Origin of the sequence: Streptomyces qinglanensis (assembly GCF_900111245.1) — a bacterium.
In the GTDB taxonomy this organism is placed as follows: Bacteria; Actinomycetota; Actinomycetes; order Streptomycetales; family Streptomycetaceae; genus Streptomyces; species Streptomyces qinglanensis.
This window is the reverse complement of sequence record NZ_FOGO01000002.1, coordinates 170714-283253: the sequence shown is the minus strand read 5'-3', so window position 1 is coordinate 283253 and position 112540 is coordinate 170714. Positions and strand designations below refer to the sequence as shown.

Sequence of the window (112540 nt, the reverse complement as noted above, 5' to 3'; positions counted from 1 at the left end):
GCGAGGAGCTGATCGGCGGCAACATCACCCCGTACATCGTGATGGAGCTGGTCGAGGGCAGCACCATCCGCGATCTGCTGCTGAACGCCGACGCGCCGCCGCCGGACCAGGCGCTGATCATCGTCTCGGGGGTGCTGGAGGCGCTGGCCTACAGCCACCAGCACGGGATCGTGCACCGCGACATCAAGCCCGCGAACGTGATCATCACGCGGGGCGGCGCGGTCAAGGTGATGGACTTCGGCATCGCCCGTGCCCTGCACGGCGCCTCCAACACCATGACCCAGACCGGCATGGTGATGGGCACCCCGCAGTACCTCTCCCCCGAGCAGGCGCTCGGCAAGACCGTCGACACCCGTTCCGACCTCTACGCCACCGGCTGCCTGCTGTACGAGTTGCTGACCCGGCGGCCTCCGTTCACCGGAGAGACCCCGCTGTCGGTGGTCTACCAGCACGTCCAGGACGATCCGGTGCTGCCCTCGCAGGTCTCGGACAGCGTCCCGCCGGAGCTGGACGGCCTGGTGATGCGGGCGCTGGCCAAGGAGCCGGACGACCGATTCCAGTCCGCCGAGGAGATGCGCGGGCTGACGCAGTACGCGCTGCAGATGCTGAACGAGCAGGGCAGCCACACCGGCGGACTGTGGAACACCGGTCCGACGGCGAACCAGGGGGCCGCCACCCAGGTGATGGGCGCTGCGGGAGCGGGCACCCGGCCGTACCCCTCGCACTCCGACACCTCCCAGATGGGTGCTCCGCTGCTGGCGGGCAACCGGGAGGACGACGGCGGCTTCGACGGCGGGCCCCGGCGCGGTGGCCGGGGCGGAGGGGGCGGCAAGGGCGTCCGGTACGCGCTGGTCGCCTTCCTCGCGGTGATCGCCATAGCGGGCGGGATCTTCTTCGCCCTCAACGGGGACGACGCCAAGGACAACAAGCAGGACAAGCCGAACCCGAGCACGTCCCAGTCGGAGACCGACAAGCCCTCCAAGAAGCCCTCGTCCACTCCGACGGAGACCGAGGAGGAGCAGCCGGGCACCAACGAGGGCAACGGCGACTGGACCCCGACCGACCGGCCCTCCGAGTCGTACCCGAGCAACACGCAGCCGAGCGAGTCGCAGCCTTCCGAGACCGGTGACCCGAGCCAGACGGACAGCGGCAACGGCGGCGGTTCCGGTAACGGCGGCAGCGGCGGCAATCCGACCAAGAGCCAGTCGCCGCCCACCGGGGACGCGGACGGCGGTGGCGGGGCCAACGACGGCGGCAGCGCCGGCGCCGGCGACACCGGTACCGACAGCGGGGCCGAGCAGTAGGGCCGGCGGAACCGAGCGGGAGGCCCGGGTCCCGAGCCGGGGCGCGGCCCTCCCGCTGGTCAGCACTCGTTTGACGGTTCGTCCACCGCGGGTTGACGAGGCGGCGCGCGGCCCCCGAGTGGCCCTACGATGCGGCCGTGCAGCCGTCTTCCCCCGCCCTCACGGAGGGCACGCTCCACTCTCTGCTGCGGCAGTACGACGGTGTCGGGGAGCCCCTTTCGTGCACACCGGTCTCGCACGGACTGCTCAACCGGGGCTACCGCCTGACGACGACCCGCGGCGGCTACTTCCTCAAGCACCATCTCGACGGACCGGGCTCGCTCGGCCGGATCGAGCGCCAGCACCGTGCCACGGACCGGCTGGGCGAGCTGGGGCTGCCGGTCGTACCGGTGGTGCCGGGCTCCGGCGGCGGGACCGCCACCGTCGCCGAGGGGCGCTGCTTCGCACTGCATCCGTGGATCGAGGGCACCCACCGGCACGGCAGCGAACTGACCGCGGGGCAGTCCCGGCAGCTCGGCGCCCTGCTGGGGCGGGTCCACGTCCGGCTGGCCCGGGCGCTGCCGGAGGCGCCGAGCACCGGCCATGAGAGCGCCGACCCGGCCGCGACGTACGACATGATCGGCGCACTGCTGGAACGCGTCCGCAGCCGCCGCAACCGGGACAGTTTCGACGAGCTGGCCGAGCACCGGCTCACCGAGCGCCGCGAGCTTCTGCGCCAGCACGCGGATGCGCGGCCCGGCGCCGTCCCGGACCGGTTCACCGGCTGGGTGCACGGGGACTTCCATCCGCTCAACCTGCTCTATGCGCCCCCGGGCCGCACTCCCCGCCCGGTGGCGATCCTGGACTGGGACCGGCTGGGGGTGCACCCGCGGGCCGAGGAGGCAGTCCGCGGGGCGGCCATCTTCTTCCTGCGCCCCGGCGGCACCCTCGACCTGCGGAAGGTGCGCGCCTTCGCCCGCGCCTACCGGGGGGCCGCGGGGGCCTCCCGCGCGGAGTTGGCCGCCGCCGTGCACCGGGTGTGGTGGGAGCGGCTCAACGACTTCTGGATGCTGCGCTGGCGCTACCAGTTGTGCGATGTGCGGACCGATCCGCAGTTTCCGGCGGCGGCCGCGCTGGTCGTGTGGTGGACCCGCCACTACCCAGCCGTACAAACCGCATTCTGCGACTGACACGACTCCCTTCGCGACTCCCTTCGCGGGGGGCGTCTTCGCGGGGTCCGTTCCCCTCCGCGGGTGGCCTGGCTTCGTGGGGGCACGCCCCTGGCGTTTTCGGCTGCCGCCGAGCGGTCGTGTCGGGGGGGCGCTGCCCCCCAACGGCCCCCCGCTAAGGGGGCTCCGCCCCCTTAGAAACCCCCAGGCACCAACACTTCTCCCTCCCCCTCCCGTATCCGGCAACCGCCGGGGGCCTTTCGGCTGCGGGAGCGCTCTTGTGCTGTGAGGGACGGCATCAGGACTCTTCCCGCACCGGACGGACCGAAGGAAAGGCCCGGAGCAAGGTCCGTAAGGGTTTGCGTGGGTGCGGCTGGGGGTCCTAGGGGGCGGAGCCCACTAGCGGGGGGCTGTTGGGGGGCGGAGCCGCCCCAACGCCCGTCCGGCGAGGACAACGGGGGCTCGGGGGCGAAGCCCCCGACAACGGCGCCGCACCGAGGCGAACAACGGACGGGGGCACCCAGCAAAAGGAGACGGCACCCCCGCAAGGGGGCGCGGCTCAGTCATCGTGGGCCGCGCGGATCCGCGCAATGTACGCGGCGGCCTGAGACCGCCGCTCCATGCCCAATTTCCCCAGCAGCCCGGAGACATAGTTCTTCACCGTCTTCTCGGCGAGGTGGAGCCGTTCCCCGATGGCCCGGTTGGTCAGCCCCTCCCCGATCAGGCCCAGGATCGTGCGCTCCTGGGCGGAGAGTGCGCCCAGCCGCTCGTCCCGGGCGCTGTCGGTGCCCCGGTCGCGCAGCCGGTCCAGGACTCGCCGGGTGTCGGCCGGGTCGAGCAGCGAGTCGCCTGCCGCGACCTGGTGCACGGCGTGTACCAGTTCGCCGCCGGTCAGCCCTTTCAGTACGTAGCCGGAGGCGCCGGCCACCACGGAGGCGAGCAGTGCTTCGTCGTCGGCGTAGGAGGTGAGCATCAGGCAGCGCACGCTCTCGTCGCGGGAGCGCACCTCGCGGCAGACCTCGATGCCGCTGCCGTCCGGGAGCCGTACGTCGAGGATGGCCACGTCGGGCCGGGCGGCGGCGATCCCGGTGATCGCGTCGGCCGCTGTACCGGCCTCTCCGGCGATCTCGAGGCCGGGATCGGCCGTGAGCATGTCGCGCACGCCTCGGCGGACGATCTCATGATCGTCGACCAGGTATACCCGTGTTCGTCCACTTTCGGGCATTTTCTCAGTCTCACATATTGATCGGCTCTCCACTCTTCCCGGGCTCCCATACCCCGGGTTACCGTGCGGAGGTCCGCGGCTCGCGAAGCCGTGACCAGTGATGTCCCGATTCTTCGCACAATTGCTCGGGGTTCCTCGTTCTTACTTGGATATCCGAGCAAAGTTGCAGGTCAGGGCCGCCTCGTGCGTCTATGGAGATGCCAGCCATGGCTGGGGTGTCCCGGCCGGGGTCGGGACAGCGTGGCCGCGACCGGGACAGCAGTCACCGCCCGGTGCCGACCGCGACGCTCCCACCCCGTGCGCCGCACGGGACCGGGCGAGCCTCCCCCCGCCAGTGGGTGGGGGAGCCCCAGGTCACCGGCAATCCCGGCGGCCGGACAGACGGAGGAGCACACGTGACCGTGGAGAGCACTGCCGCGCGGAGCGACGCGCGCCGCAGCGGCACCGGAGGAAAGCGCGCCACCCAGGCCGCCACCGGCAGGTCCGCCGGGAACGGCAAGGCCGCCGGGAACGGGACGGCCGAGGTCCCCGAGGGCGCGACCGCTTCGGGCACGCCCCGCAAGGCGGCGGCGAAGACGTCCCGCAAGCCGCCCGCCAAGAGCACCGGCAGCACCAAGAGCGCTGGGAAGACCACCCGGAAGGCCCCCGCCAAGAGCGCCGCGAAGGGCTCTGCCAAGGCCAAGGCCCCCGCGAAGGCCCCCGCCGAGGCCAAGGCCCCGGCGAAGGCCCGCACCCGGGTGTCCGGCGACGCCCCCGGGCAGCCGGAGCCCGAACTGGTCCAGCTCCTGACTCCCGAGGGCGAGCGGGTCACCCATCCGGACTACGACGTCGATCTGAGTGCCGAGGAGATCCAGGGCCTCTACCGCGACATGGTGCTGACCCGGCGGTTCGACGCCGAGGCCACGGCGCTGCAGCGGCAGGGCGAGCTGGGACTGTGGGCCTCGCTGCTGGGCCAGGAGGCCGCGCAGATCGGCTCCGGCCGCGCGCTGCGCCCGGACGACTACGTCTTCCCCACCTACCGTGAGCACGGTGTCGCCTGGTGCCGCGACGTGGATCCGACGATGCTGCTGGGCATGTTCCGCGGGGTGAACAACGGCGGCTGGGACCCGAACACCAACAACTTCCACCTCTACACGATCGTCATCGGCTCCCAGGTGCTGCACGCGACCGGGTACGCGATGGGTGTGGCCAAGGACGGCGCCGACTCGGCGGTGATCGCCTACTTCGGTGACGGCGCCTCCAGCCAGGGCGACGTCGCCGAGGCGTTCACGTTCTCCGCGGTCTACAACGCGCCGGTGGTCTTCTTCTGTCAGAACAACCAGTGGGCGATCTCGGAGCCCACCGAGCGCCAGTCGCGGGTGCCGATCTACCAGCGGGCCCAGGGCTTCGGCTTCCCCGGGGTGCGGGTGGACGGCAACGACGTGCTGGCCTGCCTCGCGGTGACCAAGGCCGCCGTGGAACGCGCCCGCACGGGTGAGGGCCCGATGCTGATCGAGGCGTTCACCTACCGGATGGGCGCCCACACCACGTCCGACGACCCCACGCGCTACCGTTCCGACGAGGAGCGCACCGCGTGGGAGGCCAAGGACCCGATCCAGCGGCTGCGGGTCTACCTGGAGAGCGCGGGCCTGGCCGACGACGCCTTCTTCGCCGGTGTGGAGGAGGAGAGCGAGGCCATGGGGCGGCATGTGCGGGAGGCGATCCGCACCATGCCCGACCCCGACACCATGGCGATCTTCGAGAACGCCTACGCGGACGGACATGCGCTGGTCGACGAGGAGCGCGCCCAGTTCGCCTCGTATCTCGCCTCGTTCGCCGACTCGGATTCCCAGGAGGGCCGCTGATGGCTGCCACCGGCACGGCCCCCGCGGCCGCCCAGAAGCTTCCCGTCGCCAAGGCGATCAACTCCTCGCTGCGCACGGCGCTGGAGAACGACCCCAAGGTCCTCGTCATGGGCGAGGACGTCGGCAAGCTCGGCGGGGTCTTCCGGGTCACCGACGGGCTCCAGAAGGACTTCGGCGAGGACCGGGTCATCGACACTCCGCTGGCCGAGTCCGGCATCGTCGGCACCGCGATCGGGCTCGCGCTGCGCGGGTACCGTCCCGTGGTCGAGATCCAGTTCGACGGTTTCGTCTTCCCCGCCTACGACCAGATCGTCACCCAGCTCGCCAAGATGCACGCGCGGGCCCTGGGCAAGATCAAGCTGCCGGTCGTCATCCGTATCCCCTACGGCGGCGGCATCGGTGCGGTGGAGCACCACAGCGAATCGCCGGAAGCGCTGTTCGCGCATGTGGCGGGGCTCAAGTGCGTCTCGCCCTCGAACGCCTCGGACGCCTACTGGATGATGCAGCAGGCCATCGAGAGCGACGACCCGGTGATCTTCTTCGAGCCGAAGCGGCGCTACTGGGACAAGGGCGAGGTCGACCCGTCCGCCATTCCGGCGCCGCTGCACTCCGCGCAGGTGGCCCGTCAGGGCAGTGCGGTGACCGTCGCCGCTTACGGCCCGATGGTGAAGGTCTGCCTGGAGGCGGCGGCCGCCGCCGAGGAGGAGGGCAACTCGCTGGAGGTCGTGGACCTGCGTTCGATGTCGCCCATCGACTTCGACACGGTGCAGCGCTCCGTCGAGAAGACGGGGCGTCTCGTGCTCGTCCACGAGGCCCCGGTCTTCCTCGGCACCGGAGCGGAGATCGCCGCCCGCATCACCGAGCGGTGCTTCTACCATCTTGAAGCACCGGTACTGCGGGTGGGCGGTTTCCACGCGCCGTACCCACCGGCCCGGCTGGAGGACGAGTACCTGCCGAACCTGGACCGGGTGCTCGATGCCGTCGACCGCGCGCTGGCGTACTGAGGAGAGCGTGACGATGACCAACAGCGCACAGACCGGACAGGCGGCCGCCGGAGTCCGCGAGTTCAAGATGCCCGACGTGGGCGAGGGGCTCACCGAGGCGGAGATCCTCAAGTGGTACGTCCAGCCCGGTGACACCGTCACCGACGGGCAGGTCGTCTGCGAGGTGGAGACGGCCAAGGCCGCGGTGGAACTGCCCATCCCCTTCAACGGGCTGGTGCACGAACTGCGGTTCGACGAGGGCACGACGGTCGACGTCGGTACGCCGATCATCACCGTCGACACCGGGGGCTCTGCCGCCGGCACCGGCGGCGGGGACGCCTCCGCCGCCCAGCCCGCGATGGAGACCGGGCCCGCGGCGGCTGCCGAGGCCGCGGGCGAGGCGCAGGCCGCGGGAGAGGCCGCGCAGGCCGCCGGCGAGGAGGCCGAGCCCGAGGGGCGGCAGCCCGTGCTGGTCGGGTACGGCGTCGGCGCCAGCTCGACCAAGCGCCGCCCGCGCAAGCCCGCCGCCGGCGCGGCGGCGGAACCGGCGGCACCGGCGCCGGCTCCGACCGCGGAACGGGCCGCCGCTCCGGCTCCCGCTCCGGCTCCCGCGAGCAACGGGCGCGTGGCCGCGGCCCCGGTCGCGCCCGGCGGACCGCGGCCGCTCGCCAAGCCCCCGGTGCGGAAGCTCGCCAAGGACCTGGGTGTCGATCTGAGCACCGTCACCCCGACCGGCCCCGACGGCATCGTCACCCGCGACGACGTGCACGCGGCCGCGGCACCGGCTCCGGCTCCCGCGCCCTCGCCCCTCGCCGCGGCTGCGGCGGCGGAACCGGTGGCGGAAGCGGCACCGGAGCCCGCTGCTCCCGGCACCCGCGAGACCCGTGTCCCGGTGAAGGGGGTGCGGAAGGCCACGGCGCAGGCGATGGTCGGCAGCGCGTTCACGGCGCCGCACGTCACCGAGTTCGTCACGGTGGACGTCACGCGCACGATGAAGCTGATCGGGCAGCTCAAGCAGGACCCCGATCTGGCCGGCGTCCGGGTCAATCCGCTGCTGTTCGTCGCCAAGGCGTTCCTGCTGGCGATCCGGCGCAACCCGGACGTCAACGCGTCCTGGGACGAGGAGCACCAGGAGATCGTGCGCAAGCACTACGTCAACCTGGGGATCGCGGCGGCCACGCCGCGCGGCCTGATCGTTCCCAACATCAAGGACGCACAGGACAAGACCCTGCCCGAACTGGCGTCCGCGCTCGGAGAGCTGGTCGGTACCGCACGCGAGGGGAAGACCAGCCCGGCGGCGATGAGCGGGGGCACGGTGACGATCACCAATGTCGGCGTCTTCGGCGTCGACACCGGCACACCGATCCTCAACCCCGGAGAGTCCGCCATTCTGGCCTTCGGCCGGATCCGTGAGCAGCCCTGGGTGCACAAGGGCAAGGTCAAGCCGCGGCACGTCACCACGCTGGCGCTCTCCTTCGACCACCGGCTGGTGGACGGGGAGCTGGGCTCCAAGGTGCTGGCGGACACCGCGGCGGTGCTGGAGCGGCCCAAGCGGCTCATGACGTGGTCCTGACCACGTGGCTCATGGCGTGGCCCTGGCGAAGGGACTCATGACGTGGCCCTGACGCCCTGACGGGACGGCGCCTGGCGTGGTCCTGACAGGCGGCGGCCGCGCGTCGTGACCGAACGCACCGGGGGGTGCGGGGCACTGCCCCGCACCCCCGTTCGCGTGCCTGCGCCCGCACCCCCGTTCGCGTGGCTGCGCCCAGACCCCACTTCGCGTGCCTGCGCCCGGGCGCGACCCCGGGCGCGCCCGGGGTCGCGCCGTCCCACATGGCGGATGGCGTCTGCGCAGGCATGCGTGTTGTATCTAAGGTGTGCGCATGACTTCCCCCGCACCCGCCTCGGCCGCCAAGGACGCCCGGCGTACGCCCGCTGCCGAGCGGGTGTACGCGCATGTCAAGCAAGCCGTCCTCGAACGGCGCTACGAGGGCGGGGTGCTGCTGACGGAGGGCGAACTCGCGGAAGCGGTCGGGGTGTCCCGGACCCCCGTCCGCGAGGGGCTGCTCCGGCTGGAGGTCGAGGGCCTGATCCGGCTCTACCCGAAGAAGGGCGCCTTGGTCCTGCCGGTCTCCGCACAGGAGATCGAGGACGTGGTGGAGACCCGTCTGCTGGTGGAACAGCACGCGGTGCGCCGCGCGGTGCCCGTCTCGCGTCCGCTGGTCGACCGGCTGGAGGAGACCCTGGCCGAGCAGATCGCCCATGCGGAGACCGGGGACCTGGCCGCGGTCTCGGCCGCCGACCGGTGTTTCCACGCCACGATCGTCGAGGCCACCGGCAACCAGATCCTCACCCGCCTCTACGACCAGCTCCGGGACCGCCAACTCCGGATGGGCGTCGCGGTGATGCACGCGCATCCGGACCGGGTGGCCAAGAACATCGCCGAGCACGCGGACATCCTGCGCACCCTGCGCGAGGGCGACAGCGAGGCCGCGGCGCTCGCGGTGCACCAGCATGTGAGCCGGGTGCGCCACCTGGTGCGCGGCGAGGACCTGCGCGGGTACGGCCTCGGACAGGGTGGTCCGCGATGACCGCGACACCGTCCGCCGGGGTCAGGCTGCCGGGGGATCCGCCGGGTGGTCCGCGCGCGATGTGGGTGTGGGGCATCGGCGTCGCGGTCTACTTCGTCGCGGTCACCTTCCGCACGAGCCTCGGCGTGGCCGGCATCGACGCCGCGCAGCGCTTCGACATCAACGCCTCGGCGCTCTCCAGCTTCTCGATCCTCCAACTGCTGGTGTACGCGGGCATGCAGATACCCGTGGGCCTGCTGGTGGACCGCTGGGGGACGCGCCGCGTCCTGCTGCTGGGCATCCTGCTGTTCACCGCGGGCCAGTTCGGCTTCGCGCTCGCGTCCGGCTACGGCACGGCGCTGGCCTTCCGTGCGCTGCTGGGCTGCGGCGACGCGATGACCTTCATCGCCGTACTGCGCCTGGGGGCGCGCTGGTTCCCCGCGCGCCGGGGGCCGGTGATCGCGCAGGTCGCGGCGCTGATCGGGATGTCGGGCAACCTCGTCACCACGCTGGTGCTGGCCCGGGTGCTGGACACCTTCGGCTGGCGGCCGACGTTCGCCGGGAGCGCGGCGGGCGGCCTGGTCATCCTGCTGCTGGTGTTCTTCTGCCTGCGGGACCACCCGGAGGGGTACGAACCGCCGTCGGTGCCCAGGGCCGGTGACGGCGCACCCGGACCGGGCTTCGTGCGGCGGCAGATCGGCGCGGCCTGGCGGGAGCCGGGCACCCGGGCGGGCATGTGGGTGCACTTCACCTGCCAGTTCCCCGGAATGGTCTTCCTGCTGCTGTGGGGGATGCCGTTCCTGGTCGAGGCCCAGGGACTGGACAAGGGCACGGCGGGCGAGCTGCTGACCCTGGTCGTGGTCTCCAACATGTGCTGCGGCCTGGTCTACGGGCAGGTCATCGCGCGCCACCACGCGGCCCGCACGCCGCTGGTGCTGGGCACCGTGGCCGCCACCGCGGTGGCGTGGGCGGCGGTCCTCGCCTGGCCCGGCCAGGCGCCGATGTGGCTGCTGGTGCTGCTGTGCGTCGTGCTCGGCGCCTGCGGGCCCGGTTCGATGATCGGCTTCGACTTCTCCCGCCCGGCCAATCTGCCTGAACGGCACGGCACCGCCTCCGGAATCGTCAACATGGGCGGTTTCACGGCGTCCATGACGACGCTGTTCGCTGTGGGCGTACTGCTCGATCTGACCGGCGACAACTTCCGGATCGCCTTCGCCTGCGTCTTCGTGCTGCAAGCCCTCGGCCTGGCGCAGTTCGCCCGACTGCGGGTGCGCGCTGTCCGACGGGAGCGGGAGCGCGTGGTGGCCAGCCGGGTGGAGGCGGTGCACGTCCCCGTGTGAGCGGACGGGCTCCACGGGTCCGGTCCTCTCCGGTCCGGCACGACGGCGGGCGACGGATGGCGGGCGGCGGTGGCCCGGCACCCCCGGCACCCCCGGCACCCCGGCGGCGGCACGGCACCATGGCCGCGCGGGGCCGATGTCGCGGCGGCAGGGGGCGGGCGCGACAGCGGCACGGTGTGGACGTCACCCGCAGGCGGGGCCCGGGACGCCGGGGGCCCGCGGCCGGGCTCCGACGGGACCGCGCCCCACCTGCAAGGGGCCCGGCGTCACGGCGTCACGGCGAAGTGCTTGAGCACGGCGTCGGCCAGGTCGGCGTCCCCGTCGGTCTTCACGCGGTCCGCGACGGCCTCCGGCCGCACCCGGCCCGCGGCGAGCCGGGAGTAGGTCTCCCAGTCCATGGCCAGGGTGACGGCGGGACCCAGCGAGACGCTGCTGTCCACGCTCCCGCGGCCGTCCTTGTCCACCCGCACCGTGCGCATGAACTCGACCGGGCCGCTCACGTCGAAGACCACGGCGCAGTTCGGCGGCGCCCCGGCGTCCTTGGCGACGACCTTCGGCAGCCCGGCCAGGAACACGTCCCGGGCCACCTGCGCACCCGGCGAGTCCAGGTTGCCCGGCTTGTCCAGGGCGCGCCGCAGGTCCTGTTCGTGCACCCACACGTCGAACGCCCGCAGCATCAGTTGCCGCTCCAGCGGCAGCTTGCGCGGCCCGAACGGCACCACGCTGTTGACCTCGGCCTCCGCGCTGCGCTTCTCGTTGCGCAACTGGCGTGCACGGCGGATGAGGGTGTACTCGAACTCGCTGGTCATCTCCGGCCCGGTGTGGTGCCGCCGCACGTCCACCTGCACTTCCATGTGCCGGCTGACCTCGTCGCGGACGTGGTAGATGTCCCGCGGGAGGGAGTGGATCGGCCGGGGATCGCCCAGCAGTTCGCATTCGACACCGATGATGTGGGAGACCACATCGCGGACCGACCACCCCGGGCACTCGGTCCGCCCGTTCCACTCCCCTTCCACAAGGGAAGTGACCAGCTCGGATATCGCTTCCATGGACTGCGTCCAGGCGTCAACGTAGGGCTGAAGGCTTGGGTGGTCGGTCACGGGACCCCTCGGCGTTGCGGTTCGTTCGCGGGCTGTGCAGGGCAGGGTGCTCATGATGGGTGCTCTCAAGTTACGCTGCGCCCAGGCACCCCGGCAGTGGTTTCGGGACGATGCTAGGCCCAATCGCCCCCCTCGATCGCATGGACGGTGGTACGGTGCGCGCTTCGCTTCTGCAGATTCAGGTCGACCCGGACGAGTCGGTGGCTTCCCGGCGCGAGCGGGTGGCCTCTCTGGTACGGGCCCAGGCGGGGGCGGACCTGGTGGTCCTGCCCGAACTGTGGCCCGTCGGGGCCTTCGCGTACGAGCGCTTCGCCGCCGAGGCCGAGGAGGCGGATCCGGCCACCGGGCCGACCGCGCTGGCCATGTCGGCCGCGGCGCGGGACGCGGGCGTGTGGCTGCACGCGGGCTCCATCGTGGAGAAGGGGACGGAGGGCGGCGCCCTCTACAACACCTCGCTGGTGTTCTCTCCCTCCGGCGAGCTGGCCGCCACCTACCGCAAGATCCACCGCTTCGGCTTCGACCGGGGCGAGGCCACCATGATGACCGCGGGCACCACCCCGGTCACCGTGCCGCACCCGGAGGCCGTGCTCGGCCTGGCCACCTGCTACGACCTGCGCTTCCCCGAGCTCTTCCGGGCGCTGGTCGACGCCGAGCCCGCGGGCGCCCAGGTGCTGGTCGTCCCGGCCGGCTGGCCCGCCAAGCGCGCCGACCACTGGACGCTCTTCGCCCGCACCCGCGCGGTGGAGAACCAGTGCTTCGTCCTGGCCTGCGGCACCGCGGGCAGCCACGCGGGCGTCGCGCAGGCCGGTCGCAGCGCCGTCATCGGCCCCTGGGGCGAGGTCCTGGCGCAGACCGACAGCACCGAGGAGACCACCGTCACCGCCGATCTCGACCTCTCCCAGGTGGCGAAGGTCCGCGAGTCCTTCCCCGTTCTCAAGGACCGGGTGCTCTGAGCTCCCGGGACTCGGGCTCCGGGAGCCGGCCGGTCGGTCCCCGTCGGCCTGCTCCTGCTCGCGGGCGCCGCTCAGCGGTGCGCCGAACCACTGTGCAGCGCGGCTCGCAGCTCCCTGACGTCGTCCGGAGGGCGCTGCCGGGCGCCGACGGGCTCCCCGGCACCGCCCTCCGTCCACAGCCCCGACCGCACGTCCAGGAGGAATGGCAGGCTTGAACCCATGAACGATGCCGCCTCGGCGCCCACCTCCGCGTCCACCCCCGAGCCCCGCAGCCGTGCCCGTGTCCGTGCCCCCGAACTGCAGGGACGCTCCTGGATCAACACCGGCGGAGAAGAGCTGTCCCTCGCGGACCTCCGGGGCCGCACGGTGATCCTCGACTTCTGGACCTTCTGCTGCATCAACTGCCTGCACGTCCTCGACGAGCTGCGGGAGTTGGAGGAGCGGCACAAGGACACGGTGGTCGTCGTCGGGGTGCACTCGCCGAAGTTCGTGCACGAGGCCGAGCACACCGCTGTCGTGGACGCCGTGGAGCGGTACGGGGTGGCGCACCCGGTGCTGGACGACCCGGAGCTGGCCACGTGGAAGCAGTACGCGGTGCGGGCATGGCCGACGCTGGTGGTGATCGATCCGGAGGGGTACGTCGTCGCGCAGCACGCGGGTGAGGGACATGTGCACGCGATCGAGCGGCGGGTGACCGAGCTGGCGGCCGAGCACGAGGCGAAGGGGACGCTGCGGCGCGGTCCCGCACCGTTCACCCCGCCGGAGCCGGTCGCCGGTGAGCTGCGCTTCCCGGGGAAGGTGCTGACCCTGCCCGGCGGGACGTTCCTCGTCTCCGACACCACGCGGCACCAGGTGGTGGAGCTCGCCGCGGACGGCGAGACCGTGCTGCGCCGGATCGGTTCCGGGGAGCGGGGACTGGCCGACGGCGCCGCGGAGGCCGCGCAGTTCAACGAGCCGCAGGGGCTGGCGCTGCTGCCGGGCGGCGAGGTGCTGGTCGCCGACACCGTCAACCACGCGCTGCGCCGCCTCGATCCGGCCACCGGCGCGGTGCTGACCGTCGCGGGCACCGGCGCGCAGTGGTGGCAGGGGGCGCCCACCGAGGGGCCCGCGCGGGAGGTGGCGCTCTCCTCACCGTGGGACGTGGCCTGGTTCGAGGGGCGCGTCTGGATCGCGATGGCCGGGGTGCACCAGTTGTGGACGTACGACCCGGCGAGCGGCACCGTCGCCGCCGCTGCGGGGACGACGAACGAGGGCCTGGTGGACGGTCCGGCCGCCGAGGCGTGGTTCGCGCAACCGTCCGGGCTGGCGGTCGCGGCGGACGGCAGCAGGCTGTGGATCGCCGACTCCGAGACGAGCGCCCTGCGCTGGATCGAACGGGAGCGCGCGCACGGCGGCGAGGACGCCGAGAGCCCCGGGGCCGACGAGCACAGCGACGGCGGCGGGTTCCTGGTGCGGACCGCGGTCGGCACCGGCCTCTTCGACTTCGGCCACCGCGACGGCCCGGCCGGCCAGGCGCTGCTCCAGCACCCGCTGGGCGTCACGGCGCTGCCGGACGGGTCGGTCGCCGTCTGCGACACCTACAATCACGCGCTGCGCCGCTACGACCCCGGCACCGGCGAGGTGAGCACCCTGGCCACCGAGCTGCGGGAGCCCTCGGGCGCGGTCCTGGCGCCCGGCGCCGCGGAGGAGACGGACAGCGCCCCGGAGATCGTCGTCGTCGAGTCGGCGCGGCACCGGCTGACCAGGCTGCGGCTGCCCGAGGACGCCGTGCGGGTCGAGGCCGTGGCACACCGCACCCAGCGGGCGGCCACCGAGGTCGAACCCGGCGCCCTGCGGTTGGACGTGGTCTTCCAGGCCCCGGCGGGGCAGAAGCTCGACACCCGGTACGGCCCCGCGACCCGGCTGGTCGTCAGCTCGACCCCGCCCGGCCTGCTCGCCGAGGGCGAGGGCACGGGCACCGAACTGCACCGTGAGGTCCGGCTGGCCGGAACGGAGGGCAGCGAGGGAGTGCTGCACGTCTCGGCGATGGCCGCCTCCTGCGACGAGGAGGGCGAGTACCCCGCCTGCCATATGCACCAGCAGGACTGGGGCGTCCCGGTGCGGCTCACCGCCGGCGGCGCGGACCGGCTGCCGCTGGTGCTGGCGGGGCTGGACAGGTGACCCCGCCGACCGAGAAGACACAGGAGACATGGTGACCGGCCACCACACGGCCGCGTACATCGGCCCGTTGACCCTGGCTTGGGTCGGCGGGCACCTGGAGAGCGGCGAACGGGTCGTCAGGACCGAGGCACTGCAAGGCGGCATCACCGCCGAAATGCGGCGGCTGACCATCGGCGCGGCGGACGGAAGCACCCGTGACCTGGTGCTGCGGAGCTTCGTCGATCCGCTCTCAGTGGGCCATGCCGAGGAGTGGCTGAACCGCGAGACCGATGCCCTGAGCCTGCTGAAGGGGACGGGCGTGCGGGCACCTGGGCTGGTCGCGGCCGATCCGACCGCCGCGCACTGCGAGCACCCGTCGCTGCTGATGACGCATGTGGCAGGCCGGACGGTCCTCGACGACGAGGGAGTGGAGACACGCGTTCCCCTGCTGGCCCGCCAACTCGTGGCGATTCACGCGTTGCGGCCCGCCGAGCGGCCCCGGGAGTACCGGACGTTGACGACGGGAGCCGTGGAGGAGCGGCTGGATGCCTATGTCACGGCGCTGATGGACGCATCGGTTTGAGCCTGGACGCGTCGGCTTGAGCCACGGCGGTCCGGGGCTCGGCATCGTGCCATTCCCGAGGGCCGTCGTCTCGTGCCCCGACCAGCAAGCCGTCAGTGGCTGCACGGGTCGACCTCTCGGCCTCCGCGGCCTCGCTCAGGGGGGCACGCGGAACGCGTAGGGTGCCTTCCGTTCCGGTGGAGGGGAGACATGGCGGAGAAGACCTGGCAGCTCAGGCAGGAAGATCGGCTCGTCGGGACGTTGACCTTCGAGGGGACCGACATGTTCTGGTCGGACTGCCGCTTCGAGCCCGGCTCCGGATGGGAAGATCTTCGCCTGCTGTTCTCCGCCTTGCACGACGCGTGGGAACGCGGTGACGAGGAGGCCGCTCTGGCCGCCGACGAGGCGATCCATGCGGCAGGGCTCCTCCTCGTTCCCGAGGGCGGCGGGGACTCGATCGCCGACTTTCTGATCCGGATCGACGGAGACACGGCCCGCTTCCGGTGCTGACCGCCACGGCGCGTTCCCGGCCGGCGCAGTCGGCAGGGCATGTCATGGTGCCGGGGCTGGACGGAGGCTGCGGGGGCGGTGGCGGCTCACTCCAGGTGGTGGCGGTTGTACTCCTCGACCACCGGAGCGCCGGGGGACGGGGGCTGCACCCGGCGGCGCTTGAGGATGCTGATGTAGGCGCACAGTCCGATCGTGCCGACGATCAGCAGGATGATGCCCATCAGGTCGACGTTGATCCCGCTGATGTCGATGTCGACCGCCAGGGTCAGAATCGCCCCCAGGGCCATCATGCCGATGCAGATGACGATGCCCATGCGTTGCCTCCAAGCACGGTTGAGCCGTCTCGGCTCGTCGGGCCGAACTGGCTCTTCGGCCGGGCGGATTCGCTTGCCGCGCGCGGGTACCCGGTTCTGTCGGAGGCAATCACCGTGCCGCGCGGTCCCGGACTCCGCGGCTGCGCGGGGTCCGGGACGGGCGGTCGGTCACGGTCGCAGGGGCGCGGGCCGGGTCATTCGCCGAGGAACGCCGTGAGGCAGTTGGCCAGCAGGTAGGGGTCGTCGGCGCCGCACAGCTCCCGGGCCGAGTGCATCGAGAGGATCGCGACGCCGATGTCGACAGTGGTGATGCCGTGGCGTGCGGCGGTGATCGGGCCGATGGTGGTGCCGCAGGGCACGTCGTTGTTGGAGACGAAGCTCTGCCACGGGACGCCCGCGCGTTCGCAGGCTGCGGCGAAGACGGCGCGTCCGGAGCCGTCCGTGGAGTACCGCTGGTTGACGTTGACCTTGAGGATCGGGCCGCCGTTGGGCAGCGGGTGGTGGCCGGGCTCGTGCCGTTCGGGGTAGTTGGGGTGCACGGCGTGCCCGGTGTCGGAGGAGAGGCAGACGGTGCCGGCCCAGGCGCGGGCCCGGTCCTCGTAGGAGCCGCCGCGGGCGAAGACGGAGCGTTCCAGCACCGAGCCCAGCAGCGGTCCGTCGGCGCCGGTGTCGGACTGGCTGCCGTTCTCCTCGTGGTCGAAGGCGGCGAGCACGGGGATCGCGCCGGGCTCGGCGTCGGCGCCGTGGCCCGCCGCGGCGGTCAGCGCGGCGACCCCGGCGTGCACCGACAGCAGGTTGTCCATCCGCGGACCGGCCACGAGTTCGCGGTCCCGCCCCAGGTAGGCGGGGGGCTCCACGCTGTGCGTCATCAGGTCCCAGCCGGCGATGTCCTCCACCGGCAGTCCGCTCTCCTCGGCGAGGAAGCGCAGCAGGTCGCCCTCCTCGGTCTTGCCGAGGCCCCACACGGGCGTCATGTGGCGCTGGCGGTTCAGCTTGAGGCCGTCGTTGACCTGCCGGTCGAGGTGGATGGCGAGCTGCGGTACGCGCAGCAGGGGGCGGTCGACGTGCACCAGGTGGGTGGAGCGGTCGCGGAGGGTGAGCCGGCCGCTGAGGCCCAGATCGCGGTCGAGCCAGGTGTTGAGCAGGGCGCCGCCGTAGATCTCGACGGCGATCTGCCGCCAGTTGTGGGCGCCGGTGTCGGGTACGGGCTTGACGCGCAGGTTGGGCGAGTCGGTGTGGGCGCCGATGATCCGGAAGGGGGTGCCCGGCAGGGCGCCTTCGGGGACGTACCAGGCGATGAGCGCGCCGCCGCGCAGGACGTACTTGCCGCCCGTGGTGGCGTCCCACGTCTCGGTCTCGTGTACCTGCCGGAAGCCGGCCTTCTCCAGTTGCGCGGCCGCGTTCGCCACCGCGTGGTAGGGGGAGGGGCTGGCGGCGAGGAAGGACAGCAGACCGTCGGTGTGACTGCGGTCGAACGGCGTGGCGTTGCTCATGGGCCCACCTTACGGCGCGGTGTCCGGGCGCCGGCGTGTGGTCGTCCCCGCTCGGGACCGGCCGCGCGCCGTGGCGGCGCCTTGCCCCGGTTGCGGCAGCGGCCGCGCCCTGCGCGCCCCTGCCCTGCACGCCCCTGCCCTGCACGCCCCTGCCCTGCACGCCCCTGCCCCGCATGGCAGCGGCCTGCACGGCCCCGCCCCGCACGGCAGCGCCCCGCTCCCAGGGCGGCGGGAGCGGGGCGCGGGGCCGGGTACCGGCCCGGCATCAGGGGCGCGGGGGGCTCAGAACGCCTTCTCGTCGAGCTCCATGATCGAGAGGTCCACCGTGTCGGCCAGCTCGCGCTGGACGGCGACCTGCGGCAGCACGTTCGCGGCGAAGAACTTCGCCGCGGCGATCTTGCCCTGGTAGAACGGCACGTCCTTGGCGGTGGCACCCGCCAGCTTCTCGGCGGCCACGGCGGCGCCGCGCAGCAGCAGGTAGCCGATGACGACGTCGCCCGCGGCCAGCAGGAAGCGGGTGGTGTTGAGCCCCACCTTGTAGATGGAGTTCACGTCCTTCTCGGTGGCGGCCAGGTCGGTCAGCATGGTGCCGACGATGGCCTCCAGCTCCCCGGCGGCCTTGGCGAGGTGGTCGCGGGAGGCGGCCAGCTCCTCGCCGCCCTGCGCCTCGGCGAGGAACTTCTTGATCTCCTCGGACAGCGCGGTCAGCGCCTGGCCCTGGTCGCGGACGACCTTGCGGAAGAAGAAGTCCTGGCCCTGGATGGCGGTGGTGCCCTCGTAGAGGGTGTCGATCTTGGCGTCCCGGATGTACTGCTCGATCGGGTACTCCTGCAGGTAGCCGGAGCCGCCCAGGGTCTGCAGGGACTGCGCGAGCTGCTCGTAGGACTTCTCCGAGCCGTAGCCCTTCACGATCGGCAGCAGCAGGTCGTTGAGGCGGTGGGCCGTGGCGGCGTCCTCGCCGTTGTGCTCCTTGAGCAGGATCTCGTCCTGCACCGTGGCGGTGTAGAGCACGAGGGCGCGCATGCCCTCGGCGTACGCCTTCTGGGTCAGCAGCGCGCGGCGTACGTCCGGGTGGTGGGTGATGGTGACGCGGGGCGCGGTCTTGTCCGTGAACTGGGCCAGGTCGGCGCCCTGCACCCGCTCCTTGGCGTACTCCAGCGCGTTCAGGTAGCCGGTGGAGAGGGTGGCGATGGCCTTGGTGCCGACCATCATCCGGGCGAACTCGATGATCTTGAACATCTGCCGGATGCCGTCGTGCTTCTCGCCCAGCAGCCAGCCCTTGGCGGGCTGGTTGGCGCCGAAGGTCATCTCGCAGGTGTTGGAGACCTTCAGGCCCATCTTGTGCTCGACGTTGGTGGCGTGGACGCCGTTGCGCTCGCCCAGCTCGCCGGTCTCCCAGTCGAAGTCGTACTTGGGCACGATGAACAGCGACAGGCCCTTGGTGCCGGGGCCGTGGCCCTCCGGGCGGGCCAGCACGAAGTGCACGATGTTCTCGGACATGTCGTGCTCACCGGAGGTGATGAAGCGCTTCACGCCCTCGATGTGCCAGGTGCCGTCGGCCTGCTGGGTGGCCTTGGTGCGGCCGGCGCCGACGTCCGAGCCGGCGTCCGGCTCGGTGAGCACCATCGTGGAGCCCCACTGCTTCTCGGCCATCAGCGAGGCGATCTTGTGCTGCTCCTCGGTGCCCTCCTCGTGCAGGACGCCCGCGAAGGCCGGGCCGGAGGCGTACATCCACACGGCCGGGTTGGAGCCCAGGATCGTCTCGGCGAAGCCCCAGAGCAGCGAGCGCGGCGCCGTGGTGCCGCCGATCTCCTCCGGGATGCCCAGGCGCCACCACTCGGCGTCCATGTACGCCTGGTAGCTCTTCTTGAAGGCGGCGGGCACCGGTGCGGTGTTGGTGTCCGGGTCGAAGACCGGCGGGTTGCGGTCGCCCTCCTCGTAGGAGGCGGCCAGCTCGTTCTCGGCCAGCCGCGCGATCTCGGACAGCACGTTCTTGGCGGTCTCGACGTCCATCTCCGCGAACGGTCCGGTGCCGTACACCGTGTCGCGCCCGAGCACCTCGAAGAGGTTGAACTCGATGTCGCGGAGATTCGACTTGTAATGCCCCATGGCGACGGCTCCGTAGTGGCTCGCTCGTACTTGTCGGTAGTCCCACAGATGATGCTACCCGTCGGTAATAAGAAGCAACCCCTCACCACCCCTCTGTGACTCGTTACTCTTTTCGCTATGTACGGTTACGACCAGACCGGTGCCCCACCCGGACAGGGCCACGGGCCCCAGCCCGGACAAGGCCACGGGCAGGGCCACGGCGGGCACGGCTACCAGCACGCCGGGCACGGCCCGCATCCCGGTCAGCAAGGTCACCAGGCGCCGCCCCCGCCGCCGTACGGAGCGCACCAGGGTCCGCCGCAGTACGGCCAGCCGGGAGTGCAGCAGCCGCTCTACCCCGAGCCGTCGCCGCCCTCCCTCCAGGAGTCGATCCGGGCCTTCACGACGGGCTCGATGAGCGCCGAGGACTTCCAGGGCATCTTCTCCACCTCGAAGGTCTACTGCCCGCGCGGCGACACCCCCGGGTTCCTCGCGCTGCACAACACGCAGCAGCCGGTCATCCCGATGTTCAGCACCCTCAAGGAGCTGCGCGCCTACGCCGGCAAGGAGTCGAAGTACTTCGTCATCACCGGTGCCGAGGTCCTCGACCTGCTGCCGTCGGGCTACGGCTTCGTGCTCGACATGGAGGGTGAGCACCGGGTGGTCTTCGACGCCAAGGCCGTCGAGGAGATGGTCGACTTCGCGATGCGGCGGATGTACGGCTGAGCCGACAGGCGCGCGGCCGCCGCCGCGCGCGGGCACTCGCGCCAACGCGCGCCCCGCCGCCGGGCCCCCGCCGCCCCGCCGCCGGGCTGCTACGGCACGCCGGTCTGCCGCGCCCTCCCCCGGAGCCGCCTGCCGCCCTGGGCTCCGCGGCCCGCCCCACGCCCCGCGCCCCTCCCACGCCCTCAGCGTCCCCAGCCCCCCACGCGCCCAGTGTCCTCGGGCCCTCAGTCCTCGTACGGCGGGAGCGGCAGCGGGACGTCCGCGTCCAGGTCCTCCCACCGGTCCAGGGACGGCTCCCCGGAGCTCTCCCGCGCTGCTGCGTCCGCAGGTCCTCCGCCCGCAGGTCCTCCGCCCGCGGCTCCCTCGCCCGTGGGGCTCCCGCCCGGGACGGCGTGGTCCTCGCCCGCTGCGGTGGCCGGGTCCCGCTCGTGGATCTCGAACCAGGTGCGCTTGCCCTCCCCGCGCGGGTCCACGCCCCACCGGTCGGCGAGCATGCCCAGCAGCATCAGCCCCCGCCCCGAGGAGGCGAGCTCCCCCGGGCTGCGGCGGTGCGGCAGCTCGTCGCTGGGGTCGGAGACCCCGACCCAGAGGGTGCGGCCCTCGCCCTGCGGCGGCACGGTGATCTCCGCCACCAGCACCGCGTCCCCGTCCGTGTGCACCAGGACGTTCGTCAGCATCTCCGAGAGCATCAGGACGGCGCCGTCCACCTGGTCCGGATCGCACCAGTCGTGCAGCAGGTCGTGGAGTTGGTGGCGGGCGTCGGCGATCCGGTCCGGCTGGGCCTGCGCGACGGTCAGCACCGTGCGCCGGACAGTGAGCGGCGCCCCGGCCGCCGGGGCGGCCGCGCCGGTGGCGCTGCGGGAGAGCAGCAGCAGCGCGATGTCGTCCTCGCGCCGGTCGGCGGGCGGACCGGCCGGGCCCCAGGAGGTGTCGCGGCCGCCCTGCACGGCCTGCACGAGGGCGTCGGCGAGCTGCTCGAGCGCCGGACCCCCGGCGGCCTGCCCGGTCTGCCTGAGCTGCCCGGCCAGTTCCTCGGCGACCCGGCTGATCCGCTCCCACCCCGTCCCCAGGTCGTGGCCGCCCGCCTCGATCAGCCCGTCGGTGCACATCAGCAGCCGCTCCCCCGGCTCCAGCACCAGCCGGCTGACGGGGTACTCCGCGTCGGGTTCGATGCCCAGCGGCAGGCCCCCGGCGGTGGAGCGGACCAGCAGCGGTCCGTCCGGAAGCTGCACCGCGGGGTCCGGGTGCCCGGCGCGGGCGACGTCCAGTGCTCCGGTCTCCTGGTCCACCTCGACGTAGAGGCAGGTGGCGAACCGCGGCTCGGGGTGTTCGGCGGGCTCGGACGGCGCGGCCGCGCCGAGCGGCGTGTGGTCCGCCGTCTCCTCGGCCGGTGCGGTGGGAGGCGGTGCGTTGACGCGTTCGCCGGCGCCCATGCCGTGCAGGAAGCGGGAGGCGCGGGAGAGCACCGCGTCCGGGTGGTGCCCCTCGGAGGCGTAGGCGCGTACCGCCACCCGCAACTGGCCCATGATGCTCGCCGCGCGCACATCGTGGCCCTGGACGTCGCCGATGACCAGCGCGGTGCGGCCGGAGGGCAGCGGGATGACGTCGTACCAGTCGCCGCCGATCTGCAGGCCGCCGCCGGTCGGTACGTACCGCGCCGCCAGGTCCATGCCGGGGACGGCGGGGCTGTGCGCGGGCCGCATCACCCGCTGGAGGCGGGCCGACAGCTCCCGCTCGGACTCGTTCAGCATGGCCCGCGAGAGGGACTGCGCCAGCATCCGCGCCACTGTGGTCAGCAGGGCGCGCTCGTCCGGGGTGAAGGCGACGGGCCGGGCGAAGGCCGCCATCCACGCGCCGATCGTGCGCCCGGCGACGGTCAGCGGCAGGAATGCCCACGCGGCGTGCCCGGGCTGGGACTCGGCGGGGCGTGCGGCGGGGAAGCGGCCGGTGTATTCGGCGGGGTCGTGCAGGTAGACGGCGCGGCCCGTGCGCACCGCCTCGGCCGCCGGGTCCGGGTCCGAGAGGTGCAGCCGGGAGCCGCTGCCGCGTGGCCCGTAGCCGCCGCCGGGCACGGACGGGTGGCCGGGCCGCGGGGGTGCGCCGGGGGAGGCGCCGTAGACGGTGAGCCGGTCACCGCTGACGACGAAGACGGCCAGCGTCTCGGGAGAGAAGCCCGGCATGGCCAGCGACGAGGCGACCCGCAGCACGTCGGCCGTGGTGTACGCCTCGGCCAGCGCCCGCCCGGTGTCCAGCAGGAACGCTTCGCGGTTGCGCCGCCAGTCCCACTCGGCCGCAGACCGCGGCCCCCGGGCGGTTCCGGCGGCGAGGCGCGGGGAGGCGCGTCCTCCGGCGGCTTCCGCGCCCGGTGTGCGGCCGCCGGGGCCGCGGGCCGCCGCCGAGGGGTGTTGCGGCTCCTCCGGCCGGGCCGCGCTCTCCGGCTCGGGCACCTCGTAGAGCAGCCCGGTCAGCGCGGTGGCGGTCTCGGGCGTCCCTGCGCCGCCCCGCGCTGCGGCGGCCGGGGCGTCGGGAGCCTCCGGGAGGTCCGGGGCTTCCTGGGCGCCAGGAGGCAGGGGGCGCAGTACGACGCGGACGGTCCGCCGGACCTGCCCGTCGGCGTCCACCACCCGCAGCAGTGTCTCGGCGGTGGTGTGCTCGGCCAGCGCGAGGGTGACGATGCCCTGGAAGCCGACGTAGTCGACGGCGTGCAGGTGGGAGCGGACCGCGCTGCCGGAGAAGGTGCGGGCGGGGTGGGTGCCGGTCTGCGCTTCCGGCGGCTCCTCGGCGATCCCCAGGAGGCGGGCCGCGCGGGCGTCGAGCGTCACCAGACCGGTGGCGTTGTCCCAGGTCCAGAGCCCGGCGCCCAGGACAGCCAGGGCGTCGTCGGTGCGCATTGCACCACTTTATGCAGAGTCGTCGGGTTGGGGAAACGGGGGCGAGGCGGGGTGGCCCAGGGCGGTACTCTGAGGGGCACTCCACTGTGACCCCTGAGCCGAACGACTTGGATGAATGATGCATCGGTACCGGTCCCACACCTGCGGCGAGCTTCGCGCCTCGGACGTCGGCACTGACGTCCGGCTGAGCGGCTGGCTGCACAATCGCCGGAACCTTGGCGGCATCCTCTTCATCGATCTGCGCGACCACCACGGCATCGTCCAGCTCGTGGTCCGGGACGAGTCCAGTGAGATCGACGAGCAGCTCGGCTCGCTGGCCAAGGAGTCGGTCCTGCGGGTGGACGGCAAGGTCACGGCCCGCGGTGCGGAGAACGTCAACCCCGAGCTGCCCACCGGCGAGATCGAGGTGGAGGTCACCGAGGTCGAGGTGCTGGGCGGGGCCGAGCAGATCCCGTTCACCATCAACGCCGAGGACGGCGTCAACGAGGAGCGGCGGCTGGAGTACCGCTTCCTCGACCTGCGCCGGGAGCGCATGCACCGCAATGTGATGCTGCGCAGCAAGGTGATCGCCGCCATCCGCGAGAAGATGGTCGCGCAGGGCTTCAACGAGATGGCGACGCCCATCCTCTCGGCCACCTCTCCCGAGGGCGCCCGCGACTTCCTCGTCCCCTCCCGGCTGCACGCGGGCAGGTTCTACGCGCTGCCGCAGGCGCCGCAGCAGTTCAAGCAGCTCCTGATGATCGCCGGGTTCGACCGCTACTTCCAGATCGCGCCCTGCTTCCGCGACGAGGACGCGCGCGCCGACCGCTCGCCGGGCGAGTTCTACCAGCTCGACATGGAGATGAGCTTCGTCGAGCAGGAGGACGTCTTCGAGGTCATCGAGACCCTGATGACCGAGCTGTTCCAGGAGCTGGGCGAGGGCCGCGAGGTCACCTCGCCGTTCCCGCGCATCCCGTTCCGCGAGGCGATGGTCAAGTACGGCTCGGACAAGCCGGATCTGCGTGCCCGGCTGGAGCTGACCGACGTCTCCGCGCTCTTCGCCGGCTCCGGGTTCAAGGCGTTCGCCGACAAGCACGTCCGGGCGCTGGCGGTGCCGGACACCGCGGCCCAGCCGCGCAAGTTCTTCGACTCGCTGGGCGACTTCGCCGTCGAGCAGGGTGCCAAGGGTCTGGCCTGGGTGCGGGTCGGCGAGGACGGCTCGCTGGCGGGGCCGATCGCCAAGTTCCTCACCGAGGACGACGTCAAGGCGCTCACCGACACGCTGGGCCTCGTCCCCGGCCATGCGGTCTTCTTCGGCGCCGGTGAGTTCGACGAGGTCTCCAAGATCATGGGCGCGGTCCGTGTCGAGGCCGCCAAGCGCGCCGGGCACTTCGAGGAGAACGTCTTCCGGTTCTGCTGGATCGTGGACTTCCCGATGTTCGAGAAGGACGAGGAGACCGGCGAGATCGAGTTCTCGCACAACCCGTTCTCGATGCCCCAGGGCGGCCTTGAGGCCCTGCGCACCAAGGACCCGCTGGATGTGCTGGCCTGGCAGTACGACATCGTCTGCAACGGCGTCGAGCTGTCCTCCGGTGCGATCCGGAACCACGAACCGGAGATCATGTTCGAGGCGTTCGGCATCGCGGGCTACTCCGAGGAGGACGTCGAGCGCGAGTTCGGCGGCATGCTGCGTGCCTTCCGCTTCGGCGCCCCGCCGCACGGCGGGATCGCGCCGGGCATCGACCGCATCGTCATGCTGCTCGCGGACGAGCCCAACATCCGCGAGACCATCGCCTTCCCGCTCAACAACAACGCGCTCGACCTGATGATGGGCGCCCCGAGCGAGGTCGACGAGGCGCGGCTGCGCGAACTCCACCTTTCGCTGCGCAAGCCTCCGCAGGTCAAGCAGGCTGAGAAGGCCAAGCAGGCCGAATAGGCCGCATGGGCCGAGTAGGCCGAACAGGGCACAGCAGGCCGCCCGGTCCGGGTGGCCCGCCCGTGCCCCCTGCACATCCGACACGGTCCCCTCCGTACACATCCGGAGGGGGCCGTGTTGTTTTCGGCACCCGGGCGTCAAGCGGCCGATCGAGCGGTCACTCTTGGTGGGGAGCGTGGCAAGGGAAGAACAACGGTCATCGATCGGCTACATATGTGCACGGAGACGACGACGATCGCTCCAACCCGGGCATGCCCCGGGCACGATGCAACAGGGGCGGAGGTCGGCCCTGGTGGCGGGACGTGTGCCCCCACGCACGCCGCCCCGCCGAGGGCGTCACGCACGGTGATACACCGCAGGTGTCGTGTGCAATGTGGCGGTCGAGCGACGAGAGTGACGGCGAAGGAGGTGGCGGCGTGCACGCCGAGGGTCCCAACCCGGGCACGTGTTGCCGCTGCGGTCTGCCGGTGCGGCACCGGGCCCTGATCGCGATCATCGAGACGGGTTCCGGGCCCGGCGGCAGCGCGTACGCGTGCCTGCCCTGCGCCCGCGACTACGCGAAGACCTCGCTGGCCCCCGAGTGGATCGGCGAGACGATCGCCCATGCGGAAGCGATGCGGCTGGCATGGGACGAGGAGCGCGAGGACGGCAGCCGCCGCGGCGGCCGGCCTCCCGTCTGACATCCACAGGAGCATCCTCCCGTCCGGTCGGCGGCGGTTGCGGGTGACGGCGCCGTATTCACCCGCGGTTCATTCCGCGGTCGCCCTGCCGCGTATCCGCGGCCTTAGCGTCACGGCGGCGTACGGCGTACAAGCGCATCCCGCGCCCGGACCGGAGGAACGACCATGCGAAAGCCGCTGCCGCTGCTCACCGCGCACCCGACGGGAAGGTCGGCGATGACCTGCCGCTACCGCTGCGGCGACGCCTGCTTCCACGAGGTGCCCAACACCAGCACCAACGAGTACGCGGGTGACGTCATCGCCCGGGCCCTCTCCCGCCGCTCGGTGCTGCGCGCCGGTGCCGTCCTCGGGGTCGCCGCCGCGGCCGCGAGCGCCGGGATCGCCGGTCCCGGCGCCGGGAGCGCCGTCGCCGCGCCGCAGGGCAAGGGGCACCACCCGCACGGCGGGCCGCACGGCAAGCCGGCCAAGGGCCTGCGGTTCGAGCCCGTCGCGCCCAACACCGCGGACACGGTGACCGTTCCGGAGGGCTACGGGCAGAACGTCGTCATCCGCTGGGGCGAACCGGTCCTGCGCGGGGCGCCGGACTTCGACCCGACGCGGCAGAGCGCGAAGGCCCAGGCAGGGCAGTTCGGCTACAACAACGACTTCCTCACGCTGCTCCCGCTGGACTCCCGGCACCACGGCCACAGCCACGGTCACGGCGCCGACCAGCTCCTGGTGGCCAATCACGAGTACACCGACGAGGAGCTGATGTTCGCCGGGTACGACCCGGAGCAGCCCACCCGCGAGCAGGTCGAGATCGCCTGGGCCGCGCACGGCCTGTCCGTCGTCGCGGTCGCCGGTGAGCGGCGTACCGGAGCGCTGCACGCCGTGCCCCGCCACCCGCTCAACCGCCGGGTCACCGCCACCACCGAGTTCCAGGTCACCGGCCCGGCCGCGGGCAGTGCGCTGCTGCGCACGAAGGCCGACCCGAGCGGGCGCCGGGTGCTGGGGACGCTCAACAACTGTTCGGGCGGCACCACGCCGTGGGGCACGGTGCTCTCCGGCGAGGAGAACTTCAACCAGTATTTCGCCAACGCGGAGCGGGTGACCGACCCCGAGCGCGCCGCCACGCTCAAGCGGTACGGCATCTCGGGCGGCGCCAGCGGGCGGCGCTGGGAGGAGTTCGACGAGCGGTTCGACCTGACCGCGGAGCCGAACGAGGTGCACCGCTTCGGCTGGGTGGTGGAGCTGGACCCGTACGACCCCGACTCCACGCCCCGCAAGCACACGGCGCTCGGCCGGTTCAAGCACGAGGCGGCCCAGCCGCGGCTGTCCCGGGACGGGCACGCCGTCGTCTACATGGGCGACGACGAGCGCTTCGACTACTTCTACAAGTTCGTCTCCAAGAACCGGATGCGGCGCGGGAAGAGCGCCGAGGACCGGCGGCACAACCTGTCCCTGCTGGACGAGGGCACGCTCTACGTCGCCAAGCTGACCGGTGACAGCCCGGCGGACGAGATCGACGGCGCGGGCACGCTGCCCGAGGACGGCGAGTTCGACGGCAGCGGCCGGTGGATCCCGCTGGCCGCCGGGGACCGGTCGTTCGTGCCGGGGATGACCGCCGAGGAGGTGTACGTCTTCACCCGGCTGGCCGCCGACAAGGCCGGTGCCACGAAGATGGACCGCCCCGAGGACATCGAGCCCAGCCCCCGCACCGGCCGGGTGTACGTGGCGCTGACCAACAACACCGACCGCGGCAAGGACGGCAAGCCGGGGCCCGACGAGGCCAACCCGCGCAACGCCAACAAGCACGGCCAGGTGCTGGAGTTCGCCGAGCGCCGCAACGACCCGACCTCGCGGACCTTCTCCTGGCGGCTCTTCCTGGTCTGCGGCGACCCCCAGGACCCGGGAACCTACTTCGGCGGCTTCCCCAAGGACCAGGTCAGCCCGATCTCCTGCCCCGACAACGTCACCTTCGACGACTACGGCAACCTGTGGATCTCCACGGACGGCAACAAGCTCGGTTCGCACGACGGGCTGCACGGTGTCGCCACGGCCGGGCCGCGGCGCGGCGAGGTCCGGCAGTTCCTGACGGTCCCCACCGGCGCGGAGACCTGCGGGCCGCTGGTGCAGGACCGCCGGGTGCTGGTCGCGGTCCAGCACCCGGGCGAGGTGGACGGCGCCTCGGTGGAGAAGCCCGCCTCCACCTGGCCGGACGGACCGGGCCACTATGTGCGCCCGGCGGTGGTGGCCGTCTGGCCCGAGGACGGCTCCCACGTCGGACGCTGACCCCGGCCGCACGCGCGGGCGGGTGGCGCTGGAGCCGGACAGCAGGAGCGCGGGCCCCGTCGGTGACGTCCGGCGGGGCCCGGCCCGGTCCGCACCCCTCGCGGCACCGGCCCGGTCCGCCCGGCCCGGTCCGCCCCGGCCCGGTTCGCCCCGGCTCGGTGGGGGGCGGCCCGGTGGGGGCCGTGGGGGCCCGTGCGCGGTGGCGGGGCCCGCGTACCCGTGCGAGGGTGACGGCAGGGCATCGGCGACAGAGATGCCGAAATCAGGCGGAACGCCCCCCATCACGCCAACCTCGCGGGTGCAGGTGCAGCCATGGAGCGAACCAGGATTCTGATCGTCGGCGGCGGCTTCGCCGGAGTCGAGTGCGCACGCGGTCTGGAGCGGGGGCTGCGGCCCGAAGAGGCGGAGATCAGCCTGGTCACCCCCGCCAGCTACGAGCTGTACCTCCCGCTGCTCCCGCAGGTCGCCGCCGGGGTGCTCACCCCGCAGTCGGTCGCGCCGCCGCTGCGCAGGCTGGTGCACCGGACCTCCATCGTTCCCGGCATGGTCATCGGGATCGATCCGCACGACCGGATGTGCGTGGTCCGCCTCATCAGCGGCGAGACCGTCAACCAGCCCTACGACCGGCTGATCCTCACCCCCGGCAGCGTCACCCGCAGCTTCGACATCCCGGGTCTGAACGAGCAGGCCCGGGGGATGAAGACGCTCGCCGAGGCGGCCTATGTGCGCGACCACGTGATCGCCCAGCTCGATCTGGCGGCGGCCAGCACCAACGAGCAGGAGCGGGCCGAGCGGCTGCAGTTCGTGGTGGTCGGCGGCGGCTACGCGGGCACCGAGACCGTCGCCTGCCTGCAGCGGCTGACCAACTCCGCCGCCAAGCGCTATCCGCGGCTCGACCCCGACCTGATCAAGTGGCATCTGCTGGACATCGCCCCCAAGCTGATGCCGGAGCTGGGCGAGAAGCTGGGGCGGCGCGCCCAGCAGATCCTGCGCGAGCGGGGGACGGACGTGTCGCTGGGGGTCTCGGTCGCCAAGGCGACCGAGCGGCGGATCACGCTGACCGACAACCGGGTGCTGCCCTCCCGCACCCTGATCTGGACGGCGGGTGTCGCCGCCAGTCCGCTGATCAGCACCCTGGACGCGGAGACGATCAAGGGGCGGCTCGCGGTCAACGCGGACTTCACGGTGCCCGGCCACCCCGGTGTGTATGCGCTGGGCGACGCGGCGGCGGTGCCGGATCTGACGAAGGTCGGCGGCGCGGTGTGCCCGCCCACCGCGCAGCACGCCGGACGCCAGGGCAAGCACATGGCCCGCAATCTGATCGCCGCGCTGCGGGGCCAGCCCATGGCGCCCTACCGGCACAAGGATCTCGGGCTGGTCGTGGACCTCGGCGGGACCAACGCGGTGGCCCGTCCGCTGGGGTACGAGTTCTCCGGGTTCCCCGCGCAGGTCATCACCCGCGGCTACCACCTGATGGCGCTGCCCACCTTCACGGCGAAGGTCCGCACGGTGGCGAACTGGAACCTCAACGCGCTGATGGGTGACGACTTCCTGCGCACCGGCTTCCTCTCGCGCCGCCCCGCGACCCTCCAGGACATGGAGGCCACGGACGCCTACCTCACCCAGGAGCGGGCGCGCGAGCTGACACCGTGAGGCGGCGCCGCGGCGGACTGCGGCGGACCCCGGCGCGGCGCGGCGGCCACCACGCTTTGACTTGAAGTGAAGTTCAAGTTGCAGGGTGGGGTTCTCGCAGCCAGCGAGAGTCCCCAGCCGGAAGGCATCGCCATGCACGCCGTCGTCCTGCACACCTTCGGCCCCGCCGAGAACCTCCGCCACGAGACGCTGCCCGACCCCGAACCCGGACCGGGCCAGGTCCGGATCGCCGTCCGCGCGGCCGGGGTCCACGCCATCGAGACCGTCCTGCGCGCCGGGGTGACCGAGGGCCTCGTACCGCCGCTCCCCGAGCTGCCCGCCGTGTTCGGCGGCGAGGTCTCCGGGCGCGTCGACGCGGTCGGCCCCGACGTCGGGGCCGAGTGGCTGGGCCGCGACGTGGTCACCGCGAAGGGCTCCCCCGGCGGCTACGCGGAGCTCGCCGTCGCGGACCTCGCCGAGGTGCTGGAGCGCCCCGCCGGGCTCGACCACAAGGCCGCGGTCGCCGCGATCGTCACCGGCGGGACGACCGTCGCGGTGCTCGCCCAGGCCGGTCTGGGCGGGAGCGACGTGGTGCTGGTCAACTCGGCGGCGGGCGGCATGGGGCGGCTGCTGGTCCAGCACGCCCGCGCGCTGGGCGCCGTGGTGATCGGGGCCGCCGGGGGCCCGGAGAAGACCGCGGCCGTCCGGGAACTCGGCGCGGACCTGGCCGTCGACTACACCCGCCCCGACTGGCAGCAGGCGGTCGCCGACTGGCTGGCCGGGCCGGGTGGTGGCCGCTCCGTCACCGCCGTACTCGACGGAGTCGGCGGCGAGCAGGCCCGCACCGCGTTCGGCCTGCTCGGCACCGGCGGCCGCTTCGTGACCTACGGCGCGATCTCCGGTGCCGAGTTCACCCCGGCCGCCGATGAACTGGCGGCCCGCGAGGTCACCCACATCGACGCCCTCCGCGGCATGCTCGCCCACCCCGAGCGCATCGCGGACCACCGGGCCGAGGCGCTCCGCCGCACCGCCGCGGGCGACTTCACCCACACCACCCACTCCTTCCCGCTCGCCGAGGCCGCCCGCGCCCACAAGGCCCTGGAGCAGCGCGAGACCACGGGCAAGGTCGTCCTGATCCCCTAGCGATGCCCCGGACGCGGGGAGGCCGGCACCGCGGCGTCCCCCGCCGGTCGGTTCCGGTGGCCGGTCCGGTGGCCGGTTCCCGCGTCCGGTGCCGGCCGCGTGGGGGCACGCATTCGGTGGGGGAATCCGGGCACAGTTGGGGGAGAGCAAGGAACGACGAGCAGTCCGAGGAGCCCCCATGCCCACGGTGCCGGTGGTGCGCAGCCTGCGCAGGGTGGTGCGGCCCCGCGTGCCGCGCCCCGCGGTGGACCTGTCCCACCCGGTGCGCTCCCCGCTGGGCACCTCCGTGGTGAGCTGTGTGGCCTACGACCGCGAGGGCACGCGGCTGATGGCGGAGTGCGGCGTGGAAGAGGCGCTGGCCTGCGTCCGCAAGGGCGGCGCCGCGGACGACAGGGACGACGGCAGCGGTGACGGCGGCTTCGTGTGGATCGGGCTGCACGAGCCGGGAGAGGCCGAGTTCGAGGGCATCACCGAACTGTTCGGGCTGCACCCGCTCGCGGTGGAGAACGCGCTCGAACCCCATCAGCGGCCGAAGGCGGAGTGGTTCGGCGGCGAGATGATGTTCGCGGTCCTCAAGACGGTCAGCTATGTGGAGCACGAGAAGGTGTCCACCACCAGCGAGGTGGTGGACACCGGCGAGATCGTCGTCTTCACCGGAGCCGACTTCGTGATCACCGTCCGGCACGGGCGGCACGGCTCCCTCGGCCCGCTCCGCGAGGAGCTGGAGTCCGACCCGGAGCGGCTGGCGCAGGGCCCGGCCGCGGTGCTGCACGCGATCGCCGACCGGGTCGTGGACGACTACCTGCTGGTCGCCGACGAGGTGCAGACCGACATCGACGAGCTGGAGAGCCAGGTCTTCGCGTCCGAGGCGCCCTTCGGGGGCAGCGGCAGCGGAGGCGGCTCCGGCACCAGCCGGGTCTACCAGATCAAGCGCGAGCTGCTGGAGCTCAAGCGCGCCACCCTTCCGCTGGCCCGGCCGCTGGAGCTGTTGTCCGACCGCCCCAACCGGCTCATCGACCCCGAGATACGCAAGTACTTCCGGGACGTCGCCGACCACCTCGCCCGGGTCACCGAGCAGATCGCCTCCTTCGACGCGCTGCTCGACTCGATCCTCCAGGCCCATCTGGCGCAGGTCTCCACCGCCCAGAACGAGGGCATGCGCAAGATCAGCGCCTGGGTCGCCATCGTCGCCGTCCCCACGATGGTCTGCGGCATATACGGGATGAACTTCGACCGCATGCCGGAGCTGCACTGGCGCGTCGGCTACCCGCTGGTCCTGGTCGTCATCGCCGTGACCTGCGTGGCCATGTACCGCGCGTTCCGCAGAAACGGCTGGCTGTGAACCGCGCGGCACCCCTCCGGTGAGCCCCGGGGCACCGCCGCCGGTTCGGTGATTCCGAACCCCGGACCGGGGTGTCTGCTCCCTCGTGGGCCGATCCGGGGCTCCGTAGCGTCGCAGCCATGATGAACGTGGACGACGAGACGTACCGGCGCGCGGGCAGCGCAGCCGCGGGCGGCCCGCCCGCAGCCCTCGCCCTGACAGGTGTGACCCGGCGCTACGGGCGGCGCGGCGCGGCCGTGGAGGCGCTGCGCGGCATCGAGGTGGAGCTGCCGCGGGGAAGCTTCACGGCAGTGATGGGTCCCTCGGGTTCGGGCAAGAGCACCCTGCTGCAGTGCGCCGTCGGTCTGGACCGGCCGACGGCCGGCAGCGTGCGGCTCGGCGGCCAGGAGCTGACCGGGATGGGCCGGCGGGCCCTCACCCGGCTGCGCCGGGAGCGGATCGGCTTCGTCTTCCAGTCCTTCAACCTGCTCCCGGCGCTGACGGCGGAGCAGAACGTGGGGCTGCCGCTGCGGCTGGCGGGCACCGGCAGCCGCCGGGCCCGCACGCTGGCCCGGGAGGCGCTGGGCCGGGTGGGTCTCGCCGAACGCGCCGGGCGCCGCCCGGCGGAGCTCTCCGGCGGCCAGCAGCAGCGTGTCGCGCTGGCCCGCGCGCTGGTGACCGCACCGGAGATCGTGTGCGCCGACGAGCCCACCGGCGCCCTCGACCCGGCGACGGCGGAGGAGATGCTGGGCCTGCTGCGCGGGGCGGTGGACATGCTGGGGGCCACGGTGCTGATGGTCACCCACGACCCCGCGGCGGCCGCGCACGCCGACCGGGTGCTGTTCCTGGCCGACGGGATGCTGGTGGACACCTACGTGTGTGCGGGCAGCGCGGACGGTGCCGACGGTGCGGGGGACCGGAGCGGTGACGCCCGGACCGGTGCCGCCGCGCACATCGCCCGCCGGATGCGCGCGCTGGCCGGACGAACCCGGTCCGGAGCCGGCCCCCGGTCCGGACCCGGCCCGGGAAGCGGGCCGGGAAGCGGGCCGGAGTCCGTGGGCGGCGCCGGTTCCGTGCCCCCGGCGGACGGTGGCCGTGCCGCGGCGGGCCGGGCCGCATGACCACCGGACTCGCCCGGGCCTCGGTGCGGGCCCGGCCCACCGCCTTCGCCGGGGTCTTCTCGGTGCTGGTCCTCTCCGCGGCGGTCGTCACCGCCTCGGTCGCGATGCTGCGGACGGCGGGGCCGCTGCCGTCCGGGCCGCAGCGCGAGGCGGTCACGGCCATGGGAGCCGGCTTCACCGTGGTGACGTGCTACCTCTCCGTCTTCGTCATCGCGCAGGTCATGGCCCTGACCGTGGCCGCGCGGGCGCGGGAGAACGCGGTACTGCGGGCCGTGGGAGCGCTGCCGTGGCAGATCCGGCGGGCGGTCGCCACCGAGGCGCTGTGCACCGCGCTGCCCGCGCTGCCCGTCGGGTACGGGCTCGGCTGCGTCCTGGCGTACGGCTGGCGGGACGGGATGGTCGCCCACGGCCTGCTGCCCTCCGGGGTTCCGCTCGTCGTCGGATGGCCGCCCGCGCTCGCGGCGGGGGGCGTGCTGCTCGTCACCTCGCAGCTCGGCGGTCTGCTGGCCGCGCACCGTGCCGCACGGGCCCGCCCGGCGGACGCGCTCGGCGAGGCGGCGGGCGCCCGCTCCCTCAGGTCGTCCGGGTGGCTTCCCGGGCTGACGCTCGCCGGTGCCGTACGGGGGCTCGGTGCGGTACTGGCCGTGTCCGGCGCCGTGGCCCTCACGGCGGTCACCGCGGCGGGGCCGCGCGAGGACGTGGGGGAGCACCTGCCGCTGGTGCTGCTGGCCTACCTGGTGGGGGTGGGCTGCGCCGGGCCCGTGATCGGCCGGGCGGCCGCCCGGCTGCTGGCCGGGCCGATGCGGCTGCTGACCGCACCCCGCGCGCTGGGCGGCGGCGCCGCGGCGGAACTGGCCTTCGCGCAGACGCGGGCCGCCGCCCGGCGGCTGTCGGCCGCTGTCACACCGGTCGCGCTGGTCGTGGCGTTCTCGCTGGTCAAGTCGGCGGCGCTGGCCGCGGTCGCGGAACCCTCGTGGATCGACCTGTTCGCGACGGTCCTCTATGCCGCGTTCGCCGCGTGCGCCGCCGCCAACACCATGGTGTTGCTCAGCGCCGAACGGCGGCCCGAGGTCGCGCTGCTGCGCGCGATCGGCGCCGCACCCGGCCAGGTGGCGCGGATGCTGGTGGTGGAGGCGCTGACCGTCGCCTGCGCGGGGTTCGGCGCGGGCGCCGCTGTCGCCTTCGCCGTGACTCTCCCGCTGGGGGACGCCGCGGGAGCTTCCCTCTCCGCGCTGCCACCGACCGGTTGGGCCGCAGCGGCGGGGGGCGTGCTCGTCCTGGCGCTCGCCGCGACGCTCGCTCCGCTGCCGGGGCAACTGCGGCGGGCTCCCGGATGAGGCCGCGGCACGGGGCGGGTCCGGGCCCGGACGGGCGGCGGCGGAAGATGAGCTCCCGCACGCACCGCGGCAGCTTCCCGGCGGAGAATCCGAGCCGGCGGAGAACCCTGGCCGCCAGCCGGCGGAGAACCCTGGCCGCCAGCCGGCGGAGAACCCCAGCCGACAGCCGACGAAGAACCCCAGCCGACAGCCGACGGAGAACCTGAGCGCCCATGCCCCGAGCCCTTGCCCTCGTCGGCCTGCCCGCGACGCGCCCGGCGTGCCGCGCCGCGGTGTACGCGGCTGCGGCCCTCGTCCCCGCGCTGCTGGGCGTGCCGGCCCTGGCGCTGCTCGTCGTCGGCGGCGCGCTGTGTGTGACCCGGATCGGACTGCCCTTCCTCTCCCTCGTCCTGACGGCCGTGCAGCGGCTGGCGGCTGTCCACCGGGGGCTGGTACGCGGTCTGCTCGGCCAAGAGGTGCCCGCACCCCCGGCGCCCCGTCCGCTGCGCGCCGCCCACGATGCGGCGGCGTGGCGGTGCGCGGCCTTCGTCGCGCTCGACGTACCCCTCGGAGTGCTCCTCTTCGCCGTCCAACTGCCGCTGCGGCTGTACGGGCTGGCGCTGCTGTCCTATCCGCTGTGGTTCCGCGCGGTCCGGCAGAACGGGCACCGCGGCCTCGAACTCACCGGCAGTGTCCCGCTCGACAGCACGCCCCGGGTGCTGGCCGTGGCCGCCGCGGGGGTGCTGCTGCTGGTGGCGGCCGACTGGGCGGGGCGCAGACTGGCCGCCCTCGTCCGGCTGCTGGCACGCACTCTTCTCGGCCCGCCGTCCCGTGCGCTCGCCGACCGGGTGCATGACCTGGAGGAGACCCGCGCCCTGGCCGTACGGGACTCCGCCGCCACCCTCCGCCGGATCGAACGCGATCTGCACGACGGGGCACAGGCGCGGCTGATCTCCCTGGCGATGGCGCTCACCCGGGCGGCCGAGGCGCTCCGTGCGTCCGAACCGTCGGCGGCGGACACCGCCAAGGCCCGCGACCTGGTGGAGCAGTCCCTCGCCTCGGCCCGCACCGCGCTGGGCGAGCTGCGCGACCTGGTGCGCGGCATCCATCCGCCCGTCCTCGACAACGGCCTCGCGCCCGCTCTCGCCTCGCTCCGCTCCGACGTCGAGTCCCCGGCGCTGCGCGTGGAGTTGCGGGCCGAGCTGTCGAGTGCGCCGCGCCCGCCGGAGGCGGTGGAGACCATCGCGTACTTCTGCGCGGCCGAACTGCTGGCCAACGCGGTCCGGTACGCGGGTGCGCACCGCGTCGGGGTCGCCGTCCGGGTCGAGCGGGAGGCCACCGGGGGCGGGGACGTCCTGGTGCTGGAGGTCGAGGACGACGGGAGAGGCGGGGCGGTGCCGGGCCCGTCCCGGCCGGGCGGTCCGTCGGGGCTGCGTGGGTTGGCCGAGCGGGTACGCACCGTGGACGGCACACTGTCCCTCGACAGCCCGCCCGGCGGCCCGACCAGAGCGCTGGTCCGGCTGCCGTTCGCCGCAGCACGGGGGGAGACGACCAGGTGACGAACCGGACAGGTCCGGCACTCCGGCTGGTGATCGCCGAGGACGCGGTCGTGGTGCGGGAGGGGTTGGTGGGCCTGCTCACCGACCGGGGGCTGGAAGTGGCCGCCGCGGTGGGTGATCCGGCGGCCCTGCTGGCGGCCGTGGACCGTACGCTCCCGGACGCCGTGGTGGCCGACATCCGGATGCCGCCCACACAGCGCGACGAGGGGCTGCGCGCGGCCGCGGAGCTGCGCCGTCGGCATCCCCGGCTGGGCATCCTGCTGTTCTCGCAGTACATCGAGACCAGCTACGCGCACACACTGCTCGCCGACGGCCCGGCGGGCATCGGGTACCTCCTCAAGGACCGGGTGCTGGACGTCGACGACTTCGTCGAGGCGCTCCACCGGGTGGTCGACGGCGGTACCGCGCTCGACCCGGATGTCGTCTCCCGGCTGCTGGGCGCCCGTCCCGCTCTGGACGCGCTCACCCCGCGCGAGCACGAGACCCTCTCCCACATGGCCGCCGGGCTCACCAACGCGGCCATCGGCGCCCGGATGGGGATCTCGCAGCGGGCGGTCGAGAAGCACACGGCCACGATCTTCGAGAAGCTGGACCTCCCGCGGACGACCGCCGCCCACCGCCGGGTCCGGGCGGTGCTCCGCTATCTGGAAGCCCGGGAGGGCGCCCCGCGGTGAGGGGCGCCCTCCCGGGCGGGCCCGGTACGGACCGGAGCCGCAGCGGACAGACGGGGCTTCGTCGCAGAGGGCGACGCCGACGCCGACGCCGACGCCGACGCCGACGCCGATGGCGACGGCGACGGCGACGGCGGGAGGGACTCGCCCTTCCGCGACCGAAGCCCGTACGTCTCCGCGAGCGAAGCGCAGCAGTCGGCGGAGCCCTTCGGGCTGTGCGGTCCGGCCGGCCTCTCCCGGCGGTGCGTGGGTCACATCGGTCTGGTGCCGGTGGAACGGTTCAGGTGGAGCATGAGGACGGTGAGCCAGAGGAGGCCGAGCCCGGCGCCGATCGTGAAGGCCGCCACGCTGGCGGAGGAGGCGGCGAACCCGGCCAGGACGGCCACCGGGACAAGGCGGGAGGCGAGTGCCCACCTGCGTTCGCCGTCGGCGGCGAAGGACCGGGCCAGTACGAGGAACGCGGCGCACAGCGCCAGGTAGCCGACCATGCCGGTGACCAGGTGGAGGACCCCGTGTGTGCTCAGCGAGGTGACCCGGGCCTCGGGTGCTCCGGCCGGGAACCCGGCACCGGGGTCGGCGCTGAAGAAGGCCGCGCACACGAACGAGAGGCCGAAGACGCCGAGCAGGCGCGGCGCCCAGACGCCGCCGGTGCGGCCGCGCAGTACGTGGTGTGTCCCGGCCGCCCCCGCGACGACCAGGCCGCCGGTGAGCAGGAAGGCGAGGACCTGGATCCAGCCCAGGTCGCCCAGGCTGAGCTGGCTGAGTGCGTTGCGGGAGAAGTCGAACCCGTCCCGGAGCACGCCCTGGACGAACCCCGTGAGCAGGAAGAGGGGGCCCGCCACGATGCCGCCGGTGAGCAGCAGGCGGGGGGCGGGGCGGGCCGTCGCGGGGACGGCGGTGGTCGGCTGCGGCTGGAGTGTATGGGACATGAACTCGTCCTTCCGGGCTGAGGCGGTGCGAGGTGTGCAGTGGTGCGGGCCTGCGGCACTCCAGGTACTCGGGTGAGCCGCGTGCTCGAGGAGATGACCTGCGGGAGGGCGCGAAGTCATCGCGGAACCGGGTGGCGAAGGTCATCGCGGAATCGCGGAATCGCGGAATCGCGGAATCGCAGGGCGGGGAGGGGGAGGAGACGGTGCCGGGCTGTCCTCCGTCCCCTCGTCTCCCCTCGTCTCCCCTCGTCTCCCTTCGTCTCCCTTCGTCTCCGTTCGCTCCGTGCTCAGTGCGGCGGGTCCACCCGGTAGTGCAGGTGGACGACGCCCGAGTCGAATGTGCGCGTGCCGGCCAGGGTCATCTCGACCCGCTTGCCTTCGTCGGGGAAGAGGCGGGTGCCGGTGCCGAGGACGAGCGGGAAGACCATCAGGTGGAGGTCGTCGAGGAGGCCCGCGGCCAGGAGGGTGCGGACCACGGAGATGCTGCCCGAGGTGTTGATGTTCCGGCCCGGGGTGCTCTTCAGCTCGGTGAGGCGCTGAACGAGATCGCCGTCCAGGATCTCGCTGTTCTCCCAGCCGGCCGTGGTGAGGGTCTGGGACGCCACCAGCTTGCGCATCCCGTTGAAGGCGTCGGCCATCGGCCCGGTCTGCTGCGACCAGTGGGCCGCGAACTCCTCGTAGGTGGTGCGGCCCAGCAGCATGGTGTCGGCCCCCGCGATCAGCCCGCCGATGACTTCGCCGACCTCATCCGTCATGTGCGGGAAGGTCCACTGCTCCGGGGTGCCGACCACGCCGTCGGCCGAGATGAACAGTCCGGTCACGATCCTGCGGTGCGTCATTCGCTCTCCTTGCTCTCGGCGGCCTCGGCGGCCTCGGCGGCCTCGGCGGCCTCGGTGATCGGTGTCGGAGACCACGTTTCACCGGCGCGAGCAGGGCATCAAGGACGAAAGCGGATACGATCGTTGCTCCCGGCGCAATGATGGGGGGCCACGTGCTGGAACGGATCGAGGCGGAGGTGCTTCTGACCCTCGCCCAAGAGCTGCATTTCGGCCGCACCGCCGAACGCTTGCGGCTGACCACCAGCCAGGTCAGCCGGACGGTGAAGAGTGTGGAGCGCCGCCTGGGAACGGCCCTGTTCACCCGCACGAGCAGGGTCGTCACCCTGACCGCGATCGGGGCGCGTCTGGTCGCCGACCTCGAACCCCACGTCCGGGGCATGGACGCCGCTGTGCGTGGCGCCATGGAGGCCGGGCGGCAGGTCCGGGGAACGCTGCGGGTCGCGTTCGTCGGGGCGGCCGCGGGCCAGCTTCTGCTCAAGGCGGCGGCCCTGTTCGGAACCCGGCACCCCGACTGCGAGGTGCGGATCCACGAGGCGCAGGTCCACGATGCGTGCGAACGGGTCTTCGACGGGTCCGTGGACGTGCTGATCACCGCGCTGCCGGTGCGCGGAGTACGGGTGGGCCCGGTGCTGCTGTCCGAACCGCAGGTGCTCGCCCTCCCCCACGGCCACCGTCTGGCCGGCCGCACCCAGGTGACCCGCGAGGTGTTCGGCGACTACCCGGTCATCCGGTTGCCCGACACGCTCCCCGAGGAGTCCCGGCTCTACCGCGTACCCGCCGCCACCCCGGCCGGACGGCCGGTACGACAGGGCCCGCAGGGCGGCACCTTCTCGGAGATCCTCGCTCTCGTCGCCTCCCGGCAGGGCGTCTTCCCCGTCGGAGAGCACGCCGCCCGCTTCTACCCCCGTCCCGGCGTCACCTACGTCCCCCTCGGTGACGCCCCACCCGTGCGCTGGGCCCCGGTATGGCTGGAGACCAACGAGACCGGCTCGGTCCGCGCGTTCGTCACCTGCGCCGCCGAGACGGCACGGGACGAGCCGGGTGGGGCGGGCGGACCGGAGGCAGGGGCCTAGGAGTTGTGGAGCTGTCTTCTACCTCTCGGGCCCGCATGAGGAGCGAGCCGAGGGTGCCGGGCCGCCCGGGTCCCGCTGATCAGACATCGTCTAGAGCACCAGCGAGAGCAGCAGCAACAGCACCAGTCCGACGACGGAGATGATCGTCTCCATCACCGACCAGGACTTCAGGGTCTGCCCGACGTTCATCCCGAAGTACTCCTTGACCAGCCAGAACCCGGCGTCGTTGACGTGGCTGAAGAAGAGCGAGCCGGCGCCGACCGCGAGCACGACCAGTGCGGTCTGGGGCGTGGACATGTCGGCGGTGAGGGGGCCGACGAGCCCGGCCGCCGAGACGGTGGCCACGGTCGCGGAGCCGGTCGCCAGCCGGATGCAGACGGCGATGAGCCAGCCGAGCAGCAGTGCCGGGATCGACCAGTTCTCGGACAGGTCCAGGATCATCTGCCCGATGCCGACGTCCACCAGGGTCTGCTTGAAGCCGCCGCCCGCGCCGACGATCAGCAGGATGCCCGCGATCGGGCCGAGCGAACTCGCCACGGTGGAGGACATCCGGTCCTTGGTGAAGCCCGCGGGGCGTCCCAGGGTGAACATCGCGACCAGTACCGCCACCAGGAGTGCCGTCATCGGGTCGCCGATCACGTCCATGACCCGCTGCACGGTGTCCTCGGGGTCGTCGACGACGATGTCGGCGAGCGCCTTGGCGAGCATCAGCACGACGGGCAGCAGCACCGTGGCCAGCGTGCCGCCGAAGCCGGGCCGCCGGTCCAGTTCGGCGTCGGCCCGCTCGGGCACGACTCCTTCGGGTGGTGTGGTCTCGACCCAGCGTGCGGCCACCTTGCCGAACAGCGGACCGGCCACGATCAGGGTGGGGATGCCGACGACGAGGCCGAGGGCCAGCGTCACGCCCAGGTTGGCGTCCATCGCGTCGATGGCGACGAGCGGGCCGGGGTGCGGGGGCACCAGCCCGTGCATCACCGACAGTCCGGCGAGCGCGGGGATGCCGACGCGCATCACCGAGTAGTTGCCGCGCTTGGCCACCAGCAGCACCACCGGGATCAGCAGTACCAGCCCGACCTCGAAGAACATCGGCAGCCCGACGATGCCCGCGATCAGCGCCATCGCCCACGGGATGCTGCGCCTGCTCGCCCTGGCCAGGATCGTGTCCACGATCTGGTCGGCACCGCCGGAGTCGGCGAGCAGTTTGCCGAGGATGGCGCCCAGCGCGATGAGCACGCCGACGCCGGAGACGGTGTCCCCGAGGCCGGTGCTGAAGCTGGCTATCACCTTGTCGAGCGGCGCGGCGGCCGCGGCGCCCAGCGCGAGGGTGCCGACGGTCAGCGCCAGGAAGGCGTGCAGCTTGAACCGGGTGATGAGGACGACGATGACGGCGATGCCGACGAGGGCGGCGATCCCCAACTGGACGTTGCCGGCGGAGGTGATGGGGTCCGGTTGCTGCGACCCCGCGGCCAGCATCTCGGCACTGAGATGGCGCACGGCTCTACCTTCTTCGTGGATGGTGATGTGTGACGGGAGCGGATCGGGAACGGGTCAGGGGTTGCTGACCAACTGGTCGGTATGAGCGGGGGAGAGGCGGCCCAGCGCCGCCAGGGCGTGCCGGGTGACCGCGGGGGGTCCCGGCGCGACGTCGACGGCGGCGCCCGGCTCGTCCGGTGCCAGCGGTTCGAGCGTGGCGAACTGCGAGTCCAGGAGTGTGACCGGCATGAAGTGGTCCGACCGCCCGGCCATCCGCTCGGCGATCAGCGCGCGGTCGCCGGTCAGATGCAGGAAGACGACACCGGGTGCCGCAGCCCGCAGCCGGTCGCGGTAGCCGCGCTTGAGCGCCGAGCAGCTCACGACCCCGCCGTGCGCCTGGTGGCGGTGCGCCCAGGCGCCGATGGCGTCGAGCCAGGGCGCCCGGTCGGCGTCGTCGAGCGGGGTTCCGGCGGACATCTTGGCGACGTTGGCGGGCGGGTGGAAGGCGTCGGCCTCGGCGTAGGGCACGTCGAGCGCGTCGGCGAGCAGGCGCCCCACGGTGGTCTTGCCGGTGCCCGCCACTCCCATGACGACGACCACGGCGCCGGCGGCGGGTTTCGCCGCCGGGTCGGTCGCCGGCCCGGGCTGCTCCTCGACCGGCTCCACCGCCGGTCCGGGCGCCGCGTCGGCCACCGGGTCGAGCCCCGGGTCCTGCTCGGACCTCTTACTCCGCACCGCTCTCACCGTCCTCGTCGACCTCGCTCGGCGCGCAGGACACTCAACCCCATAGGTCACATGTATTCAATAGCTGGAAGCGATGTAGTCATACTTATTTGCCGTGACGAGAAGCACGTAGGCTGAGCGTCCCGAGTGCTCGCCGAGCGCACGGGGAGGGGTGGAGACGAGTCGGGAGAGGCATGACCAGCCAGGACGACGGCGCCGACCGGGAGAACGGTCCGGTGGGCCCGCACCGCGCGGCGGCCGCGGACACCACGCACGCCGCGCCGGGCCCGGACCGCGGGGACGGCGCGGATGGACCGGACGGCGCGGATGGGGCAGACGGTGCGGACGGACCGGACGGACCGGACGGACCGGACGGTGCGGATGGGTCAGACGCTGCGGGCCCGGACGATGCCGTGGGCGCGGACGGTGCGAAGCGCGGTCGGGGGGTGCGCCGCGAGCGCGGGCTGCACGCGCGGATGCTCGCCTCGCTCGGCCCGGCGATCACGGCCGGTGCGTACCCGCCCGGCACGGTGCTGCTCACCGAGGAGCTGGCCGCCCGCTACGAGGTCTCCCGCACGGTGGCGCGCGAGGCGGTGCGGGTGCTGGAGTCCATGCACCTGGTCGAGTCGCGCCGCAGGGTCGGGGTCACGGTGCTGCCGACCGAGCAGTGGAACGTCTACGACCCGCAGGTGATCACCTGGCGGCTGGCCGGTGCCGACCAGGGGCGCCAGTTGCGCTCCCTCACGGTGCTGCGGTCCGCCGTCGAGCCGGTCGCGGCCCGCCTCGCCGCCGAGCAGGCCACTCCGGAGGAGTGCGCCGCGCTGACCGAGCACGCGCTGGGCATGGTCGCCACCTCGCGCGGGCGGCAGCTCGACAACTACCTGGTGCACGACATCGCCTTCCACCGCGCCGTGCTGCGGGCCTCCCGCAACGAGATGTTCGCGCGGCTCGGCGATGTCGTCGCGGCCGTCCTCACCGGCCGCACCCGGCACGAGGTGATGTTCAGCGACCCCCGCCAGGAGGCTGTCACCCTGCATGTCCAGGTCGCGGAAGCGGTCCGGGAGGGGGACGGTGCCCGCGCGGAGAGCGTGATGCGCACCATCACCGAGGACGCGATGGCCGAACTGGACGTGCTGGCACCCTGACCGCCCGCCGGGCGCCGCCTCTCGGCCCCGGGGCCCGGTCCGGTCCCTGCCCTTGGTCCGGCCCAGGTGCAGGTCCGGCCCAGGCCCCGGCCCGGCCGTCCCGCCGCCGGAGGCGCGGGGTGCGGGGTGCGGGCACCCTGCCGCCTTCGGGCATCGTCGGGCGCGCTTGCGGCGTCCGTCTCGGTGACGGCGGTCGCGCGTTCCCCCGGGTGGTCCGGCTGCCGCCCACTGGTTAGGCTCACACAGAAGTTCTCTTGCGGATATCTTCATAGAAGCAGAGAAATCGGGAGGGGTTGGCTGCGATGGCCGACGACGACGCGTCCACTGACGCACACCTGGTCTTCCGCCAGTACCTGGACGCGGTCGGGCTGCACGGCATGGCGGGTGCCGAAGCGGTGGGACTGCAGGCCACCGAGTGGTACGCGCTGAGCGTGATCTCCGTGGAGGGTCCGCTCACCCCCGGCGAACTGGCCGTCCGCACCGGGCTGACCACGGGCGCCACCACCCGGCTGATCGACCGCCTCGAAAGCGCCGGATACGTCCGCCGCGCTGCGGACCCGGCCGACCGCCGCCGCCTGCGGGTCGAGCCGGCCGCCGACTCCTTCCCCGCGCTGGAGGAGACCGCCGCGCCCGCCCACCGCCGCATCACCGAACTGCTGGAGCGCTACACACCCGAGCAGCGGGCCCTCCTCTTCGACTACTTCAGCCGCGCGGCGCCCGCCTACCGCGCAGCCGCCGAGGAGGTCCGCGCCGCCGCCACCCCGCCGCACCGCCGCCCCGGCCGGAAGCCGTCGTCGGCGCGCTGACCCGCCACCCGGGACCACCGGCCCTCCGACCGGACCTCTCCACAGCGCGCCCGGCGGCGTCGGGGCCGACGATGGCCCCATGGCCCAGCGCTCCGACGAGCCGTCCTCCGACGAGCCGCCCGACCGGTCGACGGGCGCGGCGTCCGGCGAGCCCTCGGACGAGGCCACCGGCGAGCGGTCCAGTGCTCCGTCCGACGCCTGGACCGACGCCCCGTCCGACGCCCCGTCCGGCGCCCCGACCGGCGGCGGCTCCGGCCGCCGGCCGCTGTGGTCCGGCCACGGGTGGCCGCTGCTGGGCCCGGTGACCGCGGCCCTGTTCCTGGCCTACTTCCTGGTGCCGGAGCACACCCTGGGCCCGGAACGGCCGGTGCTGAGCTGGACCGTGTTCGGCCTCGGGCTGACGGCCATCGCCGTCCTGCTGGTCAAACACATGCGCGACGCCCTCTTCGACCGGCCCGGCACGGTCGTCGCGCTGGTCTCGCTGATGTGCCTGTCCGTGCTGCTGTTCTCCTCCGCGTACTTCGTGATGTCCCATCACCCTGGCGAGTTCACCGGCCTGCGCACCCGGCTGGACGCGCTGTACTTCGCGCTGCTGACGCTCGCCACCCTCAGCTACGGCGACATCACCCCGCACGGCCAGTCCGTGCGGCTCGTCATCCTGCTCCAGATCGTCTACACGCTGGTCTTCCTCACCGCCGCCGCGACCTCGCTGACCGGAAAGCTGCGCCGCAGCGCCGCGAGCCGACCGCCCCGCGGCCGGGACCGGAAGCGGGACCCGGACTGAGTCAGCCGCCCGCGTCCAGTGCGTCCAGCGCGTCCAGCACCGCGAGATCGTCCCGGAGCCACTGCGGGGCCTCCGGAGCCGTCGCGTACTCCCGCGCGTGCGGCAGACACGCCTCGACGGCCCGGCCCGGTCCCGAGTTCGCGTGCACGAGCGCCACCACCACGGTCTCCGCGCGCCGCTCCCCGCACGGCAGGCAGTACCCGGCACCGACCACGCCGCTCACCGGGCGGCCGCCCCGTCCGCGAGGGCCGCCCGCAGCCGCAGCGGATCCGTCAGCCCGCGCCCGTCCGCGCCGCCGTAGGGCACGGCCCAGTACGGACCGGGCGGCTCCGTCCGGGTCCGCGCCGGAACGGGCAGCCAGCAGGCGACCGACAGCCGTACCACCTCGCCCTCCCGGGCCGGGAGGCCGCCGCCCCCGGGCGGGACCAGCCAGTACAGCCACGACCGGTGCGGGTCCCCGATCACGGCCCCGCACGCCTCCCCCAACGTGCGGACGACGCCCCACCCCCGCGCGTACGGAACCCGCACCGCGTCCCACCACACCCCCACGGGCAGCAGCGCGAACGGCGCGTGGACCGGCGGGGACCAGGGGATGTCGGGCTCTGTGGCGGCGCGGCTGTGCGAGTTGGGCGTCATGGATGCCGTCCCGGGCTCGTGAGGGTGCGGCACCTCGTGTGCTGGTGCCGCCGTACGCGCGACGAACGTACGGTTGCGCCACGGGGGTCACCAGTGACGCAGTGTGCCGGTTCCGGGTCCGACTGTGACGTGTCGTCCTACTCGTCCAGATGCAGCCGGTCGGCGAGTTCCGCCAGCGGAGAGGTGCGGCGGCGCTCGCGGGAGTGGAGGTCGGCCACGAGGCGGCGGGCCGTGCCGTGGTAGCGCATCCACTCGGGTGCGTCCTGCTCCGCGGTGAGCAGTGCGCGGGTGGCTGCTTCGTCCCGGTCGAGCCCCGCGTGGGCGAGGGCGCGGTCCACGTGGAAGCGTGCGCGCCACGTCGGGGGGAGGGAGGCGAGGTCGGGGACGGTGCGCGCGGTGCCCAGCGCGTCCGCGCAGCGGTCCATCTCCACCTGGAAGTTCACCTTCGCCACGGCGGTGTTGGTGGGGCCGAAGGGAGTCGCGTAGTCGAGCCGGTCGCTGCCGATCCCGGCCGCCGCCGCGGTCGCCATGCGCAGCAGTTCGTCCACCCGGTCGTAGTGGCGTTCGCCCTGCCGGACCGCGGCAGTTGCCGCGCGCAACAGCAGGATGCCCCACAGGGACAGGTCGAGGGGCTGGGAGCGGAACGTCGGCTCGATGCGGTCCGCCTGGGTGTGCGCCACATGCTCGGCGTCCTCCAGCCGCCCCTGCTTGGTCAGGACCCAGGCGAGCGTCGCGGCGCCGATCGCCTCCAGGTGCGGATCGCCCGCCCGGCGGGCCGCGTCCGCGGCGCGCTCCATGGCGGTGAACGCGGCGTCCGGATTGCCGAGCGCCGTCAGGGTGGTCGCCGCGACCTGGTACGCCTCGGCGAGCACCGCGTACGCCGCCGTGCGGTCCCGGTCGCTGCCTTCGAAGGCGCGCACGGCCGCCCGCGCGTCCCTGATCAACTGCGGCAGCACCGCGCCCACTTCGCCCATCCGGCCCGCGCGCCGGATGCCCTCGGTGGCGCGGAGGGAGGCGCGCAGCGCCCCGGCGGTCGGCGGTTCCTCCGGGTCCTCCCGGTCCGGTTCCGTGCCGTCGCCGAGCAGGTCGGCCACCGGCGACACCGCCCGCCGCAGCGCCAGGACCGACGGCGCGCTCCCGTCCGGCCGGGCCTCGAACGTGACCGGCGTTCCGACCAGCACCGACACATCGACATCCAGCGCCCGCGCCAGTTGGTTGAGCGTCGCCATGCGCGCCGTTCGGCGCCTGTTCTGCTCCAGCTTGCGGATGATGTCGACGCAGACCTCGGCCGATTCCGCCAGCCGCTCCTGGGTCAGGCCGCGGCGGGTTCTCAGCCGCCCGAGCCGGTCACCGATGCTGGTCTCTAACCCCTCGTGCATCGCGCACCCCCACACGTGGACACCTCCACGCTACCCGCGCGGAGGGCGCCGCGCCGCCCCGTTCCCCCGCGGCCACCCCGAAGGGCAGGCGAAGGGCAGACGAAGGGCAGGGCCCGCTCCCCGCCGGGGTGTCGGTCCCGCGTGCGAGGATGCGAAGCGGCCTAGCGAGCGATCGCGCACGGGTGGATGGCCGTCCGAAGCCACCGAGTCAGGGACTGGGGCACTGACGATGCGTACCGTGACCATCACCGGAAGCCGTACGGCGGGACACCACGACGCCGCCCACTATGCGCAGCTCTTCACGGCGTACCTGGCGCCGTTCGCAGCCGACGCGCACTTCTACCTCGGCGGCGGCCGCGGCATCGACAGCCTGGCGCTCAGATGGCTGGCGGAGGAGACCGACGCCTGGCTCACCGTCGCGGTGCCCGGCACCCTGGACCAGCAGCCGCCGGAGGCCAGAAACGCCGTCAACCGCTCCTGGGAGCGCCTCGCGGAGATCGTCGAGCTGGCCGCCGACCCGCTGGACGACGCCGCCTACCTGGCCCGGAACCGGTGGATGGTCGACCGCTCGGCCATGGTGATCGGCTTCCCGGTGGGGACGAGCACCCAGTCGGGCACCTGGCAGACCCTCGACTACGCCTCCCAGCAGGGGAAGGCCCGGCTGGTCGTCCCCACGTGACGACCTGACCCGTGCGTGTTCTGACCCGTGCTCGTCAAGTTGTGCGGTTGCGGTCGGGAGACGGGGGCACTCGGGCCGCGGAGGTGAACGATTGTGGGTCCTTTGCTCCTCGTCCTGCTGCTCGCGCTGATTCTGTTCGGCGCGGGGTTCGCGCTGAAGGCGCTGTGGTGGATCGCGGTGATCGTGCTGGTCGTCTGGCTGCTCGGCTTCCTCGTCCGGCCGTCGGTCGGCGGGCGGCGCGGTCGCTGGTACCGCTGGTAGCCGGCCCGGCCGCACCCCTTCGGCGCACTGCTGTCGGGGGCACCGCCCCCGCCGGTCCCACCCCGTTCCGGGGGTGGGACCGGCGGGGGATCACGTGTGTCCGGAAGCAGTCGGGGGCGGCAGAAGCGCATCCAGTGCGCCCTCCGGCCGTATGGTCGCAAACATGGACACAACCGCCCTCCTCACGGACGCCTTCACCCGGCTGAACGGCGAGGTCCACGCGGCGCTCAGCGGGATCCGCAAGAAGAACCTCAACGAGCCGCCCGACCCTGGGGGCAACAGCGTCTGCTGGCTGATCTGGCACCTCACCCGGGTGCAGGACGACCACCTCGCCGACGCCGCGGGTACGGAACAGGTCTGGCACGCACAGGGGTTCGAGGATCGTTTCGGGCTGCCCCTCCCGGCCGACGACACCGGATTCGGCCACACGCCCGAGGAGGTGGCCGCCGTCCGGGTGGATTCGCCGAGACCGCTGCTGGACTACCACGACGCGGTCCACGAGGAGACTCTCGGCTATCTGGGCACTCTCAGTTCCCGATCCCTCGACCGCATCGTGGACGAGGCGTGGGATCCGCCGGTCTCGCTCGGGGTACGTCTCGTCAGCGTCCTCGGCGACACCCTGCAGCACGTCGGTCAGGCGGCCTTCCTGCGCGGCGTGCTGGAACGCCGCTGAGCCGCACCCGCAGCCGCACCCTCCCCCAAAAAACCGTGGATGCCGCATCCCGCACCCTCCCCCTCCGGCACCCTCCTCCCTCCTCCCTCCCTCCGCAGCCTCGCCCCACCAGCCCGCACCAGCCCGCACCAGCCGCAAGAGCCGACGAGAGGCGCGCCCCGTGATCCCCCAGCGCACCGCCACCAGCTCGACCCTCACCCTGCACGTCAACGACACCGCGCACACCGTGACCGTCGACCACCGGGCCACCGTCCTCGACGTACTGCGCGAACAGCTCGACCTCACCGGCAGCAAGAAGGGCTGCGACCACGGCCAGTGCGGCGCCTGCACGGTGCTGCTGGAGGGGCGCCGCGCCAACAGTTGCCTGCTGCTCGCGGTGGCGCACGACGGCGCGCACCTGACCACCGTCGAGGGGCTCGGCGACGCCGAGGAGCCGCATCCGCTGCAGCGCGCGTTCGAGGAGCGGGACGCCTTCCAGTGCGGCTACTGCACGCCGGGCCAGATCGTCTCCGGGGTCGGCATGCTGTGCGAGGCCGCCGAGGGGCACCCCTCGCACGCCACTCCCGGCGAGGTGCTGCAGCGGTCCACCGGGGAGCCGGCCGAACTGAGCCGCGCGGAGATCCGGGAGCGGATGAGCGGCAACCTCTGCCGGTGCGGCGCCTACCCGCACATCGTGGCGGCCCTGGAGGACGCGAGCGGCCACGTCGGTCCGCGCTCCGGCACCGCGCATCCCGCCTCCGGCCCCGCATCCGACCGCGACTCGGACCGCGACTCGGACCGCGACTCGGACCGCGACTCCGCCTCCGACGCCGCACCGGCGAGGTGACCCGCACCATGAAACCCTTCACCTTCGAACGCGCCACCAGCCCCGAGCAGGCCGTCTCCGCCTTCGCCGCGCAGCCGCACGCGTACTTCCTGGCGGGCGGCACCAACCTCGTCGACCTGATGAAACTCGGCGTGGAGGCCCCCGGGCACCTCATCGACGTCTCACGGCTGGCCCTGGACACCGTCGAGACCGCGCCCGGCGGCGGCCTGCGGGTGGGCGCCAACGTCCGCAACAGCGACCTGGCCGCGCATCCCGCCGTCCGCAGCGACTATCCGGCGCTGGCCCAGGCGCTGCTGGCCGGTGCCTCCGGGCAGCTCCGCAACCTGGCCACCACCGGTGGCAACCTCCTGCAGCGCACCCGCTGCCCCTACTTCCAGGACCTCTCGGCGCCCTGCAACAAGCGTGAGCCCGGAGCGGGCTGCTCGGCCCGCGAGGGCGCCACCAGGGACATGGCGGTCCTGGGCCACTCCGAGCACTGCGTGGCCACCCACCCCTCCGACATGGCCGTCGCGCTGGCCGCCTACGACGCGGAGGTCGAACTGCTCGGCCCCGAGGGGACCAGGACGGTCCCCGCCGCCGCGTTCCACCGGCTGCCGGGCGACACCCCGGAGCGGGACACCGTGCTCCGGCCCGGCGAACTCGTCGCGCACCTCACCCTGCCCGCATCGCCCGCCGGGGCCCGCGCGGGCTACCGCAAGGCCCGCGACCGCGCCTCCTACGCCTTCGCGCTGGCCTCGGCCGCCGCCGTTCTCGCACTCGACGAGGACGGGACCGTGCGGCACGCCGCGCTCGCGTTCGGCGCGCTGGCACACCGGCCGTGGCGGGCCCGCACCGCCGAGGAGGTGCTGGTCGGGACCCGCGCCGACGCGGACACCTTCGCCCGCGCCGTGGACGCCGAGCTGGCCGCGGCCGAGCCGCTGGCGGACAACGCCTTCAAGGTGCCGCTGGCCCGCGGCGTGGCCGTACGGCTGCTGACCGGCCTCGCCGAGCCCCCGCAGCCCGCCGCGAACCGCTCCGCAGGGGTCTGAGGCTCCGAAGACGACGAAGAAGACGAACACGAACACGAACACGCAGACGAACACGCAGACGAGGACGACGACGAGGACGAGGACGATGGCCGTGGACGACACCACCTCCCAGGACCGCACCGCCTCCCGCGACCGCGCCGGTTCCCGGGGCCGCTCCGGCGAACCCGTGCTGGGCTCCCCCGCCGCCCGCCGCGAAGGGCACGCCAAGGTCACCGGCGCGGCCCGCTACGCCGCCGAACACACCCCGCCCGCCTGCGTGTACGGCCGACCGGTGCCCGCGACCGTCCCGCACGGCAGCGTCACCGGCATCGACGACAGCGAGGCCATGGCCCTGCCCGGCGCACTCGCCGTCCTCACCCACGAGAACGCGCCCCGGCTCGGCGAACCCGACGACCCCATCCTCGCCCTGCTCCAGACCCCGCAGGTGCCGCACCGGGGCTGGTACGTGGCGCTGGCCGTCGCCGAGACCCCCGAGACGGCGCGCGAGATGGCGCAGGCGATCCGGGTCGACTACGCGGAGGAGCCGCACGACGTGCTGCTCCGCGCCGACCACCCCGGGCTCTACCACCCCGAGGAGGCCAACGGCGGCTATCCGGCCGACCAGGAGACCGGCGACTTCGACGCGGAGTACGCGGCGGCGCCGCACCAGTTCGACGCGACCTACACCCTCAGCCCGCTGCACAACCACCCCATGGAGCCGCACGCCGCCACCGCCGTGTGGGAGGGCGGCCATCTGATCGCCTACGACTCCAGCCAGGGCGCCACCCTCGTCGGCACCACACTCGCGGCGCTGTTCGGCCTGGAACCGGCACAGGTCACGGTCGTCTCCGAACACGTCGGCGGCGGCTTCGGCTCCAAGGGCACCCCGCGCCCGCAGGCCGTGCTCGCCGCCATGGCAGCCCTGCACACCGGACGCGCCGTCAAGGTCGTCCTGCCCCGGCGCGAACTGCCCGGCGTCGTCGGCCACCGTGCCCCCACCATCCAGCGGCTGCGCCTCGGCACCCGGGACGACGGCACCCTGACCGCGCTCGGGCACGACGTGCTCACCCACACCGCCTCGTTCAAGGAATTCGTGGAGCAGGCGGCCGTGCCCTCACGCGTCATGTACGGCGCCGTGGGGATCCGTACCGGCCACCAGGTGGTCCCGCTGGACGTCCCCGCCCCCTCCTGGATGCGGGCCCCGGGCGAAGCGCCCGGCATGTACGCGCTCGAATCCGCGATGGACGAGGTGGCCACAGCCCTCGGCATCGACCCGGTCGAACTGCGGCTGCGCAACATCCCCGACCGGGAGCCCGACAGCGGCAAGCCGTTCAGCAGCCACCACTTGGCCGACTGCCTGCGCGAGGGCGCCCGCCGGTTCGGCTGGGAGCGCCGCGACCCGCGGCCGGGCACTCGTCGTGACGGCGACCTGCTGCTGGGCACGGGCGTGGCCGCGGCCACCTACCCGGTCTACGTCGCCCCGTCCACCGCATCCGTCCAGGTGCTGGGCGACGGCGCCCGGCCCGGCTACCAGGTGCGCGTCAACGCCACCGACATCGGCACCGGAGCCCGTACCGTGCTCGCCCAGATCGCCGCCGAGGAGCTCGGCGTGGAACTGGACGCCGTCCGCGTCGACATCGGCAGCAGCGACCTGCCCGCTGCGTCGGTGGCCGGCGGATCCTCCGGCACCGCCTCCTGGGGCTGGGCCGTCCACAAGGCGTGCCGGGAGCTGCGCGAGTCCGGCGGCAGCATCGTCACCGTCGACACCGCCACCGACGTGCGCTCCCAGGAGGACTACGCGCGGCACGCCTTCGGCGCCGTCTTCGCGGAGGTCGCGGTCGACACCGTCACCGGGGAGGTGCGCACCCGCCGGCTGCTCGGCGTCTTCGCCGCGGGCCGGATCCTGAACGCGCGCACCGCCCGCTCCCAGTTCATCGGCGGCATGACGATGGGCCTGGGCATGGCGCTGACCGAGCAGAGCACGCTGGACGCCCGGCTCGGCGGCTTCGTCGAACGGGACCTGGCCGCCTACCACGTCCCCGCGCACGCGGACGTCCCCGACATCGACGCGCACTGGATCGAGGAGCACGACCCGCATCTCAACCCCGTCGGCGGCAAGGGCATCGGGGAGATCGGCATCGTCGGCACCCCCGCGGCCCTGGCCAACGCCGTCCACCACGCCACCGGCACCCGCCACCGCACCCTGCCCCTCACCCCGGACCGGGTGGGAGTGAGCGGCGGGTAAGAGGGAGAGAAGCTTCTGAGCGCGCCATCGCCCCCGGGGGGCGATGGCGCTACGGCTGGTCAGTCGCGGTCGTCCGCGGCCGGGGCACCGTTGCACGCTGTGGTCCGGTGCGCCTCGACCGCCTGCTCGACGATCCGTACCACGTCCTGGCGCAACTTCCCGTAGTTCTTCCGCCACGCCTGGGCTTTGATGTACAGATTGGTGGCGTTGTCGTCGCCCGTGTCCTTCGTACAGGGGACGACGACGACGGCGGCGTCCCGGGAGGACCAGCTCTGCTCGAAGCCGGGAACGCTCTCGGTCTTGCCGTGGCCCGGGCCCGTGCCCACCCGGTCGGGCCTGTGCGCCGCGTTGTGCTGCTCGACGGAGACCCGCAGTACCTGCTTGCCGTCCACCGTGATGCCGCACTGGGCGTTGTAGCCGAGCTCTTCCCTGGTCAGCCGCTTCCAGCGGTCCGCGTAGTGGGATACGGGAACGACCCGGTCCACCACCGACTCGGCGGCCCAGCAGGTGGTGTCCCCCGAGATGTCGGAGAACTTCTTGGCATTGTTGCGGTCCTCCTGTTGGGAGAGCGCGCCGCCCAGCGCCCCCGCCGCGACCAGGGCCACGGCGAGGACGGAGAGCAGGGTGATACGGAGCGGGCGGTTCATGTGTGTGCGTTCCACTATTTCTGTACGGCCATTTGCCTGACTTGTTCGATCGAGGTGAGGAACGGCGCCGTGGACGCCACCCTGGTGTATCCGTGGGTGAAGCCGTCCTCGGAGTACAGCTCCGACCAACTCTTCGAGACGTCGACGTTGTACTCCTTCCCGATGGCCTCCAGCATCTTCTCGTTCTGCCGCACGTCACGCCCGGCCATCTCGTCGTAGATCGCGCCGGCTCTGTCCGCCGCCGGGGCGGACTTGTTGCTGCTCCAGTGCGCGGCGTCGTGGTCGTTGAGCGCTGCCCCCTCAGCCCCGATGATCAGCGCCGCGGCGGTCGCGGCTCCGACGGGATGCGCGGCAAAGGGCTTCAGGACGCTGACACCCGTCACCACGGTGCCGAAAGCGCCGTTGGTCCACAGACGTGTGTGCAGAGTGCCCTTGTCGTATTCCTGATCCTCCACGACTGCCGGGCCGATGATGGCCTCCTGGGCGCCGGCGGCCAGCGTGCCCGCGGTCTCTCCCGAGACCTTGAGCACCTCGTGCACGATGTCCTCCGGCGGAGCGTGGTACCCCTGATTCGCGGGGACGTCTCCGCCCAGGTGATGGTCGAGTACTTGGGCGGTGTAGAGCTTCTGGCCGGCGGTGACCGCCGCATTGGCTTCCGGATCTTGTCCGAGCTGCACGAGGAACTTCGTCGCATCGCGGTGTTCCATCGCGGCCTGTTCCCCGGACATGGGGAACAGCTTGTCCTCGTCCGAGCCTTCCTTCATGGCTCGGAAGAAGTCCGGCGCGTACTCGGCTGCGGCGTTCCCCAGACCGTGGCGCATGCCGGGGTACATCGGCATCTCCGCGTTTCCGTTGTCGTCCATCTCCCCCATACCCTTGATGAGGTCGGACATCACGTCTGCCTGGTCCGTGGTGTGCTCCGCCGGGACATGCAACTGTCCGTCCCAGGCATGGCCGGTCGTCGCGGCGCCGAGCGCGTGGCCCGTCGCCACGTGCCCGCCCTGCCAGTCCTTGTGCGGCCCGGAGTCGGGGATCGGACCGTCGGGGAACCACTTGCGGTCCTTCAGGACGTACTCGAAGTTCTCCTTGTCCGAGAAGAAGTCGGTCGAAGCCTCCGCGTTGTGCCCGAGCGCCTCCATGTACCCGGTGAACGGGTCCTGGCCCTGGTCGTACTCGGGCCCGAAATTAAGATAGTTCGGCGGGTTGACGCCGTAGTTGCCCCACTTCCGCTCGCCGATCTGCTCCTCGCTGTTGTCGCCGACCGGCGGAATGAAGGGCTTCTTGTCCGCCTTGAGCAGCGCTTCGCCGTAGTCGTGCAGGAACCCGGATTCCCACTTCCCGGTGCGCATCAGGTTGCTCATGACCTGGAACCCGTACGGTGCCAGCGCACTCTGGCCCACGGGAACCTTCGGGGAGGCCGGCCCTATCCGCTGGTAGCCGAGGTCGACGGCGTCCTGCTTCCACTTCTCCATGGCCGGAGACTCCGAGTGGCTGGCCAGGGCCAAGGTGTTGCCGAGATTGTCCTGAAGGGCGGCAAGCTGCTTCTCCACCCCTTTCGGACGATCTATCGGGTCTGCGGGCGTCGTGTCCTCGTAGTCCGGCTGAGCGGCCTTGGCCCAGAACTCCAGAGCGCCCTTCGCGCCCTTGCGGGTGGCGAACTCCTCCGCGAAGTCGGCATTGCCGTCGTTTATCGCGAAGATACGGTTGGCCTTGGCGAACAGCTTTGGATCCCGCTTGAAATCCTTGTCGCCCGCCAGCTTGTACAGTGCGTCGACGTCCTTCTTGGCCTGCATTTTCGGGGTGTCGCCGCTGAAGCCGTCGCCGTGCGGGTCGAAGGTCAGGGCCTTCTTCAGGTCCGCGTCGGCCTCGGCCGCGTCGCGGAGGGCCTTCTCGATCTTCTTGTTGAGGTCCGTGATGACCTCGTGGTACGCCTTCCTGATCCCTGAGCCGTCCTCACCTTCGGGCGGGTCGACGTAGACGACGCCGTCCTTGGAGTTCAGCTTGAGGTAGTTCTTTCCGCCGCCCGTCGGCTTCTCGGACACCGTGGACTCGACGTCCACCAGGTCCTTCTTGGCGCCCTCGAACACCTTCAGGCAGCGGGACATCTCCTTCCCGAGCCACTCGGCCTGTCCGGCGGCCTCCGTGACCTGATTCTGGACGACCGTGAAGTGCTTGACCGCTGCCTTGTGGGAGTCGCCGTGCCAGCCGCTCCGATCGGTGCTCAGCGGTTTGGTGACCGTGCGGTCGAACGAGGTGTGGACGTCTCTGAAGTCCTCCGGGAGCTTGTTCCACGCCTTCACCACCGCGCTCAGCGCGGTCAGATTCACGTGACGCACCGTCTGGTAATCGAGGCTGTCGCTCATGAGGCGGCTCCCCCTAGGACTTCGGCTCGGTCGAGGGCACTGTCGGCAGCGGGGGGCCGTACACCGGCTTCTGCGACGGCGGTGGCTTCAGCAGTGGGTACTGGTCCGTGGAGAACGGGTACTGCGGTGTGGTGGAGAGCAGCGGCTTCCGGTTCGGGTCCAGGAGGTACTTGAGCGGGTGCTCCTTCCGGTCCCGGTCCTCGGCGATCTTGTCCACCTGTTCCTTGGTGTACACATCCCCCTCCAACGTCTTCGCCGTGACGTTGCGGAGCGCCGTGGCCGTGTTCGCGAACTGCTTGCGCAGATGCTTCATCTGGCCGCGCCACATCTCCTGGAACGTCTTGAAGGCGTCGTCGCTGGCAAAGCCTTTCATCGACCCGGGGACCTGTTCCATCTCCCGCATGGCGGCGTTGTCCACCTTTTGGAAGGCGGTGTCGACCTTCTCCACCTTCTTGGCCGTTGCGTCGAGTACGGACGGCGTCACTTGGAGCCACTTTCCGTCGTCCTTGCCGCCGGCGCCGTTCAACTGCATGGCGGTGGAGGACTGCTTGTCCCGCGCTCCGGCCACCAACCCGGCCCATTCCTGCTCGAATGACACGAATCCCCGCTTCCGCCGGTGAACACTGCCGATCCTCTGAGGAACTTACAAGGGAAGTGGATCGAACGTCTCCCAAATACACGTGAAGAAAGTGCGGTTGGTTCCGGAACCGTCCCCGGTGTCGTTCCGATGAGCCCGTGTCGGGCTCCGTACCCCTGTGTCGGACTCATGTGCCGGTGTCGCTTCTTCTGCCCTCAGCGCGGTCCGTGCGGTCCGTGCAGCCTGTGCGGCCTGTGCGGCCTGTGCGGCCTGTGCGGTCTGTGCGGCCTGTGCGGAGTGGCAGGCCGGTGCGCGGGGTCTTCGGCGCGGGGAGCGGGCGAGTGGGGTGCCCGTTGTCCGGCACGCGGGCGGTGGCGCGGTGCCGGTCCGGTGTCGTCCCGAGTTGTTTCGATGCGCGGTCGGACGCGAGCGATGCGGCTCGGTTCCGCGTGCGACGGGCTTCGGGCACTCGTACGGTGAGGAGGGAGGTGCGCGCGAGGGGAGCACGCCCTGCTGAGCGGCGGATGCCGGGCGGTGGCACCGCCGGGTGCCCAGCAAGGGGACTGGCGGACCGCGGGACCGCGGGACGAGGTGGCGGACATGCCCGAACTCCCGGACGTCGAGAGTTTCCGGAAGGTCCTGGCCGACTGCGCCCAGGGCCGGACGATCCGCCGGGTCGAGATACGCGACTCCGGCGTCCTGCACGGCACCAGCGCACGACGGCTCAGTCGTGACCTGGCGGGACGGGAGGTGCAGGAGCCCGAGCGGCACGGCAAGTGGCTCGTCGTCCACACCGACGGCCCCGCCCTCCTCCTCCACTTCGGTATGACCGGTCGCCTCGTGTGCGCGGACGCGGACGATCCGCCGCACCGCCACGACCGGATCCTGTTCACCCTTGGTGACATGCGCCGACCGCGCCAGCTCCGCTACCGGGACCAGCGCAAACTCCAGGGGCTCTGGTACGCGGACGACCCCGAGGCCGCCCGTCGCCTCGACGAGCAGGGTCCTGACGCACTGACCGTCTCCCGGGCGGATCTCGACGCGGTCCTCGCCGCCCGCCGCGGTCACCTCAAGTCCGCGCTCCTCGACCAGTCCGTCCTCGCCGGTCTCGGCAACCTGCTCACCGACGAGATCCTGTGGCAGGCCCGGCTGCACCCCGCACGCACCACCCGTTCCCTCACCGAGGACGAGCGCGCAGCACTGCACCGGACGCTGCGCCGCGTGCTGCGCAGTTCCGTCCGCGCCGGGCACGTCCCGCCCCGTGACACCTGGCTGACCGGCCGCCGCGACGCCCCCGGCGGAGCACCCTGCCCCCACTGCGACATCCGGCTCAGTACCGCCCCGGTCGCCGGACGGACCACGCTCTGGTGCCCGCGCTGTCAGCCCGAGCCGTCCCCGTAGCGGGCGGCGCCTCGGGCGAGGGCATCGGGGTGCGGGCGGCCGGGCTAGCCGGGCGGTCGGGACGTGGCGGTGCCGAACCGTCGTCCGGGCACGGGCGCGGGCGCAGGCGCGGGCGCAGGCGCGGGACCGGCCGCGCTCTGCGCCGGTCAGGAGGCCGTCACGAGTTCTCCGTCTGCGTCTGCGTCTCCGCCTTCGCTTCCGTTTCTGTTTCCGTCTCCCGGGTGCGGGCCTGATGCCGACGGGCTTTGAGCCGGTTCCCGCAGGTCTTCATCGAGCACCACCGTGCGGTGTTGGCGCGGCTGCGGTCCAGGAGGAAGAGGCGGCAGTCAGGGTTTCCGCACGGCCGCAGCCGGCCGGGCAGGCGCTCTTTGACGTCCGCCCAGGCGAGTACGAGCTCCACGGCCGTCCTGCGCTCCGGTGGCATCTCCACGTGCCACTCGATCCCGGAGGGGCCGGGCCGCGGGACCTTGCGGACGCCGGCCAGGATCCGGCGCAGCCGCGGCTCCGCGGGCGCGCCGGACTCCACCGCCTGGAGCGCGTCCCGCGCGGTGCGCAGCCACCGGCGCTCCGCGTCGCCGCCGTGGCCCCCGTGCTCCCGTGCCCACCGGTCCACCTCGTGATCGTCGCGCCACAGGTCCCGGCGTCGGCCGTCCACGACAGGGCTGCTGTTCAGTGCCTGCATCAGGGCTTGGTCGTCCAGCACGGCACCCACCTTCCCCACTTGGTTCTTCTAACCCCATCAAGCTATTTGACAGGTTACTCCATGCGCTGTGTACTGGCGCTCATCTGTAACTGTCACGAGACCTCGAAGGGGTTAGCAATGGTTGAGATCCGCCACCACTACGCGACCGTGCGGGGACACCGCCTCTTCTACCGGGAAGCGGGACCGCGCGAGGCGCCCACGCTCGTCCTCCTGCACGGCTTCCCCACCAGCTCCCGCATGTTCCGCCACCTCATCCCGGCGCTGGCCGACCGGTTCCACGTCATCGCCCCCGACCACCTCGGCTTCGGCAACTCCGACGCCCCGCCCGTCGACGCGTTCACCTACACCTTCGACTCCCTGACCGACCTCACCGAAGCCCTCCTGGCCCAGCTCGGCGTCACCCGCTACGCCGTCTACGTCCAGGACTACGGCGCCCCCATCGGCTGGCGGCTGGCCCTGCGCACCCCGGACGCGGTCACCGCCGTGATCACGCAGAACGGCAACGCCTACGACGACGGCTTCGTACCGGACTTCTGGGAGCCCGTCTGGGCGTACTGCGAGGATCCGGGCCCCCGCACCGAACCCGCCGCCCGCGCGGCGCTCTCCCTCGACGCCATCCGCTGGCAGTACCTGCACGGAGTGGACCGCCCCGAACTGGTCGACCCCGACACCTGGGCCGCCGACCACCGCGAGGTCGACCGACCGGGCCTCGACCTCGTACAGCTCGCCCTGTTCCGGGACTACGCGAGCAACCCGCCCCTCTACCCCCGCGTGCACGCCTACTTCCGGGAGCGGCAAGTCCCCCTGCTGGCCGTCTGGGGCGCCGGCGACGAGATCTTCGGCCCGGACGGCGCACGGGCCTTCGCCCGGGACCTGCCGGACGCGGAGATCCATCTGATCCCCGGTGGCGGACACTTCCTCCTGGAGAGCCACCTGGACACCGTGGCCGGATACATCCGCGCCTTCCTCACCGGTCCCGCGGCCCTCACCGGCTCCGCGGCACCGGCGTTGAAGAGCGCGGAGCCCTCCGCGGACGGATGACGGCGCAACGCTCCGCAGAGCCGGAGCCGGTGGGACGGGCCAGGGAGGCGCGAAGAGGCGCCGGGGCCCTGGCCGCCCACGTCACTCTCCCGTCGCCCGCTCCCCGGGAAACCGGGGAGGCGGGAAACCGGGGAGGCGGGAAACCAGGGAGCCGGGGAGCGGACGACGGCCGTCGGCTCACAGCCGCGTCGCAACCTCGACCGCCGTGCCGATCCCTCCCATGACGAAGAAGATCCCACCGGCGATCCGCAGCGTCCGGGGCCCGATGCCCCCGCCCAGCCCCGTCACACGGCGCTCGACGCGGAGGTACACATAGTCGGCCGCCCCCCTGATGTTGAACGCGAGAATCCCGCCCAGGACGAAGAGGCACGCCGGGTACACCACGCCCCCCGAGTCCGGCGGAACCTCTGCCGCGCCGATCACTCCAACCCCTCCCCACACCGTCGGCACCCACTCACTGCTCACAACGTGGTGAAGCACTCCCCCGGCCCTACAGACGCGGCGGGGAAGGTGCCGCTTCACTTCCTACCGCGCTTACGCGGCTACCTCATCCGCTTCCCGCTCGGGTACGACGACCATGCCCCGCCGCGACCTCGGTGCGGCCATGTGCGACCGGGTCGGCCCCGCGCTGACGGCGGGCATCGCCCCGGCTTCGCACCGAGCCGATCCGATCGTCGCAGAGCTTGCGCCGCACCATGGACATCTCCTCGGCCGCTCCGACGACACCGAGGTGCGCCACCTGCCGCTGGCCCGGCCGGAGAGGATGAGCGACCCGCGCCGGGATCACTACCTCCAGCTCCTCGTGGTGATCAACGACTGGCCCGCTCCGGAGATCCTGGCCCGCTCCGGAGATCCTGGCACCGACGGTCAACTGGTCCATCGAGGCCCTGCGCGTCCGAACAGAACGGAAATGGGCCGGGGATCGTCGGCGTGGGGGCGGAACACCGCCGCATACGATCGGCAGGTGAACGACATCGCCATCCTGCACGCGGGCGCGACGCCATCCGCTCCCGCACTCGTACTTCGTCCCTGGCGCGAGGAGGACGTTGCTGCCCTCATCGAGGTGTTCCGGGATCCCGCACTGCGCCACTGGACCGGCTCGGCCGTCGAGAACGAGGGCGACGCGATGCAGTGGGTGCGGAGCCAGGAGCGAGGCTGGACAGCGGGGAACCGGTTCGGGTTCGCGGTTCTCGAAGCACAACCCGGTGCGCCGCAAGGCCGGTTGGCGGGCCAAGTGGTCCTCAAGGAGGTGGCGTCCGGCAAACCGTCGGCCGAGGTGGGCTACTGGACCGCGGCGCATGCCCGTGGGCGCGGAGTGGCGCCGCGCGCTGTGGAGGCTCTCACCGGCTGGGCCTTCGACGTCGTGGGAGCCGGCGCGCTGGAGCAGTTGGAACTCCTGCATCAAGTGGACAACGCGGCATCGTGCCGCGTCGCAGACAAGAGCCGGTACGGCCTCGACGCAGTCCTGCCCCCGGCGCCGCCGTCCTTTCCCCGCGAGGGGCATCTGCACATACGGCGCAGGGATTCCTGAGATCTCCTCGGCAAGGCCGCGCAAGCCGCGGGGCGGGGCCTCGGGGCGTTCGACAAAGCCGCCGTTCTCAGAAGGGACCCGGCGCGGACCAAGGCGACGAGGCGGGGTGCAGTGCTCACACGCCAGCGGTCCTGCGCGGAATCGGGGCGCCCTACCGTGAATCGGCGCGGACGAGCGGGCAGAGGTTCCAACCGGACATTGGGACAGGGGGACAGGGGGACAGGGGGAAACATGCGGAGGCGGTTGCGGAAGCTGTCCGTGGACGGACGAGAGTTCACCTGGTCGGGCCGCATCCTTCACGTGAGCGGCGAGCGCGACTGCCCCAGATGCGTCCGGCTCCGCATCTGGGGCGCAGGAAAGAACACTCCCGGTGCGGGTTCTCCCGGCGCCGGCTCTTCCGGCGCCGGCGCCCCAGATGTCATCTGAGGACCGACCTGGCTCCACAGCTCCGGCTCGGGACCGCGGGAGCCCCAAGTTGTAGAGTGCTCTCTTCGCCAGGTCCCCTGCGCGGAGTCCCACCGGCAGGTCGCTTCATGTCCTTTCCTCCTGACTCCGATCCGTACACCGTGTGGCGGCACGCGTTGGCGGAGGCCGACCGGGTCTTCGCCTCGCCTCCCGAGCTCGACCGTCCGGTGGACGGCTGTACGTACTGCACCCCGGAATCGGAGCTGCACATCCTCGGTGGCGATCCCGCTGCCGTGCCGGACGATCTCCTCGGGCATTTCATGCGGGAGGTCCCCAGCCACTGGGAGGCGGACCAGTACCCCGTCCTGTGGCGTCGCCTCATGCCCCGCGCGCTGCGCTACTGGGGACCGGGAGGGCACGGGGCCGATCCCTCCGAGGAGCTCGGTCATCTCGGCCGACTCGGTGCCGGATTCGCCGACTGGCCGGCGCCCGAACGTGCTGCCGCAGAGCAGGCATTCCGCGCGCTGCTGGCCATCGCTCTGGTCGACGGTCGTCCCCCTTCGGACCTCACCGAACTCATCGAGGGAATCGCGCACGCGACGGAGGGCGTGGAACCGTGGTTGGCTCACCTTGCCGGGCTCTCCGGACCAGAGGCGGATGCCGGGCTCGTCCGTCTCGCTCTCGACTGGGCGACCGAGCTCCTCTGGGAGGAACTCGAGTTCACGTGGTGGCACGAGGGCGATCCCCAGGTGATTGCCGCCTGGCTCCCCACTCAGCGACCCCGCATCGCCGCCTTTGCCCGACGTCATCCGAGCTGCAAGACCGCGGCGGACGCTCTGATCGCGGTCGACCGCCTCCAGGCCGGTGACCACAGCCCATGGCTGTACCCGTACGGGATGAACGAGCTGCTCAGCCTGGTCCCATGAAGCCGAGCGCGGAGCACCCGCGGCACGTCGTCCGACCGTGTTGTCGGCGCCGGGTGCGACGGGATGGCCGGATGAGCAGATGTGCCAGGCCGCTCGACGGAGTGCAGGGGCCGCTCAGAGTCGCGCTCCAGGAGTGACCGTGGCACCTCTGGCTGCCCGGATCCCGGATCCCGGATCCCGGATCCCGGATCCCGGATCCCGGATCCCGGACTGCCCGGCGCTGAGGTCGGCTACGGCTCCCGGCGCTAGTGGAACGGTTCGGGTGTCCGCATGCGTCGTCCCTCTCCAGGGCACGGTGGCTGTGCCCGGGAAAGGGGAACCGGGTGGATACGGGTGGCTTCGCCAAGTGGACAAGGCGGTTCGAGGACGAGGACGCGCGCCGGCAGGCGCTGGGTGATCCGGACTGGGAGCAGGACGCGACGCTGCCTCCGGCGGTGTGGACCAGCATCCAGCGCTTCCAGGTCGGCGAGGACGGTGACGGTGCCAACCTGATCGACAAAGCGGACCAGGCCGGCGATCCCGACTACGGGCAGGCGGTGCGGCTCTTCATAGCCGAGGAACAGAACCACGCCCGTCTCCTCGCCCGGCTGCTGACGGCGGGGGGCGTAGCGACGCTGCCCGGACACTGGAGCGACGTCGTCTTCGTACGGTTGCGGCGTCTGATGGGTCTCCGTACCGAACTGCTGATGCTGATGATCGCGGAAGTGGTGGCGCTGCGCTATTACCGCGTCCTCCGCGACGGCACCGACGACGCGCTCACCACGGAGGTGGCGGGGCGGATCCTGGCCGACGAGCAGCGCCACGTCCCCTTCCACTGCGAACGACTGCACGCCTCCCTGGCGGAGCTGCCCCGCCCGGCGCGCCGCCCGACGATGGCCCTGTGGCGACTTCTGCTGCTCGCGGTCTCTCTCTTCGTCGCCGCCGACCACGGCTCGGCACTGCGCCGACTCGGCCTCAAGCGGCTGCGATTCGTCGCCGACGTCATGGCCTCGTCCCACACGGTGGTCTCCGCGGTGCTGGCGCCCCGCCCGGATGCCTGGACCAACGCGAGCTGACAACCACACGGACCATCGCTCCCTCCCACCTCTTCAGGAGCCGATGCGTTCCTCAGACGATCAACGGGTCACCTCGGAGCACCGGACGCCTTCGTCCGGAACGGCCGCTGTACGGCACGCCCGGACGCGTCCGGCGCGGTGACGCTTCCTACGGAGCTGGGAGGGTACGAGCGGCCCATGATGCTGTGGGGGAAGCGCGTAGGCGTGGCGATGGCATACGGGGCGCTCACCGGGGCGGTGTCACGCCTGTGGGAGGACACCTGGTCGGACAGTCTGACGTTCGGCATCAGCATGGCCGTGCTGATGCTCGGTGTCGCTGTGGCGATGGACATCCGAAAGCGCGCGGGCAAGGACTGACGTACCGCCTCCGGCCACGCAGTCCGGGGCACGCTTCCCCAACCCCGCCCAGGGGGGCGCCCGCCGCGCTCACGGCGCCGATCGCTTCAGGGGGTGACGCGGGGAAGGGCCGTTTCGCGGCGGAGGGCCTGGAGGGTTTCGCGCTCGCGCTCGATGTCGCGCTGCTTGGCCGCGAGCCGCTCGGCCTGCTCGGCGAACAGCCGCTCCATCTCACCGTTGCGTTCCTCAGGCGTAGCGTCCAGGCAGGGCAGCACCTGGTCGATGGTGCTGCTGCCCAGGCCCGCCGCGAACAGGTGCTGGATCATCACCACGCGGTCCACCATCGACGGGTCGAAGTCCCGCCATCCGCCCGAAGTGCGCTCGGAGCGGATCAGGCCGTGCTCCTCGTAGTACCGGAGAGAACGGCTGCTCACCCCGGTTGCTTCCGCCAACTCGCCTATCCGCATGGCTCCTCCTGGCCGTCCGTCGAGTCACCGGGGCCGTCGGCGTTGCACCTGACACCGGTGTGAAGACCGAAGGTACAGGCACGGCGCACACAAGGTGCGCCGGAGGAAACCGGAGGCGAAACATGGCGGCGAAGATCCACATCTGGTCCGACTACGTCTGCCCGTTCTGCCTGATCGCCGACGAGCTGATCGAGCGGGCCGTGGCGGACCTCCCGGAGGTCGAAGTGGTGCACCACCCGCACGAGTTGCGCCCTCGCCCCGCGCCCACCCTGCGCCCGGAGGACCCGTACCTGCCCGAGATCTGGAACCGTGCCGTCTACCCGATGGCCCGGCACCACCGGATCCCGATGCAGCTGCCCAGCGTCTCCCCGCAGCCCTACACCGAACTCGCCTTCCGAGGCGCCCAGTACGCCCAGGAGCACGGCCGTGGACACGCCTACCACCAGCGTCTGATGGCGGCCTTCTTCCGGGAGGACCTCGACATCGGGGACCGGGCAGTCCTGGCACGCCTGGCCGAGGAGGCCGGCCTGGATCCGGCCGGCTACACCCAGGCCCTGGATGACGAGTGGTACGCCGAGCGGCACCGGGAGGCCCTGGCCGAGTCGGCACGGCAGAAGATCACCGTCGTACCGACCCTCGTGATCGGCGAGCGGCGCATCGAAGGCGTGGCCACCGAAGGGGTCATCCGCCGCGCCCTGGAAGACCTGGCCGTGTCATGAGCGAACCCACCCGTGCCGCATGGGACCTGATGACCAAGGCCGTGGAGCTCTGCATCCATCATGTCGACTCCGGTGGGCCCCCCTTCGTCGGGCAGCTGCTCCACTCCGACGGCCAGGTCTCCGCACCCGGCGTGAATCTCGTCCTGGAGACCGGCGATCCCACTGCCCACGCCGAGATCACCGCGATCCGGCAGGCCGTGCGCGAGCACGGACCCGCCGGGGTCCGGGGCGCCGTACTCCTGGCGACCGGTGAACCCTGCGGCATGTGCTACCGCTTCGCCGCCGCCCACGGCATCGCCGAGGTCCACTACGCGGTGGGCCGCGACACGGCTGCCGCGTGGGGCTTCGACTACCGGTCCGGATACCCGAGCGGCGGGACCGAGCCGCTTTCCCTGGAGCGGGATGCCCGGCAGCTGCCCGTGAGGCGGGCGCTGGTGCCCTTCACCCGCTACCGCGCCCTGCACCACCCCGCGTCCATCTGACGCTTCTGAACCACTCCGTGAACCACACGTCCGGAAGGATCCCGTCATGCACTGGCTCTACCTCGCCATCGCCGTCGTCTTCGAGGTCGCCGTGGCCGTCTCCGCGGGCAAGGCCCAGGGCTTCACCCGCCTCGGCTGGTCGGTCGCCACGCTGGTCAGCGGCGGCATCGCCACCTACGTCCTGAGCCTGGCGCTGATCACCTTCGAGGTCGGGGTCGGCTACGCGATCTGGACCTCCGCCGCCGGCGTCGGGATCGTCTTCCTGGGAGCCCTCTTCTTCGGCCAGCGTCTCGACTGGCGCAAGCTCCTCGGGATCGCCGCCGTCATCGCCGGTGTCGTCGGGCTCCAGCTCACCGGTACCGCCTGATCCCCTCCACGGCCCGCCACGGCCCACCCCACTTCGTCACACACGCCCGAGAGGAACCCCCATGTCCATCGCCACCGCCACCGCCACCACCGCCACCACCGCCGCCACCGTCGGTCCGAGCCCCGCCGCGGCAACCAGCAAGCGCACCCGGGCCTGGCTGGTCCTCCTGCTCGCCGGAATCTTCGAAGTCGGCTACGCCCTCGCGGTGGGCGGCAGCCAGGGGTTCACCGTCCTGCCCTGGTCGATCGTCGCGGTGGTGTTCTTCCTGCTCACCCTGCTGGCCCTGAGCATCTCCCTGCGCACCATCGACGTCGGCATCGGCTACGCGGTGTGGGCCGGGATCGGCGCCGTCGGGGCCGCCCTGCTCGGCCCGGTCTTCTTCCCCGAGACCCTCACCCTGGGCAAGGCCGCCTGGCTCGCGCTGATCATCGGCGGCGTCGTCTGGCTGAAGCTCTCCGACCGGCCCACCGCCGAGTCCACCGAGCGGTAGAGCAGCAGTGGGACCCCGCTGCCGGCACGGCGCGGAAGGTTCTCCCGTACGAGCCGCACTCCATGACCCGGCCCTTGCCCCAGGGGCCGGGTCGGCCTCTGCATGGAGGGGCGGGACAGGACAAAGCCATGCGTTCTTCAAGGGAACCCTGGTTCCGCGCAGCGACCTCCTGGGCATCAGCCGAGAGCATGTCCACTACCGCTCCTCCGGCCGACGAAGGGAGAGCACCCCGGCACGTCTGCTGTGGTACATGAGCGCGGGCGGTGGAGGTGCGGCGCCAGCGCGTCGCCGCCCCGTCCGGTACGCCGGTACTGCGCTACGCCACCGCGCCCACCATGGCCTTGGCCGGCATGGCGCGCATCGCCGCGGTCCACTTCGGCACTCCACGTGAAATCTGGTCGGCCCACTGCACCCGGGCGGGAATCAGCCGACGCGAGTACGACGAATACATGAGCGGCGCCACCCAGGCGAGCGGCCTCACCATGCAGGAGCCGTTGACCTTCGACGAACCGGTGCTGCTCAGTTCCCTACAGGCCGTAGGCGCCTTCCATCCGCCGTGGAGCTACCGCTACTTGAGGAGCGAAGACCTGCGCCAGGCAACTGAAGCCTCACCCTTCGCGAGCAGCCCTGCGTTGGTTGCTGACCGAACCGGTCGCCGTCTGACCCGTGACGCGGTGCGAACCTCGCTCATGGTGACGGTGAGGATCTGCCCCGAAGCGGGGAGGGACAGCCGGAACCGCCCTTCGCGTTCTCCGCTTCGTCCGGATGGTTGAGATCCTGGTCCTCCGGAGTGCCCGTGATCAGTCTGATCCGAACTGCCTACGACACCGAGGGCCGCGCGGTCGAGGACTGCGACACCGTCATGGTCGCCGACGCCTACGTCCTCGCCTACCAACTCCACTCCAACCAGGGCATGTCGGGCCGACGGTACGTCTGCGGCACAGTCCCCGGAAACAAACAAGACCCAGAGAAACAAACGAAGACCCAGGTCCCTGACCTGGGTCTTCATCGTGGAGCGGGCGACGGGAATCGAACCCGCGCTCTGAGCTTGGGAAGTACCGGACATCAAGCGGGGAACCAGGTGCTGACCTGTTGAGACGTGGCTCTCCGGCCATTGCTGGGCAGGTCCTGGAGAGCCGCTGTTGACCGTGAATCGCCGCCCTGACGGGCACGCATCGGGCACGGCGGGGCGGCCGACGGTGCTGAGCTCCGCGTTCACACGCGCCCTGGTCGCGGTTGCAGGTACGGCTTCGGCTGACCGGTGTCAGATGGACTGGGTGCCCCCCTCTGGGGTGGCGCAGACCGCCCCGCCGGGGGATGCCGGGGATGCGGTGGTACGTGCCCGTGCTGCTTTAGCCGGTACTTGGCCGCAGCCAGTGGCCGCTGACCACCCATGCCCCCTTGCGTGAGCTTGCGGTATGCAATCTAATGCATATATCGTTGAGTGCATGGATGGGCAGTATGTGATCGAGGTTGAGCCCGAGGTGCGGGACTGGCTCGATTTGCTGCCCTTCCGCCTCTATCGCCGCGTGGAGGACAAGGCGGACCGTCTACTGGCCGAGCCCACGACACTCGGCGAGCCGTATTCGCGCCATCTGGGCGGCAAGCTGCGTGAGCTGCGGCTGGTGCTCGACGGGGATGCCGTCCGTATCCCCTACTGGCTCGCCCCGGGCCGTCGGATCGTGCTGCTGACCGTCTTCCGCAAGACCAGAATGCATGAGACTGCCGAGATCGAGCGGGCCCATCAGGCGCAGAAAGCCTGTGAGGCCGAGCATGGTCCGGCCCAGCACACCTACGACCGAGTCAGGGAGGCGTGATGAACCACAACCAGTGGAAGACGCGTCGTACCAAGCAGCTTCTCGGTGAAGCTGTGGAGTACGACGAAGAGTACATCGACGCACGTCTCGCCGGTGACCTCGGACAGGCCATTTACGACCGCCGCGTCGAACTCGGCCTGTCTCAGACCGAACTGGCCGATCGTGCGGAGATGACGCAACCGCAGATCTCGCGCATCGAGGGTGGAGACACCGTCCCGACGCTTCCTCTGCTGCGTCGCCTTGCCAAGGCCCTGGACGGCTCGCTGAACGTTGCGCTCACAGCGGAGGACTCCCGGGTAACCTTCACCCCGTACGCGGCCTGAGCGGTGCATGTCGCGGCTCGACAATGAACGAACCCCCGGGTCCATGACCTGGGGGTTCGTCGTGGAGCGGGCGACGGGAATCGAACTCGCGCTCTGAGCTTGGGAATCACGGGATGGTCGACCGGGTACCTCGCTGACCAGCGCAAACGAGCACTGGCAGCAAGCTGCCGGGTTGCCGCAGCACCGTCGTTGACCGTTGTTCACCGCCCTGCCTGGTGCGCATCTGGTGCGGAACTCGGCGCACTGCCGACCAATGCGCCCCAGGGGCCAGTGCCTCGAAGCAGGATCTGTTCACTTACTAGAGGTCGGAGAACGGGGGGATTACTCGAGTGATCGCGATAAGGCGCAGACGGGAGAGGGGCAGCGCGTAGAACCAGCCGTCGACGAGCAGCGGGATGCGCCGCACCCCGCCTGGCACGCCCCGTCGCGGTCCTTGACCGAGATCCGTGACGTCAACGCCGACCTCGGCCAGTGCAACCATCTCTCCCGCGAGACGTTCAACCTCGGCAACCACCTGCGGAGGCAGACCCGACACCACATGCTCGGCGTCCGGGTCATACTCCCAACGCCATGGGTCCCGATCGCTCACGCCGCTCCCTGCTCCTGGTCGATGCCGGCTTCAGCGCATGCTGCGTCAAGGATGCGACCGATCTCCGCCGCGAGTTCGCGAGCCTCGTGGATATCGTCGGTCTCGGCCGCACGGTTTTCCAGCGCCCGCAGACGGGCGGCTCGGGCCGGGTGGCGCTCGATGGCCACGTAGACCGCCCACTGCCCGGCGAAGCGACGCATGGGTGCCGCGCTCACCTGCTCTCGGGACTGCCGGAGTGCCGCGGCGCGCTCGTCATCAAATGTCGGCAGTGCGTCTGGGGCGATCAGCGCGAGAGCAGCACGCAATTCCTCAGGCGTGCTGGCCGGCTGGGCGATGCGGTGAGCTTCCGGATCACTGTCGGCGATGTCGTGCATCGGTTCTTCGGGCTGCGTGGTCATCGCGGTCTCCAGTGAGGATCGACAGGTCCGCTGTGCGCCCTACGGTACGTGTTCGTCCCTCTCATGCGCATGGAGGTGTGCCTGTCCACTTCAGCTCACTCGGCGGGCTGCTGACCGCCGTCACCTTGACGGCGGCAAGTCGTCTTGACCGAGAGGGGAGGCGTTGGTCTGCGCGGCGTGGCGAGGCGACCGGTCGGCATACCGAGCGCCTGATCTGGCAGGCAGAGGTCTGGACATGAACAAGCCCCAGGTCGCTGACCTGGGGCTTAGCTGTTGGAGCGGGCGACGGGAATCGAACCCGCGCTCTGAGCTTGGGAAGCTCATGTTCTACCATTAAACTACGCCCGCGAGGAGCCGGATATGGGCTGGCTCGTCGTCGGACACTCTACCCCATGGCGGACCCCGGTCGCATACGGCCTGGGTCTTTTCGCTGTTCCGGGAGGTGTGCGGAGGCGTCGTCGTGGGGCCTCCGGAGGTGGTGGGGGTCGGCCTGCGCCGGCCCGGTTCGCCGGTGCTGTTCCGTCGTTGTCATCGTGGGTCGCCCGTGTCGCTTCGGCGTGCCCGGTGCCGTGGTCCGGGGCCTGTCCCGGGTGGTGTCCCGCGTGATGTCCCAGGGGTTTCGAGGGTGTCCGTGGGGTGTTCCGGGCGGCTCGGTGGGTGAGTTGAGGGGCGTACGGTGGGGGCGGAGTGCCGGGCGTCAGAGCGTCGGACTCATCCCCTAACGTGGCTTTTGTCGTCCACGCATCCACGTGACTGGGGAGAGGGAAGCGATGGAATCCACTGTCGTCCGGTGTGCCGAGGGGCATGTATTCAGCACCACGACGTTCCCGATGCAGCAGCTCGGAACCTCCCGGATCGGCCCTGGGCGGTTGTTGCGCTGCCCCCAGTGCGGGCGGCTGCGGCAGGCGGTGCCCGTGGTGCGGCAGCGGAAGGGATGAGGGCGCGGCGTCCCCCTGTGCGGGGGCGCTCTCGGTGTCGCGGGGCCGGTCCGATTGGGCCGGCCCCGTCTCGTGCGCGTAGTCTCGGCCCGTGCTTCTCTCAGACAAGGACATCCGGGCCGAGATCGATGCCGGCCGGGTGCGGATCGATCCCTACGATCCGGCCATGGTGCAGCCCTCGAGTGTGGACGTGCGACTGGACCGCTACTTCCGGGTGTTCGAGAACCACCGGTATCCGCACATCGACCCCGCCGTCGAGCAGCCCGATCTGACGCGGCTGATCGAGGCCGAGGGCGACGAGCCGTTCATCCTGCACCCCGGGGAGTTCGTGCTGGCGTCCACCTACGAGGTGATCACGTTGCCGGAGGACGTGGCCTCGCGGCTGGAGGGGAAGAGCTCGCTGGGGCGGCTGGGGCTGCTGACGCACTCGACGGCGGGCTTCATCGACCCGGGCTTCTCCGGCCATGTGACGCTCGAGCTGTCCAATGTGGCGACGCTGCCCATGAAGCTGTGGCCCGGTATGAAGATCGGCCAGCTGTGCATGTTCCGGCTGACGACTCCCGCGGAGTTCCCGTACGGCTCGGCGCGGTACGGCTCCCGCTATCAGGGTCAGCGCGGGCCCACCCCCTCCCGCTCGTATCTGAACTTTCACCGGACCCATGTCTGAGGCGGATCCGCGGCCGAGTGGCCTGCCGGGTGACCGGCCGGGCGGCCGGTCGAGCAACTGAGGGACGAGAGAGCAGAGGGCCACCTGTGAGTGACGAGCAGGCGCACGAGCGCGAGAACCTGACCTACAGCCTCTTCGGGCAGGCCATCCGGGAGCTGGCGCAGCAGGTGGCCGACGACGGGTACGAGCCGGACATCATCCTCTCCATCGCCCGTGGCGGGCTCTTCGTGGCAGGTGGCCTGGGCTATGCGCTCGACGTGAAGAACCTTCATGTGATGAATGTCGAGTTCTATACCGGCGTGGGGGAAACGCTGGCTATGCCGGTGATGTTGCCTCCGGTCCCCAATGTCGTCGATCTCAGCCGCAAGAAGGTGCTCATCGCCGACGACGTCGCCGACACCGGAAAGACGTTGAAGCTGGTGCAGGACTTCTGCGCCGAGCATGTGGCCGAGGCGCGCAGCGCGGTCGTCTACGAGAAGCCCCATTCCTTGGTGAAGTGCGACTACGTCTGGAAGCGGACGGACCAGTGGATCAATTTCCCTTGGTCCGTCGAGCCCCCTGTGGTCCGCCGGGAGGGTCAGGTTCTCGACGCCTGAGGGTGGGTCGGGAGGCCGGCGGCGCCGGTCAACTCCGCCGTGGCGGCGCGGTGTCGAGGGTGAGCGCGGTGCGCTGGGGCCCGCGCGGGTGGTTCCCTTCTCCGGTACTTGCGGGTAGGTACCGCTGGTAACAATGTTGCCGGCCGTAGGGAGACCACCTGATGGCGCGTAGGAGATCCGCGACCGCGCTCGCGGCGGCTCTGCTCATGGTGTGCGGAGGTGCGGGCGCGGCGGCTGCCGCGCCCACGAGTGGGGCTGCCACGAGCGGGGCGGTCGCGAGCGGGGCGGTCGCGAAGGCGGACGCCCGTGTGAGTACGGCGCTGCCGCCCGCGTTGGAGAAGATCCGGGCGGAGGAGGCCCGGGAGCTCTACGGCAGCCCGGAGGAGCGGCCGCTGGACGAGCGCAGCACGAGCCTCATCTCGCTCGGCGACAGCGAGATCTCCGGGGAGGGTGTCGGCACCTACGAGCCGGGCACCAACGGTCCGGACAACTGGTGCCACCGGTCGCCGGATGCGGCCGTACACCGTACGGGCATCGACGCCGACGTGACGTACAACGTGGCCTGCTCCGGTGCGAGCACCGAGAACATCCGGATCGGCGGCAGCAAGCAGTACGCCGACGAGCTGGTGCAGAGCGACAGCCTGGCCATCAAGGCACGCAACACCCGCCTCAAGCAGATCATGCTCGTCGTCGGGGCCAACGACGACCTGCAGTTCGGGCCGGTGATGACCGACTGCGTCACCCGCTATCTGACCTTCCAGGGACGGTGCGAGCCCAAGTACGACCCCGGCTGGCAGGACCGGGTCGACGGCCTGGTGCCCAAGGTGGAGCGGACCGTGGGCGACCTGCGGACGGTGATGCGCGACGCGGGCTACGCGGACGACGACTACCAGCTCGTCCTGATGGCCTACCCCAGCCCCATCGGTCCGGACATCAAGGACAACCCCAAGTTCCCCGGCAAGCTGATCGGCGGCTGCGTCGGCTACACCAGTGACGCCGCCTGGGGCCGCAACACGGCGGTGCCGAAGTTCGAGAAGGGCATCAGGGCGGCCGCCGCGCACACCGGGGCCGGCTTCCTGGACGCCTCCCGGCTCTTCCACGGCCACGAGGTGTGCATGGAGAACACCTGGGCCCGCGGGCTGTACGTGGACCTCACCAATCCGTTCCCGCCGGACTCCAACTCGGTCCGCCAGTCCTTCCACCCGAACGTGCGCGGACACGGCGCGTTCGCCGCGTGCTTCACCGAGATGTACCGGGCCGGGCAGCAGGGCGTACGGGAAGCCTCCTGCGCGGATCCCGCCGGCCGCGGCGAGCCGAAGCTCTACCGGCTCGCCTGGGACGACGCCTTCGGGCCGCTGCGGAACGAGGGCACCGGGAGCTGCCTGGACGCCGACGGGGCCGCGAGCGCGGTCGGCACGGACGTGCGCGGCTGGGCCTGCGGGGCGGCGGACAAGCGCAACCAGCAGTGGTGGTACGACGCGCAGGGCAAGGCGCTCTACGCGGGCCAGACCCACGACCGGTGCGTGCAGAGCGACGGCGCGGTCCGGGACGGGGCCGGGCTGGAACTCGGCAACTGCTCCGGGGCCGGTGCGCAGCAGTTCGTGCGGAACGGGTCCACGTTCCGGCCCGCCGGGGACACCGGGCTGTGCATGACGCTGCCGGGCGCCGAGGACCGGGCGCGGCTCGCCGCGTGCGACGGGTCGGCGGCGCAGCGGTTCGCCGGCTGAGCTGTTGAGCCGTCGTTCCCGTGGGCGGGGTGCCTCCGCAGTGCCGGGGCACCCCGTGCGGCGGGGCACCCCGTGCGGCGGCGCGCCCCGGCCCGGGACGCCTTCCGTACGGTCCTACGGTCCTGGAGGCGGCCCCGGAAGCGTACGGGCCGGAAGCGTACGGGCCCGGAGCGTACGGACGCGGAAGCGACCGGGCCGCACCGCCCGGCGGCCGGACCTACAGCGTGCCCAGCTTGATCAGGAACAGCAGGGCCAGCATCTGGATGGCGGAGGCACCGAGGGCCTTGGGCCAGGGCAGGTCGTGGGAGCGGCTGACCATCGAGGTGAACAGGAACCCGGCGAGTACCCAGGTCGCCCATCCGACGGCCTGGACGAAGGTGGCCGTGCCGCCCAGGAACAGGGCGAACAGCAGTCGCGGGGCGTCCGTGAGGGACATGATCAGCATGGCGAGTCCGACGGTGGGCTGCCATGAGCCGTCGCCGCCGAACTGCCGGGCCAGCGTGTGGGTGACGGTGCCCAGGATCAGCCCCGCGATCACCACGGCCACGCCGGTGATCAGCACGTACGGGACGGCCTGCGAGAGCGCCGTGTGGAGGACGTCCTCGCGCGCCTGGTCGAGGCCGAAGACCGCGAGCAGCCCGTAGACGAACGTGACGATCAGCGCGGGGGCCCACACCGGGTAGTCGCGCATCTGCCAGAACGTGGCGTTCGGCCGCAGCACGATTCCGGTCAGCAGGTCCTTCCAGTGCAGCCGGGGGCCTGGCGGCGGGGCGGGGGAATTGCCCGCGTGGTACGTCGCGCCGTCGGTGTACCCGTAGCCGTCCGGACCGGGGCCACCGCCGGGACCGTAGGGATCGGGGCCGGGGCCGCCGTACGGATCGTGGATGCTGAACGCCTGGGTGTTGCCCGGGTTGTTGGCGTGCGGGTCCTGCCCGTGCCAGCCCTGCGGGGCACCGGGCTGTCCGCCGTGCGCACCGGGACCGGGACCGGGACCGCGGCCGGGACCCGGGCCGGGGCCCTGCGGTCCGCCGTAGTGCGGCTGCGGGTCACCGAAGTACTCCGGCTCGCCGTGCTGCGCGCCGCCCTGCCAGGGGCCGGGCGCGGGCCCTGGACCGGGGCCTGGTCCTGCCCCCGGGCCCTGCGGGTACGGTGGACCCGAGGGGTGCTGCGGGTACTGCCCATGCTGCTGCGCGCCCCGGGAGTCCCGGCCGCGTCCGCTCCTGAAACCAGCCACGCGATCGAACGTACCGTGTTCCGCGGGTTACGTGTGCCACGGCCGGGCGAGATGGCCGGACATCGCTGCTGACCTGTGACATCCCCTAGGGGAACCGGCTGATGTGACCCCCACCGCAGGGGGAGGCGGCCCGGCCGGGAAGGAACGGGGGAGGAGGGCCCGCTCCTCCGGAGGGAGGTCACTCCCGGGCGGAGGTCACTCTCCCGGGAGGCGGACGGCGAAGGTGACGACGGCGCCCTGGCCGGTTCCGCCGGCCACGGTCAGCCGGTCGGTCACCAGTCGGGCCAGCCACAGGCCGCGCCCGCTCGTGGCGCCGTCCAGGCCGGGCAGCAGTTCGGGGATGACGTCCTCCGTGAAGCCGGGGCCGGAGTCGGCGACCTGGCATTCCAGCTCGCCGGCCAGGTGGCGCAGCACGAGTTGTCCGCCGCCGCCCGCGTGTTCGACGGCGTTGGTGGCCACGGCGTCGACCGCGACGACGAACTCGCCCCGGCGTGGCTCGCCCAGCCCCGCCGACGCGGCCCGTGCCTCGACCTCGGCCCGCAGTCTGGGCAGGTCGCGGAGGGTGAAGCGCAGTCGGCACAGCAGTTCGGGCGTCAGCATGCGGCACCTTCCCGGGCTGTTGACCGGGAGATGGGCCGGGCGGCGGACCGGGCGGTCCGGGAGACGGGCCGGGAGCCGGACCGGGCGGGCCGGGAGCCGGGCCGGGAGTCGGACCGGGCGGACCGGGCGGGCCGGGAGACGGGCCGGGCGGCGGACCTGACGGCGGACCGCGAGGTGGATCGGGCGGCGAACCGGGCCGCGGACCGGGCCGAGGGTCGGCTCCGGGTGACCGTGCGCGGGCCGGGGTCCGGCGGCCGGCCGTTTTCGGCCGGTCCGTCCTGGGCCGTAGGGCCCGGGGCCTCGCGGTCCGCCACCTGCTGCTCCTCCTCGCCTGTCCTGCTGCTCCGCTCCGCGTACGTGCGGTTAGGAGGCTAGGCCCGGTACGCGGCAATGGGTATACCGCGACCGTGGTTTGGCTCGTGTGGTGCGTTAACTGATCGCATTTGACCACGACTTGCCGGAAAACGCGCAACGGCCGGCCCCGTGGATACGGGACCGGCCATCGCGAGGGTGCGAAGTACCAGGTTCAGGCCATCCGGGCGCTACGAGGCGGGCTCCGGCTCGGGCTCCGGGTCCTTCTCCGTCTCGCCGTCGGCCGCCGGGGGCTCGCCGGGTGTCTTCACCGAGTCCAGCAGGAGCTGAGCCACGTCCACGACCTGCAGCGTTTCCTTGGCCTTGCCGTCGTTCTTCTTGCCGTTGACCGAGTCGGTCAGCATGACGAGGCAGAACGGGCAGGCCGTGGAGACGATGTCCGGATCGAGGGACAGCGCCTCGTCCACGCGCTCGTTGTTGACCCGCTTGCCGATGCGCTCCTCCATCCACATCCGGGCGCCGCCGGCGCCGCAGCAGAAGCCGCGCTCCTTGTGCCGGTGCATCTCCTCGTTGCGCAGGCCCGGCACCCGGCCGATGATCTCGCGGGGCGGGGTGTAGACCTTGTTGTGGCGGCCGAGGTAGCAGGGGTCGTGGTAGGTGATCAGACCCTCGACCGGGGTGACCGGCACCAGCCTGCCCTCGTCGATGAGGTGCTGGAGCAGCTGGGTGTGGTGGATGACCTCGTAGTGCCCGCCGAGCTGCGGGTACTCGTTCGCCAGCGTGTTGAAGCAGTGCGGGCAGGTCGCGACGATCTTCTTCGCGGACTTCGGCTTCTGCGTCGCCGGGTCCACCTCGCCGTCCTCGCCGAGGGACTCGCCGAAGGCCGCGTTCAGCGTGCCCACGTTCTCTTCGCCGAGCTGCTGGAAGAGGAACTCGTTGCCCAGCCGGCGGGCCGAGTCACCGGTGCACTTCTCGTCGCCGCCCATGATGGCGAAGTTGACGCCCGCGATGTGCAGCAGCTCGGCGAACGCCTTCGTGGTCTTCTTCGCGCGGTCCTCCAGGGCGCCGGCGCAGCCGACCCAGTACAGGTACTCGACCTCGGTCAGGTCCTCGATCGTCTTGCCGACGATCGGCACCTCGAAGCCCGCGTCCTGCTGGATCTCCTTGGTCCACTCCAGCCGCTGCTTCTTGGCCAGGCCCCAGGGGTTGCCCTTCTTCTCCAGGTTCTTGAGCATCGTCCCCGCCTCGGAGGGGAACGCGCTCTCGATCATCACCTGGTAGCGGCGCATGTCGACGATGTGGTCGATGTGCTCGATGTCGACGGGGCACTGCTCGACGCAGGCGCCGCAGGTGGTGCAGGACCACAGCACGTCCGGGTCGATGACGCCGTTCTCCTCGGCGGTGCCCACCAGCGGGCGCTCCGCCTCGGCCAGCGCGGCCGCCGGGACGTCCTTGAGCTGCTCCTCGGTCGCCTTCTCCGCGCCCTCCATCGTCTTGCCGCCGCCCGCCAGCAGATACGGGGCCTTGGCGTACGCGTGGTCGCGCAGCGACATGATCAGCAGCTTCGGCGAGAGGGGCTTGCCGGTGTTCCAGGCGGGGCACTGCGACTGGCAGCGGCCGCACTCGGTGCAGGTGGAGAAGTCGAGGATGCCCTTCCAGGAGAAGTCCTCGACCTGGGAGGCGCCGAAGCGGACCTCCTCGGCGTCCTCGTCGCTGTCGTCCAGGGCCGTCTCGAAGTCGATGACCTTGCCGCCGGACATCATCGGCTGGAGCTCGCCGAGCGACGCGCCGCCGGTGGCCTCCCGCTTGAACCAGATGTTGAAGAACGCCAGGAACCGGTGCCAGGCCACACCCATGTTGGTGTTCAGGCCGACCGTGATCATCCAGATCATGGTCGTGCCCAGCTTGATCAGCGCCCAGAGGTAGACGAGGTTCTGCAGCGCGCCGGTGTCGAGCCCGTTGTAGGCCGCGACCAGCGGGTAGGAGAGGAAGTAGGCCGGCTCGTAGCTGTCCACGTGGTGCAGGGCGCCCTCGAGGCCGCGCAGCATCATGATGGCCAGGCCGATGACGAAGATGACGTACTCGACGAAGTACGCCTGGCCCATCTTCGAGCCCGCGAAGCGCGACTTGCGGCCCGCGCGGGAGGGCAGGCTCAGCAGCCGGATCACCATCAGGACGGCGATCCCGACGGTGGTCGCGAAGCCGATGAACTCGATGTACATCTCGTACGGCAGCCAGCCGCCGATGACCGGCAGCGTCCAGTCGGCCTGGAAGAGCTGGCCGTAGGCGTTGACGATGGTCGGCGGCAGGGTGAGGAAGCCGATCGCCACGAACCAGTGGGCGACGCCCACCACGCCCCACCTGTTCATCCTCGTGTGCCCGAGGAACTCCCGGGCCAGCGTGGCCGTTCGCTGCTTGGGGCTGTCCTTGCGGGTACCCGCGGGCAGTGGCTGGCCGAGCCTGACGAAGCGGTAGATCTGCGCAATGGCGCGGGCGAACAGCGCAACGCCGACCGCGGTGAGCAGCAGCGTGACGACGATCGCGGCGAGTTGCATAGCGGCTCCTCGGAGCACGGAGGCGGCGTTTACTAAGCAGTAACTTATCCAGTCCGTACGAGACTACCCACTCGTCGCCGCTCCCTGCACCGCGCACCCCGGTGATTTGCGTCGCCCCGCACGGGCGGGCCCCGTCGGCGCGGGGTCCCGGGCCCGCCGCGGAGTCCCCGGTCCCGCCAGAGGGGTACCGCGTCCGCCGCGTCCCGCCGGAGGGGCGCCGGCCCTCCCCGCCGCCGGGGGTGCCGACGCCGCCACGGAGGCGCCGGCCCTTCCGCGGAGGCGCCGACCCCGCGGTCGTCCACCGGTCCGTACGCCCTGGCGGGCGCCTCTCCGCGCCTCCCCGCAGGGACGTATGCGCGCACCGTAGTCATAGAGGTTGAGTCGGCCCGGCTCAAGCTTCTTGACGCATTCTCTCCGGTCGTGCACTCTTGAGTCAGCTTCACTCAAGACCAAGCTGGAGGAACCCGAAATGGCTCGTGCGGTCGGCATCGACCTGGGTACGACGAACTCCGTCGTCAGTGTTCTCGAGGGCGGTGAGCCCACCGTCATCACCAACGCCGAGGGCGCCAGGACCACGCCGTCCGTCGTGGCCTTCGCGAAGAACGGCGAAGTGCTCGTCGGCGAGGTGGCCAAGCGGCAGGCGGTCACCAACGTCGACCGGACAATCCGGTCGGTCAAGCGGCACATGGGTACCGACTGGAAGATCGGTATCGACGACAAGGAGTTCAACCCGCAGCAGATCAGCGCCTTCGTGCTGCAGAAGCTGAAGCGGGACGCCGAGTCGTACCTGGGCGAGAAGGTCGCCGACGCGGTCATCACCGTCCCGGCGTACTTCAACGACGCCGAGCGGCAGGCCACCAAGGAGGCCGGCGAGATCGCGGGCATGAACGTGCTCCGGATCGTCAACGAGCCGACCGCCGCGGCCCTCGCCTACGGGCTGGAGAAGGAGGACCAGACGATCCTGGTCTTCGACCTCGGCGGCGGTACCTTCGACGTCTCGCTGCTGGAGATCGGCGACGGTGTCGTCGAGGTCAAGGCGACCAACGGCGACAACCACCTCGGTGGTGACGACTGGGACCAGCGGGTCGTCGACTACCTGGTCAAGCAGTTCCAGTCCGGCCACGGCGTGGACCTGGGCAAGGACAAGATGGCCCTCCAGCGCCTCCGGGAGGCCGCGGAGAAGGCGAAGATCGAGCTCTCCTCGTCCACCGAGACCACGATCAACCTGCCCTACATCACCGCTTCGGCCGAGGGCCCGCTGCACCTGGACGAGAAGCTGACCCGGGCGCAGTTCCAGCAGCTCACGCAGGACCTGCTGGAGCGCTGCAAGACCCCGTTCCACAACGTGATCAAGGACGCGGGCATCCAACTCAGCGAGATCGACCACGTGGTGCTCGTCGGCGGCTCCACCCGGATGCCGGCCGTCGCGGAGCTCGTCAAGGAGCTGACCGGCGGCAAGGACGCGAACAAGGGCGTGAACCCGGACGAGGTCGTGGCGATCGGCGCCAGCCTCCAGGCCGGTGTGCTCAAGGGCGAGGTCAAGGACGTCCTGCTGCTGGACGTCACCCCGCTGTCCCTCGGTATCGAGACCAAGGGCGGCATCATGACCAAGCTGATCGAGCGGAACACCACCATCCCGACCAAGCGCTCGGAGACCTTCACCACCGCGGAGGACAACCAGCCCTCGGTGCAGATCCAGGTCTTCCAGGGCGAGCGGGAGATCGCCGCCTACAACAAGAAGCTCGGCATGTTCGAGCTGACCGGCCTGCCCCCGGCGCCGCGCAACGTCCCGCAGATCGAGGTCACCTTCGACATCGACGCCAACGGGATCATGCACGTCTCCGCCAAGGACCTGGGCACCGGCAAGGAACAGAAGATGCAGGTCACCGGCGGCTCCAGCCTTCCCAAGGACGACATCGAGCGGATGATGCGGGAGGCCGAGCAGTACGCCGACGAGGACCACAAGCGCCGCGAGGCCGCCGAGACGCGCAACCAGGCCGAGCAGCTCGTCTACACGACGGAGAAGTTCCTCAAGGACAACGAGGAGAAGGTCCCGGCCGAGACCAAGTCCGAGGTCGAGACCTCGCTGGAGGACCTGAAGGAGAAGCTCAAGGGCGAGGACACCGCGGCCATCCGCGAGGCGTCCGAGAAGGTCGCGGCCACCAGCCAGAAGCTGGGCCAGGCCCTCTACGCCGACGCCCAGCAGGCCCAGGAGGGCGGCGCCGAGGGCGGCGCGGCCGGTGCGGGCAAGGCCGAGGGCGGCGCCGGTGAGGACGACGTCGTGGACGCCGAGATCGTCGACGAGGACCAGAAGCCCAAGGACGGTGCGGCGTGACGGAGGAGACCGCGGGCTTCGGCAAGGAGTCCGACGTCCCCGCCGACGCCGGTGAGCCGAGCGAAGCGGACCGGGCCGCCGCCTCCGACCAGGAGGCGGCGCCCGGGGCGCCGTCGGCCGGGGACGCCCAGCAGAGTGAGGGCGATGTGAGCGCACAGGACGTCTGGGACGCGGAGGGCGGCGACCAGGAGCGGGGCGAGTCCGCCGAGGGCGCCCCGTCCGAGCTGGAGGCCGCCCGCAAGGCCCTCCACGAGCGCACCCAGGACCTGCAGCGGCTGCAGGCGGAGTTCCAGAACTACCGCCGCAGGGTCGAGCGGGACCGGGAGGCGGTCAAGGAGATCGCCGTCGCGAACCTGCTGACCGAGCTGCTGCCGGTGCTGGACGACATCGGCCGGGCGCGGGACCACGGCGAGCTGGTGGGCGGCTTCAAGTCGGTCGCCGAGTCGCTGGAGACCGTCGCGGCCAAGATGGGTCTGATGCAGTTCGGCAAGGAGGGCGAGCCCTTCGACCCGACGGTGCACGAGGCCCTGATGCACTCCTACTCTCCGGACGTCACGGAGACGACGTGCGTGCAGATCCTGCAACCCGGGTACCGAATCGGCGAGCGGACCATCCGTCCCGCGCGGGTCGGCGTGGCCGAGCCGCAGCCCGGTGCCGCGGGCGGCAAGGGCGAGGCCGGTGCCGAGGCGCCGGCGGCTGAAGAGGAGAACGGTGGCCCGGACGAGGGCTGACCGCGTGCGGGAGGAGGGACGTCGAGGATGAGTACCAAGGACTTCATCGAGAAGGACTACTACAAGGTCCTCGGCGTCCCCAAGGACGCCACCGAAGCCGAGATCAAGAAGGCGTACCGCAAGCTGGCCCGGGAGAACCACCCGGACGCCAACGCGGGCGACCCCAAGGCCGAGGAGCGCTTCAAGGACGCCTCCGAGGCGTATGACGTCCTCGGCGACGCCAAACGGCGCAAGGAGTACGACGAGGCGCGCAGTCTCTTCGGCAACGGCGGCGGCTTCCGGCCCGGCGGCGGCGCGGGCGGACCGGGCGGCGCCGGAACGTTCAACTTCGACCTGGGCGACCTGTTCGGCGGCCAGGGCGGCGGCGGAGCCGGCGGTCCCGGCGGCCCCGGTGGTGCCGGGGGCTTCGGCGGCGGGCTCGGCGACGTCTTCGGCGGGCTGTTCAACCGCGGCGGCGCCGGTACCCGCACCCAGCCCCGGCGCGGGCAGGACATCGAGTCCGAGGTGACGCTCAGCTTCACCGAGGCGGTGGACGGGGCCACGGTCCCGCTGCGGATGTCCTCCAGCGCCGCGTGCAAGGACTGCGCGGGGACGGGGGACAAGAACGGCACCCCGCGGGTGTGCCCCACCTGTGTGGGGACCGGGCAGGTCTCCCGGGGCACGGGCGGCGGCTTCTCGCTGACCGACCCGTGCGTGGACTGCAAGGGCCGCGGCCTGATCGCGCAGGACCCCTGCGACACCTGCAAGGGGTCCGGCCGGGCGACCAGCTCGCGCACGATGCAGGTCCGCATCCCGGCGGGCGTCACCGACGGGCAGCGCATCCGGCTGCGCGGCAAGGGCGCCCCCGGCGAGCGCGGCGGCCCCAACGGTGATCTGTATGTCGTCGTCAACGTGGACAAGCACCCGGTGTTCGGTCGCAGGGGCGACAATCTGACGGTCACGGTTCCGGTCACCTTCCCGGAGGCCGCCCTCGGCGGCGAGGTGAAGGTCCCCACGCTGGGCGGTCCGCCGGTCACCCTCAAGGTCCCGCCGGGTACGCCGTCCGGGCGGACGATGCGGGCCCGGGGCAAGGGCGCGGTCCGCAAGGACGGTACCCGCGGCGATCTGCTGGTGACGGTGGAGGTCGCGGTGCCGGTGGCGCTGGACGACGAGGCGAAGGACTCCCTGGAGTCCTACCGGGACGCGACGGCGGGTGAGGATCCGCGGGCCGCGTTGTTCAAGGCAGCGAAGGGAGACTGAGGTGGACGGCCGGGACGGACGCAGACGCTTCGCGGCCGGGCGCTCCGCGGCGTACGAGCTGACGGACGAGTCTCCTGTCTACGTCATCTCGGTCGCAGCGCAGCTCTCGGGGCTGCACCCGCAGACCCTGCGGCAGTACGACCGGCTCGGGCTGGTCTCGCCCGACCGGACGCCCGGGCGGGGCCGCCGCTACTCGGCCCGCGACATCGAGCAGTTGCGCGAGGTGCAGCGGCTCAGTCAGGACGAGGGCATCAACCTCGCCGGTATCAAGCGGATCATCGAGCTGGAGAACCAGGTCACGGCGCTCCAGCAGCGGGTGGCCGAACTGTCGGCCGCGGTGGAGGGCGCCGCGGCGGCGATGCAGCAGCGGGAGGCCCAGGTGCACGCCTCCTACCGGCGCGATCTGGTGCCCTACGAGGACGTGCGCCAGTCCAGCGCGCTGGTGGTCTGGCGGCCCCGTCCCCGGGAGTGACCCGGGCCCGGCACCCGGCGGCCACCGCCCCGGGGCGGTGCCGGCCACCGGTCCCGGCTGCCGGTCCCGGCCCCGGAAGCGGCTCCGGGGCCGGGCGGCGCGGTCTGCCGCGGTTACTTCGCGAAACCGTAGGAGAGCAGCTTCTTCGCGTCCTTCGTGCGGTTGGCGGACGAGGAGGAGGCCAGCACGGTGCCGATCACGGTCTTGCCACCCCGCTTGGCGGCGAAGACCAGGCAGTACTTCGCCTCGGGACCCGAGCCGGTCTTGACGCCGAGCGCTCCGGAGTAGCCGCCCAGCAGCGGGTTGGTGTTGCGCCAGTTCATGTACCGGTAGCCGCCGCTCTTGGTGGCCGTCTTCTGCTTGGTGGAGCGGGTCTTCACGATCGAGCGGAAGGTCGGGGAGCGCATCGCGTCGCGGGCGAGCTTGGTCAGATCGCGCGGGGTGGAGTAGTTGCGGCCCTTGCCGATGCCGTCGAACGAGTCGAAGTGCGTGTGCTTCAGGCCGAGGCTGCGGGCCGTGGAGTTCATCGAGCCGATGAAGGACTTGACCCGCGCGGAGCGGGTGCTGCCCTTGCCGAAGGTGTCGGCGAGCGCGTAGGCGGCGTCGCACCCGGAGGGCAGCATCATCCCGTAGAGGAGCTGACGGACGGTGACCTTGTCGCCGACGATCAGCCGCGCCGAGGAGGCGGTGTTGCGGACGATGTAGTCGCTGTACGCCTTCCGGATGGTGACCTTCCGGGAGAGGTCGAGGTTCTTGCGGGCGAGCACCACCCGGGCAGTCATGATCTTTGTGGTCGAGCCGGTGGACCGCCGGGTGTCGGCGGCCTTGGTGTAGAGGCTCCTGCCGGTGCCGCTGTTCATCACGTAGCCGCCCTTGGCGGTGACGGACGGCTTCTTGGCGGCTGCGACCGCGGGGGCCGCGGCCGTGCGGGCGGCGGTCGGTGCGGGGGCCGCGGGGGCTGCCGCGGCGGCCGGTGCGGCCAGTGCGCCTGCCGTCAGGACGGCCGAGGAAGTGACCATCACCGTGGCGACACGGTGGGTGCCAGCAATGCCGATCTTCACTCTGTCAGCTCCAAATGCCGCTGCCGAGCGGCTCGTTGGGCGATTTTCCGGGCCGGAACGGCCGGGAACCAAGAAGGATCGTAGACGTTTTCAGGTTGAGTGGAATAGACTCAACTTGTTGCATGCTATGGGTAGCAAGTGCCGGTGATCGGGGCGCAGGGGGCGCCAGGGCACGGCACCCGCAGCCAGCACTGGAGGAGGACGCAGGACAGTGGACGCGGAGCTGACCAACAAGAGCCGGGACGCCATCGGCGCGGCCAACGACCGGGCGGTGAGCGACGGGCACCCCGACATCACCCCGGCCCATCTGCTGCTCGCCCTGCTCACGGGCGAGGACAACGAGAACATCCAGGATCTGATCGCCGGCGTCGAGGCCGATCAGGCGGCGCTGCGCTCGGGCGCCGAGCGGCTGCTCGCGGCCCTGCCCACCGTGCAGGGGCAGACGGTGAGCCGGCCGCAGGCCGACCGCGACCTGCACGCCGTCATCGCCGACGCGGCCCAGCGCGCCAAGGACCTCGGCGACAGCTTCGTCTCCACCGAGCACCTGCTGATCGCGCTGGCGGCCAAGGGCGGCGCCACCGGCGAGCTGCTCGAGCAGCAGGGCGCCGACGACCGGAAGCTGCTGGACGCCTTCAACGCGCAGCGCGGCAGCCGGCGGGTCACCAACCCGGACCCCGAGGGCACCTACAAGGCCCTGGAGAAGTTCGGCACCGACCTGACCGCCGCGGCCCGGGACGGCAAGCTCGACCCCGTCATCGGCCGGGACCAGGAGATCCGCCGGGTGGTGCAGGTGCTCTCCCGGCGCACCAAGAACAACCCCGTCCTCATCGGCGAGCCCGGCGTCGGCAAGACCGCCGTCGTCGAGGGGCTGGCTCAGCGGGTGGTCAAGGGCGACGTACCGGAGTCGCTGCGGAACAAGCGGCTGGTCGCCCTCGACCTGGGCGCCATGGTGGCGGGCGCCAAGTACCGCGGTGAGTTCGAGGAGCGGCTCAAGACCGTGCTCTCCGAGATCAAGGAGAGCGACGGCCAGATCATCACCTTCATCGACGAGCTGCACACCGTCGTCGGAGCGGGCGCGGGCGGCGACTCGGCGATGGACGCGGGCAACATGCTCAAGCCGATGCTGGCCCGCGGCGAGCTGCGGATGGTCGGCGCCACCACGCTGGACGAGTACCGCGAGCGGATCGAGAAGGACCCGGCCCTGGAGCGCCGCTTCCAGCAGGTGCTGGTGGCCGAGCCGACCGTCGAGGACTCCATCGCGATCCTGCGCGGGCTCAAGGGGCGGTACGAGGCGCACCACAAGGTGCAGATCTCCGACAGCGCGCTGGTGGCCGCCGCCGCTCTCTCGGACCGCTACATCACCTCCCGCTTCCTCCCCGACAAGGCCATCGACCTGGTGGACGAGGCGGCCTCCCGGCTCCGGATGGAGATCGACTCCTCACCCGTGGAGATCGACGAGCTCCAGCGGGCCGTCGACCGGCTCAAGATGGAGGAGCTGGCCCTGGACAAGGAGACCGACCCCGCCTCCGTCGAGCGGCTGGAGCGGCTGCGCCGCGAGCTGGCCGACAAGGAGGAGGACCTGCGGGGGCTCACCGCCCGCTGGGAGAAGGAGAAGCGGGGCCTCAACCGGGTCGGTGAGCTGAAGGAGACGCTGGACGAGCTGCGCGGCCAGGCCGAGCGCGCCCGGCGCGACGGCGACCTCGGCACCGCCTCCAAGCTCCTCTACGGCGAGATCCCGGCCGTCGAGCGCGAGCTGGCGGCCGCCACCGAGGAGGAGGAAGAGGCCAAGAAGGAGATCGCGGCGGGCCAGGAAGACAAGGACAGCAAGATGGTCAAGGAGGAGGTCGGCTCGGACGACATCGCCGACGTCGTCGCCTCCTGGACGGGCATCCCGGCCGGCCGGCTGCTGGAGGGCGAGACGCAGAAGCTCCTGCGGATGGAGGAGGAGCTCGGCAAGCGGCTGATCGGGCAGCAGGAGGCGGTGCGCGCGGTCTCCGACGCGGTGCGCCGCAGCCGGGCCGGTATCGCCGACCCCGACCGCCCCACCGGCTCGTTCATGTTCCTCGGCCCCACCGGTGTCGGGAAGACGGAGCTGGCCAAGGCGCTCGCGGACTTCCTCTTCGACGACGAGCGGGCCATGGTCCGCATCGACATGAGCGAGTACGGGGAGAAGCACAGCGTCGCCCGGCTGGTCGGCGCACCGCCCGGGTACGTCGGCTACGAGGAGGGCGGCCAGCTCACCGAGGCCGTGCGGCGCCGCCCCTACAGCGTCGTCCTGCTGGACGAGGTGGAGAAGGCGCACCACGAGGTCTTCGACGTGCTGCTCCAGGTCCTCGACGACGGCCGGCTCACCGACGGCCAGGGCCGCACCGTCGATTTCCGCAACACCATCCTCATCCTCACCTCCAATCTGGGCAGCCAGTTCCTGATGGACCCGCTGGAGAAGGAAGAGGAGAAGCGCGAGCAGGTGCTCGCCGCCGTCCGGTCCGCCTTCCGGCCCGAGTTCCTGAACCGGCTGGACGACCTGGTCGTCTTCTCCGCGCTGGCCGGGGACGAGCTGCGGCGGATCGCCCGGCTCCAGGTCGACGCGCTGCAGGCCCGCCTCGCCGAGCGGCGGCTGACGCTGGATGTCACCCCCGCCGCGCTGGACTGGCTCGCCACGGAGGGCAACGACCCGGCGTACGGTGCCCGGCCGCTGCGCCGCCTGGTGCAGACGGCCATCGGCGACCAGCTCGCGCGGGAGATCCTCGCGGGCGAGGTCCGCGACGGCGACACCGTCCGGGTGGACCACGTCGAGGGGTGGGAGGGCCTGGTGGTGGGCTCGGCCGCCGGAGCGGCCGCGGGAGACTGAGCCCATAGCCCGTCTGAGCCCGTCTGCGTACGCCTGAGACCGTCGGGAGCTGCGGAGGGGGCCGGCTGCCGGCCCTTCCGCAGTCGCCTCCCGTGCCCCGGGCGCGGCGCCCGGTGCACCGGCCGCCCGGGGTACGGGAGGCGGGGCGTCCTGGGCGTCCTGGGGCGCCGGAAACAGGAAACGGTGAAAGGGTGGGGCGGTGCCGCACACAGCGGGCTCCGCCCCTCCGCTGCCTCCGGCCGGGCCGAACCCCCAGGGTTGTCACCGCGGGGGGCCCGTGCGGGAGGATGACCGAAGCCGTATGAAGGGAACACCCACGTGAGCATCGACCCGTCCTCGATCCCGAACTTCGGGGGCCAGCCCGAGGAGCCGGAGGAGTCCGGTCCCACCGGACCGATCATCCCCGACCAGGACCTCGTCAAGCAGCTCCTGGACCAGATGGAGCTGAAGTACGTCGTCGACGACGAGGGGGACCTCGCGGCGCCGTGGGAGGAGTTCCGCACCTACTTCATGTTCCGGGGTGAGGCGGAGCAGCAGGTCTTCTCGGTCCGTACGTTCTACGACCGGCCGCACACCATCGAGGACAAGCCCAAGCTGCTGGAGGCCATCGACGACTGGAACCGCCGCACCCTGTGGCCCAAGGTCTACAGCCACACCCACGACGACGGCAGCGTCCGGCTGATCGGTGAGGCGCAGATGCTGGTGGGCACGGGCGTCTCGCTGGAGCACTTCGTCTCGTCCACGGTGAGCTGGGTGCGCGCCAGCATCGAGTTCGACAAGTGGCTGGTGGAGCAGTTCGGCCTGGAGAAGGACATCGACTCCTCCGAGGGCGACGGCGGCGACGCGTAGCGGCGTCGGCACCCCGAGTTCCGAAGGGCCGGGCGCATCCTGGGGATGCGCCCGGCCCTTCGGCTGTCCGCGCCCCCGCAGCCGCCGCGTCGGCCGGCACGTCCTCCCGCTCGCAGAACGCGACCGGTGCGCACCCAGGAGGACCGGTGCGCACCCCGGAGGGGCTTGATCCAGGGGCGGCGGGGCCTCGTGCACACGCTGCCCGGTCCTGGGCGCCCCCGATCCTCGTCAGGGTGCAAGCCGCTTGAGGCGTGCCACCGCCTCGTCCAGGAGGCTCTCCCGCTTGCAGAACGCGAAGCGGACATAGGGGGCGCCTTCCGCGGCGTGGTCGTAGAAGACCTGGGTGGGGACGGCGACGACGCCGACGCGCTCGGGGAGGGCGAGGCAGAAGGCGACCCCGTCGGTGGCGCCGAGCGGGCGGATGTCGGTGGTGATGAAGTAGGTGCCCTGGGGGCGGTGCACCGCGAAGCCCGCTTCCTGGAGGCCGCCGGCCAGCAGGTCCCGTCTGCGGCGCAGGCCCTCGCGCAGGTCGGTGTAGTAGCTGTCGGGCAGCGCCAGCGCTTCCGCGACCGCGTACTGGAAGGGCCCCGCCGACACGAACGTCAGATACTGCTTGGCCGCGCGTACGGCGGTCACCAGCGCGGGGGTGCCGGTGACCCAGCCGACCTTCCAGCCCGTGAAGGAGAACGTCTTGCCGCTGGAGGAGATGGTGACCGTGCGCTCCCGCATCCCCGGGAAGCTCGCCAGCGGATGGTGCGCGCCGTCGAACACCAGGTGCTCGTAGACCTCGTCGGTGACGGCGAGCAGGTCGCGCTCCACACACAGTTCGGCGACAGCGGCCAGTTCGTCGCGGCGCAGCACGGTGCCGGTCGGGTTGTGCGGGGTGTTGAGGAGGAGGAGCCGGGTGCGGTCGGTGACGGCGTCCCGCAGCTCGTCCAGGTCGAGGTGGTAGGCGCCGTCCCGGGGGCGCAGGGTGACGGGCACCCGGGTGCCGCCCGCCATCGCGATGGAGGCCGCGTAGGAGTCGTAGTACGGCTCCAGGGCGATGACCTCGTCCCCGGGTTCGACCAGCGCCAGCAGCGAGGCGGCGATGGCCTCGGTGGCGCCCGCGGTGACCAGCACCTCGGTGTCGGGGTCGTAGCGCAGGCCGTAGAAGCGCTGCTGGTGCTCGGCCACGGCGGTGCGCAGTTCGGGGATGCCGGGACCCGGCGGGTACTGGTTGCCCCGGCCGTCCCGCAGCGCGCGGACCGCGGCCTCCCGGACCTCCTCGGGGCCGTCCGTGTCGGGGAAGCCCTGGCCCAGGTTGATCGCGCCGGTCCGGACGGCGAGCGCGGACATCTCGGCGAAGATCGTGGTGCCGAATCCGGCGAGGCGGCGGTTGAGCAGCGGGCGCCCTTCGCCGGACTCCGTCCGGGCGGCGTCCGCGGCCCCCGGCGCTCCCGGGGCGGCGGCATGGCCAGCAGTCATGGCAGCCATCCTCCGGCAAGCTCTGGTCTTCCTCAACCCGGCATTGCCCACCCGCGGCAGCGGGCAGGAGCCGACTACGCCTGCGGACGGCAGCACGGTTGTACGAGAAGGGAATTGCCGTTCACAGAACTTCGAGGGGGAAGCGCCCATGTCCCAAGTTCTGGTGTTCGTCGGCATCGTCACCGCCTTCGCCCTCGTCGCGGTGCTCGCCAAGCCGGCCGTCTCCGGCCGCCCGCGGCGCCCTCCGCCCCGCCGCGGCGGCTCCCGGCGGGCCGGAGGCGGCCGCGGCAACCGCGGCGCGTACGACGGCGACATCCCGACCGGCGATGGTCCCGCGTACGGGGGCGGCGCTCCGCAGGGCGGGGACGCTTCGGGCGACGGCGACACCTCTCACGGCGACGCGTCGTACGGCGACGGCGACTGAAGCGCTCGCGCGGCCGGCGCGCAACGGAGCCCGCGCCCGTGCTCCGTGCTCGTGCTCCGTGCCCTGCGCTCGCGACCGGCAACCGTGCTCCGCGCCCGCGGTCGGCAAACGCGCCCCGCGCCCGCGCCCCCGCCCCGCCTTCCGCGCCCTGTGGCGCCCGCTCCGGAGCTCCGCGGGGGACCGGTGGCGGCCGAGCCGGAAGGGAACACATGACCTCATCCATACCTATGGGATGGAAATCCGTAGAACCTGGGTAAAAGCGCTGTGGGTACGGCGTTTCCGTGATTCGGTGAATCGTGAACTGTCGTCCCCGCGCCTCCTGGTCCCCGGCCCGGAGGCGCGGGAGATCGAGGGGTGGGGCGGCCCACTCCTCCCTGTGTGTCTGCGGAGCCGACCCATGCTCACCACTTTGAACACCGCCTACACCGACACCCGCGCGCACGACCTCGCCTGGGACCTGGGTCGTGCGCCGCTGCCCGCACTCGCCTGCATGGATGTCGAACTGGACGGCACCCATGTGCAGTTGCGGCTGCTGGGCGCCTCGCACCAGGTCCTGCTCGGCGACGAGTACGGCGGGTGCTGCGAGACCGTCGCCTGCCTGCCGGGCAGCAGTACCCCGCTCCCGCTGGGCGTCTCCAAACGCTTCACGGGGTGGGAGTACGAGTTCGCGGCCCGCGTCGAGCGGCTGTCGCCCAGCTCGTTCTCCGGGCGCGCGCAGGAGTTGCTCGCGCTGGTCGCGGACCATCCCAACGGTTTCGCGGGGACGTTCCCCGGGGCGCCGAGCGCCTTCACCGCGCTGCTCGTCCAGCGGCACGAGGGGCAGATCCGCTGGCGCACCTGGCATTCCTACCCGCAGGAGGGGTCGTTGGTCTCGACCCGGACCCGGGTGGCCACCCGGGCGCGAAGAGGTACGGGCGGAGCCGCGGGGCCGGAGGGTGCGTCCGTGATCCCGCTCCGCCGCGGTCCGGCCATGGCCTGAGGCGATCCGGCGGCACGTCCCCGTACACCCCGGTTCACCCCGGCACGGCTCGGCACGGCACGGCATGTCCCCATGTACCCCGGCACGGCTCGGTGCCCCGGCATGCCCCGGCGCCTCGGCACGGTCCCGCTCGTCCGGGCACGCTGTGTGCAGCGCGCCTGCCTCCGGGCCCTGCCCGGTGGGGGGCCGGTCACACCGGAAGCACTCATGTGAGTGACCTAAGGTGTCTATGATGTGACGTAGCGTGCACCCATGATCGACCGTCCACCGCCCTCCGTGGAGAGCCCGCGGCTGCCCGTCCCCGCGAGGTTCGGGCGCGGCCTGGTCCTCACCTCGGTGTTCGTGTGTGCGGCCTGCGGCCTCGTCTACGAACTCGAACTGGTCGCCGTGGCCTCCTCCCTGGTCGGGGACTCGGTCACCCAGGCGTCCGTCGTCCTGTCCGTGATGGTCTTCGCGATGGGCGTCGGCTCGCTGCTGGCCAAGCGGCTGCGCTGCCACGCCGCCGCGGGCTTCGGCTGTGTCGAGGCGCTGCTCGCGCTGGTCGGCGGCGGCTCGGCGATGGGGATGTACGCCTCCTTCGCCTGGCTGGGCGGAGCCCGGGTGGCGCTGGTCGTCATCTCCTTCACCATCGGAGTGCTGATCGGCGCGGAGATGCCGCTGCTGATGACCCTGATCCAGCGGATCCGTGCGCAGGACCCCGGTGGCGCCCTCGCCGACCTGTTCGCCGCCGACTACGTCGGTGCGCTGGTCGGCGGACTGACCTTCCCGTTCCTGCTGCTGCCGCTGGCCGGTGAGTTGACCGGTGCGCTGCTCACCGGGGTGGTGAACGCGGTGGCCGGGGGCCTGGTCGTGCAGTGGCTCTTCCGCCACGATCTGACGGGCCGGGTGCGCCGCCGGCTGCTGGCGACCAACGGCTGCGTGCTCCTCCTGCTGCTCGCGGGCACCGCGTTCACCGGACCGTTCGAACACGCCGCGCGGCAGGCGGTGTTCGGCGAGGACATACGGGTGGCCGTGCGCACCGACCGGCAGGAACTCGTCCTGACCGGCGGTGCGACCCGCAGCGAGTGGCCGGCGGCGGGCGAGTTGCGGCTGTTCCGGGACGGTGCGCTGGTGCTGCGGGGCCGCCGCGCCCGCGCCGAGTACCGGGCTCTGGTCCGGCCCGCGATGTCCGGCGGCCCGCGCGCCCGGGTGCTGATCGTCGGCGGCGGCGACGGGCTCGCGCTGCGCGAGGTGCTGCGCTATCCGGAGGTGCGCGAGGTCACGGTGGTGGAGAGCGACCCCGGCGTCGTACGGCTCGCGCGGCAGGACCCGGGCCTGCGCGCTCTCAACGGCGGAGCCCTGGACGACCGGCGCGTCCGGTTCGTGCGGGCCGACGGCTTCGACTGGCTGCGGGACCGGGTGCGCTCCGGGGCCGCCCCGTTCGACGTGGTGATCTCCGTGCTGGCCGCCCCGCGTGTCGCCGGTCCCGAGCTGTACTCGCAGGAGTTCTACGGCCTCGCGGAGCGCGTGCTCGCCGAGGAGGGACGCCTTTCCGTGCGGGCGGGCCCGCGCGCCGAGCGGGCCCGCGCCTTCTGGACCGTGCACGCCACCTTGCGGGCCGCCGAGCTGAGCCCCTGCCCCTACCCGGACGCCGCTGGGCGCGGCGGCTTCCTGCTGGCCCGGCATGCCCGGCCCGCGCCGCAGGACTGCCAACTGCCGGGGGGCCGGACCATCTCGCTGCCGGAGGGCGATCCGCAGGCCAGGGCCTCCACCCTGATGCACCCGCGCTATCCGGACTGACGGGCCGAAGGCGCCGGACGGGCCGAACGAGCTGAAGGCGCCGGACGGGCCGAACGGGCTGAAGGCGCCGGACGGGCCGAAGGTGCCGACTGTGCCGCACCGTCCGCATCGGCTGCGCACGGCCGGGGCCGTGCGGCGGCGGGACGGGCCGCCCAACACGGGCGCGGGAAGATGCGGCCCGGTCATATGTGCGGCGCAGCGCGGGGTAATAGGCTCCGGCCCATGGAGCACGAGGTGTACGTACCGCTTTCCGTCGGCTCGGTGCGGGCCGCTCTCACCGACAGCGCCCGTGTCGCCCGCTGCGTGCCTGGCTTCCAGCAGGAGCAGCAGGAGCAGCAGGAGCAGGCCGACGGGCGGGGGGCCGAGCGGGTGGCCGGCCGGTTGAAGGTCCGGATCGGTGGCTCGACCATCACCTACCGCGGCGCTCTCACCCTGACTCCGCACGGCGGCACCGGTGCTACGGCGGCTCCTGACGCGCTGGAGCGGCTGGAGGTCGAGGGCAGCGGCAGCGAAGCCCGCGGCGAGGGCACCGTCGAACTCGCGCTCTCCGTCGAGCCGCGGTCGGCCGACGACGGCGAGGGCACCGCGCTGGTCTGCGTCGGCACGGTGACCGGAACCGGCAGGCTCGCCGCGTTCGAACAGAAGACGGCCACGTCGGCGGGGGTGCGGCTGCTCGACAGGTTCGCCGCGGCCCTCGGCGACAGCATCCGCGCCGAACCGCCCGCGGGCAGCCCGGAGGCGGAGGCGCCCGGTGGTGGCGCGTCCGGCGACGGTGGACCGGAGGGCCGCGAGGGCCCGGTCGCGGGCGGCATCGGCGCACCCGGCGACAACGAGCGGGCGATTCCCGGCATCCCGGAGCCGGAACCGGAGCCGGAGCGCACCCCGCTGTTCGAGACCGAGGTGCCGCCCTCGTCGCTGGGTCGCGACGAGGAGTCGGAGCTCGACGCCGCCGAGGGAACGGGCGGGACAGCCGGGGCGGAGGAGCCGGACGGCCCCGAGGGGCTCGACGGCGGTCCGGAGGGGCTCAACGCGGAGGCCGCGCACGCCCGGCGCACGATGATCGGGCGCAGCGCGGAGGAGGTGGACCACGCCCCGCCGCGCGGCCGCTACGCCCCGGTCCCGGCGCCGGAGCAGGGGTCGGCGACCGCCACTCTGCGCTGGGCCGCACCGGCCGCCGCCGCCGTGGTCGCGGGCGCTGTCGTACTCGGCCGGGTGCTGCGGCGACGGCGCTGACAGCGGGTCTTGCGGCGGGGTTGCTGACACCGCCGTTATGGTCGCTGTATGACTGATCTGCCCACCTCCGCAGAAGCCACGTCCGTTGTGCTCAGCGCCCAGGGGACCGAGGTGTCGGTCGAACCCGGGCGCGGGTGCCGGCTCGCCTCCCTCCGGGTGGGCGGCACCGAACTCCTGCGCCAGGGGCCTCGGTACGGCTCCTTCGTGATGGCGCCCTGGTGCGGCCGTACGGCGCAGGGACGGTTCCGCAACGGCGGAGAGATGTTCCAACTCCCGCTGAACGGGGGCAGCTCCCGGCCGGAGGCCGGGGCAGGCCCGCACGCCCTCCACGGCACCGTCCGCGACGCGGTCTGGCGTCAGACGCCCGGCGGCACCGACACCAAGGCGTCCTTCACCTACGACCTGACCGACCCCTGGCCCTGGGAGGGCCGGGTGACCCAGGTCGTCGAGCTCGCCGAGGACGGCGGTTCGCTCACCCTCAAGCTCGCCGTCGAGACCTTCGACGTCTCCTTCCCGGCGCAGGCCGGGTGGCATCCCTGGTTCCTGCGCAATCTCGGCCAGGGCGGGGAGGACGTCCGGCTCGACTTCTCGCCGGAGTGGCAGGAGGAGCGGGGCGAGGACCATATCCCGACCGGTAAGCGGATCGCGCCGCAGCCGGGGCCGTGGGACGACTGCTTCGGGATGCCGGGCGGTGTGGACGCCACCCTCACCTGGCCCTCCGAGCTGTCTTTGCGGATCACCTCGCGCGCCGAGTACGTGGTGGTCTACGACGAGCCCGCGGAGGCCGTCTGCGTGGAGCCGCAGAGCGGCCCGCCCAACGGGCTCAACTCCCACCCGCGCCAGGTGACCCCGCTCGACCCGCTGGAGCTGACGACCACGTGGAGCTGGCAGCGGCTGTAGGTGGTGGTGCCGGGGTGCGGGCCGGGGGCGCATAGGCTGAGGTCTCATGAATGACGACGTGCGCGCCGCGCTGCTGCGGCAGATCAAGGACAAGGCCGTGGTGCACGGCCGCGTCACCCTCTCCTCGGGTGCGGAGGCCGACTTCTACGTCGACCTCCGCCGGGTCACCCTGGACGGGGAGTCGGCGCCCCTCGCGGGCCAGGTGATGCTGGACGTGACGGAGCACCTGGACTTCGACGCGGTGGGCGGCCTCACGCTGGGGGCCGACCCGGTCGCGACGGCGATGCTGCACGCCGCCGCCGCCCGCGGCCGGCACCTCGACGCATTCGTGGTCCGCAAGGCGGGCAAGGCGCACGGGCTGCAGCGCCGGATCGAGGGCCCGGATGTCGCGGGGCGCCGGGTGCTGATCGTCGAGGACACCTCGACGACGGGGAACTCGCCGCTGACCGCTGTCGAGGCGGCCCGGCAGGCGGGTGCCGAGGTGGTCGCCGTGGCGACCATCGTGGAGCGCGGTGCGGCCGGGGCGATGGAGCGGGCCGGAGTGTCGTACGTCCATGCGTTCGATTTGTCCGATCTCGAACTGGCCTGAGCTTCCGGTCCGTCCGCGGCCGCGGTTTCACGTGAAACGCATTCGGGTGGAATGCGTGCGGGTGGAACGCGGCTAGTGCACCGCACCACGCATTAAGTGCATTTGTGAACTCACCCGTCCGGAGCATCCGGCCCCGTCTGGGAAGATGGGCACGACGATGACGTCGTTCCGTTGAGCCGAAGCCGGATCACCACGCACCCCCAAGGAGCGGTCTCATGCCCATCGCAACCCCCGAGATCTACAACGAGATGCTCGACAGGGCGAAGGAGGGCACGTTCGCCTACCCCGCCATCAACGTCACCTCGTCGCAGACGCTGCACGCCGCGCTCCGCGGCTTCGCCGAGGCGGAGAGCGACGGCATCGTTCAGATCTCCACGGGCGGGGCCGAGTTCCTGGGCGGGCAGTACAGCAAGGACATGGTCAGCGGTGCGGTCGCGCTCGCCGAGTTCGCGCACATCGTCGCGAAGAAGTACCCGGTGAACATCGCCCTGCACACCGACCACTGCCCCAAGGACAAGCTCGACGGCTACGTCCGCCCGCTGCTGGCGGTCTCCCGCGAGCGGGTGCAGCGCGGCGAGAACCCGCTCTTCCAGTCCCACATGTGGGACGGGTCCGCCGAGACCCTCAAGGACAACCTGGCGATCGGCCAGGAGCTGCTCGCCGAGGCGGCCGCCGCCAAGATCATCCTTGAGGTCGAGATCACCCCGACCGGTGGCGAGGAGGACGGCGTCACCCACGAGATCAACGACGAGCTGTACACCACGGTCGAGGACGCCGTCCGCACCGCCGAGGCGCTCGGCCTCGGCGACAAGGGCCGCTACCTGCTCGCCGCCTCCTTCGGCAACGTGCACGGCGTCTACAAGCCGGGCAACGTGGTGCTCCGCCCCGAACTGCTCAAGGACCTCCAGCAGGGCGTCTCCGAGAAGTTCGACAAGCCCGCGGGCAGCCAGCCGTTCGACTTCGTCTTCCACGGCGGCTCCGGCTCCACCGAGGAGGAGATCGCCACCGCGCTGCAGAACGGCGTGGTGAAGATGAACCTCGACACCGACACCCAGTACGCCTTCACCCGACCGGTCGCCGCGCACATGTTCAGCAACTACGACGGCGTGCTGAAGATCGACGGCGAGGTCGGCAACAAGAAGGTCTACGACCCGCGGAGCTGGGGCAAGGCCGCCGAGAAGGGGATGGCCGAGCGCGTCCTGACCGCCTGCGGCAACCTCCGCTCCACCGGCACCCGCCTGAAGTAGCACCGCGCGCGCCCGCGACGCCCCGCGCCCGCCCGCGACGCCCCGCGCGGGCGCGGTGGGCCCCGCGCGGCAGGCGCGACGGCACGCGCCCTCCGGAAAGGCCCCCGGCGGTACGCCGGGGGCCTTTCCGCGTCCGGGCCACGGGTGGGGCGGCGCGGTGTCCGCTGCGCGGACAGGTACAGGCACACTGGGGCCATGGCCATTCACGAGAACCTGCTCGGGGGTCCGCCCCCGACCCACCTCCCCGACGACCCCGGGCCGCGCGAGCTGCTCGCCGCCGGGACGGCGCCCTCCGAGGTCGCCGCGCAGTACCCCACCTCGTCGCTGGCGTGGGCACAGCTCGCCGACGACGCGTTCGAGGCGGGCCGCGTCGTGGAGTCGTACGCCTACGCGCGCACCGGCTACCACCGGGGGCTGGACGCGCTGCGCCGGAACGGCTGGAAGGGGCACGGGCCCGTGCCGTTCGAGCACGAGCCGAACCGCGGCTTCCTGCGCGCGCTGCACGCCCTCGCGCGTGCGGCCGAGGCGATCGGGGAGCAGGATGAGTACGAGCGCTGCTCCTCCTTCCTGAAGGAGAGCTCGCCCACCGCTGCCGCGACCCTGGGCTGAGCCCGCGGGCCGGTGGCCTGCGGGAGCACGGCGGCGGTGAGGATGCCTCTGTACAGCGGTGACCTTGCCGCCGCCGCCGCGTAGCGCGCATGATGCCCAGTGGGCCCGCAGGGGCCCGAGGGGACCGGGGCTCCGATGTCTATCCGGAAGGGGCGGACCGCTACCCGGACGCACAGTGAGTGGAGACAGCGATGTCACACGACCCCGATGCCCCGGTACTGGATTTCGCGGGCACCACACCGTACGAGGACTACGTCCGCGCCGACGTCCTCACCCACCTCCAGGAGCCGCTCTCCGACGATCCCGGGGAGCTGGCGTTCCTCGTCACCACCCAGGTGATGGAACTGTGGTTCACCGTCATCGTGCACGAGTGGCAGACGGCCGCCGCGGCGCTGCGGCGGGACGACACCGAGGGCGCGCTGGCGGCCCTGAAGCGCTCCACCCACGAGCTGCGGTCGCTCAACGCCTCCTGGGAGCCGCTGGCGCATCTCACCCCGGCCCAGTTCAACGCCTACCGGGCGGCGCTGGGGGACGGGTCCGGATTCCAGTCCGCGATGTACCGGCGGATGGAGTTCCTGCTGGGCGAGAAGTCGGCCTCCATGCTGGTCCCGCACCGGGGGGCGCCGCGGGTGCACGCCGAGCTGGAGAAGGCGCTCCAGGAGCCGAGCCTCTACGACGAGGCGCTGCGGTTCCTGGCCCGGCACGGCGCGGAGGTCCCCGAGGCGGTGCTGCGCCGGGACGTCGCCGCCCGGTACGAGCCCGACCCGGGGGTCGAGGCGGTCTGGGTGCGCGTCTACGCGGGGGACCCGGGCTCCGCTGCGCACCGGCTGGGCGAGGCGCTGACCGAGGTCGCCGAGCTGGTGTGGCGCTGGCGCAACGACCATCTCGTGGCCACCCGCAGGGCGATGGGCGCCAAGGTCGGCACCGGCGGCTCGTCCGGGGTCGCCTGGCTGGAGAAGCGGGCGGCCAAACAGGTGTTCCCCGAACTGTGGACGGCGCGCAGCCATGTCTGACCGCGGACCCGTCGAAGCCGCGGACGCGCTTGCCGCCGGGAGCCCGGCCGCCGAGGACCCGGCCGCGGCCGGCGAAGGCCCGGCCGCGGTGGGACCGGCCGCCGAGGCGCTCGCCGCGGAAGCACTGGCCCTGGACGCGGCCGACCCGCTCGCCGCGCTGCGGGAGCGGTTCGTGCTCGACCCCGCCACCGTCTACCTCGACGGGAACTCCCTGGGCGCGCTGCCCAAGGCCGTCGAGGCGCGGCTCGCGGACGTCGTCTCCCGCGAGTGGGGCCGGCTGCGGATCCGCTCGTGGGAGGAGTCCGGCTGGTGGACGATGCCGGAGCGGGTCGGCGAGCTGGTGGCGCCGCTCATCGGGGCCGGACCGGGGCAGGTCGTCGTCTCCGACTCGACGAGTGTGAACCTCCTCAAGGCGCTGGTCGGCGCGGTCCGGATCGCACGGGAACAGGCCCCTGACCGCGGCGAGCTGCTGGTGGACGCGGCGACCTTCCCCACCGACGGCTACATCGCCGAGTCCGCGGCCCGCCTCACCGGTTGCACGGTGCGCGCCGTACCGCCTGAGGAGGTACCCGCCGCGCTGGGCCCGCGTACCGCGGCCGTGCTGCTCAACCACGTCGACTACCGCACCGGAGAGCTCCGCGCGCTGCCCGCGCTCACGTCCGCCGCGCACGCGGCGGGGGCCCTGGCGGTCTGGGACCTGTGCCACAGCGCCGGTGCGCTGCCCGTGGACCTGGACGCGCACGGTGTGGACTTCGCGGTGGGGTGCACCTACAAGTTCCTGAACGGCGGGCCCGGTTCGCCCGCCTTCCTCTACGTGCGCGGCGCCCTGCAGGACCGGTTCGACTCCCCGCTGCCCGGCTGGAACTCGCACGCGGACCCGTTCGCCATGGCACCGGACTACACGCCGGCGAGCGGTGCGGTACGCGGCCGGGTGGGCACCCCCGACATCCTCTCGATGGCCGCGCTGGAGACCTCGCTCGGCGTCTGGGACGGGGTCGGGATCCGGGACGTGCGGGCCAAGTCGCTGGCGCTCACGGACTTCTTCCTGCGCTGTGTCGCCGCCCACGCGGGCGGCGGCGCCGTCGGTGTCCGGTCCCTGACACCGGCCGAACACGCCCGGCGCGGCAGCCAGGTGGCGCTGCTGTGCGATCCGCCGGAGCAGGCGGAAGCGGTGATGAAGGAGCTGATCGCGCGCGGCGTCGTCGGCGATTTCCGCCGCCCCGGTGTCCTGCGCTTCGGATTCACCCCGCTCTACACTTCGTACCGGGACGCCGAGCGCGCTGCCCGCGTCCTGGGCGAAGTGATCGGGGGAGCACGATGAGCCAGGACGAGGAGAAGACGCTGCTGGCCCTCCCGGCCGCAGCCCCGGAACGCCAGGAGCGGTACGGGCCGCACCCCTCGCAGGTCGTCGATCTGTACGGGGAGGGTGCGCCCGGCGGCCGGGTGGTGCTGCTGCACGGCGGCTTCTGGCGCGAGCAGTGGGACCGCCGCCATCTGTCGCCGTTCGCCGCGGCGCTGGCGGGCCAGGGCATACCGGTGGCGCTGGTCGAGTACCGCAGGGTGGGCGGAGGCGGCGGCTGGCCCGCCACCGCCGAGGACATCGGCGCCGCGCTCGACCTGCTGGGCGCTCCGCCCAGCGTGCTGTTCGGCCACTCGGCGGGCGGGCACCTCGCGCTGTGGGCCGCGGCCGCGCGGGAGCGGGCCGCCGGGCGGGTGGTGGTGGCGGCGCCCGTCGCCGACCTGGAGCGGGCCCATGCGACGCGGCTGAACGGCGGAGTCGTCTCGGACTTCCTCGGGGGCGAGGCGCAGGTCGCCTCGGCGCTGGGGGAGGCGGACCCGATGCGGCTGCTGCCCCGCACGCCGGTGGAGATCCTGCACGGCACCGCCGATCAGGAGGTGCCCATCGAGCTGTCCCGCCGCTACGCCAACAACTGGGGCGCCCGGCTGCACCTGCTGCCCGGCGTGGGCCACTACGCGCCCATCATCCCGCGCACCCCGGCCTTCGACGTGCTCGTCAGGGCGCTGCGCTGACCGACCCCGCGGCGCGGGTGCCCGCTCGCGTCCGCGCCGCACACGCGTCCGGCCCCGCGGTGTGCGGGGCCGGAGCGGGCGCGGGCGCGCGGGGCGCCCTCATGAGCGGTGGGCTCAGTCGAGCTCGAGCTCGCCGATGGCGAGACCGCTGTTGATGTTCGTCACCACGTTGTCGTGGATGTGGTTGCTCTGGAACGACTTGACGGTCGTGGTGTCGTTGTCGCTGCTGCTCACTCGCGCGTTCAGGACGTGGTGGCTGAAGTCCTGCGCGTACGAGGTCCAGGAGTTGCCGGCGAAGGCGGTGCCCGCCGAGCCGAGGACGGCGGCGGTCGCCAGGACGGCGGCTGCGGTCGCGGTGCGGATGCGCATGGGTGCTCCTTGCGGGTCTGGTGCGCGGTCTCGCGCGGTTCTGGCTGTGCGTCGAGACCTGTTCCACACCACGCACCGGAACGATCATCATTAGTCCGTACGTGCTGCTCATCTACCTCGCACGGGCGCCTACCGGTCGTCCGGCGCCTGAGCCGACCGGGGGTGCGCGAGGGGCCGTCCGGCCACCCCGGCACACTTCCGTCATGCACACAGGCATGCACACGAACGTGCACACGGAGCGGACGAACGCGGCGCGGGCCGCTGCGGCAGCGCGCGACACGGACCCGGCAGGGCCGATCGGCGTCGGCGTCACCCTGGGGCTCTTCGCCGCATGGGCGCTGCACGACGCGGAGGAGGTCGCCATGGTGCCCCGCTGGACCCGGACCCGGGTGCCCGAGCTGCGGGAGCGGATACCCGGCGTGCCCGAGGCGGTGTGGGAGCGGCTGGAGTCGCTGGACGGCCGCCGGTTCGCCACCGCCGTCGGCGTCATGGCCGTCATCGTGGCGGCCGCCGCGGCCGACGGGCATCGTACGGGCGGGCGCAGCGGCTTCTACCAGGGGGCGCTCACCGGATTCGGGCTGCACGGCCTCGTCCACCTGGCGCAGGCGGCCGCCTTCCGCGGCTACACCCCCGGTTCGGTGACCTCGCCGCTGCTGGTCGTCCCGTTCACGGTCTGGGCCCGCAGGCGGCTTCGGGACGCGGGCGTCCTCCGTCCGGCCACCTCTCGCGACATCGCCGTCGGCCTCGCCACCGCCGCCGCCGCGACCGCGCTCTCGCACGGTGCGGCGGACCGGCTGCTGCGGCCCCGGCGCGGCCGGAGGGGTCAGCGGGCGTAGTTCTTCAGCGTCTCCGTCTGCAGCGCGAACCCGACCGGCTCGGGGAGCATCACCTCTTCACCGAAGGACGCGGTGTGCAGGTCGCGGTAGCGGCCCGCTTCCTGGTCCGGGTTGGTGTGGACCACGACTTCTTACCGGTCGCGGTCGACGAGGAGACAGACCGGGATGCCGGCTGCGGCGTACGCGGCCGGCTTCTCCTGCCGGTCGCGCCGGTCGGTGTCGGAGTCGTAGGAGGTGACCTCCACGGTCATCAGCACACCCGCGGGATCGGCCCACTCGCCTTGGTCCACGAAATAGTCGATGGGTACCAGGGCCCGTCCGGGCGTGCCCTCCCCTTCCGATAGGTGAGATCTTCACACTTTCACTCGCACGGACGAACGGCGCGCGTCCCAGGCGTCGCCGAGGACGCACACGCCGACCGCCACCGCCAGGAACGCCGCGGCGGCGGCGAGCAGCGCCGTCTCGTAGTAGCCGCCGCTCATCACCTGTGCCGCACCCCAACCGGCGGCGGTGCCCGCGACCGCGGCGGCGGCCAGCCGCAGCAGCAGCCGCCCGGGAGTGGCCGTCCCGGCGGCCGCGGTGAGCGTGTCCCGCAGCGCGAGAGCCGCGGCCACCGCGCCGAGCAGCAGTCCGGCACCGGCCGCCAGCGCCGGGGTGCCGAAGACGACGCCGTACCGCACGGCCAGGGCCGGGGCGAAGAACAGCAGCAGGAAGCGGCGCAGGGCGTGGCCGAGGAAGGCGACGGCGGGGCCCGCGTCCGCGCCGGTGCGCAACCGCCGGTCGGCCGCCCGGCACCCGGCGAGGACGAGGGCGCATCCGGCGACCAAGGGCAGCCGCGCCTCCAGCCGCCCCAGGTTGTAGAGGAGCAGCGTGTCGTAGGCGAGCAGGACGAGCCCGCCGAAGGAGGCGAGGGACCCGAGGAAGAGCAGCAGCCGCCCCGCGGACAGCGGCACCGGGTCCGGTTCCGGCGTGCGGCCGGGTGCCCGGCGTCGGGCCGCCGCCGCCAGCAGCGGGGGTGTCACGAGCGCGGACGCGCACCGGATCAGCAGGTCGTCCGTGGTCCACGGGTTGCGCAGGTCCCATTCGACGGCGCAGAAGACGGCCGTGTACGCGAGCGCGGCCACCACCAGCAGCGGGGAGGCCGGCACTTGGCGGTACAGCCGGTCGTCCAGCCAGCGCAGCACCACCGCGAAGGCCAGCAGTACGAGCGGGAGTTCGAGGGCGGCCTGGACCCGCAGCACGGAGCCGGCCAGCGCCTCCGGCCAGGGCCAGTGCGCCGCGAGCCGGGTCGGCGGCCAGTCCGCTGCGGGCAGTTCGAACCAGCCGGGCGGCAGATACCGCGCCACGAAGCCGGGGTCGCCGCCGTGCACCTGCCGGATGTACACCACGACGGCGATCTGGTTCACCAGTACCGCGCCGACCAGCAGTCCGAGCAGACCGAGCGGTCCCGGCACCCGGCGGGACCGGCCGGCACCGGGCGCGGGCCTGCTCCGCCGCCGCTGCCGGGCACGCGCACCGTGCGGCAGCCCGGCCGACGGCCCGGCCGACGGCTCCGCGCGCGGGCCGGGCAGCCACCGGGCTGCCGCGACGGGCGGGAGCCGGGTGGCGAGGGCGAGGGAGAGGAGCACCGACACGACGACGGTGCCGTCCACGGCGAGCTGCACGCGGGGCAGCGTAGTGGCCCGGCCCGCAGCCGCACGGACCGGGCCGTGCGACTGCGGGCCGGGACCGTGCGGCTGCGGGCCGGGGGTGGCTCAGAGGAAGGAGTTGATCTCGATCGTCTCGTCGCGGCCCGGACCGACGCCGATGGCGGAGATGGGGGCTCCGGACATCTCCTCCAGCGTCTTCACGTACGCCTGGGCGTTCTTGGGGAGGTCACCGAAGGTCTTCGCCTTGGTGATGTCCTCGCTCCAGCCCGGCAGGTACTCGTAGACCGGCTGAGCGTGGTGGAAGTCGCTCTGGTTGTAGGGGAGCTCGGTGGTGCGCTCGCCGTCGATCTCGTAGGCGACGCACACCGGGATCTGCTCCCAGCCGGTGAGCACGTCCAGCTTGGTGAGGAAGAAGTCGGTCAGCCCGTTGACGCGGGTCGCGTAGCGGGCGATGACCGCGTCGAACCAGCCGCAGCGCCGGTTGCGGCCCGTGGTGACGCCGAACTCGCCGCCGATCCGGCGCAGCGCCTCGCCGTCGTCGTCGAACAGCTCCGTCGGGAACGGCCCCGCGCCCACCCGCGTGGTGTACGCCTTCAGGATGCCGATGACCCGGTTGATCTTCGTCGGACCGACGCCGGCGCCGGTGCAGGCGCCGCCCGCGGTCGGGTTGGAGGAGGTGACGAACGGGTAGGTGCCGTGGTCCACGTCCAGCAGCGTGCCCTGGCCGCCCTCGAACAGGACGACCTTGCCCTCGTCGATGGCGTCGTTGAGGATCAGCGTGGTGTCCGCGACGAAGCCCTTGAGCTGCTCCGCGTAGCCCAGCAGCTCCTCGGCCGCCTGCTGCGGGGAGATCGCGCGGCGGTTGTAGAGCTTGGCGAGCACCTGGTTCTTGAAGTCGAGCGCGGCCTCGACCTTCTGCAGCAGGATCGACTCGTCGAACAGGTCCTGGACCCGGATGCCGACCCGGTTGATCTTGTCGGCGTAGCTCGGGCCGATGCCCCGGCCGGTGGTGCCGATCCGGCGCTTGCCCAGGAACCGTTCCGTCGTCTTGTCGAGCGTCGCGTGATACGGCGTGATCAGGTGCGCGTTACCGCTCACCAGCAGCTTGGAGGTGTCGACGCCGCGCTCCTGGAGCCCGCTCAGCTCGGAGAGCAGGACCGAGGGGTCGACGACGACGCCGTTGCCGATGACCGGGGTGCACCCCGGCGAGAGGATCCCGGAAGGGAGGAGATGCAGCGCGTACTTCTGGTCGCCGACGACGACCGTGTGGCCGGCGTTGTTGCCGCCCTGGTAGCGCACCACATAGTCCACGGAGCCGCCGAGCAGGTCGGTGGCCTTTCCCTTGCCTTCGTCACCCCACTGAGCACCGAGCAGCACAAGTGCGGGCACAGGCGTACACCCCTTCCGGGCGGGGCATGTCCCACGTGCGGTGGCGCCGATCGGCACCCTCGCAAGAGCCGCAGTCCGGTACCCCAGATAGAGGAAGCCCCTGGCGCAACAGCGGCAGGGGCTCTTGCACCGAGAGATTACCGAACAATTCTCCCGGGTGACGAACAGGGGAGTGCTCCGGCCCGGACGGGCGTACGAACCAGTACCGCCTCAGCACCGTCAGTACGCGTCTGTACCCGTCAGTGCCCGCCAGTACCTGTCAAGAACCCGTTGGAACCCGTCAGTACCTGTCAGAACCCGTCTGTGTCAGTCAGTACTCGTCAGTACCCGTCAGTACCCGTCGGAACCCGTCGGAACCCGTCGGAACCACCGACCGGGACCGTCCCTACCACCCGTCGGAACCATCCGGATCCCCCTCCGGATTCATGAGGAAGGACCGTGGTGTCGGCTCCAGATTCCGCGAGGCCCCCCGCGGGCGTGGCCCGGGCCGCCGGAGGCACCTGCTCGAAGGGCTCGGGGGAGGATCCGCTGCTCCTGGTCGTCGATCCGGTCGCCCGGCTCACGGACGCCGAGTCCGTACGCATCGCGCGCGACGTGCTGCGTGCGGCGACGCCCGGCCTCAAGCTGTGCCTGCCCGACGATCCCGCGCAGACCCCGCGGCTGCTGGCCCGGTGCGGCAGCAGACGTCCCGTCCTGGTCGGCGACGACCGGGCCCTGCTGCACGCGGTCCGGTATCTGCACGGCGAGCGCGCGCTGGGGGGCACGGCGCTGTCGGTGGTGCCCGTGGGCGACGGCCCCTCGGTCGCCCTGGCGCGCAGCCTCGGACTGCCGCTGGACGCGGTCTCGGCCGCCCGTACGGTGCTGCGCGGCAACCCGCACGCCATGGACCTGCTGGTCGACGACGAGGACGGCGTCGTGCTGGGCGGGGTGCGCACCGAGGCTTCCCCGGCCGTGCGCCCGCCCCGCCGGGAGGAGCACGCCGAGCGGGACGCGGACCGTGCCGGGCAGCTCGCCGGGCAGTGGCGGCGGATGTACCAGGCATTGGCGCGCACGATGCTGGCCCACGGGCGCGGGAGGGCGTCCGGGGAGCGCGGCGGCCTGTCGCCGGCGGCCGCGGGGCGGCCCGTGCCGTCGTCCCCGCCCGCTTCCCGCAGGCCACCGGCGCGCGGCGCCCAGCGGTTGCGGGTGGAGGCGGACGGCGCGGTCGTGGCAGGCCCGGACCGGCCGGTGACGGACGTGACGGTACGGACGACCGGTACCGGCGGGCTCGCCGAGGTGTCCGTCCAGCCGCTGGCGGGCACGCCGCTGCGCGTGCGGGCGCACACCGTCACGGTCTCCGCGCCGGACGGGTTCCCGGGGTTCCGCTACCGCGCCGACGCGGACGCCGACTCCGGCGCTCCGGCGGCCCCGGCCGCGTCGCGCACCTGGACCGTGCTGCCCCGGGCCTGGCATCTGGTGCTTCCGGCGGGGTGAGCCGCTCCGCCTCCGGTCACCCGGGCCTCGGTCTCCCGGGCTCCGGTCACCCGGGCCTCGGTCACTCGGTGCCGGTCATCGGGGATTGCTGTCGGGCGTGCCAGCGGTTGAGCAGGTCCTCCAGACCGGTGCGCATGAACTCGAGGAACTCCGCGCTCTCCCGCACCCGGCGCCCGCCGGGGGTGTCGGCGCCGAGGTCGTCCGCGCCGGTGTTCAGGGTGACCAGCCATCGGCCGAGGACGTGGTCGCGGCTGAGCAGGCTGGTGTACCAGACGTCCTGGTGCAGCATGTAGCGCTCGCGGCGGGAGCCGGGGTCGCGCTGCCGGGAGACCAGTGCGACCTGGGAGAGGTAGCGCACGGCGCCCGAGATGGCGGCGGGGCTGGCCTGCAGCCGGTCGCCGAGTTCGGCGGAGGTGAGGGCGCCCTCCTCGGAGGCGAGCAGGCAGGCGAAGACGCGGGAGGCCATGCGCTGCATGCCCGCCTCGGTGAGGTCGGCGGCGAACCGTTCCACGAAGGGGGAGACCCTCGTGCGGTAGTCCGCCACCTCCTGGTGGTCCGCCGCCTCTTGGCGGTCTTCGGTCGTCCGGCGGTCCTCTGCTGTCCGGTGGTCCTCTGTCGTCCGGTGGTCCGCCGCGGAGTCGTCTGACACGTCTGCCCGTCTCTTCCCGTTCTTCCCGCTCAGGGGCCCTGTGGAAGATCCTAACGCTTCCTTAACTTCACAAATTTGTGAAATGAGCGTAGCTTCCAAACCATGAACGCGTCCACGACCGTGACCGCCCGCCCTTCCGCGGCACCCCCCGGCACGGCGATCTCCGTGTCCGCCCTCGTCAAGAACTTCGGCACGGCCCGCGCCCTGGACGGGCTGGACCTGGAGGTCGCCACCGGCGAGGTGCACGGCTTCCTCGGCCCGAACGGGGCGGGCAAGTCCACCACCCTGCGCGTCCTGCTGGGCCTCCTGCGCGCCGACAGCGGCACCGCGCGGCTGCTCGGCGCCGACCCCTGGCACGACGCGGTGGCCCTGCACCGGCGGCTCGCCTACGTCCCCGGCGACGTCGAGCTGTGGCCCAACCTCACCGGCGGGGAAGCCGTCGATCTGCTCGCGCGGCTGCGCGGCGGCATCGACCCGGCGAAGCGGGCCGAACTGGTCGAGCGTTTCGACCTCGACCCGACCAAGAAGGGCCGCAGCTACTCCAAGGGCAACCGGCAGAAGGTCGCCCTCGTCGCCGCACTCGCCTCGGACGCCGAACTGCTGCTGCTGGACGAACCGACCTCGGGGCTCGACCCGCTGATGGAGGTCGTCTTCCAGGACGTCATCCTCGAGGCGAAGGCCGAGGGCCGCACCGTCCTGCTCTCCAGCCACATCCTGTCCCAGGTCGAGAAGCTCTGCGACCGGGTCAGCATCGTCCGGCTCGGCAGGACCGTGCAGTCCGGGTCGCTCGACGAGATGCGCCACCTCACCCGCACCACCATCGAGGCGGAGACCGACGGCCCGCTCGACGGGCTCCGCGAGCTGCCCGGTGTCCACAACCTGCGGACGGACGGCGGCCGGGCGCACTTCGCCGTCGACGGCGGGCACCTCGATGCCGTCGTACGCCACCTGGGCGGACTCGGTCTCCGCAGCCTCGTCAGCCACCCGCCCACCCTGGAGGAGCTGATGCTGCGGCACTACGGCGACGACCTGACCGGCCGCGGCCACCCCGTACCGCCCCCGGCCGCGGCCGGCTCCGACGCCGGCTCCGACGGTGTGCGGGAAGGCGGCCAGCGATGAGTACCGCGACCCGAGCCGCACCGGCCCGCACCGGGACCGGAGCCGGGCAGGAGGGGCCCGGCGGCGGCGCGCTGACCGGAACCGGCGTACTCCTCCGCTTCGCCCTGCGCCGCGACCGGGTGCGGCTGCCCGTGTGGCTGGCGGCGGTGCTCCTGGTCACCTTCTCCAGCCTCCAGCAGGCCACGGACCTGGCGCCCGACGACCCGGCCGAGGCCGCCGACACGGCCGCCACCCTCGGCGGCCCCGCCATGCTCGCGATGACCGGCCCCGAGCACTACCTGGCCGACCCCACGCCCGCCGCCGTGCTCAGCATGCTGACGCTCGGCTACGCCGCCGTCCTGGTCGGGCTGATGAGCGTGCTGACCGTCGTCCGGCACACCCGCGCCGACGAGGAGACCGGCATCGCCGAACTCCTCCGCTCCGGCGTCGTCGGCCGGCACGCCACGCTCACCGCGGCCCTCGCCACCGCGGCGGCGGCCGACGCGGTGCTCGGCCTGCTGCTCGCGGTCCTGCTGCCCTCCGTCGGCCTCGGCGGCGCCACCGTGGGCGGCGCTCTGCTCTACGGCGCCGCGCTCACCACCGTCGGACTGGTCTTCGCGGGCGTCGCCGCCGTGGCCGTGCAGCTCTCCTCGCACGGCAGAACCGCCTCCGGGATGGCGCTGGCCGCGGTGGGCGCCGCCTACGCGCTGCGGGCCGCGGGCGACGTCGGGCCCGACGCGCTCGCCTGGTGCTCCCCCATCGGCTGGATCCAGCGCGGCTACCCCTTCGCCGACAACCGCTGGTGGCCGCTGCTGCCCGCACTCGCGCTGGCAGCCGGTACCGCCGCCGCCGGGTATCTGCTCAGCACCCGGCGCGACGTGGGCGCCGGACTGCTGCCGCCCCGGACGGGCCGGGCCACAGCCTCCGCGGCCCTGACCCACCCGCTCGGCCTCGCCCTCCGGCTGCACCGCGGACTGTGTGCCGGGTTCGGTGCGGCGCTGCTGGTGCTCGGCGCGATGTACGGCTCGCTCCTCGGCGGCGTCGAGGACATGCTCGCGGACCTGGACGAGGTCCGTGCGGCGCTCACCGAAGCGGGCGGCACGCTGGTCGAGTCGTTCGCCTCCACGGTCCTGCTGATCGTCGCCGTCGTCGCGTCCCTCTTCGTGGTGCTGGTCGCGCTGCGGCCGCGCGCCGAGGAGACCGCCGGGCGCGCCGAACCCCTGCTGGCCACCGGCCTGTCCCGGTCCCGCTGGCTCGCCTCGCATCTGGTGGCCGCACTGGGCGGGGGCACCCTCGTGCTGCTGCTGGGCTCCCTCTCCATGGCCGTGACGGGTGCCGCCGCCACACACGACGGGGACCTGGGTGTACGGCTGCTGGGCGCGGGCCTGGCCTACGCCCCGGCGCTGTGGGTGACCGGCGGGGCCGCCGCCCTGGTGTACGGCTGGGCGCCCCGCGCGGCCCCGCTGGCCTGGGCCGTCCCCGCCTACGGATTCGCCGTCGGCTACCTCGGCAAGCTCCTCGGCCTGCCGGACGTCCTGGGCGACCTCTCCCCCTTCGGCCACGTCCCGCAGCTCCCCGCCGCGGAGCTGCGCTGGACCCCGTTGGTGCTCCTGACGCTGGTGGCCGCCGCCCTGGTCGCCGCCGGGCTGGCGGGGTTCCGGCGCCGGGATCTGGACCCGAAGTAGGACGCGGGGCCCTGGGCCCGGAGCAGGCCGCGGCGGCCGGACGGGACGCGGGTCGGGCGGCGGCGGGTCGGGCGGCGGCGGGTCAGGGTGGCGGCGGGCCCGGCCGGTGCCGGGCCGTCAGGTCTCCGGGTGGAGGGCCGCCATCGCGCCCGAGAGCCGGCGCAGCGCTTCGGCCACCCGGGCGAACTCCTGGTCGCCGCCCAGCTCTTCGCTCAGCCGCCGGGCCAGCTCCGCGTGCCCGGGATCGATACCTGCCACGGCGGTGCGGCCCTCGGCGGTGGGGGCGAGGAGTTTGGCCCGCCGGTGGGCCGGGTTGGGTTCGTACGCCGCGAGGCCCCGCTCGACCAGGAGGTCGGCGATCCGCTGGACGCTCTGCCGGGTGATGCCCATGGTGCGGGCTATCCCGGAGACGGGCAGCGGCTCGCGGAGTACGGCGCCGAGCACCTGCCACCACGCGGCGGTCAGTCCGGCCGGGCGGGCGAGTACCTCGGAGGCGGCGAGGAACTGGCCGTTGAGCCGGAAGACGGCCAGCGCGGTCTCGCTCAGCAGTTCGGTGTCCCGCGGGTGGCCGCCCGTGTCCGCCGCACCGCTCATGCCTGCGCCGCTGCGAACACCGCGTACGCCTCCGGGTCGGAGTGCTGGTACAGCCGGTGGAAGGCGTCCAGCACGGGCGGCTCGAAGACGCCCAGCCGGTTCAGGATCTCGCGGGCGAAGGCGACGGGTTCGGTCGGCCCGGCCGTGATCAGGTCGCGGTCGGTGACGGCGTCGGCGTCGCGGTAGTGCGCGGCGCCCCGGTAGCCGTTGGCGGCGCGCAGGAACTCGGGTGCCGCCGCGGTGTGCGCGCGGTCGTCGAGCAGCCCCTCGTCCGCGAGCCCGTACACGGCTCCGCAGATGGCGGCGACGGGCACGCCCTCGTGCAGGAACTCCCGTGCGGTGTAGGCGAACGCGCTGAGTGCGCCGCTCGTCCAGGTGTCGGCGCCGGGCAGGATCAGCATGCCGCTGTCGAGGGGGCGCAGGCCGTCCAGCGTCAGATCCGGCTCGATGCGCAGCCCGCCTTTGGTGGTGACGGGGGCGCCGGTCAGGCCGACGGTGCGTACGCCGCCGGGGATGTGGGCGACGGCGTGCCCGTACTCCCAGTCGGCGAGGGTGTCGTACACGGCGAGGTGAACGGTCATGGCGGCCTCCACGGGCGCTCGATGCGATGACAGTATTCTGTCGCGATGACAGAATGCTGTCAATCTCCCAATCTCCCAATCTCCTCGGTCGCCCGCACCACGCCCGCCCCGGCCGGGCTCCCCGGCCGGATCCACCTGCCGGGGACCCGGTCGAGCGCCCCGGGCGGCGGCCCTGGGCGACCCCGGGTGTCCCGAGGCTCTCCGGGTTCCCCGCGTGCTTCCGGGCACGCCGAGCGGTGAGCCGGGGTCCGCGCGGGGACGAAGGGCGGCTCCCGCTCGTTGTCCGAGTCGGCGACCCCCGCTCGCCGGCGACAGCGACACCCGTACGACGCACCGACGCACCGCACTCCGTGCCCGCACCGACGCGCCTGCCACTGCCGCTCACCCGAGGGAGACCGCCCGATGACTGCGTCCACGCCGTCCACGCCGTCCACGCCGTCTGCGCCGTCTGCGCCGTCTGCGCCGTCTGCGCCGTCTGCGCCGCCCCGCATCCCGGCAGCACCCGCCGCCCCCGCTCACGCCGTGCCTGCGGCGCCGGTCCGCAGCGGCCGCATCCGGGTCGCTCCCGCCGCCCGTGCCCTCGCCCGGGCCGCGCTGGCCGCCCGCCCGGTCGGCCTGCAGGACGTGCCCGCCGGAGCCCGGCTGCTGGACCGGTACGCGCGCTGCTACCTCGTACCCGCCCGGACGTTCCTGGAGGTGGCGGCCGACCTGACCGCACCTGACCGGGACGGGCCGTTCCGGGCCCTGTCCGTCGGCGGCCGCCGGTGGTTCCGCTACCGCTCGGTCTACTACGACACCCCCGGGCTGCGCGCCTACCACGACCACCGGCGGGGGCTCCCGCAGCGCTGCAAGATCCGCGAGCGGCTGTACCAGGACACCGGGGAGCGGCAGTTCGAGATCAAGGTGAAGGGCAGCCGCGGCCAGACCGTCACCCATCGCCGTCGCCTCGCGGACGGCGCCCCGGCGCTGGACGAGGTCTCGCGCGGGTTCCTGGCCCGGACGCTCTCGGGCGCCTACGGCCCGGACTTCGAGGTGCCCCGGGACCTCACACCCTGCTTCACGACCGAGTACACCCGTGCGACATTCGTCGCCGAGGGCGGACGGATCACCGCCGACTCGGACATCGTCTGCCGCGACGCGGCGGGCGGCGAGGTGCGCGCGGTCCGCGATCTCGTCCTCGTCGAGACCAAGTCGCACGGCCACCACCCGACGCCGGCCGACCTCCTCCTCCACCAGCGCGGCCACCGCGCCGCCGACTTCACCAAGTACGCGGCGCTGGCCGCCCTGAACCGGTCGCTGCCCGCACACCGCTGGCACCACGCACTGCGGGAGACCTTCCCGGCGACGGTGTGACCCGGCTCCGGGCCCGGCTCCGGGCCCGGCTCCGGCCCTGGCCCCGCCGACGGCGGTGCCGGCTCCGGCTCCGGGGCCGCGGCGGGGCAGGTGCGGCCGCTCAGGCCGGCAGCGGCCGCTCGTGCACCACGTGCTTCATCACCAGCGTGGAGCTCAGCCGCTGGACGCCGGGCAGGGTGGCGAGGTTCTCGTCGTAGAGCCGCTGGAAGGCGGGCAGGTCGGCGGTGATGACGCGGAGCAGGTAGTCGGGGTCGCCGAACAGCCGCTGGGCCTGGACGACCTGGGGCAGCTCGGTCAGGGCCTGCTCGAAGGCGGAGATGGTGGTGCGGTCCTCCTGGCGCATGGTGACGAAGACGAGCGCGTCGAAGGTCAGCCCCACCGCGTCGGAGTCGACCACGGCACGGTAGCCGCGGATGGCGCCGCTGCGTTCCAGCTCGCGCAGCCGCCGGTGGCACGGGGAGAGGCTGAGCCCCACCCGTGCGGCCAGCTCGGTGACCGTCAGCCGGCCGTCGTTCTGGAGCTCCGCAAGAATCTGCCGATCCATGTCGTCCATGGGGAAGATTATTCCACCTGGAGCGTCCCAGGCGATGATTCTGGGGAGCACTTTCGGGGCTGAACTTCCTATTGTTTCTCCCGCAATCCCGTCAGAGCGGAAGGGACCGCCCCATGGCTGCCAGTTCCATAGCCGCGTTTTTCGCCCTCTCCTTCCTCCTCGTCCTCGTCCCGGGCGCGGACTGGGCGTTCACCATCACCTCCGGGCTGCGGGACCGGTCGGTGGTGCCCGCCGTCGGCGGGCTGATGCTGGGCTATGTGGGGCTGACGGCCGTGGTCGTGGCGGGCGTGGCCGCGCTGGTCGCCCGCACGCCCGGGGTGCTGACGTCGCTCACCGCACTCGGTGCCGGGTATCTGGTCTGGCTCGGCGCGACGACGTTCGCCGGGGCGAAGGAGGCCGGGCTGCCGCAGGCCGACGACGAGAGCAGCGCCACCGCCGCGGCCGCCCGCTCCCGGGTGCTCAAGGGCGCCGGTGTCAGCGGACTGAACCCCAAGGCGCTGCTGCTCTACGTCGCGCTGCTGCCGCAGTTCGCCGACCAGCACGGGCAGTGGCCGCTCGCCCTCCAGATCGGGCTCCTGGGGCTGCTGCACATGTGCACGGCCGGGGCCGTCTACCTGGGCCTGGGCTCGCTGGCGCGCACCGTGCTGCGGGCCCGGCCGACCGCGGCCCGCCTCGTCACCCGGCTCTCCGGCGTCGCGATGATCCTGCTGGGTGCCCTGCTGCTGGTGGAGCAGCTTCCCCACTGAGCAGTTTCCCACTGAGCGGTTTCCCCACTGGGCAGCTTCGGCACTGAGCAGCTTCCCCACCGAGCGGCTTCGGCACCGAGCGGCCCCGGGTCTGCTGCGGCCTGTCCCGCGTGCGGAAGACTTCCGCCCTCCCTGCGTCCGGTCGGGGAGGGCGACATTACGCTGGCTGTCATCCTTCCGGGGGCCTCCCCGC

At 72.4% G+C, this 112540-nt stretch carries 104 protein-coding genes, 1 tRNA gene and 3 pseudogenes (1 of these 108 only partly in view); 72 read left to right on the top strand and 36 right to left on the bottom strand.

The window, feature by feature from the left end:
* Positions 1–1304 carry the 3' portion of a protein kinase domain-containing protein gene (locus BMX65_RS05550; RefSeq protein ID WP_074999005.1) on the top strand. Its footprint begins 316 nt before the window's first position, so 1304 of the gene's 1620 nt are visible here — the last part of the coding sequence; its start codon lies off the left edge, out of view; the stop codon is at positions 1302–1304.
* Positions 1305–1441: 137 nt separating this feature from the next.
* A complete protein-coding gene (locus BMX65_RS05545) occupies positions 1442–2473 on the top strand; it encodes a phosphotransferase enzyme family protein (protein ID WP_074999004.1) in 1032 nt (343 codons plus the stop codon).
* 538 nt (positions 2474–3011) lie between these two features.
* Here BMX65_RS05545 and BMX65_RS05540 read toward each other — a convergent pair.
* The gene (locus BMX65_RS05540) at positions 3012–3677 is read right to left on the bottom strand and encodes a response regulator (RefSeq protein WP_074999003.1); all 666 of its coding nucleotides are present in this window, start codon (positions 3675–3677) and stop codon (positions 3012–3014) included.
* Positions 3678–4072: 395 nt separating this feature from the next.
* On the opposite strand from BMX65_RS05540, the gene pdhA reads away from it, so the two are divergent.
* The 5 genes from pdhA to BMX65_RS05515 all read left to right on the top strand — a co-directional run bounded on the left by pdhA (position 4073) and on the right by BMX65_RS05515 (position 10414).
* Positions 4073–5521 carry a pyruvate dehydrogenase (acetyl-transferring) E1 component subunit alpha gene (pdhA, locus tag BMX65_RS05535; RefSeq protein ID WP_074999002.1) on the top strand — a complete coding sequence of 483 codons (1449 nt, stop codon included), beginning with the start codon at positions 4073–4075 and terminating at the stop codon, positions 5519–5521.
* A complete protein-coding gene (locus tag BMX65_RS05530; protein WP_074999001.1) occupies positions 5521–6525 on the top strand; it encodes an alpha-ketoacid dehydrogenase subunit beta in 1005 nt (334 codons plus the stop codon). Before pdhA ends, BMX65_RS05530 begins: the two co-directional genes overlap by 1 nt.
* A gap of 13 nt (positions 6526–6538) precedes the next feature.
* Positions 6539–8077, top strand: coding sequence for a dihydrolipoamide acetyltransferase family protein (locus BMX65_RS05525; RefSeq protein ID WP_074999000.1), 1539 nt, complete (start codon positions 6539–6541; stop codon positions 8075–8077).
* A gap of 310 nt (positions 8078–8387) precedes the next feature.
* Positions 8388–9095: a GntR family transcriptional regulator gene (locus BMX65_RS05520; RefSeq protein WP_074998999.1), complete on the top strand. Its 708-nt coding sequence runs from the start codon at positions 8388–8390 to the stop codon at positions 9093–9095.
* Positions 9092–10414, top strand: a complete 1323-nt coding sequence (locus BMX65_RS05515; RefSeq protein WP_074998998.1) for an MFS transporter — start codon at positions 9092–9094, stop codon at positions 10412–10414. Before BMX65_RS05520 ends, BMX65_RS05515 begins: the two co-directional genes overlap by 4 nt.
* Positions 10415–10680: 266 nt before the next feature.
* Here BMX65_RS05515 and BMX65_RS05510 read toward each other — a convergent pair whose 3' ends face one another.
* Complete coding sequence (locus BMX65_RS05510; RefSeq protein WP_074998997.1) at positions 10681–11514, bottom strand: maleylpyruvate isomerase family mycothiol-dependent enzyme; 834 nt, start codon at positions 11512–11514, stop codon at positions 10681–10683.
* Between the two features lie 155 nt (positions 11515–11669).
* Between BMX65_RS05510 and BMX65_RS05505 the strand changes: the two genes are divergently transcribed.
* Positions 11670–12467, top strand: a complete 798-nt coding sequence (locus BMX65_RS05505; RefSeq protein ID WP_074999276.1) for a carbon-nitrogen family hydrolase — start codon at positions 11670–11672, stop codon at positions 12465–12467.
* 71 nt (positions 12468–12538) lie between these two features.
* Here the strand turns inward: BMX65_RS05505 and BMX65_RS32715 are convergent, their stop codons facing one another.
* Complete coding sequence (locus tag BMX65_RS32715; RefSeq protein WP_162637664.1) at positions 12539–12688, bottom strand: hypothetical protein; 150 nt, start codon at positions 12686–12688, stop codon at positions 12539–12541.
* Between BMX65_RS32715 and BMX65_RS05500 the strand changes: the two genes are divergently transcribed.
* The 3 genes and pseudogenes from BMX65_RS05500 (at position 12687) to BMX65_RS05490 (ending at position 15678) form a co-directional block, all read left to right on the top strand.
* Positions 12687–14627 carry an NHL domain-containing thioredoxin family protein gene (locus BMX65_RS05500; RefSeq protein WP_074998996.1) on the top strand — a complete coding sequence of 647 codons (1941 nt, stop codon included), beginning with the start codon at positions 12687–12689 and terminating at the stop codon, positions 14625–14627. The genes BMX65_RS32715 and BMX65_RS05500 overlap by 2 nt on opposite strands.
* Before the next feature lie 28 nt (positions 14628–14655).
* Positions 14656–15156 (top strand): annotated as a pseudogene (locus tag BMX65_RS05495) (phosphotransferase family protein); the annotation flags it as partial.
* Between the two features lie 222 nt (positions 15157–15378).
* A complete protein-coding gene (locus tag BMX65_RS05490; protein ID WP_074998995.1) occupies positions 15379–15678 on the top strand; it encodes a hypothetical protein in 300 nt (99 codons plus the stop codon).
* An 86-nt stretch (positions 15679–15764) separates the two neighbouring features.
* Here the strand turns inward: BMX65_RS05490 and BMX65_RS05485 are convergent, their stop codons facing one another.
* From BMX65_RS05485 to BMX65_RS05475, 3 genes are all read right to left on the bottom strand, one after another.
* Positions 15765–15992: a hypothetical protein gene (locus BMX65_RS05485; protein ID WP_019356826.1), complete on the bottom strand. Its 228-nt coding sequence runs from the start codon at positions 15990–15992 to the stop codon at positions 15765–15767.
* Between the two features lie 194 nt (positions 15993–16186).
* Positions 16187–17485: a M18 family aminopeptidase gene (locus BMX65_RS05480; protein WP_074998994.1), complete on the bottom strand. Its 1299-nt coding sequence runs from the start codon at positions 17483–17485 to the stop codon at positions 16187–16189.
* 282 nt (positions 17486–17767) lie between these two features.
* Positions 17768–19594, bottom strand: a complete 1827-nt coding sequence (locus BMX65_RS05475; RefSeq protein ID WP_074998993.1) for an acyl-CoA dehydrogenase — start codon at positions 19592–19594, stop codon at positions 17768–17770.
* Between the two features lie 117 nt (positions 19595–19711).
* On the opposite strand from BMX65_RS05475, the gene BMX65_RS05470 reads away from it, so the two are divergent.
* The gene (locus BMX65_RS05470; protein ID WP_074998992.1) at positions 19712–20299 is read left to right on the top strand and encodes an SseB family protein; all 588 of its coding nucleotides are present in this window, start codon (positions 19712–19714) and stop codon (positions 20297–20299) included.
* A gap of 224 nt (positions 20300–20523) precedes the next feature.
* On the opposite strand, the gene BMX65_RS05465 is transcribed toward BMX65_RS05470, so the two are convergent.
* Positions 20524–23190 carry an ATP-binding SpoIIE family protein phosphatase gene (locus tag BMX65_RS05465; protein ID WP_074998991.1) on the bottom strand — a complete coding sequence of 889 codons (2667 nt, stop codon included), beginning with the start codon at positions 23188–23190 and terminating at the stop codon, positions 20524–20526.
* 118 nt (positions 23191–23308) lie between these two features.
* On the opposite strand from BMX65_RS05465, the gene aspS reads away from it, so the two are divergent.
* From aspS to BMX65_RS05415, 10 genes are all read left to right on the top strand, one after another.
* Positions 23309–25105 carry an aspartate--tRNA ligase gene (gene aspS / locus BMX65_RS05460; protein ID WP_074999275.1) on the top strand — a complete coding sequence of 599 codons (1797 nt, stop codon included), beginning with the start codon at positions 23309–23311 and terminating at the stop codon, positions 25103–25105.
* Positions 25106–25521: 416 nt separating this feature from the next.
* A complete protein-coding gene (locus tag BMX65_RS05455; RefSeq protein WP_074998990.1) occupies positions 25522–25785 on the top strand; it encodes a hypothetical protein in 264 nt (87 codons plus the stop codon).
* A 165-nt stretch (positions 25786–25950) separates the two neighbouring features.
* Positions 25951–28056, top strand: a complete 2106-nt coding sequence (locus BMX65_RS05450) for a PhoX family protein (RefSeq protein ID WP_074998989.1) — start codon at positions 25951–25953, stop codon at positions 28054–28056.
* A 312-nt stretch (positions 28057–28368) separates the two neighbouring features.
* On the top strand, positions 28369–29709 hold the full coding sequence (locus BMX65_RS05445; RefSeq protein ID WP_074998988.1) for an NAD(P)/FAD-dependent oxidoreductase: 1341 nt from the start codon (positions 28369–28371) through the stop codon (positions 29707–29709).
* 132 nt (positions 29710–29841) lie between these two features.
* Positions 29842–30831 (top strand): zinc-binding dehydrogenase, encoded by a 990-nt coding sequence (locus BMX65_RS05440; RefSeq protein ID WP_074998987.1) that lies wholly within the window; start codon positions 29842–29844, stop codon positions 30829–30831.
* Positions 30832–31009: 178 nt separating this feature from the next.
* Positions 31010–32173 (top strand): magnesium and cobalt transport protein CorA, encoded by a 1164-nt coding sequence (locus BMX65_RS05435; protein ID WP_074998986.1) that lies wholly within the window; start codon positions 31010–31012, stop codon positions 32171–32173.
* 119 nt (positions 32174–32292) lie between these two features.
* The gene (locus tag BMX65_RS05430; RefSeq protein WP_079171705.1) at positions 32293–33273 is read left to right on the top strand and encodes an ABC transporter ATP-binding protein; all 981 of its coding nucleotides are present in this window, start codon (positions 32293–32295) and stop codon (positions 33271–33273) included.
* Positions 33270–34610 carry an ABC transporter permease gene (locus BMX65_RS05425; protein WP_074998985.1) on the top strand — a complete coding sequence of 447 codons (1341 nt, stop codon included), beginning with the start codon at positions 33270–33272 and terminating at the stop codon, positions 34608–34610. Before BMX65_RS05430 ends, BMX65_RS05425 begins: the two co-directional genes overlap by 4 nt.
* 212 nt (positions 34611–34822) lie before the next feature.
* Entirely contained in the window at positions 34823–36148 is a 1326-nt protein-coding gene (locus BMX65_RS05420; RefSeq protein WP_079171704.1) for a sensor histidine kinase, read from the top strand.
* Positions 36145–36822, top strand: a complete 678-nt coding sequence (locus BMX65_RS05415; protein WP_074998984.1) for a response regulator — start codon at positions 36145–36147, stop codon at positions 36820–36822. The genes BMX65_RS05420 and BMX65_RS05415 overlap by 4 nt, the downstream gene beginning before the upstream one ends.
* A gap of 248 nt (positions 36823–37070) precedes the next feature.
* On the opposite strand, the gene BMX65_RS05410 is transcribed toward BMX65_RS05415, so the two are convergent.
* A complete protein-coding gene (locus tag BMX65_RS05410; RefSeq protein ID WP_074998983.1) occupies positions 37071–37748 on the bottom strand; it encodes a DUF998 domain-containing protein in 678 nt (225 codons plus the stop codon).
* Positions 37749–38035: 287 nt separating this feature from the next.
* A complete protein-coding gene (locus BMX65_RS05405) occupies positions 38036–38587 on the bottom strand; it encodes a dihydrofolate reductase family protein (RefSeq protein ID WP_074998982.1) in 552 nt (183 codons plus the stop codon).
* 152 nt (positions 38588–38739) lie between these two features.
* Here BMX65_RS05405 and BMX65_RS05400 point away from each other — a divergent pair, with 152 nt between their 5' ends.
* Positions 38740–39660, top strand: a complete 921-nt coding sequence (locus tag BMX65_RS05400; protein ID WP_074999273.1) for a LysR family transcriptional regulator — start codon at positions 38740–38742, stop codon at positions 39658–39660.
* Between the two features lie 90 nt (positions 39661–39750).
* On the opposite strand, the gene BMX65_RS05395 is transcribed toward BMX65_RS05400, so the two are convergent.
* Both BMX65_RS05395 and BMX65_RS05390 read right to left on the bottom strand, forming a co-directional pair.
* The gene (locus tag BMX65_RS05395; protein ID WP_107437396.1) at positions 39751–41154 is read right to left on the bottom strand and encodes a GntP family permease; all 1404 of its coding nucleotides are present in this window, start codon (positions 41152–41154) and stop codon (positions 39751–39753) included.
* A 54-nt stretch (positions 41155–41208) separates the two neighbouring features.
* The gene (locus tag BMX65_RS05390) at positions 41209–41721 is read right to left on the bottom strand and encodes a gluconokinase (RefSeq protein WP_074999271.1); all 513 of its coding nucleotides are present in this window, start codon (positions 41719–41721) and stop codon (positions 41209–41211) included.
* A 611-nt stretch (positions 41722–42332) separates the two neighbouring features.
* On the opposite strand from BMX65_RS05390, the gene BMX65_RS05385 reads away from it, so the two are divergent.
* From BMX65_RS05385 to BMX65_RS05375, 3 genes are all read left to right on the top strand, one after another.
* Positions 42333–43001 (top strand): FadR/GntR family transcriptional regulator, encoded by a 669-nt coding sequence (locus tag BMX65_RS05385; RefSeq protein WP_074999270.1) that lies wholly within the window; start codon positions 42333–42335, stop codon positions 42999–43001.
* Positions 43002–43303: 302 nt separating this feature from the next.
* Positions 43304–43807, top strand: coding sequence for a MarR family transcriptional regulator (locus tag BMX65_RS05380; protein WP_074998981.1), 504 nt, complete (start codon positions 43304–43306; stop codon positions 43805–43807).
* Between the two features lie 79 nt (positions 43808–43886).
* Positions 43887–44591, top strand: a complete 705-nt coding sequence (locus BMX65_RS05375; RefSeq protein ID WP_079171703.1) for an ion channel — start codon at positions 43887–43889, stop codon at positions 44589–44591.
* A gap of 1 nt (position 44592) precedes the next feature.
* On the opposite strand, the gene BMX65_RS05370 is transcribed toward BMX65_RS05375, so the two are convergent.
* The 3 genes from BMX65_RS05370 to BMX65_RS05360 form a co-directional block, all read right to left on the bottom strand.
* Positions 44593–44814 carry a hypothetical protein gene (locus BMX65_RS05370; protein ID WP_074998980.1) on the bottom strand — a complete coding sequence of 74 codons (222 nt, stop codon included), beginning with the start codon at positions 44812–44814 and terminating at the stop codon, positions 44593–44595.
* On the bottom strand, positions 44811–45227 hold the full coding sequence (locus tag BMX65_RS05365; protein ID WP_079171702.1) for a hypothetical protein: 417 nt from the start codon (positions 45225–45227) through the stop codon (positions 44811–44813). The genes BMX65_RS05370 and BMX65_RS05365 overlap by 4 nt, the downstream gene beginning before the upstream one ends.
* A 137-nt stretch (positions 45228–45364) precedes the next feature.
* Entirely contained in the window at positions 45365–46606 is a 1242-nt protein-coding gene (locus BMX65_RS05360) for a helix-turn-helix domain-containing protein (RefSeq protein ID WP_074998979.1), read from the bottom strand.
* Between the two features lie 229 nt (positions 46607–46835).
* On the opposite strand from BMX65_RS05360, the gene BMX65_RS05355 reads away from it, so the two are divergent.
* The 6 genes from BMX65_RS05355 (at position 46836) to BMX65_RS05330 (ending at position 52297) form a co-directional block, all read left to right on the top strand.
* The gene (locus BMX65_RS05355) at positions 46836–47285 is read left to right on the top strand and encodes a DNA-processing protein DprA (protein ID WP_074998978.1); all 450 of its coding nucleotides are present in this window, start codon (positions 46836–46838) and stop codon (positions 47283–47285) included.
* A 93-nt stretch (positions 47286–47378) separates the two neighbouring features.
* Positions 47379–47546 carry a DUF5670 family protein gene (locus tag BMX65_RS05350; RefSeq protein ID WP_026004365.1) on the top strand — a complete coding sequence of 56 codons (168 nt, stop codon included), beginning with the start codon at positions 47379–47381 and terminating at the stop codon, positions 47544–47546.
* 163 nt (positions 47547–47709) lie between these two features.
* On the top strand, positions 47710–48219 hold the full coding sequence (locus BMX65_RS05345; RefSeq protein WP_074998977.1) for a mycothiol transferase: 510 nt from the start codon (positions 47710–47712) through the stop codon (positions 48217–48219).
* A gap of 160 nt (positions 48220–48379) precedes the next feature.
* Positions 48380–49045, top strand: coding sequence for a (2Fe-2S)-binding protein (locus BMX65_RS05340; protein ID WP_074998976.1), 666 nt, complete (start codon positions 48380–48382; stop codon positions 49043–49045).
* 8 nt (positions 49046–49053) lie between these two features.
* Positions 49054–50073 (top strand): FAD binding domain-containing protein, encoded by a 1020-nt coding sequence (locus BMX65_RS05335; protein WP_074998975.1) that lies wholly within the window; start codon positions 49054–49056, stop codon positions 50071–50073.
* Positions 50074–50158: 85 nt separating this feature from the next.
* Positions 50159–52297: a xanthine dehydrogenase family protein molybdopterin-binding subunit gene (locus BMX65_RS05330; protein ID WP_239502032.1), complete on the top strand. Its 2139-nt coding sequence runs from the start codon at positions 50159–50161 to the stop codon at positions 52295–52297.
* A 59-nt stretch (positions 52298–52356) separates the two neighbouring features.
* Here BMX65_RS05330 and BMX65_RS05325 read toward each other — a convergent pair whose 3' ends face one another.
* The 3 genes from BMX65_RS05325 to BMX65_RS05315 are packed head-to-tail and all read right to left on the bottom strand — an operon-like array spanning position 52357 to position 55905.
* Positions 52357–52944 (bottom strand): hypothetical protein, encoded by a 588-nt coding sequence (locus BMX65_RS05325; protein WP_074998974.1) that lies wholly within the window; start codon positions 52942–52944, stop codon positions 52357–52359.
* 14 nt (positions 52945–52958) lie between these two features.
* Complete coding sequence (locus BMX65_RS05320; protein ID WP_074998973.1) at positions 52959–55307, bottom strand: hypothetical protein; 2349 nt, start codon at positions 55305–55307, stop codon at positions 52959–52961.
* Between the two features lie 13 nt (positions 55308–55320).
* Positions 55321–55905 carry a WXG100 family type VII secretion target gene (locus BMX65_RS05315; protein WP_143081807.1) on the bottom strand — a complete coding sequence of 195 codons (585 nt, stop codon included), beginning with the start codon at positions 55903–55905 and terminating at the stop codon, positions 55321–55323.
* 579 nt (positions 55906–56484) lie between these two features.
* Here BMX65_RS05315 and BMX65_RS05310 point away from each other — a divergent pair.
* Positions 56485–57285, top strand: coding sequence for an Fpg/Nei family DNA glycosylase (locus tag BMX65_RS05310; RefSeq protein ID WP_074999266.1), 801 nt, complete (start codon positions 56485–56487; stop codon positions 57283–57285).
* 157 nt (positions 57286–57442) lie between these two features.
* Here the strand turns inward: BMX65_RS05310 and BMX65_RS05305 are convergent, their stop codons facing one another.
* Positions 57443–57988: a CGNR zinc finger domain-containing protein gene (locus BMX65_RS05305; RefSeq protein ID WP_074999265.1), complete on the bottom strand. Its 546-nt coding sequence runs from the start codon at positions 57986–57988 to the stop codon at positions 57443–57445.
* Positions 57989–58105: 117 nt separating this feature from the next.
* On the opposite strand from BMX65_RS05305, the gene BMX65_RS05300 reads away from it, so the two are divergent.
* Positions 58106–59029 (top strand): alpha/beta fold hydrolase, encoded by a 924-nt coding sequence (locus tag BMX65_RS05300; protein WP_074998971.1) that lies wholly within the window; start codon positions 58106–58108, stop codon positions 59027–59029.
* A gap of 177 nt (positions 59030–59206) precedes the next feature.
* On the opposite strand, the gene BMX65_RS05295 is transcribed toward BMX65_RS05300, so the two are convergent.
* Positions 59207–59452, bottom strand: a complete 246-nt coding sequence (locus BMX65_RS05295; RefSeq protein WP_074998970.1) for a hypothetical protein — start codon at positions 59450–59452, stop codon at positions 59207–59209.
* A 559-nt stretch (positions 59453–60011) separates the two neighbouring features.
* On the opposite strand from BMX65_RS05295, the gene BMX65_RS05290 reads away from it, so the two are divergent.
* From BMX65_RS05290 to BMX65_RS32710, 4 genes are all read left to right on the top strand, one after another.
* The gene (locus tag BMX65_RS05290; protein WP_074999264.1) at positions 60012–60560 is read left to right on the top strand and encodes a GNAT family N-acetyltransferase; all 549 of its coding nucleotides are present in this window, start codon (positions 60012–60014) and stop codon (positions 60558–60560) included.
* Positions 60561–61093: 533 nt separating this feature from the next.
* The gene (locus BMX65_RS05285) at positions 61094–61891 is read left to right on the top strand and encodes a hypothetical protein (protein WP_074998969.1); all 798 of its coding nucleotides are present in this window, start codon (positions 61094–61096) and stop codon (positions 61889–61891) included.
* A gap of 323 nt (positions 61892–62214) precedes the next feature.
* Positions 62215–62946: a ferritin-like domain-containing protein gene (locus tag BMX65_RS05280; RefSeq protein WP_074998968.1), complete on the top strand. Its 732-nt coding sequence runs from the start codon at positions 62215–62217 to the stop codon at positions 62944–62946.
* A 204-nt stretch (positions 62947–63150) separates the two neighbouring features.
* The gene (locus BMX65_RS32710; RefSeq protein WP_162637663.1) at positions 63151–63303 is read left to right on the top strand and encodes a hypothetical protein; all 153 of its coding nucleotides are present in this window, start codon (positions 63151–63153) and stop codon (positions 63301–63303) included.
* An 86-nt stretch (positions 63304–63389) separates the two neighbouring features.
* Here the strand turns inward: BMX65_RS32710 and BMX65_RS05270 are convergent, their stop codons facing one another.
* Positions 63390–63749, bottom strand: coding sequence for a MerR family transcriptional regulator (locus BMX65_RS05270; RefSeq protein WP_074998966.1), 360 nt, complete (start codon positions 63747–63749; stop codon positions 63390–63392).
* Between the two features lie 122 nt (positions 63750–63871).
* Between BMX65_RS05270 and BMX65_RS05265 the strand changes: the two genes are divergently transcribed.
* From BMX65_RS05265 to BMX65_RS05230, 8 genes and pseudogenes are all read left to right on the top strand, one after another.
* On the top strand, positions 63872–64468 hold the full coding sequence (locus BMX65_RS05265) for a DsbA family oxidoreductase (RefSeq protein WP_074998965.1): 597 nt from the start codon (positions 63872–63874) through the stop codon (positions 64466–64468).
* Complete coding sequence (locus BMX65_RS05260) at positions 64465–64950, top strand: nucleoside deaminase (protein WP_074998964.1); 486 nt, start codon at positions 64465–64467, stop codon at positions 64948–64950. The genes BMX65_RS05265 and BMX65_RS05260 overlap by 4 nt, the downstream gene beginning before the upstream one ends.
* 46 nt (positions 64951–64996) lie before the next feature.
* Positions 64997–65317, top strand: a complete 321-nt coding sequence (locus BMX65_RS05255) for a DMT family transporter (RefSeq protein ID WP_074998963.1) — start codon at positions 64997–64999, stop codon at positions 65315–65317.
* A gap of 61 nt (positions 65318–65378) precedes the next feature.
* Positions 65379–65807, top strand: a complete 429-nt coding sequence (locus BMX65_RS05250; protein WP_177214195.1) for a DMT family transporter — start codon at positions 65379–65381, stop codon at positions 65805–65807.
* 263 nt (positions 65808–66070) lie between these two features.
* Positions 66071–66580 (top strand): hypothetical protein, encoded by a 510-nt coding sequence (locus tag BMX65_RS31225; protein WP_177214194.1) that lies wholly within the window; start codon positions 66071–66073, stop codon positions 66578–66580.
* 8 nt (positions 66581–66588) lie between these two features.
* Positions 66589–66705 (top strand): annotated as a pseudogene (locus BMX65_RS34240) (GntR family transcriptional regulator); the annotation flags it as partial.
* A 550-nt stretch (positions 66706–67255) separates the two neighbouring features.
* The gene (locus tag BMX65_RS05235; protein ID WP_074998960.1) at positions 67256–67624 is read left to right on the top strand and encodes a type II toxin-antitoxin system RelE/ParE family toxin; all 369 of its coding nucleotides are present in this window, start codon (positions 67256–67258) and stop codon (positions 67622–67624) included.
* Positions 67624–67947 (top strand): helix-turn-helix domain-containing protein, encoded by a 324-nt coding sequence (locus tag BMX65_RS05230; protein ID WP_027759829.1) that lies wholly within the window; start codon positions 67624–67626, stop codon positions 67945–67947. The genes BMX65_RS05235 and BMX65_RS05230 overlap by 1 nt, the downstream gene beginning before the upstream one ends.
* Positions 67948–68245: 298 nt before the next feature.
* Here the strand turns inward: BMX65_RS05230 and BMX65_RS05225 are convergent, their stop codons facing one another.
* From BMX65_RS05225 to BMX65_RS05215, 3 genes are all read right to left on the bottom strand, one after another.
* The gene (locus BMX65_RS05225; protein ID WP_074998959.1) at positions 68246–68536 is read right to left on the bottom strand and encodes a hypothetical protein; all 291 of its coding nucleotides are present in this window, start codon (positions 68534–68536) and stop codon (positions 68246–68248) included.
* Positions 68533–68934, bottom strand: a complete 402-nt coding sequence (locus BMX65_RS05220; protein ID WP_074998958.1) for a hypothetical protein — start codon at positions 68932–68934, stop codon at positions 68533–68535. Before BMX65_RS05220 ends, BMX65_RS05225 begins: the two co-directional genes overlap by 4 nt.
* A gap of 274 nt (positions 68935–69208) precedes the next feature.
* Positions 69209–69282: transfer RNA gene (locus BMX65_RS05215), tRNA-Gly, on the bottom strand.
* A gap of 681 nt (positions 69283–69963) precedes the next feature.
* On the opposite strand from BMX65_RS05215, the gene dcd reads away from it, so the two are divergent.
* The 3 genes from dcd (at position 69964) to BMX65_RS05200 (ending at position 72862) form a co-directional block, all read left to right on the top strand.
* Positions 69964–70539 (top strand): dCTP deaminase, encoded by a 576-nt coding sequence (gene dcd / locus BMX65_RS05210; RefSeq protein ID WP_074998957.1) that lies wholly within the window; start codon positions 69964–69966, stop codon positions 70537–70539.
* Positions 70540–70625: 86 nt separating this feature from the next.
* On the top strand, positions 70626–71135 hold the full coding sequence (locus BMX65_RS05205; RefSeq protein WP_074998956.1) for a phosphoribosyltransferase: 510 nt from the start codon (positions 70626–70628) through the stop codon (positions 71133–71135).
* A gap of 161 nt (positions 71136–71296) precedes the next feature.
* A complete protein-coding gene (locus BMX65_RS05200) occupies positions 71297–72862 on the top strand; it encodes a ricin-type beta-trefoil lectin domain protein (protein ID WP_074998955.1) in 1566 nt (521 codons plus the stop codon).
* A 217-nt stretch (positions 72863–73079) separates the two neighbouring features.
* Here BMX65_RS05200 and BMX65_RS05195 read toward each other — a convergent pair whose 3' ends face one another.
* The 3 genes from BMX65_RS05195 to BMX65_RS05180 all read right to left on the bottom strand — a co-directional run bounded on the left by BMX65_RS05195 (position 73080) and on the right by BMX65_RS05180 (position 77563).
* Complete coding sequence (locus tag BMX65_RS05195; protein ID WP_074998954.1) at positions 73080–74096, bottom strand: Yip1 family protein; 1017 nt, start codon at positions 74094–74096, stop codon at positions 73080–73082.
* 195 nt (positions 74097–74291) lie between these two features.
* A complete protein-coding gene (locus tag BMX65_RS05190; RefSeq protein WP_074998953.1) occupies positions 74292–74696 on the bottom strand; it encodes an ATP-binding protein in 405 nt (134 codons plus the stop codon).
* Between the two features lie 542 nt (positions 74697–75238).
* Positions 75239–77563, bottom strand: a complete 2325-nt coding sequence (locus BMX65_RS05180) for a (Fe-S)-binding protein (RefSeq protein ID WP_074998951.1) — start codon at positions 77561–77563, stop codon at positions 75239–75241.
* Between the two features lie 469 nt (positions 77564–78032).
* Between BMX65_RS05180 and dnaK the strand changes: the two genes are divergently transcribed.
* Genes dnaK through BMX65_RS05160 form a run of 4 tightly spaced genes read left to right on the top strand, consistent with a single transcriptional unit; the run spans position 78033 to position 82340 of the window.
* Positions 78033–79898, top strand: coding sequence for a molecular chaperone DnaK (gene dnaK, locus BMX65_RS05175; RefSeq protein WP_074998950.1), 1866 nt, complete (start codon positions 78033–78035; stop codon positions 79896–79898).
* The gene (gene grpE / locus BMX65_RS05170; protein ID WP_074998949.1) at positions 79895–80629 is read left to right on the top strand and encodes a nucleotide exchange factor GrpE; all 735 of its coding nucleotides are present in this window, start codon (positions 79895–79897) and stop codon (positions 80627–80629) included. The genes dnaK and grpE overlap by 4 nt, the downstream gene beginning before the upstream one ends.
* 27 nt (positions 80630–80656) lie before the next feature.
* Complete coding sequence (gene dnaJ, locus BMX65_RS05165; protein ID WP_019355032.1) at positions 80657–81868, top strand: molecular chaperone DnaJ; 1212 nt, start codon at positions 80657–80659, stop codon at positions 81866–81868.
* Position 81869: 1 nt separating this feature from the next.
* Positions 81870–82340 (top strand): heat shock protein transcriptional repressor HspR, encoded by a 471-nt coding sequence (locus BMX65_RS05160; RefSeq protein ID WP_074998948.1) that lies wholly within the window; start codon positions 81870–81872, stop codon positions 82338–82340.
* A 113-nt stretch (positions 82341–82453) separates the two neighbouring features.
* Here BMX65_RS05160 and BMX65_RS05155 read toward each other — a convergent pair whose 3' ends face one another.
* Positions 82454–83401, bottom strand: coding sequence for a D-alanyl-D-alanine carboxypeptidase family protein (locus BMX65_RS05155; RefSeq protein WP_107437394.1), 948 nt, complete (start codon positions 83399–83401; stop codon positions 82454–82456).
* Positions 83402–83612: 211 nt separating this feature from the next.
* Between BMX65_RS05155 and clpB the strand changes: the two genes are divergently transcribed.
* Both clpB and BMX65_RS05145 read left to right on the top strand, forming a co-directional pair.
* Positions 83613–86252, top strand: coding sequence for an ATP-dependent chaperone ClpB (clpB, locus tag BMX65_RS05150; RefSeq protein WP_074998947.1), 2640 nt, complete (start codon positions 83613–83615; stop codon positions 86250–86252).
* Between the two features lie 318 nt (positions 86253–86570).
* Positions 86571–87101, top strand: coding sequence for a YbjN domain-containing protein (locus BMX65_RS05145; protein ID WP_019355036.1), 531 nt, complete (start codon positions 86571–86573; stop codon positions 87099–87101).
* Between the two features lie 228 nt (positions 87102–87329).
* On the opposite strand, the gene BMX65_RS05140 is transcribed toward BMX65_RS05145, so the two are convergent.
* The gene (locus tag BMX65_RS05140; protein WP_275435163.1) at positions 87330–88568 is read right to left on the bottom strand and encodes a pyridoxal phosphate-dependent aminotransferase; all 1239 of its coding nucleotides are present in this window, start codon (positions 88566–88568) and stop codon (positions 87330–87332) included.
* Positions 88569–88716: 148 nt separating this feature from the next.
* Between BMX65_RS05140 and BMX65_RS05135 the strand changes: the two genes are divergently transcribed.
* The 11 genes from BMX65_RS05135 (at position 88717) to BMX65_RS05085 (ending at position 99372) form a co-directional block, all read left to right on the top strand.
* Positions 88717–88992, top strand: coding sequence for a hypothetical protein (locus BMX65_RS05135; protein ID WP_074998946.1), 276 nt, complete (start codon positions 88717–88719; stop codon positions 88990–88992).
* Between the two features lie 397 nt (positions 88993–89389).
* Positions 89390–89971 (top strand): DUF2617 family protein, encoded by a 582-nt coding sequence (locus BMX65_RS05130; protein ID WP_074998945.1) that lies wholly within the window; start codon positions 89390–89392, stop codon positions 89969–89971.
* A 252-nt stretch (positions 89972–90223) separates the two neighbouring features.
* A complete protein-coding gene (locus BMX65_RS05125) occupies positions 90224–91750 on the top strand; it encodes a polyamine aminopropyltransferase (protein ID WP_074998944.1) in 1527 nt (508 codons plus the stop codon).
* A 222-nt stretch (positions 91751–91972) separates the two neighbouring features.
* The gene (locus tag BMX65_RS05120) at positions 91973–92983 is read left to right on the top strand and encodes an SRPBCC family protein (RefSeq protein WP_079171701.1); all 1011 of its coding nucleotides are present in this window, start codon (positions 91973–91975) and stop codon (positions 92981–92983) included.
* Between the two features lie 48 nt (positions 92984–93031).
* Entirely contained in the window at positions 93032–93883 is an 852-nt protein-coding gene (locus BMX65_RS05115; protein ID WP_074998943.1) for an aldose epimerase family protein, read from the top strand.
* A 46-nt stretch (positions 93884–93929) separates the two neighbouring features.
* Positions 93930–94472, top strand: coding sequence for an orotate phosphoribosyltransferase (pyrE, locus tag BMX65_RS05110; protein ID WP_074998942.1), 543 nt, complete (start codon positions 93930–93932; stop codon positions 94470–94472).
* A gap of 215 nt (positions 94473–94687) precedes the next feature.
* Complete coding sequence (gene fbaA / locus BMX65_RS05105; protein WP_074998941.1) at positions 94688–95719, top strand: class II fructose-bisphosphate aldolase; 1032 nt, start codon at positions 94688–94690, stop codon at positions 95717–95719.
* A 195-nt stretch (positions 95720–95914) separates the two neighbouring features.
* Positions 95915–96328, top strand: coding sequence for a DUF3151 domain-containing protein (locus tag BMX65_RS05100; protein ID WP_074998940.1), 414 nt, complete (start codon positions 95915–95917; stop codon positions 96326–96328).
* Positions 96329–96519: 191 nt separating this feature from the next.
* Complete coding sequence (locus BMX65_RS05095; RefSeq protein WP_074998939.1) at positions 96520–97341, top strand: tryptophan 2,3-dioxygenase family protein; 822 nt, start codon at positions 96520–96522, stop codon at positions 97339–97341.
* Positions 97334–98662, top strand: a complete 1329-nt coding sequence (gene kynU, locus BMX65_RS05090; RefSeq protein WP_239502029.1) for a kynureninase — start codon at positions 97334–97336, stop codon at positions 98660–98662. Before BMX65_RS05095 ends, kynU begins: the two co-directional genes overlap by 8 nt.
* Positions 98659–99372 carry an alpha/beta hydrolase family protein gene (locus tag BMX65_RS05085; protein ID WP_074998938.1) on the top strand — a complete coding sequence of 238 codons (714 nt, stop codon included), beginning with the start codon at positions 98659–98661 and terminating at the stop codon, positions 99370–99372. The genes kynU and BMX65_RS05085 overlap by 4 nt, the downstream gene beginning before the upstream one ends.
* Before the next feature lie 114 nt (positions 99373–99486).
* On the opposite strand, the gene BMX65_RS05080 is transcribed toward BMX65_RS05085, so the two are convergent.
* Positions 99487–99741, bottom strand: a complete 255-nt coding sequence (locus BMX65_RS05080) for a hypothetical protein (protein WP_074998937.1) — start codon at positions 99739–99741, stop codon at positions 99487–99489.
* Positions 99742–99944: 203 nt separating this feature from the next.
* Between BMX65_RS05080 and BMX65_RS05075 the strand changes: the two genes are divergently transcribed.
* On the top strand, positions 99945–100577 hold the full coding sequence (locus BMX65_RS05075; RefSeq protein ID WP_398761178.1) for an HXXEE domain-containing protein: 633 nt from the start codon (positions 99945–99947) through the stop codon (positions 100575–100577).
* Here BMX65_RS05075 and BMX65_RS31215 read toward each other — a convergent pair.
* The 3 genes and pseudogenes from BMX65_RS31215 to BMX65_RS05060 all read right to left on the bottom strand — a co-directional run.
* Positions 100565–100920, bottom strand: a pseudogene (locus tag BMX65_RS31215) (Uma2 family endonuclease); the annotation flags it as partial. The gene BMX65_RS05075 and the pseudogene BMX65_RS31215 sit on opposite strands and share 13 nt — an antisense overlap.
* Before the next feature lie 10 nt (positions 100921–100930).
* Positions 100931–102241 carry a hypothetical protein gene (locus BMX65_RS05065; RefSeq protein ID WP_074998936.1) on the bottom strand — a complete coding sequence of 437 codons (1311 nt, stop codon included), beginning with the start codon at positions 102239–102241 and terminating at the stop codon, positions 100931–100933.
* Positions 102242–102331: 90 nt separating this feature from the next.
* Positions 102332–103615 carry an adenylosuccinate synthase gene (locus BMX65_RS05060; RefSeq protein WP_074998935.1) on the bottom strand — a complete coding sequence of 428 codons (1284 nt, stop codon included), beginning with the start codon at positions 103613–103615 and terminating at the stop codon, positions 102332–102334.
* A 441-nt stretch (positions 103616–104056) separates the two neighbouring features.
* Between BMX65_RS05060 and BMX65_RS05055 the strand changes: the two genes are divergently transcribed.
* Positions 104057–105088 carry a diacylglycerol kinase family protein gene (locus tag BMX65_RS05055; RefSeq protein ID WP_398761182.1) on the top strand — a complete coding sequence of 344 codons (1032 nt, stop codon included), beginning with the start codon at positions 104057–104059 and terminating at the stop codon, positions 105086–105088.
* A 61-nt stretch (positions 105089–105149) separates the two neighbouring features.
* Here the strand turns inward: BMX65_RS05055 and BMX65_RS05050 are convergent, their stop codons facing one another.
* Positions 105150–105737: a GbsR/MarR family transcriptional regulator gene (locus tag BMX65_RS05050; RefSeq protein WP_239502028.1), complete on the bottom strand. Its 588-nt coding sequence runs from the start codon at positions 105735–105737 to the stop codon at positions 105150–105152.
* Positions 105738–105839: 102 nt separating this feature from the next.
* Here BMX65_RS05050 and BMX65_RS05045 point away from each other — a divergent pair, with 102 nt between their 5' ends.
* Together BMX65_RS05045 and BMX65_RS05040 are read left to right on the top strand one after the other, a co-directional pair.
* Entirely contained in the window at positions 105840–106856 is a 1017-nt protein-coding gene (locus BMX65_RS05045; RefSeq protein WP_074998933.1) for an ABC transporter ATP-binding protein, read from the top strand.
* Positions 106853–108520 (top strand): ABC transporter permease, encoded by a 1668-nt coding sequence (locus BMX65_RS05040; protein ID WP_074998932.1) that lies wholly within the window; start codon positions 106853–106855, stop codon positions 108518–108520. Before BMX65_RS05045 ends, BMX65_RS05040 begins: the two co-directional genes overlap by 4 nt.
* Before the next feature lie 117 nt (positions 108521–108637).
* On the opposite strand, the gene BMX65_RS05035 is transcribed toward BMX65_RS05040, so the two are convergent.
* Positions 108638–109114 (bottom strand): MarR family winged helix-turn-helix transcriptional regulator, encoded by a 477-nt coding sequence (locus tag BMX65_RS05035; protein WP_074998931.1) that lies wholly within the window; start codon positions 109112–109114, stop codon positions 108638–108640.
* The gene (locus BMX65_RS05030; RefSeq protein WP_074998930.1) at positions 109111–109695 is read right to left on the bottom strand and encodes a DJ-1/PfpI family protein; all 585 of its coding nucleotides are present in this window, start codon (positions 109693–109695) and stop codon (positions 109111–109113) included. Before BMX65_RS05030 ends, BMX65_RS05035 begins: the two co-directional genes overlap by 4 nt.
* A gap of 522 nt (positions 109696–110217) precedes the next feature.
* On the opposite strand from BMX65_RS05030, the gene BMX65_RS05025 reads away from it, so the two are divergent.
* The gene (locus BMX65_RS05025) at positions 110218–111048 is read left to right on the top strand and encodes a polyphosphate polymerase domain-containing protein (protein ID WP_079171700.1); all 831 of its coding nucleotides are present in this window, start codon (positions 110218–110220) and stop codon (positions 111046–111048) included.
* 100 nt (positions 111049–111148) lie between these two features.
* On the opposite strand, the gene BMX65_RS05020 is transcribed toward BMX65_RS05025, so the two are convergent.
* Positions 111149–111601: an Lrp/AsnC family transcriptional regulator gene (locus BMX65_RS05020; RefSeq protein WP_074998929.1), complete on the bottom strand. Its 453-nt coding sequence runs from the start codon at positions 111599–111601 to the stop codon at positions 111149–111151.
* 113 nt (positions 111602–111714) lie between these two features.
* Between BMX65_RS05020 and BMX65_RS05015 the strand changes: the two genes are divergently transcribed.
* On the top strand, positions 111715–112347 hold the full coding sequence (locus BMX65_RS05015) for a LysE family translocator (protein ID WP_074998928.1): 633 nt from the start codon (positions 111715–111717) through the stop codon (positions 112345–112347).
* Positions 112348–112540 lie beyond the last annotated feature (193 nt).

What these genes read in the sequence shown, in the direction of transcription:
- BMX65_RS05540 (WP_074999003.1), bottom strand. Translation starts at nt 3,677, where the DNA reads ATGCCCGAAAGTGGACGAACACGGGTATACCTGGTCGACGATCATGAG.
- BMX65_RS05530 (WP_074999001.1), top strand. Translation starts at nt 5,521, where the DNA reads ATGGCTGCCACCGGCACGGCCCCCGCGGCCGCCCAGAAGCTTCCCGTC.
- BMX65_RS05525 (WP_074999000.1), top strand. Translation starts at nt 6,539, where the DNA reads ATGACCAACAGCGCACAGACCGGACAGGCGGCCGCCGGAGTCCGCGAG.
- BMX65_RS05520 (WP_074998999.1), top strand. Translation starts at nt 8,388, where the DNA reads ATGACTTCCCCCGCACCCGCCTCGGCCGCCAAGGACGCCCGGCGTACG.
- BMX65_RS05515 (WP_074998998.1), top strand. Translation starts at nt 9,092, where the DNA reads ATGACCGCGACACCGTCCGCCGGGGTCAGGCTGCCGGGGGATCCGCCG.
- BMX65_RS05500 (WP_074998996.1), top strand. Translation starts at nt 12,687, where the DNA reads ATGAACGATGCCGCCTCGGCGCCCACCTCCGCGTCCACCCCCGAGCCC.
- BMX65_RS32715 (WP_162637664.1), bottom strand. Translation starts at nt 12,688, where the DNA reads ATGGGTTCAAGCCTGCCATTCCTCCTGGACGTGCGGTCGGGGCTGTGG.
- BMX65_RS05490 (WP_074998995.1), top strand. Translation starts at nt 15,379, where the DNA reads ATGGCGGAGAAGACCTGGCAGCTCAGGCAGGAAGATCGGCTCGTCGGG.
- BMX65_RS05485 (WP_019356826.1), bottom strand. Translation starts at nt 15,992, where the DNA reads ATGGGCATCGTCATCTGCATCGGCATGATGGCCCTGGGGGCGATTCTG.
- BMX65_RS05480 (WP_074998994.1), bottom strand. Translation starts at nt 17,485, where the DNA reads ATGAGCAACGCCACGCCGTTCGACCGCAGTCACACCGACGGTCTGCTG.
- BMX65_RS05475 (WP_074998993.1), bottom strand. Translation starts at nt 19,594, where the DNA reads ATGGGGCATTACAAGTCGAATCTCCGCGACATCGAGTTCAACCTCTTC.
- BMX65_RS05470 (WP_074998992.1), top strand. Translation starts at nt 19,712, where the DNA reads ATGTACGGTTACGACCAGACCGGTGCCCCACCCGGACAGGGCCACGGG.
- BMX65_RS05465 (WP_074998991.1), bottom strand. Translation starts at nt 23,190, where the DNA reads ATGCGCACCGACGACGCCCTGGCTGTCCTGGGCGCCGGGCTCTGGACC.
- aspS (WP_074999275.1), top strand. Translation starts at nt 23,309, where the DNA reads ATGCATCGGTACCGGTCCCACACCTGCGGCGAGCTTCGCGCCTCGGAC.
- BMX65_RS05450 (WP_074998989.1), top strand. Translation starts at nt 25,951, where the DNA reads ATGCGAAAGCCGCTGCCGCTGCTCACCGCGCACCCGACGGGAAGGTCG.
- BMX65_RS05445 (WP_074998988.1), top strand. Translation starts at nt 28,369, where the DNA reads ATGGAGCGAACCAGGATTCTGATCGTCGGCGGCGGCTTCGCCGGAGTC.
- BMX65_RS05440 (WP_074998987.1), top strand. Translation starts at nt 29,842, where the DNA reads ATGCACGCCGTCGTCCTGCACACCTTCGGCCCCGCCGAGAACCTCCGC.
- BMX65_RS05435 (WP_074998986.1), top strand. Translation starts at nt 31,010, where the DNA reads ATGCCCACGGTGCCGGTGGTGCGCAGCCTGCGCAGGGTGGTGCGGCCC.
- BMX65_RS05430 (WP_079171705.1), top strand. Translation starts at nt 32,293, where the DNA reads ATGATGAACGTGGACGACGAGACGTACCGGCGCGCGGGCAGCGCAGCC.
- BMX65_RS05425 (WP_074998985.1), top strand. Translation starts at nt 33,270, where the DNA reads ATGACCACCGGACTCGCCCGGGCCTCGGTGCGGGCCCGGCCCACCGCC.
- BMX65_RS05420 (WP_079171704.1), top strand. Translation starts at nt 34,823, where the DNA reads ATGCCCCGAGCCCTTGCCCTCGTCGGCCTGCCCGCGACGCGCCCGGCG.
- BMX65_RS05410 (WP_074998983.1), bottom strand. Translation starts at nt 37,748, where the DNA reads ATGTCCCATACACTCCAGCCGCAGCCGACCACCGCCGTCCCCGCGACG.
- BMX65_RS05405 (WP_074998982.1), bottom strand. Translation starts at nt 38,587, where the DNA reads ATGACGCACCGCAGGATCGTGACCGGACTGTTCATCTCGGCCGACGGC.
- BMX65_RS05390 (WP_074999271.1), bottom strand. Translation starts at nt 41,721, where the DNA reads ATGGGAGTGGCGGGCACCGGCAAGACCACCGTGGGGCGCCTGCTCGCC.
- BMX65_RS05385 (WP_074999270.1), top strand. Translation starts at nt 42,333, where the DNA reads ATGCTCGCCTCGCTCGGCCCGGCGATCACGGCCGGTGCGTACCCGCCC.
- BMX65_RS05380 (WP_074998981.1), top strand. Translation starts at nt 43,304, where the DNA reads ATGGCCGACGACGACGCGTCCACTGACGCACACCTGGTCTTCCGCCAG.
- BMX65_RS05375 (WP_079171703.1), top strand. Translation starts at nt 43,887, where the DNA reads ATGGCCCAGCGCTCCGACGAGCCGTCCTCCGACGAGCCGCCCGACCGG.
- BMX65_RS05365 (WP_079171702.1), bottom strand. Translation starts at nt 45,227, where the DNA reads ATGACGCCCAACTCGCACAGCCGCGCCGCCACAGAGCCCGACATCCCC.
- BMX65_RS05360 (WP_074998979.1), bottom strand. Translation starts at nt 46,606, where the DNA reads ATGCACGAGGGGTTAGAGACCAGCATCGGTGACCGGCTCGGGCGGCTG.
- BMX65_RS05355 (WP_074998978.1), top strand. Translation starts at nt 46,836, where the DNA reads ATGCGTACCGTGACCATCACCGGAAGCCGTACGGCGGGACACCACGAC.
- BMX65_RS05345 (WP_074998977.1), top strand. Translation starts at nt 47,710, where the DNA reads ATGGACACAACCGCCCTCCTCACGGACGCCTTCACCCGGCTGAACGGC.
- BMX65_RS05335 (WP_074998975.1), top strand. Translation starts at nt 49,054, where the DNA reads ATGAAACCCTTCACCTTCGAACGCGCCACCAGCCCCGAGCAGGCCGTC.
- BMX65_RS05330 (WP_239502032.1), top strand. Translation starts at nt 50,159, where the DNA reads ATGGCCGTGGACGACACCACCTCCCAGGACCGCACCGCCTCCCGCGAC.
- BMX65_RS05325 (WP_074998974.1), bottom strand. Translation starts at nt 52,944, where the DNA reads ATGAACCGCCCGCTCCGTATCACCCTGCTCTCCGTCCTCGCCGTGGCC.
- BMX65_RS05320 (WP_074998973.1), bottom strand. Translation starts at nt 55,307, where the DNA reads ATGAGCGACAGCCTCGATTACCAGACGGTGCGTCACGTGAATCTGACC.
- BMX65_RS05310 (WP_074999266.1), top strand. Translation starts at nt 56,485, where the DNA reads ATGCCCGAACTCCCGGACGTCGAGAGTTTCCGGAAGGTCCTGGCCGAC.
- BMX65_RS05300 (WP_074998971.1), top strand. Translation starts at nt 58,106, where the DNA reads ATGGTTGAGATCCGCCACCACTACGCGACCGTGCGGGGACACCGCCTC.
- BMX65_RS05285 (WP_074998969.1), top strand. Translation starts at nt 61,094, where the DNA reads ATGTCCTTTCCTCCTGACTCCGATCCGTACACCGTGTGGCGGCACGCG.
- BMX65_RS05270 (WP_074998966.1), bottom strand. Translation starts at nt 63,749, where the DNA reads ATGCGGATAGGCGAGTTGGCGGAAGCAACCGGGGTGAGCAGCCGTTCT.
- BMX65_RS05265 (WP_074998965.1), top strand. Translation starts at nt 63,872, where the DNA reads ATGGCGGCGAAGATCCACATCTGGTCCGACTACGTCTGCCCGTTCTGC.
- BMX65_RS05260 (WP_074998964.1), top strand. Translation starts at nt 64,465, where the DNA reads ATGAGCGAACCCACCCGTGCCGCATGGGACCTGATGACCAAGGCCGTG.
- BMX65_RS05255 (WP_074998963.1), top strand. Translation starts at nt 64,997, where the DNA reads ATGCACTGGCTCTACCTCGCCATCGCCGTCGTCTTCGAGGTCGCCGTG.
- BMX65_RS05250 (WP_177214195.1), top strand. Translation starts at nt 65,379, where the DNA reads ATGTCCATCGCCACCGCCACCGCCACCACCGCCACCACCGCCGCCACC.
- BMX65_RS05235 (WP_074998960.1), top strand. Translation starts at nt 67,256, where the DNA reads ATGGATGGGCAGTATGTGATCGAGGTTGAGCCCGAGGTGCGGGACTGG.
- BMX65_RS05230 (WP_027759829.1), top strand. Translation starts at nt 67,624, where the DNA reads ATGAACCACAACCAGTGGAAGACGCGTCGTACCAAGCAGCTTCTCGGT.
- BMX65_RS05220 (WP_074998958.1), bottom strand. Translation starts at nt 68,934, where the DNA reads ATGACCACGCAGCCCGAAGAACCGATGCACGACATCGCCGACAGTGAT.
- BMX65_RS05200 (WP_074998955.1), top strand. Translation starts at nt 71,297, where the DNA reads ATGGCGCGTAGGAGATCCGCGACCGCGCTCGCGGCGGCTCTGCTCATG.
- BMX65_RS05190 (WP_074998953.1), bottom strand. Translation starts at nt 74,696, where the DNA reads ATGCTGACGCCCGAACTGCTGTGCCGACTGCGCTTCACCCTCCGCGAC.
- BMX65_RS05180 (WP_074998951.1), bottom strand. Translation starts at nt 77,563, where the DNA reads ATGCAACTCGCCGCGATCGTCGTCACGCTGCTGCTCACCGCGGTCGGC.
- dnaK (WP_074998950.1), top strand. Translation starts at nt 78,033, where the DNA reads ATGGCTCGTGCGGTCGGCATCGACCTGGGTACGACGAACTCCGTCGTC.
- dnaJ (WP_019355032.1), top strand. Translation starts at nt 80,657, where the DNA reads ATGAGTACCAAGGACTTCATCGAGAAGGACTACTACAAGGTCCTCGGC.
- BMX65_RS05140 (WP_275435163.1), bottom strand. Translation starts at nt 88,568, where the DNA reads ATGACTGCTGGCCATGCCGCCGCCCCGGGAGCGCCGGGGGCCGCGGAC.
- BMX65_RS05135 (WP_074998946.1), top strand. Translation starts at nt 88,717, where the DNA reads ATGTCCCAAGTTCTGGTGTTCGTCGGCATCGTCACCGCCTTCGCCCTC.
- BMX65_RS05130 (WP_074998945.1), top strand. Translation starts at nt 89,390, where the DNA reads ATGCTCACCACTTTGAACACCGCCTACACCGACACCCGCGCGCACGAC.
- BMX65_RS05125 (WP_074998944.1), top strand. Translation starts at nt 90,224, where the DNA reads ATGATCGACCGTCCACCGCCCTCCGTGGAGAGCCCGCGGCTGCCCGTC.
- BMX65_RS05120 (WP_079171701.1), top strand. Translation starts at nt 91,973, where the DNA reads ATGGAGCACGAGGTGTACGTACCGCTTTCCGTCGGCTCGGTGCGGGCC.
- BMX65_RS05115 (WP_074998943.1), top strand. Translation starts at nt 93,032, where the DNA reads ATGACTGATCTGCCCACCTCCGCAGAAGCCACGTCCGTTGTGCTCAGC.
- pyrE (WP_074998942.1), top strand. Translation starts at nt 93,930, where the DNA reads ATGAATGACGACGTGCGCGCCGCGCTGCTGCGGCAGATCAAGGACAAG.
- fbaA (WP_074998941.1), top strand. Translation starts at nt 94,688, where the DNA reads ATGCCCATCGCAACCCCCGAGATCTACAACGAGATGCTCGACAGGGCG.
- BMX65_RS05100 (WP_074998940.1), top strand. Translation starts at nt 95,915, where the DNA reads ATGGCCATTCACGAGAACCTGCTCGGGGGTCCGCCCCCGACCCACCTC.
- BMX65_RS05095 (WP_074998939.1), top strand. Translation starts at nt 96,520, where the DNA reads ATGTCACACGACCCCGATGCCCCGGTACTGGATTTCGCGGGCACCACA.
- kynU (WP_239502029.1), top strand. Translation starts at nt 97,334, where the DNA reads ATGTCTGACCGCGGACCCGTCGAAGCCGCGGACGCGCTTGCCGCCGGG.
- BMX65_RS05085 (WP_074998938.1), top strand. Translation starts at nt 98,659, where the DNA reads ATGAGCCAGGACGAGGAGAAGACGCTGCTGGCCCTCCCGGCCGCAGCC.
- BMX65_RS05080 (WP_074998937.1), bottom strand. Translation starts at nt 99,741, where the DNA reads ATGCGCATCCGCACCGCGACCGCAGCCGCCGTCCTGGCGACCGCCGCC.
- BMX65_RS05075 (WP_398761178.1), top strand. Translation starts at nt 99,945, where the DNA reads ATGCACACAGGCATGCACACGAACGTGCACACGGAGCGGACGAACGCG.
- BMX65_RS05045 (WP_074998933.1), top strand. Translation starts at nt 105,840, where the DNA reads ATGAACGCGTCCACGACCGTGACCGCCCGCCCTTCCGCGGCACCCCCC.
- BMX65_RS05040 (WP_074998932.1), top strand. Translation starts at nt 106,853, where the DNA reads ATGAGTACCGCGACCCGAGCCGCACCGGCCCGCACCGGGACCGGAGCC.
- BMX65_RS05035 (WP_074998931.1), bottom strand. Translation starts at nt 109,114, where the DNA reads ATGAGCGGTGCGGCGGACACGGGCGGCCACCCGCGGGACACCGAACTG.
- BMX65_RS05030 (WP_074998930.1), bottom strand. Translation starts at nt 109,695, where the DNA reads ATGACCGTTCACCTCGCCGTGTACGACACCCTCGCCGACTGGGAGTAC.
- BMX65_RS05020 (WP_074998929.1), bottom strand. Translation starts at nt 111,601, where the DNA reads ATGGACGACATGGATCGGCAGATTCTTGCGGAGCTCCAGAACGACGGC.
- BMX65_RS05015 (WP_074998928.1), top strand. Translation starts at nt 111,715, where the DNA reads ATGGCTGCCAGTTCCATAGCCGCGTTTTTCGCCCTCTCCTTCCTCCTC.